Source organism: Bradyrhizobium sp. 197 (assembly GCF_023073375.1).
Lineage (GTDB): Bacteria > Pseudomonadota > Alphaproteobacteria > Rhizobiales > Xanthobacteraceae > Bradyrhizobium.
The window spans coordinates 1-111,507 of record NZ_JADPJJ010000108.1; the positions used below are offsets into that span (position 1 = coordinate 1).

Genomic DNA, 111,507 nt, shown 5'->3' on the forward strand with positions numbered 1-111,507 from the left:
TCCCGGACCTTCCGCAGCGGATGGTTCGCTGGCACTCGCTTATCCGGCGCGATGTACGAAAACAGGCCGCCCTGATCCGTAAACCTGCCGCGCATGATCGTCTCCGCCGATTCGAGATGATAAAGTGAATCATCAAGTCCCCTCCCTGGCGAGGCGTTTTTTCAGCAGACTGCTAGGATTCCCATGACTGTGCCCTCTCCTAAGCCGTAGCTCCGCCGCGATTGAGCGCCGCCATGCGCCGTGCCGTCAAGCAGCGCTCAATCACATTCGCGACTACACGTTCTCGAACTTTTCGATGACGAGCGTTTCGGCGAGCCCGTCCCGGGTCCATTCCTGGAACGCCGGCAGCGCCAGCATCGTGTCCATGTAAGCCTTGGTCTCCGGCGTGATTGCGATCGCGTAGGTGCGGAAGCGGTGCACGACCGGGGCATACATCGCATCCGCCGCGCCGAAGCGCCCGAACAGGAACGGACCGTTGGTGCCATACCGGGCCCGGCACTCGCGCCAGATCTCCTGCGCGCGCGCGATATTGGCCTGCGCGTCCGCCGACAACGTCACGGGCCGCACCGGGCGGTGCAGGTTCATGCCGCATTCGTTGCGCAGGGCCATGAAGCCGGAATGCATCTCGGCGCACACCGAACGGGCATGGGCGCGGGCGGCGGCGTCGTCGGGCCACAGCTTCACGTCCGGGAAGCGCTCTGCGAGGTATTCGATGATGCTGAGCGAATCCCACACCGTGATCTCGCCATCAACCAGCACCGGCACCTTGCCGGCGCGGCTGAACGAGATGATCTGATCCTTGTCCGCGGGATTGTCGGTGTAGAGCGGGATCACAGTCTCGACGAACGGGATGTCGTTGGCGCGAAGCGCGAGCCAGGGCCGCATCGACCATGACGAGTAGTTCTTGTTGCCGATTGCGAGTTTCAGCGCGGCCATGTCATCAGTCCTTCCCGAGACGTCTTGAAGCGAGCTGCTTTTAACGCCATCGCCTGCCGCCAATCAATCGTTGCTGCACCTCGCCATGCGTGGCAAGCGTTGCGATCCTCGCCAGGAGACAGACATGAGCAGGCACTGGGTCGACATCACCGCCGTCGGCTTCTTCATCATCGAATGGCTGGTCTACGCGCTGACGCTCGAGCATTCGGCCTATGGCCGCGACAGCCTGTCGGCACGCATGAACCGCTACCGCGAGGTCTGGGTGCGCCGGCTGCTCGACCGCGACGCGCGCATGGTCGACATGCAGATCATGGCCTCGCTGCAGAACGGCACCGCCTTCTTCGCCTCCACCAGCCTGATCGCGCTCGGCGGCGCGCTGGCGCTGCTGCACGCGACCAACGACGCCATTGCGATTCTGGGCAAGCTGCCGATCGACCTCAGCCCCTCGCCCGCGCTGTGGGAGCTGAAATGCGTCGGCCTTGTGTTGATCTGCGTCTACGCCTTCTTCAAATTCGCGTGGTCGTATCGCCTGTTCAACTATGTCGCGATCCTGTTCGGCGGCATGCCGCCGGTCTCGCAGCGCGGCACGCCGGAGGCGGAAGCCCATGTCATCCGCACCTCGCGCCTGTTTGAATCCGCCGGCCGCCATTTCAACCGCGGCCAACGCTCCTTCTTCTTCGCGCTCGGATATCTCGGCTGGTTCGTCAGCCCCTGGGTGCTGTTCGTGACCACGGCAGCCGTGGTGATCGTGACCTGGCGGCGGCAATTCGCCTCGAGTGCGTGGGAGGCGATGGCGCCGGAGGTTGTGGATGGCGATGAGATGAAGCGCGGTCGTTGATGGGCTACGCGAGAGCTACCCGCCGAAATCCCGCGGGCTGAACGGAAGGTCCATCACCTTCCATTCCCTGTATTTATCGGACGGCAGCATCTTGTAGGGCTGGCAGGCTTGGAGTGCGCTTATTGCGGACTTCACGAGGGCCACGCCCTTCGCGGACGGCGGGGCTTCGATCAGGATCGGCTCGCGCGCCAGCGTGCCGTCGGTGGCGAGCACCGTGCGCAGCTTGATGTTGACGTTGTCGGTCGGCGCGACCCCGGCCGGCAGTTTGGCGCAGCTTCGCAAGTGACGACGCAGCTCGGCGATGATTTCGGCCGGCAGCTTGGCTGCGATTGAATCCTTGGCGTCGCCGCCATCGTCCTTGGGGGCGTCTTTCGGCAGCTCCAGCGGCAATTCCGGCGGCAGGCCCAGCATGACGCCGTACTTGACGGTGACGTCAGGCTCCGGCGCCTGATAGGCCGGCGGCGGTGCGGCCTCTGGCTGCTGCATCGCTTGCGGCGGCGGCGGTTGCGGCTGTGCGTTGGCCTCGCTCGGCTTTGGCAAGGGCGGCTGCTGTGGCTGTTGCTGCTGCTGCGCAGGACGTTGCGGCTCGGGCGAGGCCTGCGGCGCCGGCGATGGCGATGGTGATGGTGATGGCGATGCCGCGGCCTGTTGCTTGGCCGCAGACTTCGTCGCTGCGGCGGGCTTGTCTTTGTCGTTATCGGTGAAATCCAGCTTCGGCAGTTTGAAGTCGGGGATCGGCTCCGGCGGCTTCTGCTTGAGCTCGTCCTTGGCCTTCTCCTCGGCTTTGGCCTCCTCCTGCTTCATCTGCTCCGGCGTCACGATGCTGACGGAAACCGATTCGGGCGGGCTGGCGTGAAACGGATGGACTTCGCTGATCACGATGATCAGCGCGACCAGCGTCAGATGGGCGATCGCCGACGCTGCAATGTCCGTCCGTATGATCTTCCGCAGTTCCATTGCCTGACTTCGGGTTGCCAAGCTGGTCCTAGCATACGGCAGCCCCCTCTCAATCCCATTTTGGCGCGAAGCCGAAATCGGTCAGGCGACCCCTGGGACTGGCCAGTGCGGCGATCTGGGCCATCTCGTCGTCCGAAAGCTCGAAATCGAAGATATCGATGTTTTCCGACAGACGTTCGACGCGCGAAGTGCGCGGGATCGCAGCGACATTCTGTTGCACCAGCCAGCGCAGGCAGATCTGCGCCGGCGTCTTACGATGCAGACGCCCGATCTCCGCGAGCGCCTGGTCGGTCTTGATCCGCCCCTTGGCGATCGGGCTGTAGGCGACCAGCGCTAGCGCGTGCTGGTCGCAGGCGGCCCTCACCTTCGCCTGGTCCAGATAAGGGTGGTATTCGACCTGGTTGCAGACCAGCGGCTCCGGCGACAGTGCGACCGCCTGCTCGATCAGCGCCACCGTGAAATTGGAGACGCCGATGTGGCGGGTCAGGCCCATGCGCTTGGCATGCGACAGCGCGCCCAGCGTCTCCTCCAGCGGCACGTGCGAATTGGGCCAGTGCAACAGCAGGAGATCGACGGAGGGAAGCCGCATGCGCGCCAGGCTCTCCTTGACCGAGCGCTCGAGATCGTGGGGCGCGAAATGGTTGGTCCAGACTTTTGTCGTCAGGAAGATGTCGTCGCGGCGCACGCCGGAGGCGCGCAAGCCGTCGCCGACCTCGCGCTCATTGTCGTAGGCCTGTGCGGTGTCGATGTGGCGATAGCCGAGCCGCAGCGCCTGCTCGATCACACGCGCGCACATGCGCCCGCTCAGCTCCCAGGTCCCCAGCCCGATCGCCGGTATCCTTGCGCCATTGGCCTCGACGAACAGCATGAGGAATCCTCTCTGTCGCGGTCGCCCCAAATCATCATCCAAGCGTCATTATGAACCCGGCTGGTGACACTGCCAACGGACGACGCCGGCTGCCAGACCGGATATTCGGCGCAATGCTAACGGGAGGTTCGCACCAGCTTTGCGTCAGGTCTGGAGTTCAGGCTTTGGCGAGCGCCTGGAACACGGTGTCGGGCGCATGCGCGATCACGGCAAGCAGCGCGCGGGCCGGTCCCCGCGGGGCGCGCTTGCCCTGCTCCCAATTGCGGATGGTTTCGACGGGAACGCCCAGTTTGGCCGCGAACTCCATCTGGGTCAGGCAGGCGCGGCGGCGCAAATCGCGCACCGCGAGCGAGCTGGCTTCGGCCGGCGCTGCGCTGCCCGCAGGCTGGATTGGAAAGGGCTGGATCGGAAGCAGCTGGACAGGAAACTCTTGCCCGTCCCGCAACTCGACGATCCGTCCGTCCGCCTTCAACCGCACACGCATGCTCATTCCCCCAAGCAAGGCGATGATGCGGCAGGCCGCTTCAGTTCGGATTAAAGATAGCGGCGGCGTATACGGTCTCGTGCCCCCGGACGCAGCGTAGCGCTTCTTCAGCGGCGCGCTGCAGAGCCGGGGCCCATGTCGCCGCAATACCGTGTCGCTTCTGGGTCCGGTTCTGCGCAGCAGCGCCATAAGCGCGTTTACGTGCGTCTTCGACGCGCTACGGCGCCGCAGCGCGCCCGGAACACGAGAGACCTATCTCAGCCCGAACCACAACGTCGCGATACCTAGGAAGGAGAAGAACCCGACGACGTCGGTGACCGTAGTCACGAACGTGCCGGAGGCCACGGCCGGATCGGCCCTGACACGTTCGAGCGCCATCGGGATCAGGATGCCGCCGAGGGCCCCGGCGAAGAGGTTCACGATGATGGCGAGCCCGATGACGATGCCAAGGCCCGGGATATTGAACCAGGCCACCGCCGCGATTCCCGTGATCACGGCGAAGGCGAGGCCGTTGACGAGGCCGACCAAGCCTTCGCGCATCACCACGCGCCAGGCATTGGAGGAGCCGAGCTCGCGCGTCGCCAGCGCGCGCACCGCGACCGTCATGGTCTGGGTCGCGGCATTGCCGCCCTGGCTCGCGACGATCGGCGCTAGCACGGCGAGCGCCACCATCTTTTCGAGCTGGCCCTCGAACAGGCCGAGCACAGAGGACGCGAGGAAGGCGGTGGCGAGATTGACCAGCAGCCAGTTGAACCGCGCGCGCGCAATGGTGAACACGGTGTCGGAGAGCTCTTCGTCGCTGTTGACGCCGCCGAGCGCCTTGAGGTCCTCGTCCGCCTCTTCCTCGATCACGTCGACGACGTCGTCGACGGTGATGACGCCGACGAGGCGATCCTGGGTGTCGAGCACCGGCGCTGCGACGAGATTGTATTTGCCGAACATGCGCGCCACCTCCTCCTGGTCCTCCAGGACGGAGACGCGGCGGCGATCCTCGTCGGTCAGCTCAACAAGCGCCACCGGGCGGCGGGCGCGCAGCAGCACGTCGAGCGAGACCGCGCCCTGCCAGTGCTGCTCCTTGTCGACGACGTAAATCTCGTAGAAGCGCTCGGGCAGATCCGGCGTCTCGCGCATGTAGTCGATCGCCTGGCCCACGGTGAAATCCTGGGGCACTGCGATGAACTCGGTCTGCATCCGGCGGCCGGCGGAATTTTCCGGATAAAGCAGGCTGCGCTCGAGCACGACGCGTTCCTTGAGCGGCAGCTTCTCGAGGATCTCCTCCTGATCGGCCTGGTCGAGGGTTTCCAGCAGCTCGACGGCGTCGTCGGATTCAAGCTCGCGGACACCTTCCGCGACGGTCTCCGGCGGCAGTTCCTCGAGTATCTCCTCGCGCACGCCCTCGTCGAGCTCGTTCAGCGCGGAGAAGTCGAAATCGCGCCCCGTCAGCTCGACCAGGCGGACGCGGTCGTCGGGCTCGAGAGCCCCGATCAGATCGCCGAGATCGGCCTCGTGCAACTCGGCAACGCAGGCGCGCAGCGCGGCGCTGTTGCCGGCCTCGATCGCATGGGCAATTTCCTCGACGAATTCGTGACGAATTTCGCCGTCTTCATTGCGCATCGGCACGTGGTCGAGTACCGACTCCGCGGCAGATGCGGCACCGTCCATATGTTCATCCATGGCGCGCCTCGCCGTTTGACAGGTTGGAACGAGTGGTCTGAGCTGATGGTTCAGGCAATACCCACAAGGCAACTCTAAGCGCAATGACAAAGATGCTTCGACTGAGGTGGGGCTCGATGGCGGCAGGCGCAGCGCTGACCGCCCTCGCCGGTATCGCCTCGACTGAAGCCGCCGAGTGCCCGCGCAAGGACGCGCTCGGCACCTCCCGCATTCTGAGCGTCGACGCCAGGACCACGCCGCGCGCGGGCCTGAAGAGCTTTCCGCAGACGTTAGCCCTCGCCGATCACGAGGTCGTGCTGACCTTCGACGACGGACCGCATCCGCCGACGACCTCGAAGGTGCTGGCGGCGCTGGCGCAGGAATGCGTGCGCGCGACCTTCTTCCTGATCGGCCTGCACGCCTCCGAACACCCTGACATGGTCAAGCGCATCGCCCGCGAGGGCCACACCATCGGCCACCACACCTTCTCGCATCCGTTCATGGCGCGGATCCCGATCGACAAGGCGAAGAGCGAGATCGACCGCGGCATTGCCGCCGACGAGATGGCGCTACACGGGACGTCGACGACGACACCCTCGACGCCGTTCTTCCGGTTTCCCTATTTCGAAGCCACGCAAGCCGAGCTCGACCTGCTTCAGTCCCGCGGCATCGTCGTGTTCGGGGCTGACCTCTGGGCCAGCGACTGGAACGAGATGACGCCGGAGCAGGAATTGAAGCTTGTCACCGAGCGCCTCGCCGCCGCCGGCAAGGGCATCATCCTGTTCCACGATCCCAAGGCACGCACGGCCGCGATCATGCCGGCCTTCCTGCGGTATCTGAGGGAGAACGGCTATCGGGTGGTTCACGTCGTACCGGCGGGCACATCACAGAAGAATGCCGACGCCCGTTGATGCCGGAATGTCACGCCGGCGCAAGATGGGGTGATTTGGGCCCTATTAACAGTCTGTTCATGCTACGCCATGCAAGTATTAAGGGGTGCTTGTAACGGGAAAGGTTCTTGCGCCTGAACCATTTTCTGATGTCTCCGACCTACTATGGCGGCAGTCGCATAAGAGGGCAGACGGGATTCATGATCGGAAGTAGCGTTGTTGTTCGGACGCGATCGTGGATCGTCCTCTGTATCGGCCTGCTGGCCGCCACTACGACGGCGGCCGTTGCGGCCGACTGCCCCGGCCATCCGGACGCGCTTGGGACGTCGCGCACCCTCGTGGTCGATCCGCACGAGCATCCGCGCATCGGCACCATGCAGTACCGCGAGACGCTGCCGCTGAAGGACCATGAAGTCGTCCTGACCTTCGACGACGGTCCGCTGCCGAAATATTCGAACCAGATCCTCCAGATGCTCGCCGACGAGTGCATCAAGGCGACGTTCTTCATCATCGGCGAACAGGCCAAGGCGAATCCGGAAGGCGTGCGCAAACTGGTGGCGGCGGGCCACACCGTCGGCACGCACAGCATGAACCATCCGCTGACGTTCGACCGGATGCCGCTCGATAAGGCCGAGGCGCAGATCAACGGCGGCATCGAATGGACCTCGGCTGCGATGACCGATCCGTCCAAGCTGGCGCCGTTCTTCCGCATTCCAGGCCTGATGCGCGCCGAAGGCGTCGAGAACCTTCTGATCTCGCGCGGCATCCAGGTCTGGAGCGCCGATTTCCCGGCCGACGACTGGCGCCATGTGTCGTCCGATCGCGTCTATCAACTCGCGATCCAGCGGCTGGAGGCCAAGGGCAAGGGCATCCTGTTGCTGCACGACATCCAGGCCCGCACGGTGGCGGCACTGCCGAAGATCATCCGCGACCTCAAGGCGCGCGGCTATCGCATCGTGCATGTGGTGCCCGCGACCGCTGAGCGGCCGGCGACGCCGACGACGCCGGTGGAATGGCTGCTGCATCCGCCGACCGAGACCACCCCGATCGCGCGCTGGCCCGCCGTGCCGAACTTCGTGTTCGCGCAGACCAAGATGCTGCTGGCGCCCACGCTGGCCGACCTCAACGCGCAGACCGATCATCAACCGCTGCTGCCGCGCAGGACCATGGCAATGGCCAATGTCGCGGCCACCCTGCCCGTGCCCGGCCGCGATCTCTTTGCCATCCCTGAAGGCTCGGTAGAGGTGCTGCTGTCGACGACCTTGTCACGGCGCGCCGCAACGCGGCTGGCGATGGCAGCCGAGACGCCTCGGGCGGCCAGGGGCAAGGCCGGCAAGTTGCGCGGACATCGCACTGCACATGCCGCGCCGGCGGGAGCGAAGCATGCCGCGGCCCCCAAGAGCGCTGCTCCGAAGGGCGCTGCGACGCATCCGACGCGCGTCGCGAGCCTGAAGAAGCGCGCGCAGTAAAAGCCCTACTGCCGCATGATGTTGGCGACGCAGAGCAGCACGATCAGCGCCAGGAAGAACAGGTCCATATAGGATTTGAGCTCGCCGTCGCGCCGCAGCCGCGCAACGTCGGCCACGACCTGCTTGCGCACATTCGTTCCGCCCGCGCCGGCATTGAGCGGAGCCTGAAGGCGCTTGGTCTCGGCCTCAAGTTTCTCGATCTTCTGGTAGAAGAAGAAAGCCCGCAGCGTCGAGGCCGCGCGCATACCGGCATAGACCAGCACCAGGATCGCGATGATCGCCCGGTTCTGGTACTTCTCCATGAAGTTCAGGCTGAAATAGACCATCGCCATGAATGCGAAGTTGGTCACGAACCGATAGACGAAGCTTAGAAAGACCATGCGGGCTCAAGCCTTGAAGGGGTGGCGCAACCGGATCGTGTTGCGATACGGGATCAGGGGGCCCAGAGCGGAACAGCCGGCCTGGATGCCGTGCAGGCCCCGTCTACGCCAATTTTGTTTCAACAAAGATACTATTGCCCCTGCAATTTGCCGCCTTTTAGCCACGCGCGCGCCGCCATAATGCAAGCTGGAGCACGGCTGTCGGCTCGTTCCGCGCGCCTGCTGCTGCAACGGCTCAATGGAGATTTGGCGAAAGCCGCGATAGACTACCGCCACCACATGTGGGGCTTCCGATGCCGAAGAAGGGAATCACCGGCCACGACGACTGGGTTCTGACCGAGGCGCTGGCGACCGCGCTGGTCGCGCTGGAGCAGCTCGAAACCAAGCACCAGCCGAACGCGCATATGGACGATATCCGCAAGATGCTCTCGAACGGCAAGGAGCCGGCGGCGGTGAGCCTGCACCTCGCCCAGGCCAAATGCCGGCTGTTTCCCGACCTCGATCCGCTGGAGATCTACCGGGAATACGGCATCGGCGACGAATACGGCTGAGGGCGCCGTTGACCGGCGCAACTAGGGGCCGCCGGAGACCGATCCCGCGATCACCATGACCAGCGCGGCAAGGTCGATCTTGCCGTTGACGATCAGCTCCTCCGAGCTTTTCAGAGCGTCCGTGTCCTGGACCTTGAGCGATTGCGGCCGGTTCGCCGCCTGCCGCTGCAGTTCGCCGATGATGGCTTCCTTGAGCTTCTCCTCCAGCATGGACTTTGTCCTCAGGCTGCCATCGCACGGCAGGATTGTGCGCAGGAGCGGCACATGGCGACGCACTCGTCCATGCCGCCGAGCCGCTCGCAATCCTCGGCGCATTCGGTGCAGATTTCGGCGCATTCGCCGCACGTATGCCGGTGATGCGGGGTGTTGATCAGCATGAAATGCGCCGCCGTCCGGCACATTTCGGCGCACGCCATCATCAGGCGGAAATGCTTGGGCTCGACGTGCCTGCCGCCGGTCTCGAGGCAATGGTTCATCGCCGTGCCGAGGCAGGTCTGGTAGCAGCTCATGCAGAGCGCGATGCAGCGCGTCATGTCTTCGGATTGAGCCATCCGTTTTCTCCAATGCTCGCCCCCTGCATCGGTCAACCAGTGGGATGTTGTGATCGTTCCTGCCGTCGTGCCGATTGCGACATCGGGGGAACCTCGCAAAGCTAGCCGTAACGCGTCGCGCGCACCGCCCGGTAGCGAGCATCGGTCTGCGGCTTGATGAACAGCGCCGCCACGCTCGGATGGCGCTTGCGTATCTCGGTCTCGATCGAAACGACGCATCGCTCGATGTCGTCGGCGCGCTTGTCATCCGCAAATTCGATGCTGAGGGCCGCAACGACCTCGACCGGCGACAGCTGCACCGTCAGAAGGCCGTTGGCCCTGAGCACGCCGGGCGAACGCCTTGCGATGTCGAGGACCGATCGCGCAAGCTCCGGATCGGCGGGCTCGCCGATCAGCAGGCTCTTGCTCTCGCGCGCGAGACCGATCGACACGATCGCCAGCAATATCCCGATCAGGATCGACCCGATCCCATCCCAGACCGGTTGGCTCAGCAATACGGCGGCCGCAGTGGCCGCCGCAGCAATGGCGATGCCGACCAGCGCCGCACTGTCCTCGAGCAGCACCATGAATGCCGGAGGATCCTTGCTGCGAACGAAAGCCTGATAATATCCCAACCGCTGGCCGTCCGAGCTGAAGCGCCGCAGGGCAATCAGCCAGGAGCCCCCTTCAAACAGGAACGACAGCCCGAGCACCACGAAGCTGACGATCGGACTTTCGATCGGCTCGGGTGCGGCGACATGCAGAATGCCCTGATACAGCGAGACACCGGCGCCCAGCGCGAAGATGAGCAGCGCAACGATGAAGCTCCAGAAATACAGCTCGCGCCCATAGCCGAGCGGATGGGATTCATCGGGCGAACGGCTCGCGCGCCGGTAGCCGTAAAGCAGCAGGATCTCGTTGGTCGTGTCGACGAGCGAATGCACCGCTTCGCTCGTCATGGCCGAACTTCCCGTCCACGCGGCGGCGCCGATCTTCGTGACCGCGACGAGGACATTGCCGAGCAGCGCCGCATAGACCGCGGTCCTCGAGGATGATTCTGTTGCCAATGTCCGATACCGCGTTCCTCATGCCAGCCGTCGCGGCAGGCTGTGGTGGAGCGTGCAGGCGGCGACCGCGGCGTGGCCGAACGCGACCGAGATCTGGTGCAAGTCGGTGACGACGTCGCCGATCCCGTAGAGCCCGTCGACGGAGCTGCGCTGATGGTCGTCGACTTTCAGGTAACCCTCCCCGGTATGTTCGGCCCCAAGCGTCATCGCGAGATGCGAGCGCACCTCCGCACCCATCACCGGGTAGACCATCTCGAATTGCGCCGTCCGGCCGCCTTCGAAGACGGCTTCGACGCCGTCGTCTCTCCGCCTCAGGCGCACGCCGGGCGCAACCACGACCTCGACACCTGCTTCAGTCAGCTCCGACGCTGCGGCTTTCCCGTCATCCTCGCCCGTTGCGAGCAACGTCACGTCGCGGGAGTAGCCGCGCAGGAACAGCGCCTTGCCGGCGGCACGGTGAAGCGGGCCGACGATTCCGATACGGTGGCCGATCGCCTCGAAGGCGTCGCAGACCGGACAATAACGCAACAGCCCGTCCGCGACCGCGGCGCGCCATTCGTCGAACGGCGGATGGGTGTCGACGATACCGCAGGCAAGGATGACGGTGGCGGCCGCATGCACGTGGCCATTCCAGATCGCCTGAAAACCGTGGTCGTGCCGCCGCAAGGCGGTGACCTCGGCGGCCACCCGCGTGACCGCGAGTTCGTCCAGCTGCGCCGACATGCGTGCCATCAAGTCGGTGCCGGACAGGCCGTGGACGAAGCCCGGCACGTTGTGACTGCGCGGGATCAGCGCCGCACGGCTTGCGCCTGCGTCCACGACACAGACACGGCGCCGAAATCGCGCGAGGTAGATCGCGGCCATCAGCCCGGCCGGGCCGCCGCCGACGATCAGGCAATCATGCGATTGATTTTCCCCGCTCATTTGGGATTCGGATCGGACAGGCCCTCACCGGGCTCGCGAAGCTGTCCGCTCCGCGCCAGCCGGACCGCGTTGCCGAGCGCGCGCGCTGCATTCCGCACCTCCTCCTGGAATTCGCCATCGTCATCGAGCGCGCGGTGCGAGGTGGCGTATTGCTCCATGTAGCCAACGTAGCCGTCCAGCTCGGCGAAGCGGCCCGCCGAGATCAGCTGCATGTCGGTCAGCCAGTCCGACAAGGCGCGGCGCACGCCCTCGGCACCCACCGCATCGCCGTGAACGACGAGGCCGAAATGACGGCCGGCGAGATGGCGGGGATAAGACCAGCCCTTCAGCTCCAGCGCCTTCGCCTCGGCGGCCTCCTTGCCGTGGGTCGAGGTCGGATCGGGATTGCCGCCATCGGCGCAGACCATGCGGTCCATCATCGCCTTGAGCCCGGCGGGCACGTGATACCAGTTCACCGGTGTCACGATCAGGATGCCGTGGGCCGCGACCCACAGCGGATAGATATCGTTCATCCAGTCGCCGGTCTGCCCTAGCGAATAGTTCGGATAGCAGCTGCAGGGCCAGTGGCAGAGCGGCATCGCGGTTCCGACGCAAGACTTGCAGGGATGGATATGCTTGCCGAACTCCGAAGCCAGGCGCGACAGATCGAGGATGTCGACGGCAAACCCAAGCTCGGCAAAAACCGGTTCAGCGAGCTCGACCAGACGCCAGGTCTTGGACATCTCGCCGGGACAGGTGTGCTCGCTGCGGGCCGAGCCGTTGATGATGAGGATACGCGGCGTCTCGTCCGCATCGTCATGAATTCGCTGCGCCGCCAGGATTTTCGCGCGCGCGTTGAGCCAGTCGATGGCGATGTCGTAGTCGGGATCGGAGAATCCGGCGCCCGCCTTTCGCGTCAGCGGGACCTTGCGTGAATGGCTGTAGGCATCCCAGGCAGCGCCGACGATGGCATCGAGCTCGCGCTGGAGCGGTGCAAAGGCGGGATCGACGAACTGGTTTTTGTAACGCCGTTCGAACGCCTCGCGCGACAGCTTGACGGGCGGCATCCCCTTGCGAACGTCGGCTTCCGTCATGCTGGCTCCTGGCGAAGTCGGACCAGCCCGACCAACCCGGGACGCAGCGCGCGGTTCCTCGTTACCCTAGCAGTGAGCGACGTCCGGCGGCAGGTCGAATTGCGCGATCCGCTGGTCCAGCCGCCACAGCTCGATGCGGTGGCCCAGCACGAGCGATGCCGCTTCGCGCTTAGCCTGCTCGTCGTCGTCGCAGACGAGATTGATGCATCCGAACACATGCCCGTCCGGATCGATCTGGAATGCGCGGTAGTGCCTGATGCTCCGCACCGTCATCCTCCACGTCTCGGGTAGACGGGCGTGCTCAACCATTCCGTCAGGTGCGAGGTCGCGTCGTTTTGCTTGGCGCGCCGAAGCAGCATGTCGCGCTCCTTGCCGGGCGGCAGGCTGCGCGCGCGTTCGCGAGCGGTTTCGGCGAATGTCGCCAACCGCTCCTGGAGCGATTGGGTCTGTTTCCTGCGATTGCGTTTGGCGGTCATTGTACTTTCACAAAGCGCTTTGGTTGGAAGGAAATTGGCCCCGGCGGGAGGTCTGGCGCCAGGGCCCAGGTTTCCGTGCCGGTTGGGGGCGGCCCAGCCCGGCAACGTTGGCAGCTTCGGCCGCAATCGCCGGTTCCGGCATTTCAATAAGTTAACGGTGCGTGATTTTGCTGGTGCGAAGCACCGCGACCGGGCAGCGGATGCGCGCATCACTTCGCGCGCGGGCGCAACTTCGACTGCGCCGCGAAGCGGCGTTGAATGGAGCACCATTCCGGCGCGTGCTGCGCATTCGCTTCGCCGGCCCTATTCCGGCGGCTGCAGCCCCGGCGACCGCAGCCACTCGCTCATCTGAGAACCGGTTTCCGCCTGACGCGCCCTACGCAACATCTCGTCGCGTGCAGCGCCGGGCGGGAGCGACTTGGCCTGTTCGCGAAGCCGCTTGGCTTCCGCGGCCAGGCGCACTTCCAGTGCATCCGTTTGCTTGACACGATGCCGCGTCAACATGAAGAGTTCTCCCTGTTCGTGGACAGAGCGCGCCGTTGCGTCCTTCTCTGACGGCTTCCATAGCCAGACCGGAGCGGAGGCTCAACGTTCCGGACCGCGAACGGTTTCTCCATGCCAGGCAAGTATCGGAGGTCCTACTCTTCCCGGATGTCGCGAAGGGCCTTGATCTCCGAGCGCAACATCGCGCTTTCCATCACCACTCGGCGCACCTCGCGCGTGGCATCATCAAGCTGATCCGCGAGCGCTCTGTGCTGCGCCCGGAGGGCGCGGCTCGCTTCGATCGCGCGCTCAGCGCGGGCAAACAGGACGTCGTTCATGGAGCGACGATAGAAGCTTCGGGACCACAGCGCCTTTACGTAAGTTACGTAATTTACTCAAAGCCAGCCATCCGCTCAAAATCATCCGCGAACGTTAACCTGGATCAAGTATCTCGCAGCCTGTCGACCGCTCGCGACCGAGGACCCACGTACTGTCCCAAGCAAAAGAGTGCTTAGCCCCGCCGATAGAGTTGCAGATAGCTCGGCGAGAACAGCGCCGCATCCTTGAGCGCATCGAGATCGGTGATGGTCAGCGTGCGATCGCGCAGCACGATCAGGCCGGAGGCCCGCAGTTCCTGAACCGTGCGGTTGAGATGGACCACCGACAGCCCGGTGGCGTCGGCAAGATCCATTTGCGTCACCGGCATCACGCAGGAATTGCCGTCGACCATGCCGACGGGACGCAGCCGCTCGATAATCTCGCAGAACAAATGGGCCACGCGTTCAAACGCCACCCGGCGGCCGAGATTGATGGCCCATTCGCGCTGGATGGCGTTGTTGACGAGGGTCTCACACCAGAACGCTTCCGCCAGCGCGCGGTCGCCCGCCACCAGACCCTCGAACCGCGCACGCTTGATTTCGGTGTAGACAACCGGCGTCATCGCCGCGATGGAATGATCCATCACCGACAGCAGGAACGCGTGCGCGTCGCAACTCTCGCCGGGAAACAGAAAGTTGACGATCTGGCGCCGACCGTCCTCGAGCGTCTTGTAGCGGCAGAGCCAGCCCGACAGCACGAGGCGGACACTGTCGACCGGATCGCCCTCCGAGATCAGATCCTCGCCCGATCCTGCGCGCTGGATTCCCTCGAGCATTGCGTATTCAAGCGAGGTGCGGGCCTCCGTCGACAAGGGCCTCAGCACGTTCAGCCGGCGAATGACCGGGTCCACCATGCTGCGATCTAGCGTCGACAAGGGCATCAGTTGGCCACCGCCGGTGTATGAAACGCCCGCTTGCTAAGAGGAATGGTGATCGTGCATTCCAATCCCCTGGGATTGAATGCCATCGTGGTCTGCCCCTTGAACTCGAACGCGAGTGTGCGCTCCAGAAGCTCGGTCCCAAATCCTTTGTGCGGCGGCAGCGCAACCGGCGGCCCGCCGCGCTCCCGCCACTCGAACACCAGCTCCGCCGGCTCGGTGCCCTGCTCAATGCGCCAGGAAATCTCGATGCGACCTATCGGTCGGCTCAGGGCGCCGTATTTCAGCGCGTTGGTCGCGAGCTCGTGAATGGCAAGCGCGAAGGTTTCCGCTGCCTTCGAGTGAAAACGCACCGTGGGACCGCTGACACGCACCTGCTCGCCCTCTCTAGCATTATAGGCCAGCAGCTCTTCGACCGCGAGGTATTCGAGATCTACGCCGCCTTCAGGATCGCGGGTCACGAGTGCCTGGGTACGGGCGAATGCGTTGAGCCGGCCGTCGAGATGGGAAGCAAACTCCTCGACTGTCGAACTGCTATCGGCCGTGCGACGGGCGATCGAGCGCACCACGCCGAGCGTGTTCCGGACCCGATGCTGGAGCTCGGCCAGCAGCAGGCGCTGCCGCTCCTCGGCGCGGGTAATGGCGGTGATGTCGACGAAGGTGATGACGACCCCGGCGATGAAATTGTCGATGCTGCGATAAGGCAGGATGCGCACGATGTAGCGCGTGCCGCTGTCCGGCTCCCTCAACTCGCGCTCGGCGCTGGCAAGCGTCCGCAGCACGCCGCGAATGTCATCATAGAGCTCCTCGATCGGGATGCGCGCCTTGATGTGCGCGATGGGCCGGCCCGTGTCGGTCTCGACGAGATGCAGAACCTGCGTGATCGCCGGCGTGAAGTTCATCACGCGCAGATCGTTGTCGAGGAACACGGTCGCGATCTGCGTGCTCTCCAAGAAATTCTCGAGATCGCTGGTGGCGCGCGTCAATTCCTGGACCCGATGAGCCAGCTCGCCGTTGACAGTGGTCAGTTCCTCGTTCACCGACTGCAATTCCTCGCGCGAGGTTTCGAGCTCTTCGTTCGCGGACTGAAGCTCTTCGTTGAGCGACTGGTACTCCTCGTTCGAGGACTTCAGCTCCTCATTGGTGCTTTCGAGCTCCTCGATGGTCGCCTGAAGGCGCTCCCGCGTCGCCCGCAGCTCGCCTTCGATACGCTCGACATGCTCGGTCTGCACCAGCGCATTGGGATAGCCCTCGTCGGCATCCATGGTGCGCACCGGGCCATCCTTGAACAGGACGACGAAATTGCGGTGGTCGCCATCCTGGATCGGCTCCACCGTGATATCGACGAGAATGCGATGGCCGTTGACGCCGAGCTGCACCTGCTCGGCATGGGCGGGCTCATTGGTCTCCGCCGCGCGGCTGAGCACCGTTCGCAGCTCCAGGCGGAGATCGCGATGGACGAGTTGGAGCAGGTCGAGCGTGGCGGCGCCTGCCGTCGGCTCGATGTAGCGGCCGGTGCGCCCGGAGAAGTGTAAGACCTGAAAGTTGCCGTCGGTGATGACATAGGCGGGCGCGTAGCGCTCCGCGACCCGTTGCGCGCGGCGCTCCAGACCCACGTCGGGACGGAACGAGCGCAGCGGCGGCACCTCGGCGGGAGCCCTGCCCGCAGCGGTCGTGATCGGAAATTCCGGCGGCAGCCGCGTTCCGGTCTCGAGCTTCTTGAAGATGCGGGCGCGGCGGTCGATCGGCACGAACAGTTTTGGATGCCGCGTCACGTTCTCGGAATTGCCGAGGAACAGGAAGCGATCCGGCAGAAGCGCGAAGTGGAATAGCGGAATCACCCGGTTCTGCAATTCGGCATTGAGGTAGATCAGCAGGTTGCGGCAGGAGACGAGATCAAGCTTGGAGAACGGTGCGTCCTTGATCACGTTGTGCTGCGAGAAGATGCACATTTCGCGCAGGTCCTTGACCACGCAATAGGTATCCCCCTCGCGCACGAACCAGCGCGCCAGGCGCTCCCTGGTCATGTCCGCCTCGATCTTGGTGCGGTAACGACCGACGCGCGCGGTCGCCAGTGCCCGTCCGTCGATGTCGGTAGCGAAGATCTGAACCTGCGGGGCGGAGTCCATTTTGGCCATGTGCTCGCGCAGGAGGATACCGATCGAATAGGCCTCCTCTCCCGTGGCGCAGCCGAGCACCCAGACGCGAACCTGCTGGCCCGCGCTCTTGCCTTCGAAGATCTTCGGGACGATCTGGCTCTCCAGCACTTCGAACTCGCGCTTGTCGCGGAAGAATTCGGTGACGCCGATCAAGAGATCGTTGAAGAGGTGCAGCGCCTCGTCCTGGTCGTTGCGCAGGAAATCGACATAGGCGGAAATCTCGGCGATCTGAACCACCTGCATCCGCCGCTGCACGCGGCGCAGAAAGGTGTTCTGCTTGTAGCCGTGGAAATCATTGCCGGTCTTGCTGCGCAGGACGTCGGCGATGCGCGACAGCGAGCTCGCCGCAGCGGCCAGTCCCTCATCGAACCCCTGCTTCTCGTCCAGCCGCCGCAGATGACGAGCATAGACCTGAATGTGCTCGGCGATCTCGTCCGCGGTCAGCACGTAGTCGGCGATGGCTGCCGGCGTATTGGCGTCCTTCAGATGATCAGCCTCGTCACTCGCGCCCTTTTCGGCGATGGCGAGACCACCGTGATCCTTCAGCGTCGCGGTACCCAGCGTGCCATCGCCGCCGATGCCGGACAGGATCACGCCGATCGATTGCTCGGCGCGTTCTTCCGCCAGCGACACCAGGAAGCTGTCGATCGTGGCTCGCTCGCCGGGCGCCTGCTCGGCCTCGCGGACCGCGAAGCGACCGCCATGGATCGTCGTGATCATCGCCGGCGGGCACAGATAGACCGTGCCGCCCTCGATGTTCTGGCCGTCGCTGATGTCGGTGATCTTGCCGCCGCTGGAATTTCGCACGATCCGGCGCAGCCGCGACTCGTCGAGCGCCTCATGATGTTGAAGCGCCAGCACGACGGCCTGGTCGACGCCTACGGTCAGCTTGGCAAAGAAGCGCTCGATGCTATCCAGAGCTGCCGGCGGGGCGCCCACCCCGATGATCAGCGGGGACCTGGTCTGGTGCTCTCTTTCGACCGGCTGGTCGCCGATTTCATGCATGATCTCGGTAGCTCTCATTCAGTGACGTGAACCAGCGGGTTGCCCCGCTCGCCGCAAATAGCAGAATTGATGTTATCCCAACAGGTGAAAGGCGGATATGTCACGCTGCGTTCCATACCGCGAGCATCGTTGTCAATTCCCGGCCAAAGGCCCATAATTGCGTGCGGCAGGAGCCCCGTGATGCAGACGTCCGACGAACTCGCGGCCCTGATCAGGCGGGCCGAGGACGCCACCGCGACCGCCCGTCGGCTGCTCCGCGAGAACGATCGTTTGCGCCGCAGCGCCGAGCGGCAACTCGATTTTATGTACGAGCTCGGCGTAGAGTTCGGGCGGCCTGCCAGCGCGCCCTGGATCACTCCGGGCCGACTTGCTGCCGAAGATAGGCAATCCGCTGCTGGATCAGGACGCGATGGCGCAGCCATTCCGTCAGAGTCTGCTTCAGCGCCTCCACCAACCGTTCCGCCTGGCCCGCGTCGCAGCCGCCGGCACTGAGTTGACGGACCCGATCCTCCTGGTCGCGGATGCGCTGCGAACCCTCCTCGATATCCCGATCGGCCTTGATCAGATGGAGGCGCTCGGTATCGAGCTGCTCGGTCCATTCGGCGAGGGAAATGGTCATGGCGACACCCTCAAGCCTCCCGCTTGCGAACCGGAGGATCGAGCGACTTTAGCACGACGCGCCGGATCATGTCGGCATATTCGCGATATTCGGCAGCCCGCGTCTGGTACATCTCGGCGACCGCAGGCCGGCCGCTGCGCCGGCCGTCGGTCGCCATGCGCTGCACCAACTCAGCCCGCTCCTCGATGATGCGCAGCGCGACCCGCAGGGCTTCATCCACCCGCCCCTCCTGCTCCTTTGCGAGGATGTCGCCGGTGAAGGCGTGGCCGACCTGGCAACGGAAGCGCATCGGACGCGCTTCCTTGATCTCGGACAGCACGCCCCCGCAGGCAGGACAGGTCAGCGCAACCGGATCAGCCACGGAGAGGAGATTGTCACTGCCGATCCGTTCGCCGGCCGCGATCTCGACCTCGAGCCGGATCTCCGGCGGGATCGGCAGCGCGGCGCCGGCAGTCTCCCTGGCGAGATCGGACAGGACATCACCCATTCCGGCGCCGGGGACGCAAAGATCGATGATGGTCGCCTCCAGGGCGCTCCTTGGCATTTCATCGGCGATGGCGTCCGAGGGGTCCTGAACCACCGAGATCCCCCCGCAACGCTTGATGGCGTTGAGACCGGCCGCACCGTCGGACAGCAGCCCGCTGAGGAGCACGCCGATCACGCGCGGACCGTAATTGATGGCAGCCGAGCGAAACAAGGCGTCGATGGCCGGCCGGACCATGTTCTCGCGCGGACCGCGCCCGAGGAACACGCGATCCTCGGACAGCAGCAGATGATGGTCCGGCGCGGCCAGATAAACCTGGCTGGGCTCTATCTTCATGCCGTTTTCGGCCTGCCGGACCGGAAGCGGGCCCGCGCTGCTGGCCACCGTCGAGAGAATGCCGATGCCCTGCGCCGGGATGTGCAGGACGATGAACACCGCCGCGGGCAAGTCGGGCGGCAAGCGGCCGAGGATCTGCTTCAGCGGTGCGGTCGCGCCGGCCGAGCCACCTATGACGATGATGTCGCGGTTGCTCATGGAACCCACTTTCTTCTGTAGCGTTTGTACCAAGGCGGGTCACCGCCCTATGTTCCTAGGACGGGAAAGGAAGGCATGGGAGGCACCATGGCGATCTCGCCCACGTGGTCAGATCCGCTGTCGCCGCTCAGCGGGCGGCGGATCTTCGTTGTCGAGGACGAATATTTTCTCGCCGATGACATCGGCAGGGCGTGTCGCGCGCTCGGCGCAGATGTCGCGGGCCCGGTAGGTGATCTCGACGACGCACTCAGGATCCTGCACGACGGCAGCATCCTCGATGCCGCCGTGCTCGACGTGAACATCCGCAGTGAGATGATCTTTCCGGTGGCCCGTGAACTGAAGGCAAGGAACGTACCGTTCGTCTTCACGACCGGATACGACAAGGTCGCCATCAGTCCGGAATTCCACGACGTGCCGATCCTGGAAAAACCGATTGATCTGCCGGCGATGGCACAGAGGCTGGCCGCGCTCATCGCCGATCCGCACGGTTGAGCCGAACGGCGATCAGAACAGATGCGCTAAAGCGAGCCAGCCGCTCACCGCCAGGCACAGAAGGACCGCAGCATAAGGCAGCATGACGCGCAAGACATGACCCCTTCCCGCCGTCAGCCCATCATCATCCAAACGATTGCGCCCAACATCACGAGGAAACCCGTGATTGCCGTCGCGACAAAAGCCTGTTCGACGCGATCCATCGCCACCACAGCCCCTCTTTCCAGCCGAACCAGTCTGACGGCTCGAGGAGCTTTGCGCATTAGGTTATGTGAATCGGCGTTCTCCTTTGTCGGTCCGCGGGATCGGTCGCGCCGCTCAGCGTAGATTGCGACCGTATCGTTCTACGACTTCGCCGTGCCCGGCTCGGCCATCTTGCGATGCTGCTTGGCCAACATCTCATTCGGTGTGACGTTGGCGACCGTGTTCTGGATCTTGTTCTTCAGTCCGGTCACGATGTCGGACTCGCCGGCCAACATGGCGTCGAAGCCGGCCTTCGCGACCTCCGCCGCGTCTTCCTTCTTCTCGGTGCCGACCTTGGTGTCCATCATGTCGGCGCGGTGGAAGAACTCCGTTTCCGTGGCACCCGGCATCAGGCAGGTGACGGTGACGCCGCTGTCGCGAAGCTCCTCGCGCAGTGCAAATGAGAATGAATCGAGGAAGGCCTTGCTGGCGTTGTAGACCGCCTGAAAACTGCCCGGCGTGAATCCGGCGATCGAGCCCGTGATCAGGATGCGCCCCGAGTTGCGGCGAAGCATCTCGTTGCCGGCCCGATGGATCAGATACAGCGTGCCGGTAATGTTGGTGTCGACGAGGTGTTTGACCCTGGCAAAATCCTGATCGAGGAACGCCTTGCCAAGGCCGACACCGGCATTGGCCAGCAGCGCGCCGATCGGCCGGTCGCCGACCGCTGCGCAGAGCTTGTCGACACCTTCAGTGGTGGCGAGATCGGCCTCGACCGCCTCGACGCTGACGCCGAGCTTGCGGAGATCGACGGCCACTCTCTCGATCTCGGGCTCGTCCGCCGCGATGACAAGGTTGAAACCGGCTTGGGCACAGCATCTGGCGAGTTCCAGGCCAATACCGGTGGAGGCGCCGGTGACGACGGCGAACTGCTTGGCGGACATGAGCGTATCCTTGCGATGGCGTTGATGACGCTCCAATGGCTGCGACCGCCTCTCGTTCCTATCCAAGCCAAACCTCAAGTCAAAGCATGTGCGGTGCGATGATTTTCCACGTGCAATAGCAACCATCGTTCGTTGTTCGACTTGGATGCCTCGTAGCTCGCGGGAGGACGGAGATGAAGGCGCTGGTTTGGCACGGCAAGGAGGACATTCGCTGCGACACCGTCACCGATCCGGAAATCCAGGACCCGCGCGATGCCGTCATTAAAGTCACGAGCTGCGCCATCTGCGGCTCAGACCTGCACCTCTTTCACAACTACATTCCAGGCATGCTGCCCGGAGACATCATGGGCCACGAGACCATGGGCGAAGTGGTCGAAGTCGGCTCGGGCGTCGACGGCAAGCTGAAGAAGGGCGACCGCATCGTCGTCCCCTTCACGATCATTTGCGGCGAATGCGACCAGTGCAAGCGCGGTAATTTCTCGGTCTGCGAGACCACCAACCGCAAGCGTCACCTCGCCGAAAAAGCGTTCGGTCATTCCTGCGCCGGCCTGTTCGGCTATACGCATCTGACCGGCGGCTACCCCGGGGGCCAGGCCGAATATCTGCGCGTGCCGTTTGCCGACGCCACCCACATCAAGGTGCCCGCCAGCATTCCCGACGAACAATTGCTGTTTCTCAGCGACATCTTCCCGACCGGCTGGCAGGCCGCGGTGCAATGCGACATCGAGCCGACCGATACGGTCGCGATCTGGGGCTGCGGTCCCGTGGGGCAGATGGCGATCCGCAGCGCCATCCTGCTCGGCGCCAATCAGGTGATCGCGATCGACTGCCTTCCCGAACGGCTCAGCATGGCCGAAGCCGGCGGCGCTACAACCATCAACTTCGAGAGCGAGAGCGTTCTGGAGCGGCTCAAGGAGCTCACCGACGGCAGAGGCCCTGAAAAGTGCATCGATTGCGTCGGAATGGAGTCCCACGTGATGGCCTCCCTACCCGACACGCTGCTCGACCGCGCCAAGCAGATGGTGATGGTGGAGAGCAACCGGCCGCATGTGCTGCGCGAGATGATCTATGTCTGCCGCCCCGGCGGCATCATCTCGGTGCCGGGCGTGTACAGCGGATTCTCCGACATGCTTCCGATGGGCGCCTTCATGAACAAAGGCCTGACGATGCGTACCGGCCAGACCCACGTCAACCGCTGGACCGACGACCTGCTCCATCGCATCGAAGAAGGTCAGATCGATCCGTCCTTCGTCATCACCCACACCGTCCCGCTCAGCCAAGGCCCCGAGATGTATCAGATGTTTCGCGACAAGCGCGACTCCTGCGTCAAGGTCGTGCTGAAGCCCTGAGGAGCAAGATCCATGTTTCATTTCTCCAACATCGTTCGCACCAAGGGCGACCCGAAAATCGTCGCGGGCGGGCCGAGCCTGAAGCGGCCCGAAGACCAGCTTGCCCGTGCGCTGGGCTGGTTCAGCATCGGTCTCGGCGTCGTGGAATTCTTCGCGCCGAGGCGCGTCACGGAAACGCTGGGCATGGAAGGCCATGAGACGCTGGTCCGCGCCTTCGGCGTGCGGGAGGTCATGGCCGGGATCATGTCGCTCTCGGTCGACAAGAACGCCGGCCTGTGGGCCCGCGTCGGCGGCGACGGCCTCGATGCCGCCGCGCTGCTCTCGGGTCTGACCGCGGACAATCCCAAAAATGGCAATATCGCGCTGGCACTGCTGATGGTCGGCGGCATCGCGATGCTCGACTATCGCGCCGCTCAGGACACCAGGCCGCGGCGGCCCACGCGCGATGCACGGCGCAAGCTGTATCCGAACCGCAGCGGTTTCCCCAAAGGCATCGAGAGCGCCAGAGCCGCAGCAAAGCAGATCGCAGCGCACGCCGCAGGACGGACCTGAGGAAGCACGCCGAGGTGATACAAGGCAATGAGCGACGAGTCCCGTGACGAAGGCCTGTGGTGGGAATCCGCCGTCATCTATGAAATCGCACCGATATCGTTCCAGGACTCGGACGGCGACGGCAAAGGCGATCTCGCTGGCCTGATATCGCGCATCGATTATCTGAAATGGCTCGGCGTCGACGCGGTTTGGCTGACGCCGATCTACAAGAGCCCCTTCCGCGACCTCGGCTACGACATCTCCGACTACTGCTCCGTCGACCCTGCATTCGGCAGCCTCGAGGTGTTCGACCGCCTGCTCAAGGCCCTGCACGCGGCGGATATCCGCCTGATCCTCGATCTCGTGCCCAATCACACTGCGAACGATCACGCATGGTTTGTCGAGAGCAGCAGCTCACGAAACTGCGCGAAGGCCGATTGGTACATCTGGGCCGACGCGGCCGAGAATGGCGGTCCGCCCAACAACTGGCTGAGCCGCTTCGGCGGCAGCGGCTGGGAATGGTGCGAGGCGCGGCGGCAATATTATTATCATTCCTTCCTGGTCGAGCAGCCCGATCTGAACTGGCGCAACCCGCAGCTGCGCGCCGCGATCGCCGATGTCATGCGCTTCTGGCTCGATCGCGGCGTGGACGGCTTTCGCGTCGATGCCAGCGCGGTTCTGATCAAGGACGAGCTCCTGCGCGACAATCCGCAGAACCCGCAAGCGAAGGGCAAGCCGCCGCCGCAGCGCCAGACGGCCGTGTTTACCGACGACCGGCCGGAGACGATGGGTTGCATCGAATTCATCCGCGAGGTGATCGACGGCTATCCGGAGCGAATGTTGTGCGGCGAAGTCCAGGGCAAGACCGACCGCATCGGTCACTTCTACAGCAACGATCGGCCGCGCCTGCATCTGCCGCTCAATTTCGCGCTGCTCGACGCACCCTGGGATGCGTTGTCGCTGCAAGCGGCGATCGACGCGTATTTCAACGCCATCCCGGATCATGCATGGCCGGTCTGGGTGATCGGTGGTCACGACAAGCAACGGATCGCGAGCAAAATCGGCGACGCGCAGATGCGGGTTCTGGCGATGCTGCTGATGACGCTGCGGGGAACGCCGTTCTTCTTCATGGGCGACGAGATCGGCCGCAAGCGCGTTCCCGTTCCGCCCGACCGCGTCCGCGATCCCTTCGAGAAGCTCGTGCCGGGGTATGGCCTTTGCCGCGATCCCGAACGCGCGCCGATGCGTTGGGACGACAGCGCCAACGGCGGCTTTACAACCGGCGATCCATGGCTGCCGCTGGAGCCGCCCGACGGCGCGGCCAATGTGGCCACGCAGCAGCGCGACCCGCGTTCGATCCTGGCACTGTTTCGCGCACTGATGACGCTGCGGCGCGAGCATGCCTGCCTGCGCCACGGCGATTACGAGCCGCTACGCTCACAGAACGACGTTCTTGCCTACCGCCGGACGGTTGGCGGCAGCGGCATTCTGGTCGCGCTCAACATCGCCGCCGAGCCGCGGAAATGGCACTGGCAAGGTTGCGGCCGTCTGCTGATGTCGACGCATCTGGACCGGCCGTCCGAGCCGTTGCCGGACGCCTCCATCCTGCTCCGCGGCAATGAAGGCGTGATCGTCGCACGCGAGGCAAGATGACGGCCGAGGAACCATCCGCGCCTCAGAGAGTCTCTTCACGCTTCCGGCGTCCCCCTGCCGGAGACTGAATAGACGAACCCGCGGCCCCGGCGCTCACCCCTTTTCAAGCGCCGGGGTAGCGGCGTGAGCTTGGAGGCAGATCTATTGGAGGCAGCTCATGGGCAAGACGACGGGTCTTGAACAACGCATCGGCGGCAAGACAAGGCAGGCAATCGGCGAGATCATCGGGGACCAGGACCTCCACGATGACGGCAAGGCGCAAGCGCAGCGCGGCCGCGACGATCAGGACAAGCCGGGCGAGCCCGATCCACTGAAAAAGCTCAAGCAGCGGACGTGAACGCGGAGCCGCGACTGGCGCTTTCAAATGCAGCGTGGCGCACTGACGGAAGCGTGCCTCGAGCCGCCAAGAGACGGCGCCGTTCGCGCTGGATCGCCGCTGCCGAGCTGGGCCTGATCAGCAGCACCTTCTCGACCATCGTCAGCCAGCTCTTCGCCGCGCGGATCGGGCGCGATGCCGCCGTCGACTGGATGACGGTCGCCTCCATTCCCGCGCGCGATTGGGCGGTCAGCGCAGAGCCGTCGTGGAGCGCGATTCTTGCCGGGATCGCCTTTCACCAATGGGCGGACTTTTCGTGGGCGCTGGTCTTCTTCGGCGTGCTCGGGCGCTGGACCGCCGACCTGCGGCCGCTCACGATCCTGCTGCTCGCGCTGCCCTGGGCCGTGTTCTCTTCAAGCATGGAATGGTTCGTGCTGGTGCCGCTGTTTCCGTTCTGGCAGCCGCTGTTCACGCTGCAGCAGCCCTACTGGATCGGCCTGCTCGTCCATAGCTCCTCGGCCGTGATGTACCCCCTGTTCGCCCGGCTGCGCTGGACGCGGGGCGCAGCACCCGAGCGCGATGTTCGCTTCACCAGTGCCTGGACCACCGGCGCGCTGGCCGTGATGATGCTGCTCGGGGTGGTCGCGTTGTTCGGCAGCCATGGTTACGAGCCGCCGTGGATGGGCCGGGACAGGGACGCGGACCAGACCTACATCCGTCATATGACCGCGCATCACGCCCAGGGCATCGAGCTGGCGCGCATCGGCGCGGAGCGCGCGCAGGACCCGCATCTGCGCAAGCTGGCGATGCTGATGGTCGCGAGCCAGTCCGGCGAGAACCGGATTTTCGAGACCTGGTGGCTGAGCTGGTTCGACACCGAGATGCCCGACTGCAACACGGAAGAACGTGCCGCGATGCCGGGCTTCCTGACACAGGCCGCGATGCGACAGGTCAAGACCGCGCCGGCGGACCAATTCGACACGGTGTTCGTCGAGACGATGAACAAGCATCACGCCGGCGCAGTCAGGATGGCCGACCAGATGTGGCATAGCAGCGGCGATCTGCGCCTGCGCGTCATGGCCCACGCCATCCGACACGAACAGCAGGGCGAGATCGCGCTGATGCACGGCGCCAGCGGCATCGCCGCCGTCGCCACGGCCTTCCGCAACATGCTCGGCGACAACGTCAATTGAGCGGACCGCCCCCTACTCCCGCCAGAACTCCGCCAATTCCTCGGCGGTCACCAGATCGACCTGGCCGTGAAAGCGGGTGCGGTACATCGTCATGAGCGCATCGTGGCCGACATCGGAGGAGCTGCACAGCGCATCCTCGATGATGACGACCCTGAAGCCGAGATCGACGGCGCTCAGCACCGTCGAGAGCACGCAGACGTCGGTCTCTGCGCCCGTGATCACGACCGTGCCGACGTTCTTCTCGATGAGCAGGCTGGTGAGGCCGGGATTGCTGAATGCGGAATAGGCCGGCTTGTCGATGACAGCAGCGGGCGGAACGAAGCGACTCAGAGCCGGCACGAGTTCGAGACCGGATGGCGGCAGATGCTTGCGGGTCGCCTCGCGCCAATGACGAAAATAGCTCTGCCACTGTCCGGGACGATCTTCCGGATCCTCCGGCGTGATGAATCGGGTGAAGATCGTTCTGGCCTGATGACGCGAAACGATCGAGGCGACCGTCGGCAAAACTCTCGCCATCCAGGGCGTCGCCCAGAGGCCGCCCGGAGCGAAAATGTTCTGCATGTCGATGCAGAGATGAACGGCATCGCTGATGTCGGCAACCTCCGACGCGCTGTCTCTCATCGTCCTCCACCGTCGAACCATAGCCACGCGCCGGCAGCCGGCATTTGCCCGGCGACCTCACCGACTGCAATGCGATCCCAACGGTCATCGTTCCCCATTAGCCCTCACTGTGACGATCCAGCTGTCAAAAAGAAGTGGCCTGCCAAGAAAGGCGGCACAAAAACCGAAGCAGAACGCCGAGCCCTCCCTGATTGGGGCTCGCTTCTATTAGACGCCTTGAAGGTGGGGCAGCAAAGCGCTATGTTAGACAAAACTCATTTTTGTCTAACATACGGGCGAAATTCCATGGCAAAGGCATCAGCGAACAAGCCCACACTGCTCCGGGCGAAACGGAGGAGAGCTGCATCCAAGGGCAGCTCGGTACTGATAAAGACCTTTAAGCGTGAGCTTGCGACCAGCGGGCTTGTCGTGAGCAAGGCACGATTTGAAGCGGTCATGCTGGCGGCGGAACAATCTGGCCTTCTGAGCGAAAAAGGCAGCCGTATCGGTGGCCGGGTGAGTCCGGCCTTGGTCAGGCAGGCCAAGCGCCAGACGGGCATCGAGACGGATACGGACTTGATCGAGTTTGCGTTGGCGACGGTTGCACTTGAGGACAATTTCGCAGGCGCGTTCAAGGAGTCTCGATGCACGGTCGATCCAACGTTGAAGCTCGGTTTCTAAGGTGGCGGAATTCGACTTTGACGCGGCGCGACGTTGGGCGCGGTTCGATCCAGAAAACACGCTGGCACGGCGCGGCGACGATGAACTTCCATTCGTCAGCGCCAGCCTGATCGCCGGACAGGGACTACTGCTCGATACCTGCGTCTATATCGATCAAATGCAAGATCGTTCGCCTCAGGTCCTGGACGACCTGATCGCGCAGCGACAAGTCAACCATTCGACTGTCGCGATCCAGGAGTTGATGCACACGGTCGGCGTGCTAAATCCGTCCGACGTGCGAACCGCATCTGTCGTCGATGTGATCGGGAAGCAGATCAAAGCGATGCCGCAACACCGGATCTTTGCGCCGGACATAGAGGTGCTGGGACGAGCCGCGCTGCTATCTGGGATCCTCTGCCGCCTCCAGGGATATGAAAAGGACAGCAAGTTGCGCGCGCTTCAGGACTGCGTGCTCTTCCTGCAGGCACAAAAGCTCGGCGTCGTTGTCCTGACTGCAAATGTCGGCGACTATGATATTCTATGCCAGCTCATACCAACCGGACGCGTGCTATTCTATCGTTCGAAATGAACCCCATTGATGCTTAAAAAAATTTGACGACATTTCTCTTGCCGACCTCCAAGCCCTGGTTGAGGCCAGAATCCCAAAGGCCGTCGCTTAGAGTTCAAGTCAGGCTTTGGTGAATGAAAGTACGAACCCGCCTATCTCTACGATGGGCTACGCTACTGTCCTTTCGTAAGCAGATGGTGGTTTTCCTTCGCAAGATTTTGGCTCAAACAGAGCTGACCCCACAAAAGCGAACGCACGTCGGAGAGACGCTGATGGAAAAGTTCAAAGAATAGATTCATTGCGAGTAACAATGCGGGAGTAGAAATCGCGAAAATAGTTTTTATATCAATGACTTATGATTTTGGTGCGCTCGGAGGGACTCGAACCCCCACGATTTTACTCACTGCCACCTCAAGGCAGCGCGTCTACCAATTCCGCCACGAGCGCTTTTGGGGATGCCGGCTTGAGGCTTGAAGGCCAACCGGATCAACGGCGCCGATCTAACAAATCCATCAGAGGGGTACAAGCCTCCAAAGGCCCTGAATTCCACAAGCTTTGCAGGAAAGTTCCGGTCGCTTGACCCGGGAGAGCCCTTTACCGCGTGCCCGGCCCGCGACAGTGTGCCCGGGCCGCTACGGCGTGCCCCGGCCGCTACCGCGTGCCCGGCGTACGCGGCAGCATCTGCTTAACCTCGACCGCGATCCGATTGCGATCGACCAGCACGACGCCGGAGGCGACCGGCAAATTATTGGCCAAAACCTTGACCTCGTCGGCCTCGGTTGCATCCAGCTCGATGATGGCACCGCGGGAAAGACGTAATACTTGATGGATCGGCATGGTGGTCGTCCCGAGGACGACCATGAGATCCACGGTGACTTTGTCGAGAGTTGGCACTTCAGCACCACCGCAACTTGGGACTTGGACTAAGGACTCGGCATTTGCGCCTGGGATCATCACCCGGTTATGGTTAGCCAATGGTTAATTCACCCAAAAACCACCGCCAAAATCAACGTCAAGACCTCGATTTGGCGTCGTTCTCCGCCGTAGAGGGCGAACCCGTGGAGTGGCGGATTTCGGACGCGCCCGTGCCCTATCCGGAGGCCGTGGCCGAAATGGAGGCGCGCGTCGCGGCGATCGCGGCCGGTGACGCCCCGGAGCTGGTCTGGCTACTCGAACATCCCCCGCTCTACACCTCCGGCACCTCGGGCAAGGCCACCGACCTGCTCGATCCGCGATTCCCGACCTTTGCCACCGGGCGCGGCGGGCAGCTCACCTATCACGGGCCCGGCCAGCGGGTGGCGTATGTCATGCTCGACCTCAAGCGCCGGCGGCCGGACGTGCGGGCCTATGTCGCGAGCCTGGAGGAGCTGATTCTGCGGACGCTCGGCGCCTTCAACATCCGCGGCGAACGGCGGGAGGACCGGGTCGGCGTCTGGGTGAAGCGGCCCGACAAGGGACCCGAGCACGAGGACAAGATCGCGGCGATCGGCGTCCGGCTGAAGCGCTGGGTCTCGTTCCACGGCATCGCCATCAATGTCGAGCCGGAGCTGGAGCATTTCGCCGGCATCGTGCCCTGCGGCGTCGGCGATCCCCGCTACGGCGTTACCTCGCTGGTCGATCTCGGCCAGCTCGTGACGATGGCAGATATCGACCTCGCACTCCGGCAGGCCTTTGAGGAGCTGTTCGGGCCGACCCGGGCGCTGCTGCCGGAAGTCGTCTGACGTTTTCTGGAGAGCGCCCCGCCTGTCTCGTTCTCCGCCGACACGGAATCGGCTACGCTTGACCCCGGTGTCGCCCACGCCTCCCCCCTCCGCCGGGAAAGTAGAGACCATGCCGGGCGAATTGATCGTCGGACCGACTGTTCGAGCGCCAGGCATAAGGAGGGGTTGCGATCATGCTCGTAATGGGAGGTTCTCACGATGGAGCTGTCTGCACCGATCTATCATCTGAAGCGGCGAGCGAAGCGCATGTCGCGCGAGGAAGGCATTCCGTTGCACGATGCGCTTGACCGCATCGCCGCGACGGAAGGATTTTCCGCCTGGAGCATGCTCGCGGCGAAAGCTGCCGCAGCGACGCCGGCCAACAGGCTTTTCCCGCAATTTCAACCGGGCGATCTGGTGCTGGTCGGGGCGCGCCCCGGCCAGGGCAAGACCCTGATGAGCCTCGAACTTGCCGTGGAAGCGATGCGCTCGGGCCACCGCGCCGCGTTCTTCTCGCTCGAATACACCGAGAAAGACGTTCAGGATCGCTTTCGGATGATCGGCGTGGACCCGGCGGAATTCGAAAAACTCTTCGAGGTCGATTGCTCCGATGCCATCAGTGCCGATTACATCGTCAAGCAGATGGCCGCAGCACCGCGCGGCACAGTCGTGGTGATCGACTATCTGCAACTGCTCGACCAGCGGCGGGAAAAACCCGACCTCACTGTTCAGGTGCGCGCGCTGAAATCGTTCGCACGCGACAAGGGATTGATTGTCGTCTTCATCTCGCAGATCGATCGTTCCTATGATCCCTCGGTCAAGTCCTGCCCTGACCTTAGCGATGTCAGGCTGCCGAACCCGCTGGACCTCAAGCTGTTCGACAAGACCTGTTTCCTGAACAATTCCGAAGTCCAGTTTCGAATAGCGAGCTGACGATCAGGCCGCGGGTGAGATTGCTCACCCGCGACTTGCCGCCTCACGCCGCCTTCGGCGAAACATCGAGCTTGCCGGCGATGTAGCGCCGCTCCTGGGTCAGGCCGCCAAAGCCGTAGGCGTCGGCCTTGACCTCGTCGACGTGCAGGTACGTCTCGGGATGCAGCGGTCCCAAAATCCCGGCCATGCGCGTGAACATCGCGGCGAGATAGGCGGCCTTTTCGTCCTTGGTATTGGTGCCTTCGCTGACGTGGATGTCGATCCAGTAGCTCGCAAGCTTCTGCTCCGCGAGCGACTTGCCGCCCGCAAACCAGTCGCTCGCATCGACCGATTTCACGATGATGGCGGTGACCTCAGGATCCTTGTGCAGGATTGTTGCGGTGAGTTCGGACACGGCGCTTGCGATGTCGGCCTTCAGCGAGGGCGACTGGCGGGAGGTGGTGTAGGACACGGTGATCAGCGGCATAATCGTTCTCCTCAAGATGTCGCGCGGTCCGCGCGGCGTTGATGAAAGAAATAGACCTCCCTCAGTCATTTTGCTATCTTATTTCTGTTGATAGCAGTGATAACCAATCATAATGACAGCAACACTCGACATCGCCACGGTCCGGGCCTTCCTGCTGGTCGCCGACCTCCAGAGCTTTACCCGCACCGCCGAGGCGCTCGGCACGACACAGGCGGCGGTCAGCCTGAAGCTGCAACGGCTGGAAACATTGCTCGGAAAGCGCCTCGTCGAGCGCTCGCCGCGCGCGGTCCGGCTCACGGCAGACGGCGCGACATTCCTCGATCGCGCCCGCGCGCTGATCGCGGCGCATGATAGCGCGCTGTCGGGCGAGGCCCCAGTGGCGCAGTCGCTCTCGCTCGGCATCTCCGATCATGCTGCAGGCCCGGAGTTGGTGCCGCTGCTCGAACGGCTGCATGCGATGTCCTCAAACCTTACGCTCGCCGTCACCATTGGCTTCTCGCGCGAGATGCAGGACGCCTATGACGCGGGCGAGCTCGATGCGGTGATCGTCCGCCAGGAAGGCAGCCGCCGCGGCGGCGAGAAGCTGGCCGAGGACGAATTCGGCTGGTTTGCGTCAAGGCGCTTCACCTTGCCCAAGGGCGAAGCGCTGCCGCTCGCAACGCTCGCCCCGCCCTGCGGCGTCCGCGCCATCGCGGTGCGCGCGCTCGACAAGGCCGGGCTCGCCTGGCGTGAGCGTTTTGTCGGCGGCGGCGTCACGGCGGTGGTTGCAGCTGCCCTTGCCGGGCTTGCAATCGCACCACTGGCGCGGCGGATTGCGCCTCCCGGATTGGTCGATGTCGGATCCGGCTACAAGCTGCCGAAACTCGGCAGCTCGAAGGTAATGCTGCATTCGAAGGTCAGCGATCCAGCGAAACTGGCGGCGCTGCGTGCGGTGGCAGCGACGTTCCGAAGTGCGGCAGCGGTCTGACGCCGCACGGCTTTACGCCTCGAGTGCGCCGCGAGCGCCTGCCAGCTTGCGTCCTGCATACCGGCCCGCGATATTGCTTAAAAATGTTCCAAGCTCGGGGAACCATCCGCCATCTGTGGCGTTTGCTCCCGTCGAGTCGGGGTCCGGAATGATCGAAAAGTTAAATCAGCAGAGAGACTTGTTCGAGAGCGAACGCAGTTTCCGCCTGTTGGTTGAGGGAGTTGCGGACTACGCCCTCTACATGCTGGATCCCACCGGGATCATCACCAGCTGGAACATCGGAGGCGAGCGCATCAAGGGCTATTCTCCCGGGGAGATCCTCGGCCAGCACTTCTCCCGTTTCTACACCGAGAGCGACCGCGCCAACGGCAAGCCCGCCCGTGCCCTCGGCACTGCACGGGAAAAGGGCCGCTACGAGGAGGAAGGCTGGCGCGTCCGCAAGGACGGCACCTTCTTCTGGGCGAGCATCGTGATCGATCCGATCTACGAGGACGGCGACCTGGTCGGCTTCGCCAAGATCACGCGCGACATCACCGAGCGGCGCAATACCCAGATCAAGCTCGAGGCCATGCAGAAGCAGCTCGCCGAGTCCCAGAAGTTCGATGCGCTCGGCCAGCTCACCGGCGGGGTCGCTCACGACTTCAACAACCTCCTGATGATCATCAGCGGCAGCCTCCACATGCTGAAGCGAGGAGCCGACGACGAGGCCAAGATTCAGCGCGCGATCTCGGCCATCGAGACTGCCACCAAGCGCGGCGCGGCGCTGACCAACCAGCTCCTCACCTTCGCACGGCGGCAGAGCGTCAATCCGCAGGCGATCGACTTCGTCGACCGCATCACGGCGATCCGCGAGGTGCTCGATGCCGGCGTCGGCAGCTCCGTGCGCCTGGCCTTCGACGTCAGCGGCGATGTCTGGCCGATCAGGACCGACGTCTCCGAGCTCGAGACCGCGCTGCTCAACCTCGTCATCAATGCCCGCGACGCGATGCCCGACGGGGGCACGGTGACGATCGCTGCGCGCAATGCGGTGCTCGACGAGGCGCCCCTCGCCGGCGAATTCGTCGCGATCGACGTCACCGATACCGGGCTCGGCATTCCCTCCGACGTTCTCGACAAGATCTTCGAGCCGTTCTTCACGACCAAGCCGATCGGCAAGGGCACCGGCCTCGGCCTCTCCCAGGTGCACGGCTTTGCCCATCAGGCCGGCGGCACGGTGCGCGTCGCGAGCACGCTCTGCGAGGGCACGACCTTCACCATCCTCTTGCCGCGCGGAGAAGAAGCGCCATCGCGCGAGGCGGCGGGAGAACCTGCGTTCTACGGCAGCGGCACGGTGCTGCTGGTCGAGGACAATCCGGACGTCGCCACCGTCAGCATCGGACTTCTGGAGCAGCTCGGCTATCAGGTGCACCGGGTTGCGGACGCCGAATCCGCACTTCGCGAGATCGAGAAGAACGGCGTCGATTTCGTGTTCTCGGACATCGTCATGCCCGGCAAGATGGACGGGCTCAGCCTCGCCCATCACCTTCGCCAGATCCGTCCCGGCCTGCCGATCCTGCTTGCCACCGGCTACAGCGACGTCGCCGCCGGGGTGCGCGGCGATTTCCCGATCCTGCGCAAGCCCTACGAGATCCACGAATTGAGCGAAGCGATCGCCAAGCTGCCGCGGTGAGGTTGCTTCTTCGTCTTCCCGCGTGCGGGAAGAGGGAGTACCGGCCTACACCGTCGGCAACACCGAAAACGCCTCGCCTGCCCGGCGCAGGTTCAGCTCGTCGACATCGGCCGTCTCGCTGGTGACGCTGTCCACGCGCGAGGACGGCGGGCCGTGGCGGCACAGCGCGACCATGTCGGCGACGTGCTTTGGCGATCCCACGAACAGCGCCTCGACGCTGCCGTCGCGGCGATTGCGGACCCAGCCTTCGAGACCGCACGCCGTCGCCTGGTACTCGACCCAGGCCCGATAACCGACGCCCTGCACGCGGCCACGGATCATGACCTGGAGGATTGCCCGGCTCACTTTTTCGGTCCGAGAAAGTCTGCGCTGCGCGCTTTCGCATCAGCTTCGCGCATGACGCGGCTGGTCAAGTCCGACGCTGGCAGGCCTTTGAGATTCTTCGGCGCGGTGCCGTCGCGCAGCGCCTTCTGCGTCTCGTACACCGCCTGGGTCGCCGCTGCGATCGGCGCGTGGCCCTGAAGCGCGATGCGCACGCGCTGGCTCCTGAGATAATCGATCGCGTTCAGTTCGTCCGGCGCACCGCCGAGGACGATCGGCAAGTGCGTGGCGGACGCGACCGCCTCGAGCTCGGCGCGCGACTTGATGCCGGTGAAAAACAGCGCATCGACGCCGGCGGCTTCATAGGCCCTGGCGCGGCGGATCGCATCCTCGATCGAGCTGACCGAGGCAGCCCCCGTGCGACCCATGATGACGAGTGAAGGATCGCTGCGGGCGTCAAGCGCGGCCTTCATCTTGCCGACGCCCTCCTCCAGCGAGATCAGCTGGGTCTTTGCCTCGCCGAAGCCGGCCGGCAGCAGCGTGTCCTCGATGGTGAGGCCGGCGGCGCCCGCCGTCTCCAGCTCCTGCACCGTGCGACGCACATTGAGCGCATTGCCATAGCCGTGATCGGCATCGACCAGTACCGGAAGAGTTGCCGCGCGCGACATGCGCCGCATCTGCTCGGCAAGCTCGGTGAGCGTGATCAGCGTAATGTCGGGGTCGCCGAGCACAGCGAGCGAAGCCACCGAGCCGCCGAACATGCCGAGCGGGAAACCGAGATCCTCGGCGATGCGGATCGAGATGGCGTCGTAGACCGAGCCGGGATGGACGCAAGTCCCGCCCGACAGGATCGATCGCAGTTTTTCGCGGCGGGAACGAAAGGCCATGATGCCCTCTCAACTGTGCTGCGCTCGCAATGACGACGCTTGGGGCGCCGCCAGTAATCTTCCAACGCCTACGCAAATTCCAAAATCAGCGCGTCCACGGCGAGCGTCGCGCCGGCGCTGGCGTGGATCTTCTTCACGGTGCCGTCCTGCTCGGCGCGGAGCACGTTCTGCATCTTCATGGCTTCGACCACCGCGAGCGTCTCGCCGGCCTTGACCTCCTGCCCTTCGGTCACCGCGATCGAGACCACGAGGCCAGGCATCGGACAGAGCAGCTTCTTGCCGGTGTCGGCAGCCGTGGTCACCGGCATCAGCCGCGCCGAGGCTGCTTCCGCTTCGGTCCAGACATAGACCGGCACCTCGACGCCCTGATGCGCGAGGCGGATGCCGTTCGCGACCGGGCGCACCTGCACCGCGACGAAGTGGCCGTCGATGGTGCCCTGCCAGACCGGATCGCCCGGCTTCCACGGCGACTGCAACAGATGTGAATTGCCGGCCTTGCCGTCGGCATCGACGAAGCGCACCGCGACTGCCTCGCCTTCGCGCGCGACCTCCAGCATTATCTCCTGGCGGTCGAGCCAGACCGCACGGCGACGCTCGCGCTGCACGATGCGGCCGCCCATCTGGCCCGAGATCTGCCGCTTGCGCTCGCCGAGCACGTGATCGATGGCGGCGCCGACCGCGGCAATGCGACGCGCGACCTCGCCTTCCGGCATGCGCACAGCAAAGCCCTTGGGGAACTCCTCGGCGATGAAGCCGGTCGAGAGCCGGCCCTCGCGCCAGCGCGGATGATGCATCAGCGCCGACAGGAACGGGATGTTGTGACGGATACCGTCGACATAGAACGAATCCAGCGCGGTAGCCTGCGCCTCGATCGCGGCCGCGCGCGACGGCGCGTGGGTGACGAGCTTGGCGATCATCGGATCGTAGTGAATCGAGATCTCGCCGCCCTCCTGCACGCCGGTGTCGTTGCGCACGGTGATGCCGTCCTGGCTCACTTCTGCCGGCGGACGGTATTTCACCAGGCGCCCTATCGAGGGCAGGAAGTTGCGGAACGGGTCTTCGGCGTAAAGACGTGACTCCACGGCCCAGCCGGTGAGCGTGACGTCCTTCTGCGTGATGGCGAGCTTCTCGCCGGCGGCGACGCGGAGCATCTGCTCGACGAGATCGACGCCGGTGACGAGCTCGGTGACGGGATGCTCGACCTGGAGGCGTGTGTTCATCTCAAGGAAGTAGAAGCTCTTGTCCTGGCCCGCGACGAATTCGACGGTGCCGGCAGAGTCGTAGTTCACGGCCTTGGCGAGTGCGACCGCCTGCTCGCCCATCTTGCGGCGGGTGGCTTCGTCGAGCAACGGCGACGGCGCTTCCTCGATGACCTTCTGGTTGCGGCGCTGGATCGAGCATTCGCGCTCGCCGAGATAAATCACGTTGCCGTGCTTGTCACCCAGCAGCTGGATCTCGATGTGGCGGGGGTCGACGATGAACTTCTCGATGAAGACGCGGTCGTCGCCGAACGAGGCCTTGGCCTCGGCCTTGGCGAGGTTGTAACCCTCTGCGACCTCGGACGTCGAATGCGCGATGCGCATGCCCTTGCCGCCGCCGCCGGCGGAGGCCTTGATCATCACGGGATAACCGATCTCGTCGGCGATCTTGACCGCGTGCTTGTCGTCCTTGATGATGCCGAGATAGCCGGGCACGGTCGAGACATTTGCCTTCGCGGCCGCCTTCTTGGATTCGATCTTGTCGCCCATCGCCGCGATCGCGCCCGGGTTGGGGCCGATGAAGACGATGCCGGCCGCCTCCAGCGCGCGCGGAAACGCCTCGCGCTCGGACAGAAAGCCGTAACCGGGATGCACGGCCTCGGCGCCCGTCTTGCGGCAGGCCTCCACGATCTTCTCGATCACCAGATAGCTCTCGGCGGCTGCGGGCGGGCCGATCAGCACGGCCTCGTCGGCCATCTCGACATGGAGGGCGTCGCGGTCGGCCTCGGAATAGACCGCGACCGTCTGAATTCCCATGCGGCGAGCGGTCTTGATGACCCGGCAGGCGATTTCGCCGCGATTGGCGATCAGAATGCGTTTGAACATGCTTTTCTTGAATCTCGACCTTGGGCGGGACCCTTCCCTGGCCGTTGGGGCCTATGGGAGGGGCCGTGTGGCTCCCGTGGTACATCAAAATCGGCCGGAGGCAACGGTCTAAATCCGGCCCCTCTGGCGTACCAGCGCAAGACCGAAACAGACCTGGCAAGCCCCGGACGGCCTACGGCTTTCCGGCCTTGGCTTTGTCCTTGGCCACGTTCCGGACCAGGCTGTGGATGAAGCCGAGTTTGGCGACCACCGCAGGCGAGAGGATGAAGGGATAGAGGTCGCGCACGCCCATGGCGCGGTTGACGCTGTTCATGGCGAAGGTGAAGGGCAGCCATGCGTTGACGATCGCCTCGACGTCCCTCGCCTCATAGGGGTTGAAACGGATGCGCGTCGTCAACTCCCCGTCGCGATCGACCTTGGGACGCACCTCCATACCGAACTCGCCAGCCATCTCCAGGCTGTCGACGATGTGCAGATAGTGCGCCCAAGTCTCGGCGAAATCCTCCCAGGGATGCGTGGTCGCATAGGCCGAGACGTAGGTCTGCTGCCAGTCCGATGGGGCGCCCTCGGCATAGTGGCGCTGCAAGGCCTGGCCGTAATCGACGGAATCGTCGCCGAACACGGCGCGGCATTCGTCGAGCTTGCCGCCGTCGCGCACCAGCACCTCCCAGAAATAGTGCCCGACCTCGTGGCGGAAATGCCCAAGCAGCGTCCGGTAGGGCTCGCCCATCTCGAGCCTGCGCCGCTCGCGCTCGATGTCGTCAGTCTCGGTCAGCGCGATCGTGATCAGGCCGTTGTCATGGCCGGTCAGGATCTTCTCCCCGCTGTTTGGATCGTCGGCGAGGAAGTTGAAGATCAGGCCGTGCTCGGGATTGTCCTGCCGGGTCTGGAGCGGCAGCTTCCAGCGGATCAGGGAATAGAACAGCCGGTGTTTCGCCACCTCCAGCTCGCGCCAGCCTGCGAGTTGCACCTGATCCGACAGGTCCGGCACGATACCGTTGTGGCGGCAGGCGCGGCAATAGCCGGTGGTATCACCTGCATCCGTCAGCCAGTTACAGGAATCGTACTCGGCATTGCTGCACAGCATGCGGCTTTCGCCCTTGTTGGCCAGCGAACTCCAAGTCCCACCTTGAGAAGTCCCACCTTGAGAAGTCCCACCTTGAGCCTCCCCGTCGGGTTCGATCGCCGACATCGTCTCCTTCTCCGGCAGGAACGCGACGCGATGGCCGCAGCGTTCACAGGCGCGGTTCTCGAAATAGAGGACGTTGTCGCAGGCCTGGCAGACAAAGAGCTTCAAGCTTTAGCCTCTTCGGAAAGGGAGTTTTGGGAATGACAGTTGTGGCGCCTCGCAGATACGCGCCCGCAGGCTCATCGTTCCAATGTTCGGAACAAATAGCCAGACGTGGCGTTCATTCATACCCGCTGCACTGCATTCGGTGGCGCCTTTCCTTTCATATTCCCTTTTGAGCAATGGCCATCACGCTTCGTCTGTGTGAATATCGGTCCGGCACGTGCGCTCACGCATCACAACGGCCAACGCCTTGAACGATCCTTTGCCCGAGACCATTGCCGCCGAAAGGCTGCGCCAGCACCTGGAAGATGTCGCGCGCGAGCGCGACAATGCCTATCGCGCGCTCCAGGAGCGCGAGGCGGAGCTCGCGCGCATCCAGCGCATCGGCAAGGTCGGCGGTCTCGAGGTCGACTTCCGCGAAGGCTTCAAGAACCGCCGTTCGCCGGAATATCTGCTGCTCCACGGCCTGCCGGCGGAAGCCGCCGACGAGTCACACGAGGAATGGGTCAATCGTATTCATCCCGACGACCGGGACGCCGCGGTGAAGCACTTTCTCGATACGCTGGCCGGCACCAGCGAGGACTACACCGCCGAATACCGCATCATCCGTCCCAGCGACCGCGCGACCCGTTGGATCCGCGTCGTCGCCAAGTTCGAGCGCGACCGGGACGGCCGCGCGATCCGCCTCGTAGGCGCCCATATCGACGTCACCGCCCAGGCGCTCGCGCGTGAGACGCTGCGCGAGAGCGAAGAGCGTTTCCGGTTGATCGCCGACAGCGCGCCGGTGCCGATCTGGGTCACGAAACTCGACCGCACACGGTCGTTCGCCAACCAGGCCTATGTCGATTTCGTCGGCCTCCCCTACGACCAGGCGATTGCCTTCGACTGGCGCAAGGTGCTGCATCCGGACGACCTGCCGCACGTGCTGCAGCAATCGGTCCAGGGCGAAACCTCGCTAAAACCATTCGTGCTGGAAGCGCGCTACAAGGATTCATCGGGTGAATGGCGCTGGCTGCGCTCGGAGTCGCAACCGCGCTGGGACCCGACCGGCAAGCATATCGGCTTCATCGGCGTCGCCCACGACATCACCGCCGCCAAGCAAGCTGAGATCGAGCTGCGGCAGCTCAACGAGACGCTCGAAGAGCGCATCGCCGAGCGGACCGCCGAGCTCGAATCCAACGAGGCGCGGCTGCGCGCGATCCTGGAGACCAGCAACCAGTATCAGGGGCTGGTCAATCTCAAGGGCGAATTGCTCTATGCCAACAACACCGTCCTCGATGGCATCAAGGCGCGCTCCGCGGACGTGATCGGCAAGCCGTTGTGGGAGACGCCCTGGTTTACCGGCACCCACGGCATGAGCGCGATTGTGCGCGAGGCCTTCGATACCGTGCTCAAAGGCGAAGCTGTGCGGCTGGAGATGCGCCTGCGCCTTCCCATCGGCGAGCGCGATTTCGAGTTCGGCATGCGCCCGGTGCTCGACCGCCACGGCAACATCACCGGCGCGGTGCCCGAGGCTGTCGACATCACAGAGCGCCGCCGCGGCGAGGAAGCGCTGCGGCAGTCGCAGAAGATGGAGGCGATCGGCCAGCTCACCGGCGGCGTCGCGCACGACTTCAACAATCTGCTCACCATCATCCGCTCGGCCACCGATTTCCTGCGCCGCCGCGAACTGCCGGAGGAGCGCCGCCGCCGCTATGTCGACGCCATCTCCGACACCGTCGAGCGTGCCTCCAAGCTGACCGCACAGCTGCTGGCGTTTGCGCGCCGGCAACCGCTCAAACCGCAGATCTTCAACGTCGGAAGCCAGGTCGAGGGCGTCGCGCAACTGGTCCGGCCGCTGGTCGGGGGCCGCATCGAGATCGTGGTGGAGGTTCATGATGCCGACTGCTTCACAGTCGCCGACATCGCGCAATTCGAGACCGTGCTGATCAACCTCGCCATCAACGCCCGCGACGCCATGGACGGCGAGGGCCGCCTCACCATTGCCGTGCGCAAGGTTCTGGGCATCCCTCAGCTGCGCGCCCAATCAGCGCGCGGCGGCGACTATGTCGCGATCTCGGTCGCAGACACCGGCAGCGGCATCGCGCCGGAAAATATCGAGGCCATCTTCGAGCCGTTCTTCACCACCAAAGAAGTCGGCAAGGGCACCGGCCTCGGCCTGAGCCAGGCCTTCGGCTTCGCAAAGCAGTCCGAGGGCGACATCGCCGTCGCGAGCACGCATGGCAAGGGCACGACCTTCACCATCTATCTGCCGCAGGCGCAAAGCCCCGCGACAGACAAGGAAGCCGCGGCGCTGACCAATGAGACCGCGGCCACCGGGCGCGGTTATCGCGTGCTTGTGGTGGAAGACGATGACGAGGTCGGCCGCTTCTCCACCGAGCTACTGGAAGACCTCGGCTATGTCGTCCGCCGCGCCGCCAACGCCAATGCGGCGCTCGCCATCCTCGGCGAGAACGAGTTCGCCGTCGACCTCGTCTTCTCCGACGTCATCATGCCCGGCATGAACGGCGTCGAGCTCGCCGGCATGATCCGCGAGCGTTATCCGGGCCTGCCCGTCGTGCTCACCTCTGGCTACAGCAACGTGCTCGCCGAGAACGCCCATCGCGGTTTCGAGCTGATCCGGAAACCGTATTCGGTGGAATCGCTATCGCGCATTCTGCGCAAGGCGATCTCGGAGAAGCTGTCGGTGACGCGGTGAATAGCTTTGCACCGGCAGCGATGCTGGCGGCGAAGTTTTGAGGCTGGCGGATCTGTCCGAGGCGCGGTAGTCAGGGACGGATTTTGGAGATCGACTTGCCAACCGTGCCGACTGACGCCATCTGGGCCTGGAGCATCATCGCAGCCGCGACCGCAGGCGTCATCATCCGACCCTTTCGCCTGCCCGAGGCGATCTGGGCAGCGATCGGCGCTGGCACCCTGGTGCTGCTCGGCCTCCTGCCGTGGCGGGATGCGCTCACAGGAATCGAGAAAGGCATCGACGTCTACCTCTTCCTGATCGGCATGATGCTGATCGCCGAGCTCGCCCGGCTCGAAGGACTGTTCGACTATCTGGCCGCTTTCGCGGTTGAACATGCACGCGGCTCGCCGCAGCGGCTGTTCTTGCTGATCTATCTCGTCGGCACATTCGTGACGGTGCTCCTGTCGAACGACGCCACCGCAATCGTCCTGACACCCGCCGTTTACGCCGCGACGCGCGCAGCGGGCGCCAAGCCGCTACCCTATCTCTTCGTCTGCGCCTTCATTGCCAATGCCGCGAGCTTCGTGCTGCCAATCTCCAATCCGGCCAACCTCGTGGTCTTCGGCAAGCACATGCCGCATCTCGGGACTTGGCTGCGCCAGTTTGCCCTGCCGTCGCTTGCTTCGATCGGTCTCACCTATGTCGCACTGCGCCTTGCGCTGCATCGCGAGCTCAAGAATGAATCGATCGAAATGCGGGTCCCTCACCCCAAGCTCGGCCGCGGCGGCCGATTGACCGCCTACGGCATCGGCGCCATCGGCATCGTGCTGATCTGGGCCTCTGCACTCGATCTGCAACTGGGTCTGCCAACATTCCTCTGCGGGAGCACGACGACGGCCGCCGTGCTGCTCATCAACCGCCAGTCGCCTCTCCCCGTGCTGAAGGGCGTTTCCTGGAGCGTGCTGCCGCTGGTCGGCGGCCTCTTCGTGATGGTCGAGGCGCTGGTGAAGACGGGCGTGATCGGGCAGCTCAGCGCGCTGCTGCACGAAGCGGTGGCGCAATCCGTGCCACAAGCCGCCTGGAGTGTCGGCGTCGCAACCGCAATCGCCACCAACATCGCCAACAATTTGCCGGTCGGCCTCGTTGCCGGCTCGGTCGCCGCCAGCGATCATTTGCCCGCGCCGGTCGTCAGCGCCATCCTGATCGGCGTCGATCTGGGACCTAATTTATCGGTGACCGGCTCGCTCGCCACGATCCTTTGGCTGGTCGCACTTCGGCGTGAGAAGATCGAGGTCGGCGCCTGGCCGTTCCTCAAGCTCGGCATGCTGGTGACGCCGCCGGCCCTGATCGCGGCCTTGGCCGCCGCGATCAGGTAACGAGCATGATCTGGAAAAGTGGGCAGCGGTTTTCCGACAAGATCATGCTTAAAGCAAAAGGCTGAAGCGCGATGAAATCATCGCGCTTTGCCGTCAGTCGTTCTCGTAGCCGTAGACTTCCGGCAGGATGAAGATTGCGGCGAGCAACCCGATCAGCGGGAAGATCGCGACGAACAGCGTGGCGCCGGCCTGCCCAATCGCCGCGAACAACGACGGGAACAGGAAGATCGCGAGGAACGACGGCAGCTTCACGAACATGTAGGCGAAGCCGCTGGCGGTGCCTCGATATTTCGGTTTCGCGACCATGGTCGGGATCGTCATGCAGTTCGACGCGTCCCAATAATGGCCCCACAACATGGCGGCGGCCGCGAACGGCAGCAGGATCGTGTTGTTGGTGTAGAGCGCGAAAGCGGCGACCAGCAGCGAGGCCAGTACGATCGAGAAGCCCGCGATCGCGATGCCGCGATGGCCGATCCTCGGCGTCAGTAGCGGCCCGACCCAGCCCGACACCGCGGCAAAGCAGAACAGCCCCATCGTCACGAGGTTGTTGCCGAGCACGCTCGACACGCCCACCATCACGAACAGCACGGGCAAATAGAAGGCGAAGGTCGAGAACTCGCTACCCTGGGCGAAACAGGCGATCCAGCCGTAGATCGTCGCGCGCCAGCGGATCGGATCCTTCTTGAGGTCCGCGATGAAGGCGCTGGTGCTGACCTTCGGCATCACCACGTCCTGGTCCGGCAGCATGGCAAGATCGTCATTGAACATCTCGCGCGCCACCTTCTTGGCCTCGCGGAAGCGCCCCTTCTGCACCAGCCACACCGCGGTCTCCGGCACGTCATGGCGCATGATCAGGATGATCAGAGCCGGCACCGCTCCGAGGCCCAGCGTCACGCGCCACAGCATCTCGTGCTGGATGTCGAGCAGCAGGAAGATCACGATGACGCCGATGGTGAGGACTTCACCGACGGCGAACATGAACTGCCAGCGATTGCCCATCACCTCGCGCTCACCCTTGGCCATGGATTCCATGATGTAGGTGTAGCCGGTCGAGATGTCGGAGCCGAGCGGAACGCCGAGCAGGAAGCGGATCACCACGAGCCAGCCGACGCTGGGCACGACGGCCTGCGCCAGCGCCAGCACGATGAACATCACCATCGTGATCAGGAACATCACGCGGCGTCCGATCTTGTCGGATAGCCAGCCGCCGAGCAGCGCGCCGAGCAGCGCGCCGCCCTGCGTGCCGGCCGCAGCCAAGCCCAGCATCAGCGGATCGGGATTGTACTGCTCCTTGATGAAGATCAGCACGAAGGCGATCGAATAGAGATCCCACGCCTCGACCAGGATCGAGGCCATCATCAGCCAGCCGACCTTGTTGCCCTTGGGACTGTAGTTCGTGATGAGGTAACGGACCGCGGCTTCGCTCGCCATCGGTTGTGGCATCGCCATCGTTGACATGCTTGGTCCTCCTGAACTTTTACGTGCCGAGCAGCGGCTCGATGCTGCAATCGAGCAGCCGCGGGTCGATCCCGGCTTCCATACCCGTGAACATCTCGCCCATGTAGTCGATCAGCGCATCGCTCGCCTTCACGGCGTCCTCGACACGACGATTGGCAACCGCATTGAGAATAGCCAGATGATGATCGATTGTTCCTGACAGCTCCGCCTGCCCCGGCATGAAGCGGTGGTGGATGTAGCCGATGCGCCGATACAGCGTGTGCAACGGCCGCAGCGTATGCACCAGAAACGGCTCGCCGGCCGCGTCCAGGACCAGCGCGTCGATGCGGCGGTCGATGCTGTTGAACTCGTCAAGGGTCAGGCTGGCGCGGCGCTCGCGCAGCAGCCTGTCGATGTGCAGCGCCTGATTGCGGTGCGAGAGGCTGGCGCGATCGGCCGCAAGCCGGATCACGAAACGCTCCATGTCGCGGCGCAAAGCCAGCAGCATGCGCTCGCGCGCCAGATCGATCGGCGCAATGTGCAGACCGTGGCGCGGGCGGATGATGATCAACGTATCGGCGGAGAGACGATTGACGGCGTGATGCACCGGTGTGCGGCCGAAGCCGGTGATGTGCTGCAATTCCAGCATCGTCATGAACTGGCCGGGCTTGAGCTCGCAATGGACGAGGAGCTCTTCGATCTTCTGATAGGCCAGCTCGAAGAAGTTGAGGCGGTTGCGCCGAGAGGGCTTGCCCTCGCCGTCGTCGTTCCTCACCACCTTGAGCGTGCGCTTGCGCGTTGCCATGTCGTCCCTCCCCTCGGCCCGCGCAGTCGTTGAAGAGCGGCGCCTTGCTTGTGATATCCTTAAAACATGTTGTGATATATTACAAGCAGACGTAAGATTCCGTCCGTGCCCGCACCATGCTGCGGTGCAGAATGGCAACAAGACGGCGCTGCGCGCGCCCCGCGATGGGAGGAGTATTGCCGTGAAGATCACGTCGATCGAGACGCTGCGCACCGAGGAATTCTCCAACGTCATCTGGGTGCGCGTCCACACCGACACGGGCATGATCGGTCTCGGCGAAACCTTCTACGGCGCCGGCGCGGTCGAAGCGCAGATTCACGACACCTTTGCCGGCCGCCTGCTCGGCCGCAATCCGCTGCACATCGAGGCGATCCATCGCGACATGCTGAACCTGCCGATGGCACAGTCCTCGACCGGGGTCGAATATCGCGCGGCCTCGGCGATCGACATCGCGCTGTGGGATCTGTTCGGCAAGGTCTGCAATCAGCCGGTGCACCAGATGCTCGGCGGCCTCTGCCGCGACAAGCAGCGCATCTACAACACCTGCGCCGGCACCCAATATGTCCGCTCGACCAATATCAGCCCGGTCGCCAACTGGAATCTCGGTGCTTCCAAGAGTCCTTACGAGGATCTCGACGGCTTCATGCACCGCGCCGATGCGCTCGCGGAAAACCTGCTGGAGAGCGGCATCTCCGCCATGAAGATCTGGCCGTTCGATCCGGCGGCGCAAGAGAACAAGGGTCTCTACATCACCGCCGCACAGATGAAGCAGGCGATCGAGCCGTTCGAGAAGATCCGAAAAGCGGTCGGCGACAAGATGGAGATCATGGTCGAGCTCCATTCGCTCTGGAACCTGCCCACCGCCAAACAGATCGCGCGCGCTCTCGAGCCCTACAAGCCGACCTGGTACGAAGACCCGATCCGGATGAACTCGCCTCAGGCGCTGGCCGAATATGCCCGCTGCACCGACGTCTGGGTCTGCGCCAGCGAAACGCTGGGCTCGCGCTTCCCTTACAAGGACATGCTCGACCGCGACGCCATGCATGTGGTGATGGCGGATCTGTGCTGGACCGGCGGCCTCACCGAGGGCCGCAAGATCGCGGCGATGGCCGAAACCTATCACCGGCCCTTCGCACCGCACGACTGCATCGGCCCGATCGGCTTCATCGCCGCCATCCACATGTCGTTCAGCCAGCCCAACACGCTGATCCAGGAATCGGTGCGCGCCTTCTACAAGGGCTGGTACAATGAGCTCGTCACCACCATGCCCACGATCAAGGACGGTTTTGTCTATCCGATGGAAGGGCCCGGCCTCGGCGTCGACCTTCTGCCCGCCGTATTCGACCGCTCCGATCTGACCGTGCGCCGTTCCAACGCCTAGGGATATTTGAGATGAGCACCGCCCTCTTCGACCTTTCCGGCCGCACCGCGCTCGTGACCGGCTCCTCCCGCGGCCTCGGCCGCGCCATCGCAGAGGGCATGGCCAAGGCCGGTGCCAGGATCATCGTCAACGGCGTCGATCCCAAGCGCGTGGAACAGGCCGTCGCCGAATTTCGCGCCGCCGGCCACCAGGCCGAAGGCGCCGCTTTCAATGTCACCGACGAGCCCGCAATCGTCGCAGCCTTCGACGGCTTCGACAGACAAGGCATTGCGGTCGACATCGTCGTCAACAATGCCGGGATCCAGCACCGCAAGCCGCTGGTGGAGTTCACAACCGACGAGTGGCGCAAGGTGATCGAGACCAACCTCACCAGCGCCTTCGTGATCGGCCGCGAGGCGGCCAAGCGCATGATCCCGCGCAAGCACGGCAAGATCATCAATATCGGCTCACTCGGCAGCGAACTCGCGCGTCCGACGATCGCGCCCTACACCGCCGCCAAGGGCGGCATCAAGAACCTGACCCGATCGATGGCGGTGGAATGGGCCCAGCACGGCATCCAGGCCAATGCGATCGGCCCCGGCTACATGCTCACCGACATGAACGAGGCGCTGGTCAACAACACCGACTTCAATAACTGGCTGATGGGCCGCGTCCCCTCGAAGCGCTGGGGCAGACCGGACGAGCTGGTGGGCGCCGCGATCTTCCTGGCGTCCGATGCCTCCACCTATGTCAACGGCCAGATCATCTATGTCGATGGCGGCATGATCGCCGCGATGTGATCGCGAAGAACCAAGGAACGAACCCATGCGCGCCGTCGTCATTCACGCACCGAAAGATTTGCGGATCGATCTCCATCCGGATGCAGCGCCCGGTCCGGGTGAAGTCCGCGTCAAGATCGCGAACGGCGGCATCTGCGGGTCCGATCTGCACTACTATCATCACGGCGGCTTCGGCGTCGTGCGCATCCAGCAACCGATGGCACTGGGGCACGAGATCGCCGGCGTGGTCGCCGATGTCGGTGACGGCGTCACCAACGTGAAGTCGGGCACCCGTGTCGCGGTCAATCCGAGCAAGCCGTGCGGGCGGTGCCTGCGTTGCCAGGAAGGCATGCGCAACCAGTGCCTCGACATGCGCTTTCTCGGCAGCGCGATGCGCTTTCCCCATGTGCAAGGCGGCTTTCGCCAGTTCGTCACGGTCGATGCGACGCAGGCCGTGCCCATCGCGGACAAGCTGTCGCTGGCGGAAGCCGCGGTCGCCGAGCCGCTCGCGGTGTGCCTGCATGCCGGCAAGCAGGCCGGCCCCCTGCTCGGCAAGCGCGTGCTGATCACCGGCTGCGGCCCGATCGGCGCGCTGATGATCCTGGTCTCGCGCTTCGGTGGCGCGGCCGAGATCGTGGTCACCGATGTCGCGGAGGCGCCGCTTGCGGTCGCCAGAAAGCTCGGTGCCAGTCACGCCATCAATGTCGCGGCTGATGCCACGGCGCTTGATCCCTGGCGCACCGGCAAGGGTGTGTTCGACACGCTGTTCGAAGCCTCGGGCAACCAGGCCGCGCTGCGCACCGCGCTCGACGTGCTCAGGCCCGGCGCCACATTGGTGCAGCTCGGCCTCGGCGGCGAGATGACGCTGCCGATCAACTCCATCGTCGCCAAGGAATTGCAGTTGCGCGGCACCTTCCGCTTCGATCCCGAGTTCGAGCTTGCGGTGCGGCTGATGGGCGAAGGCCTGATCGACGTGAAACCGCTGATCACGGCGACGATGCCGTTCGAGAACGCGGTCGCGGCATTCGAGCTCGCCAGCGACCGCTCGCAGTCGATGAAGGTGCAGCTGACCTTCTGAAGTCGCCTGAAGCCTATTGCCGCGGCTGGTTCTCGATCATGCGATCGCTGACCAGCCGCACGGCGCCCCTTTTCCACGAATAGTCCGCGCCCAAGCGCAGGCCGCTGTCGCCGCGTGCGAGCACGGCGCCCGTCTTTGCATCGCGCACCTGGAATCCGAGCGTGTATTCGGTGCGGCTGACCCGCCGCACCACCCCGATCAGCGACTGATCCGCGCCGAGCCTTTGCGCAATCGCCGCCTCGCAGCCGCCGCAGTCGCGTAGCGCGCGCGCCTTCACCGCCTCCTCGTTTGCACTGCCGACATCGACGAGACGGTAGCGGCCGGATTGGCCGAGGGCGTCGCGGACGCTGCCGGTCACTTCGGCCAGATAGGATGCATCTGCGGCCGCGAGGCCGGCGGCCGGTGCCGCGGTATTGTCGTCGAGCTCGAATTCGAACACCCCCAGTGCGATCGGCGCCGGCGTGCCTAGCGCGGCCATCACCTCGCGGGACACGAAGGTCTCGGCGCGCTCCCATGATTCATCATTGTCGCCGCGGAAGGTGTAGAGCTTGTCCATCACGACCTTCCTGGCGCCAACGTCGATGACCGCGACTTTGGCCCATTGCACCAACGTGCTCGTCTTCTGGATGCCGCCGATGACCTTGAACGCCGCGCCGTCCTGGGCCGACGGCACGAGCCGGTAGCGCCGGTCTCCGCCGATGTCTCGCCGCAGCGCGGCCATGAAGGCCGACAGCCGTCGCTCGTGGGCGGCGGTCTGGTTGGCCGGTTCAGCCGACGTATCGGTATAGCTGAAGTCGTCCATGGCGACGCCGAGGGCGGTCTCGGCGCCGGCCAGCGCATAAGACGCCGGGAGGACGACAAGGAAACAAGCAGAGAGGATCAACCGGCGCAGGTGCATGAAAGGGCCTCGTGGGACCGAGCGGCGCGCCAATCTGGACGGCGGAATCAGGCCATGCAGCAGCGCCGGTCCCGGCGATCGCCGGGAAAATTTCACGACGGTGCACCGTAGTCACGCCTGGCGGCTTTCCGCCGGTTGCGTTCTGCCGTTTAATGCGGGCGCGACAAACCCGTTCGCACCAGGTGCCCGCCGATGTGGAACCGCCCGAGGTTCGATCTCAAAGTCCGTCTGACGTTGCGCGTGGCCGCGATATCGGCCGCCTGCTTCGCCGCGATCTCCGCCTATTTCCTGATTACGGCCGACCGCGCCGCGCATGCGCGCCTCGACGATATCGCCGCCATTGTGGCGAAGACGCTGGAGCTGCAACAGGGCAAGATCCAGTGGGTCGCCAGTCCGCGCTCGGACTTTCCCAACCTCGACCCCGTTTCGGCCTATGTGATGACGCCCGGCCTGTGCCTGGCGTTCCGCGGCACGAGCGGCGACATCCTCCAGCGCTTCTGCAGCGGCGCGCCGGTCCCGGCGAGCCCGCCGCCGCAAGTTTTCGCGGCCTTCTATCGCGGCCTGTTCGACCCCGGCCGCGAAGCGGCACGGCCTGTGATCGTGCGCGGAGCGAAGCTCGGCGAGGCCGTGGTCTCGGTCGAGCCGGCCGTACAGACGGCGGAGGCCTGGCACGAGGCCGGCCGCTTGATGCTGGCGCTGGCGATCGCGCTGCCGCTGCTCTGCGCGCTGGTCTACGCCGCGCTGGCACGCGCGCTGCGCCCCACCCGCATGATCCGCACCGGCCTCGAGCGGATTGCCGCCAACGACCTCACCACGCGGCTGCCGCCGTTCGACCTTGCCGAGCTCTCCGCGATCGGCGTCGGATTCAACCATCTTGCCGAAAGCCTCGACAATGCGCTTGCCGAACGCAGCGAGCTGACGCGGAAGCTGATCGCGCTCCAGGACGAGGAGCGCCGCCACCTCGCGCGCGAGCTGCATGACGAGTTCGGCCAGTCGCTCGCCGCGATCCGCGCGCTCGCCTCCTCCGCCCGCCAGACCGCCGCGCAGGACTGCCCTTCCCTGCTTGGCGAATGCGACGGCATCGCGCGGACCGCAACCGGCATGATGGAGACGCTGCGTGGCACGCTGTTCCGGCTGCGGCCACCCGATGTCGAGGAGCTCGGGCTGGTCGCCAGCCTCGAAGGCCTGGTCGCGGGCTGGAACGGACGCAGCCGCGGCGAGACGCGCTTCTCGATCCGGTTCGACGGGGCGTTCGAGACGCTGCCGGCCACGATCAGCGCCAGCCTTTACCGCATCGTGCAGGAGGCGCTCACCAACGCCGCCAAGCATGCCGTCGCCACGCGGGTCAGCCTGGAATTGACGATGGGAGCCAGCGAGATCGCGCTTGCGATCGACGATGACGGACGCGCGACCGATCCCGTCGCGAAATCCGGAATGGGCCTGCTGGGCATGCGTGAGCGCGTCGCAGCCTTGCGCGGCCAATTGAGCTTCGAGGCCGCGCCGAACGGAGGCTCCGCACTGCGCGTGGTCATTCCGCTCGCAGCCGCTGATCGGCAGCCGCTGGAGCACGCCGCATGAGCGAGGCCGACGCGACCATTTTGCTGGTCGACGACCATTCGGTCGTCCGCGAGGGCTATCGCTCCGTGCTCGAGAAGCAGCCGGGATTGCGCGTCATCGCCGAAGCCGCCGACGGCGCGGAGGCCTATCGTCTGTTCAAATCCGAGGCGCCCGATCTCGTCATCATGGATCTGAGCATGCCGGGCATCGGCGGTATCGAGGCAGTCAGGCGCATCAGGCAGTGGGACAAGAGCGCGAGGATTCTCGTCTTCACCATGCATGAGAATGCCGGCTTTGCCGTGCAAGCGATCCGCGCCGGCGCCAGGGGGTACGTCACCAAGACCAGTCCGCCGGAGACGCTGGTGCGCGCGGTGATGGACGTGCTGGCCGGCAAGATCGCCATCAGCCCCGACATCGACCATGAACTCGCACTGAGCCGGCTCGCCGGGGAAAGCTCGGCCGCCGACGTCCTCACACCGCGCGAGTTCGAGGTGCTGCGGCTGCTGCTCGCCGAGAACACGACGGACGAGATCGCCGAGACGCTCCATGTCAGCCCAAAGACGGTGGCGAACCTGCATTCCCTGATCAAGGACAAGCTCGGCGTCGGCTCCGACATCGAGCTGGTCCGGCTGGCGCTACGCCAGGGAATATTGACGGAAGTCGATCTCGGCGAGGCCTGATCGCTCCCTGCGCTATGGCGCCAGCTTCGCTCCGTCAGGTGCAAACGCCTCGACCGTGTCGCCGATCCTGAACGACATCATGTCTCGCCCGACGAGGAGCGGCCCCTTGTATTCCGTCCGCGTGCGCAGGATCAGCGGCTCCTCCGGAATGTCGGGCGCCGGCTTTACCGTGCCGAACACGATGTGGGAGTACACGGCGAGTTTGGGCCTGGCGGAAGCAAAGATGCGGCCCGCTTCCTCGGGCGAGGTGTGGTGTGCCTGAATGTCCTTGTAGACGGGATTCCTGACCAGCAGCTCCGGCTCGATCACCGCGACCTCGTGTATCAGCAAATCGGCGCCTTCCGCCGCCGTCGCGATGCGCTCATCGTACCTGGTGTCGCCCGAAAGCACGACCTTGTGACCGCCATACGCGATGACGTAGCCGAAAGACGGCTTGATCTTGTCGCCGTGATCGACCTCGATGGCGGTGACCTTGACGCCGTTGTTCTCATAGACCAGCCCAGGCCCGATGTCCTTTGCCGTGAAAGTGGCCGCAACGGGATCGAGATGCTCGTCGTCGATACGAATGCGGATGTCATCCGTGAACGCCTTGGTCAGGTTCTCCGTCATGGCGACGGTGCCCTTAGGGCCATAAAGCTTCATCGGCCCCTTGCGCGATGCCCAGGGCGTGGCGAGCCAGCCGGTCAGCCACATATCGGGAAGGCCGACGATATGGTCTGAATGCAGATGGGTGATGAAGTTGGCGGTGATCGCGCCAAGAGGAATCTTCAGCTTGTAGAGCTGCATCGTCGAACCGCGGCCGAGATCGAACAGCAGTTTTTCGCTGCCCGCCTCCACCAGCGTCGAGGCACTGAAGCTGGTCGGCCGCGGCGTCGGCACGCCGGTGCCCAGCAGTGTGACCTTGATCGGGTCGGCCGAGGCAGCCGAGGCAAATGCGAGCAGCACGAAGCATGCCCTCGAGAGGGTCCCAAACATATTGTCCTTTCTTGGATGTCACATCATTGCCGCGAGGCCGCGCATCATTCGCGCGCGACCACTGAATCCAGCCACGCGCAGTTCAGCGGCGGCACGCGGGGGTCGGCCACACGAACGCCACGCGACGCTGCATCCAGTCTCATGTCGCGCAGGCGCTTGCGCTGCTCCTCGGGCATGTAGAGCCGCTCGTGGCCCCACAGCGACGGACCGTCAAAGGTCTCGTGCGGCTGCCAGGTCGCAGGCTCGATCACGCGCCCGCCCCAGCCATATTCGATGAAGAAGCCAGACGGCGTGTTCACGTAGAATGACGTCATGTGGTCGTTGGTGTGCCGTCCGAGCGTGTAGGCGACGCGGCCGTCGTCCAGTTGCGCGAGGTCGTAGCCCTGCCCGACATCATCGAGGCTGCCGAGCTCGACCATGAAATGGTGCAGCGCCTTCCGCCCCGAGCCAACCATTGCGAAGGAGTGGTGGCGGCCGTTGACGTGGAAGAAATAAAGTCCGTAGGGCTTGAGGCCGAAATCGGAGACGTGGAAGCCGAGCACGTCACGATAGAACGGCACCAGCGGCTCGACGTCCTCGACATTGAGCACGACGTGCCCCATGCCGAGCGCACCGGTGCGGAAACCCGAGATCGGCCGTCCCGGCTTGAACGGCTCGGTCGCAAGCTCCGGTTTGGAGAAGGCCTCGAGCCGGTTTCCGGCGGGATCGCCGAACACAATCAGCTCGGCGACATGCCGCTCGTCGGCCAGCGCGCGCGATCCCCGCGTCACCCTGACCCCATGGCTTTCCAGCCGGCCGGCCAAATGGTTCAATTCGGCGGTCGACGGAACCTCCCATCCCATCACCGCAAGGCCGGCATCGCCGCTGCCATCGACGATCAGCCGCTGCTTGCGATCGTCCATGCGGAAGGCGCGCATGTTGCCGCCGCGATCGACCTGCTGCATGCCGAGCAGTCCCGTCGCCATCCGGCTCCACTGGTCGACCTCTGACGAGTTGATCCCGATATAGCCGAGCGCGGTGATTTCCATAGACGTCCTCCCGAGGCACCGCGTCCGCCGCACTGCGGCGAACTTGATACCGGCCGCGCGCGATCCTACGGTGGTGCCCGCAATCGCTTCGCGTTCGCGAAGACGATAGTCGCGAGGCTGCAGGCCACAAGGGAGGAAATGCGAAGTGTCCAAGGAGCGGACGCGGAACGGTCAGCCGCGGCAGTCTGAGGGCGTCCGCGCCTTCGAGCGCGGGCTGGACGTGCTGCATGAAGTCAACCGCTCCGGCGGCATCCGCGCCGGCGACGTGGCGCGCGCGCTCGACCTGCCTCGCCCGACCGTCTACCGCCTGCTCGCGACACTAGAGGAACTGGGCTATGTCGCCCGCAGCGCCAGCGACGACCGTTTTCGCGTAACCCGGCGGGCGCTCAGCCTTGGTGACGGCTACGATCCCGGCGTAGTGATCTGCCAGGCGGCGGCACCTTTCCTCGCCGAGCTGAGCAAGACCCTGGTCTGGCCGGTCGATCTCTCGACTTACGAGAACGCCGCGATGGTGGTGCAGGAGACCACGCATTCGCGCAGCCCGCTCTCGATCGACCGCGGCATGATCGGCAAGCGCCTGCCGATGCTGCGGACCTCGGCGGGCCGCGCCTATCTCGCCGCATGCCCCGCGCGCGAGTGCGAGCTAATCGTCAATCATTTGCGCCGGATCGACGAGGCCGACGATCGCCCCTTCCTCGACGAAGTCCGCCTCGACCGAATGATCGCCGAGACGCAAGCGCGGGGCTACGCGATCCGCAGCGAGGGCGAATACAATCCCAAGACCGCCTCGATCGCCGTCCCTATCGTGCGCAATGGCGCCGTGTTCGGCTGCATCTCGATCATCTGGATCCGCTCGGCGCTGGGGATCGAGGAGGCGGTCGCACAGTTTGCGGCGCAACTTCGGGAGACGGCGTCCACCATTCCGCTCGAGATCTAGGCAAGGCCGTCCGCTGGGCGGACACTTGGCACGGCGGCGTTGATGCGGCGGCATCGCTGGGGGAAGAGATACCCCCATGCAAGATAAATCCGCCCCCGAAGAGTTTGACGTGGTGATCGTCGGCCGCGGCCCGGTCGGAGCCACGCTCGCCAACTTGCTTGGCTTGTGCGGCGTACGGACGCTGGTGCTGGAGCGCGAGGCGCGGACCTATCATCTGCCGCGCGCAGTACATTTCGACGACGAATGCATGCGGGTGTTCCAGACCATCGGCCTCGCCGAGGCGATCCTGCCGCATGTCATCCTCAGCCCCGGCATGCTCTTTCTCGACGCCGACGGCCGGATGCTGCTGGACTGGTCGCGGCCACAGACATTGACGCCGATGGGATGGAATCTCAGCTATCGCTTCCACCAGCCCGACCTGGAAGACGAGCTGATCGCCGGTCTCGCGCGCTGGCCGCACGTCGCCTTGCGCAGCCGCTGCGAGGTGTTCGCGATGGATCAGGACGAGACCGGCGTGCGCGTCCGTTACGAGGACCTTTCCAACGGGAAGCCGAGCGAAGTCCGCGCCGGGTATGTCATCGGTTGCGACGGCGCCCGATCTCTGGTGCGCCGCTTCATCGGCTCAGGCCTGGACGATCTCGGCTTCCACGAGCGCTGGCTCGTGATCGACGTGCTGCTCAAGCGCGACCGCGACGATCTCGGCGACTACAGCATCCAGCATTGCGATCCGCGCCGGCCGGCGACCTATGTTCGCGGTACAGGCACGCGGCGGCGCTGGGAGATTACGGTACTCCCGGACGAGGACTCCCACGATGTGGCGCAGCCGGCACATGTATGGGAGCTGCTGTCGCGCTGGATCACGCCCGAGGATGCCGAACTCGAGCGCGCCGCGGTCTACACCTTTCATTCCGTCATCGCGCAGCAATGGCGGAGCGGTCGTCTGCTGCTCGCCGGCGACTCCGCACATCAGACCCCGCCCTTCCTCGGTCAGGGCATGTGCGCAGGCATTCGAGATGCCGCTAACCTTGCCTGGAAGCTCGCCGCGGTCCTGCACGGACGGGCGGAGGCAAATCTGCTCAACACTTATCAGCGCGAGCGCCAGCCGCACGTGCGCGAGTTCATCGAGCTCGCTATCCGGCTCGGCGGCGTCATCAACACCAAGGCGATCGAAGCGGGCCTTGCTGCCGGCGAAGCCCGCGAGAATGCACCGGTCAAGCTGCACGTCAAAAAGCCCCTGCTCGGCCCCGGCCTTGCGCTCGGCGATCTGGCTCTTGCCGGACATCTGGCGCCGCAGTTCGAGCTGAAAGACGGCCGCCGCGGCGACGACCGGATCGGCTACAGCCACGTGCTGCTCGTCGAGAGCGCGGCCACGCTCTCGTCACGTCTGGCTCTGTCGCAGGCACGAATCGACATCCTGATCAGCGACGACGCCGAAGGCGTCGGGCCATGGCTGCGCGAGCACGGCATCATTGCCGCGCTCGTTCGCCCCGACCGCTACGTCCGTGGCACCGCCCGGAACGACACCGAGCTCGACCGGCTCATTGCCGCCATCACGCCAACCCACGTGCCGTCCGCGGCCTGACCGACTTCTCTCAAGGATATCTCATGAAGCTGCTCTCTTTTATTGCCAACGGACATCCCTCCTTCGGAGCCGTCAGGGATAATTGCGTCGTCGATCTCGGCGCACGCATGGCAGACTGCACCAATTTGCGGCGGTTGCTCGAAACCAATCGCGTTGCCGAGGCGGCAAAGCTCGCCGTTTCCGCGGCGCCCGATCATCCACTGGACAAGATCACCTTCGCCCCCGTCATTCCCGATCCCGGAAAGATCATCTGTGTCGGCCTCAACTATCGCGACCACGTTGTCGAAACGGGGCGCACCGTTACGGAGAAGCCAGCGCTGTTCGTGCGTTTTCCCTGCAGCCAGGTCGGACACCTCCAGCCCATCGTGAAGCCGAAAGTCAGCGACGATTTCGACTACGAAGGCGAACTCGCGCTCGTCATCGGCAAGGAAGGCCGTCACATCCCCGCGAGCCGCGCGCTCGACCACATCGCCGGCTATTCCTGCTACAACGAAGGCAGCGTCCGCGACTGGCAGCGGCACACGAGCCAGTTCCTCTCCGGCAAGACCTTTGCGGAGAGCGGCAGTTTCGGCCCGTGGCTGGTGACAACGGACGAGATCCCCGATCCGTCGAAGCTGACGTTGCAGACGCGCCTGAACGGCGCCGTTGTGCAGGACACCACCACGGATCTCCTGATCACCGCGATACCCGAGCTGATCGCCTACATCTCGGCGATCTGCCCGCTCGTCCCCGGCGACGTCATTGTCACGGGCACCCCCGGCGGCGTCGGCGCCAAGCGCACGCCGCCACTGTGGATGCGTCCCGGCGACACCGTCGAGGTCGAGATCTCCGGCATCGGAAGTTTGCGCAACAAGGTCATCGCTGAACCGGCCTGACCGCGGGCACCAATCAATCAAAACGACAACAGGATCGGGAAACGCCATGAGCACGCTTCGTACGACATCGACTGCTATCCTGCTGATCGCGCTGGCGCTCGCAGGCGCCACCGCGCACGCGGAAATCAAAGGCGATGTCGTCCGCATCGGCGTCCTCACCGACATGAACGGGATATTCGCGACCGCGATGGGCCCGGGCTCGGCCGAGGCGGCGCGGATGGCGGCGGAGGAGTTCGGCTTCAAGATCAACGGCAAACCGATCGAGATCTTGCAGGCCGACCACCAGAACAAGCCGGACCTCGCCGCATCGCTCGCCCGCAAATGGTTCAGCGACGGCGTGCAGGCGATCGCGGACGGCGGCAGCTCCGGTGCCGCGCTCGCGGTGCAGGAACTGGTGCGCGGCAACGGGAAAATCTTCCTCGTCTCCGGCGCCGGCGCCAACCAGCTCACCGATGAAGCCTGTGCACCGAGCAGCGTGCAATGGACCCAGGACGCCTATTCGACCGCGACCGCCGTGGTCTCCGGCGTCATGCAGACCAGTAAGGAGCCGTGGTTCTTCATCACCGGCGACTATGCCTTCGGCCACTCGATCGAGGCAACCGCCCGCGAGCGCATCATTGCGCTTGGCGGCAAGGTCGCCGGCAGCGTGAAGGCGCAGCTCGGCACGCCCGACTACAGTTCATTCCTGCTCCAGGCGCAGTCCTCGGGCGCAAAAATCCTGGCAATCAACGTCGCCGGCGACAACGCCACCGCGATCAAGCAGGCCGAAGAATTCGGCCTTGCCGACCAGGGCATGAAAATCGTGCCGATGTCGTTCCAAAACGTCGATATCCAGGCCGTCGGGTTGAAGGCGACGCGCGGCGATCTCATCGTCACCTCGTTCTTCGAGGACGTCTCGCCGGCAGCCCGGATATTCTCCGATGCCTTCTTCGCACGCCGCAAAGCGATGCCGTCACAAATTCAGGCCGGGGTCTATTCCGCCGTGCGCCACTATCTCCAGGCCGTGAAGGATACCGACTCGGACGACAGCGCGACGGTGATGGCTAAGATGAAGGCGACGCCCGTTTCGGACGCTTACACGCCCAATGGGCGCATCCGCGAGGACCAGCGCATGATACACGATCTCTACTTGGTGCAGGTCAAGACGCCGGAGGAATCAAAAGGGCCGTGGGACTTCGTCAAGCTGGTCGCGACCATCCCGCCCGACCAGGCCTTCCGCCCGCTTGAACGCAGCAAGTGCGGCCTGGTCGGCAAATAAGCCGTCAAGCGAGATAGCGCGTGAGATAGCCTTCCATCGCGTAGAGCGCACAGAGCGCGAGGCTCGACCACACGGCGGCGGTGAAATACAGGAACATCCAGGTCAGCTCGCCCTTCCAGTGCGCGATGTCGTGGGTCACGACCCACCGCGTCGAGACGTCATGCAGGCCTTCGAGGAAGCCGAGCAATCGGTTGCCCTCTTGATGTCCGGCCCGCCAGCGGCTGAGATACATCGGCACGTCGACGGTGACGAGGAAGGCCAGGAAGCAGGCGATGCCGACGATGCCGGCAATCAGCGCCCAACGCACCGGCCCCTGGAATTCCGGCATCAGCCGGCACAGCGCGATGCCCGCGAGGAAGAATGTCACCGCCCACAATGAATTCTCGATCGCATTGAAGAGGAAGTTGGTCGTCACCACCGCGTACCACGAGAAGCACTCCGCGACGATGATGATGGGCACGATCACCCACGCGATGTTCACGACCGTCTCGGCGCCCGTCATGATCCCGAGCTGATGCAGGATGATCGCCCATTGCGCGACGAAGCACAGTTCGGCCACGGTCGCGACCGTGCGGCCGACGAAGATGCTGGAGAGCCAGGTGTCGAACAGACAGATGCGCTGCACGTCGGCGCGCGGCAGGAACGAGCGGAAGGCGCAGCCGAAGACATAACCCGCGCAGAGCAGGAACATCAGCCCGATGCCGGAGCCGCCACTGATGCTGCCGGCAGGCGTCGGGTAGAACTCGCGGTACAGCATCAACCAGACGAGAATGTTGGCAGCACTGACCAGCGTCAGGGACCCCCACCACCACGCGAGGGGATTTGACCGTGCCTGCCACTGCAACATGAAGCGCTCCGCCGTAATCGATATGACGTCTGATCGTAATAATCCTGTCACGACAAGCCACCGAATCACGACAAAAATCAGTGTTGCTGCAGTGATCGTCGCGTCCATTTTGTCCCGGCCGGAGCAATCGCCGGTCGTCCGTATAGTGGACACACACACACACACACACACACAAACGACGCTGGCAAAAGGCCTCGTGGTGTGCTCGAGGCGTTCAAGGCGGGGGCGACGCAGCTCGGCAACATGGAGCTGTCGACGCTGACCGGGATTCCGCGGCCGACGGTGGCGCGGCTGACGCATACGCTCGCCGAGCTCGGCTACCTCCGCTACGATTCCGAACGCGCCAAATATCGCGTCGGCGCGCGAGCGCTTCGCATGGCGCATCCGCTGCTCGCCGACATGCAGTTCCGTCAGGTCGCGCGGCCCATGATGCAGGAGCTGGCGCAGAGCGTGCGCGGCACGGTCTCGATCGGCCTGCTCGATGCGACCTCCATGATCTATGTCGAGACCGCGCGTTCCGGCGACGTCGGCCCGCACGTCCCCGACATCGGCATGCCCATTTCCGTGGTGATGACGGCGATGGGCCGTGCCGCGGCGGCGACCTTGCCGCAGGCCGATGCCGCGCTGCTCGAAGAGCGCATCGCGAGCGAAGACACCGAGCTGTGGTCAGCCTTCCGCGGGACATACCGCGCTGGCCTCGCACAATGCGCCAGCCGCGGCTTCTGCACCTGCTTCGGCGAGTACATGGCCTCGATCCATGCCGTCGCCGCGCCGCTGTTTCATGCGAGCGAGGCGAGGCAGGCCTTTTCGATCAATTGCGGCATTCCTGCGTTCCGGCTCCAGCCCGGCCAGCTGGAGAGCGAGATCGGCCCGCGCATTGCCGCCCTTGCCGACAGCATCCGCGCCAGCGTGGGCGCCGCGGGACCGATCGAGACACAAAAGCGAAACAAGAAGAGCGCCAGGCGATGAACACGACAATTGGCGCTCCACCGGGAGGCCATCATGACCGTCACACGGCGAACATTCCTGGGCACCCTCGCCCTTTCGCTATCCGCACTTCCATTCTCCACGCACGCTGAGGACGCCTGGCCGTCGCGCATGGTGCGGCAGATCTCGCCTTACGGGCCCGGCGGCTCCAACGACATTTCGCTGCGGCTGCTGGCCGAAGAGTTCGGCCGCTACCTGCACCAGCAATTCATCGTCGAAAACAAGCCGGGCGCCGGCACGCGCATCGCCAACGACACGGTCGCGCATGCGCCGGGCGACGGCTACACCCTTCTCTACGTCGCGGCGCCCTACGCCACCGCCGAAGCGCTGTTCGGCAAACTGACCTACGACCGCAAGGATCTGCAGCCGGTCGCGATGGCGGTGATCGCGCCGCTGTTCCTGATCATCAGCGCGGACGCGCCGTTCAAGACGCTTCCCGAATTGATCGCCTACGGCAAATCGAAACCGGACGGACTGACCTTCGCCTCACCCGGCGCCGGCTCGCAGCCGCATCTTGCCGGCGAGCTCCTGTTCAGGGATGCCAGCGTCAAGGGTCTCAACATTCCCTTCCGTGGCGATGCGGCGTCCTACACCGAGCTGCTCGCCGGCCGCGTCGATGCCACGCTGACGGCGCTGCCGACCGCCCTGCCCTACATCCAGAGCGGCAAGTTCACTGTGCTCGGCGTCGCCTCGGCCGAACGCAGCGCGCTCTATCCGCAAGCGCCGACCCTGCGTGAGCAGGGTTTTACCAACGTGGCTGCGGCCGGCTGGTACGGCTTCATGGCGCCATCGACGACGCCGCGCGCCATCGTCGACAAACTGCAGGCCGAAGTTTTGCGTGCGCTCGCCGAGCCGGCGATCAAGAACAAGCTGACCGCACAGGGCCTCGAAGTGCGCGCCGGCACCGCGGCGGAGTTCGGCCGGTTCATCGACAACGAGACGCAGAAATGGACCGGGCTGATCCGCGAGGCGGGCCTCAAGGGCGAGTGACGGTCACGAACAGGGAATGGAAATGAAAAACGCACTTATCAAACGCGCCGCGGCATCCGCGCTCGTTCTCGCGCTGTCGATCCCGACCGCACAGGCGCAAAAGAAATACGATTCCGGCGCCTCCGACACGGAGATCAAGGTCGGCCAGACCGTCCCGCTCAGCGGTCCGGCCTCGGCCTATGCCGTGATCGGCAAGACCCAGGCCGCCTACATGAAAATGATCAACGATCTGGGCGGCGTGAACGGCCGCAAGGTCAACTTGATTCAGTATGACGACGCCTATTCGCCTCCGAAGACGGTTGAGCAGACCCGCAAGCTGGTCGAAAGCGACGAGGTGCTGCTGACCTTCCAGATCATCGGCACGGCGCCGAATGTCGCCGTGCAAAAATATCTCAACGCCAAGAAGGTCCCGCAGCTGTTCGCGGCAACCGGCGCGGCGCGTTTCACCGATCCGAAGAACTTCCCCTGGACCATGGGCTTCAACCCATCCTACCTCGTCGAGGGCCGCATCTACGCGCAATATCTTCTGAAGAACTATCCGAACGCCAGGATCGGTGTGCTCTATCAGAACGACGATCTCGGCAAGGACTACCTCGCCGGCTTCAAAGCAGGTCTTGGTGACAAGGCGAAGATGATCGTGGCCGAGACGTCCTACGAGATCACCGAGCCCACCATCGACTCGCAGATCCTGCGGTTGAAGGATGCAGGTGCCGACGTGCTGTTCAGCGCCACGACGCCCAAACAGGCCGCGCAGGCGATCAAGAAGGTCGCCGAAATCGGCTGGAAGCCGCTGCACATCATCGACATCAACGCCTCCTCGGTCAGCGCGGTGCTGAAACCCGCCGGACTCGACAACGCCAAGGGCGTCGTCAGCGTCGGCTATGTCAAGGATTCCGCCGATCCCGAGTGGAAGGACGATCCCGGCATGAAACGCTATCTTGCCTTCATGGCGAAGTACTATCCGGACGGCGACAAGGATTCGAACCTGAACGTCTACGGCTACATCACGTCCCAGCTCCTGGTGCAGGTGCTGCAGCAATGCGGCGACGATCTCACCCGCGAGAACGTGATGCGTCAGGCCGCCAATCTCCGGAACATCGAACTCGACCTGACCCTGCCAGGGATTTCCGTGACGACAAGCCCGACCGACTATCGAGTCAACAAGCAGTTCCAGATGGTGCAATTCGACGGCCAGCGCTGGCAGAAGCTCGGCGGCATCGTGACGGATGAGGCGAAGGAGTAACGCTGTTCGGTATGGGGTGGCCCAATTCTGTCATCTCCCTCATGGCCGGGTTTAGCCCCGGCCATGAGGAGTGAGCGCGCGGCAGGCGGGCCGCGCGGCCTCCTTCAGCTCTTCATCCCACCGACATACGCGGCGAGCTTGTCCAGCGTCTGGTAGCCGTATTCGACCGCACCGAAGTTGATCATGCCGTCGCGCTGCGCCGTGCTCGACGCCAGCTGCCGCATCATCAGAACCGTCTTGCCGTTGCTCTGCTCGGCAAAAGTGACGGTGAAGCGGAACAGGCCGGGATCCTCATCCTGGTCGGTGCCGTGGTCCATCTCCATCAAAGACGGCCGCTCGATGCGGCGAAAACGCATGCGGTTCGGATAGACGGTGCCGTCGGGGCCGATCATGTTGAAGCGCCAGACGCCGCCGACGCGCACGTCGATCTCGAAGGTCTCGAGCTTGAAACCCTTCGGCCCGAACCATTGCGGCAGATGCTTCGGGTCGGACCACGCCTCGAACACCAGATCGCGCGGCGCGTCGATCACACGCGACATCACGATCTCGCGGTCGAGCGACCATTGCGACAGGGCGGGATTGGCAGAATTCGTCATCACTCGGAACCTTTCCGTTTGGTTGTCTTGCCGGTTGTCCTGTTGGTTTTGTTGGACGGCCGTTTGGCGCCCGCCCTCTCCTTGTCTTTCTTCAGCTTCATCACATAGGCCTCGAAGCGGTCGAGCCGCGCCTCCCAGATCGCGCGCTGCTGCTGGAACCAGTCCTCCGCTCCGACGAGCGCGTCCGGGCTGAGACGGCAGGTGCGCACGCGGCCGGACTTCTCCGACAGAACGAGCCCGCTCGTCTCCAGCACGTGGATGTGTTTCATGAAGCTCGGCAGCGCCATCTCGAAGGGATCGGCGAGTTCACCGACCGACGCTTCGCCGCCGCAGAGCCGCATCACGATCGCCCGCCGGGTGGGATCGGCGAGTGCGGAAAAGACCTGGTCGAGCCGGGACAATTGGTTAGCCATGGAGCTAATTATAGGGCTGCCACCATCCGGCGTCAACAATTGTTAGCTCATAAGCTAAGTAATCTTGTCGGAGGCTCCACAGGCGGAACCCACCACGCGCAATCGTGAATAGGGAGGCACGGCCCTTCCCGTTAAAAGAGACTCGGGGGCCATCGCATCCTGCGTCAGGGCCGTGCCGTCTGTTGTCACCTCATCGCACCTCACCCGGCGGGCGTTCGCCCGGGCGGCGCTTGTTCCGGTCGCGCTGGCGTGGCCGCACCGCGCCGCGGCAGATTCCGACATGATCGCGCAGATGCGCGACATCGTCGCAAACGAGCTGGCGCCGACCGCGACGCCGGACCAGCCGGGCGGCCTTGCCGCCGCGCTTTATGCCGGCAGCCATGTCGAGTTCTTCAACTACGGCTTTGCCGACGACGCCACGCGACGGCCGGTCACGCCGGACACGCTGTTCAACCTCGGTTCCCTGCGCAAACCGTTCGAGGCGACGCTGGTCGCGCTCGGCACCCTCCGCGGCGAGCTGCGGCTCGGCGATCATCTGCCGAAACATGTCCCCGAACTCACGGGCGACTATATCCGCCGCGTCACCGTCGGCGAACTCGTCACGCACACCTCGGGCATGCTGCTGCCGACCGACCATCCGCCTTGGCCGGACGGGACTTTTACGCGCGCGCAGTTCATCGACATGTTCAACAATTGGAGACCGCAGGCCGGCGAGATGCCCGGCAAGCAGCGCGTCTACAGCCACGCCGGCTACGTGCTGCTTCAGCTCGTGCTCGAGCGCTGTTACGGCACGCCGATCGCGGCCCTGTTCGAACAGCGCATCCTCAAGCCGATCGGCATGAATGCGACCTCCGTGCCCGAACGCGGCGAAGATAGCCGTGCCGTCATGGACGAGGTCTGGATGCACCGCGCGGTCCAGGGCTATTCGGATCAAGGCATGGCGATCGGCCCGATCGGCGACCAGCAAAGCTATTTCGATTTTCCCGGCACGGGCCAGATGTTTTCTTCGCCGCGGGATCTCGCGACGTTCGTTGCGACCTGCGTCGACGGGCGGTCGATCGACCCTCACTTGCGCGAGGCATTGCGGATGACACAGCACGAGATCTTCCGCGTCGACGAGAAGTTTGGCCAGGGAATGGCCTGGGAGACGGTGCGTCTTCCGGGCGTCACCGTCGTCGACAAGCCGGGCGGGCTCAACAACGCCTCCGGCTATATCGGCCTCGTGCCGGCGCGGCGGATCGGCATCGTCCTGCTCGCTAACCGGGGTGAATATCCGCACGAGATCGCGCGCTACAAGATCCTGCCCGCGCTGGCGCGCCTCGTGGCTTCGCACGCAGGCTGAGCCTCAAGACGGAAAGCCCCGGCCAGGCCGGGGCTTTCCACGCCAGGATCGGAACGGGAAGCTCAGTACCTGGCGACGACCGGTCCGCCGAACTTGTAGTTCACGCCGACGCGCACGATGTTCGATTTGAGATCGACCGAGTGGGTGAAGACGTTGGCCGGAAATGCGCCGCCAAGCAGATTGGTGCTGGTCACGGTGCTACGTCCGAGATCGACATAGAGATATTCCGCCTTGAGCGACCAGCCGCCGCCGACGGCATATTCGGTGCCCACACCTGCGGTCCAACCGAGGCGTGTGTCGCGGAACGCGGCCGACTCCGTCGCCGCGGCGAACGTGTCGGTGAAATTGAAATTACCCTTCACCTCGGCGATCGCCGCGCCGCCGGTGGCGTAGAGCAGCCAGGTCGGCGCCGCGAGGAAGCCGATACGGCCGCGGATCGTGGCGAGCCAGTCGGCCGAGACCTGCGAGGACACGGTGAAGCCGGTTGGGGCGCAGCAGGGATAGACCGCGGAAGCGGTCGCACTGCCCTTGAAACCGAAATAGTTGATGTCGCCTTCGAGGCCGAGCACGGCGTGGTTGACCTGCCAGTTGTAGCCTGCGGTGAGGCCACCGGTCACGCTGGAGCTGTTGACGCCCTGGGCGCCGACCGCGTTGATGGCAGGGACGCTGCTGGCCGCGAAATAGCCGGGCGGATCGAAAACGGTCGAGGTGGTCGGATCGGCGCTGCCCCACTGCCCGCCGACATTGCCGCCGACGTAAAAGCCCGTCCAGTTGTAGGCCGGCGCCATCATGGGCGCCTTGGTGTATTGCGCCGCGAGATCGGCCGCCTGCACGGATGCGGGGCCCAAGATAACCGAGCCGACCGAAGCAACCGCCAGCAAAAACTTTTTCATTCCAGTCTCCTTGCCTCACGCGATTGATCTCGCGTTTCGAATGCGCGCGGGCGGAAGGCGTCCGGCGCAGATCGGGCATACGCCGCCGGTCCCGTGCCGTCTTGGGCTGCGGCGAAGTTCATAGGGACTGTGACGTAATGTGAGCCGTGCGGCGCGCGAACGCGCGACGGGTGTGACCCAAGGGCCACGCGTGATCCCTCATTCGTGGCGTACGACGCACGCCAATGTCGCATCACGACAACAGCGCGAAACGCGATTCGACTTCCCGCGCCTTAGACCGAACGCGTCAGTCCGCCGTCGACGCGGATGTTCTGGCCGGTGATATAGGCCGCGCCATCGGACGCCAGGAACGAGATCGTCGCGGCGATCTCCTCGACCTTGCCGTAGCGCTGCATCGGCACGCTGTCGCGGCGTGCATCGGTCTGCGGCAGGCTGTCGATCCAGCCCGGCAGCACATTGTTCATGCGGATGTTGTCGGCGGCATGGGTGTCGGTGAAGATCTTCGTGAAGGCGGCAAGGCCGGCGCGGAACACGGCGGACGTCGGAAACATCGCGCTCGGCTCGAACGCCCAGGCTGTCGAGATGTTGATGATGGCGCCGGCCTTCTGCGCCTGCATGATTGGCATCACCAGCCGCGTCGGACGGATCACGTTGAGCAGATAAGTGTCGAGGCCGGTATGCCACTGCTCGTCGATGATCTCCGTGATCGGCGCACGGGGCCCATGGCCCGCGCTATTGACGAGCACGTCGATGCGTCCCCATTGCGCGAGCGCCCCGTCGACAAGCCGCTTCAGATCGTCGTTCGACTTGTTGGAACCGGTAACCCCTAACCCGCCGAGCTCGGCTGCCAGCGCCTCGCCCTTGCCGGAGGAGGACAGGATGGCGACGCGAAAGCCGTCGGCTGCGAGCCGACGCGCAGCCCCTGCCCCCATGCCGCTGCCGCCGGCGGTAACGAGTGCGACCTTCTCTGCTGCCATGACCGATCATCCTCTGTGATATCGTTGAGGCGAGCCGCAGGCCCGGCCTATCATGAGGCCTTCTACCGCCGGACCTGCCGGCAGGTCCACCGTCGCGAGCAATTTGAAAGATGAGCGATTTGCAGATCCGCAATTTGCGCCCGGAGGAGATATCCATCGCCGCCGACTGGGCCGCGGCCGAAGGCTGGAATCCGGGCCTCTCCGATACCGCCTGTTTCGCGATCCCGGACGCGAAAGGCTTCTTCGTCGGCGAGATCGACGGCGAGCCGGTCGCGACCGTCTCCTGCGTCAACTACGATGATCGCTTCGCCTTCCTGGGCTTCTACATCGTGCGATCGGATTTTCGCGACAGAGGCCACGGGCTGCGCATCTGGAATGCCGCTATCGCGCATGCGGGCACCCGCGTCATCGGCCTCGATGGCGTCGTGGCGCAGCAGGATAATTACAGAAAATCGGGCTTCCAGCTCGCCTACGCCAATATCCGCTATGGCGGCATCGTCGCCGCGCCACTGAGGCCGCCCGCCGATGTCGTTGCGCTCGACACGATCCCGTTCGCGCGCGTTGAAGCCGACGATGCAACGGTCTTCCCGGCCCCGCGCGCCGGCTTCCTGCGTGCCTGGATCGACACGTCGGGACATATCGGTCGCGCGCTTCTGCGCGACGGCAAGCTCGCGGCATGGGGTGTGATCCGGCCGTGCCGGACGGGCCGCAAGATCGGCCCGCTCGTTGCCGACGACCGCGCGGCGGCGGAAGCGATCGCGCAGGCCTTGCTGGCAAGTGCGGGGGACGGCGAAGTCTTCCTCGACGTTCCCGCCGTCAATCGCGAGGCGATTGCGCTCGCGGAATCGCTCGGCCTCGCGCCGGTGTTCGAGACGGCGCGGATGTACACAGGGCCGATCCCGCCGCTGCGGATCGACCGCGTCTTCGGCGTGACGAGTTTTGAGCTGGGCTAGCTGAGGGAAATGCGCCGCTCAGTAGCAGCGCATGATGTTGACGGTATGCTCGCCGCCGCCGCGGCCGGGCACAGTCACCTGCTCGGTCGGACAGCTCGGCACATAGGGCCGGTCGGACGGCACCACGTTCGGCGGGAAGCGGTGCGTCCAGTCCCAGGGAACGTCGTACGTATAGGTGTAGCGCACGTCGTTGGAGACGGGTTGGCCGGAATCGGCGAAAGGCTGGCCGTATCCTGCGTTGTCATAGAAGAACCCGCCACCGCCCGGCCAATAGACCCAGGGTGTGTTACGGCCGCGGAAACGGGCGCCTGGCGCAATCGGCGGACGCGCCACCGGGCCGGACGGCGCGGCGGCGTGCGCGACGGCGCCGCCGGGCCTGGCAAAACTGTCGCTGGGGGCAAGGAGCAGCGCGGCTGCGCTGAGCGAGGCAAGCAAGGCCCCGTGTTGTGATCTGGACATCATGATACGCACCAACTCGTTTGGCTTCGCGAAAACGGCTCCCCACCGCACGCTAGGCCGGGCTGTCGCCCACCCGCAAACGTATAATTAATTGTTGGTTAAGGCACGGGATTAACGGGGAACAAGCTGCGGCAAGACGCACGGGATTCCCGGCTGATGTCGCACTTGTTCCGCGGACTTCATAACCAGTTGATCGGAGTTGATCGCTTCCGCCGATCGCGTCCGGAACGCTCCCGCACTGCGGCCGTTGTCTCGCGACACAAGCAAGGAGCATCTCGAATGCGGAACAACTCAAAACTCCTCTGCCTGATCACGGCTTCGCTCGTCGCGGGCACGACGGCCGCCTCGGCCCAGGGCTATGATTGGAACGGACCGCGCGTGGGATGGGACCGCACCGCCCCCGCTTACCAACCGGTTCAGCCACGCGCGTACTATCCGGCCGGACCGTACGGCGCGCTCAACGGCACCAACCATCCGGCGCCGAGCTCGACGCAGGGCGATGTCGGCCCGGAGGGCAACAACAACGGCACCCTGACCGGCGTCTATCGCAACTGGTAACGCCCTTCACGATGTGGCCCATCGTCCATGACGGACGATGGGCCTTCGTGCGTCAGCGGCCCTGCTGCTTGCGCAGCCAGTCCGGCATGTCCTGCGGATTTCCAGTGCCCTGTGTCACGATGGCACTGTTTCTACCGCTGCGGCGATAAACCGTCGTGCGCCTGGTCTCCTTCTCGATCTTGACCTAGACCTGCGCCAGACCACCGCTCTGGGTAACGACGGACGTGCCGTTCTCGTTCTCATGTTGCACCTCACTTTCGATCACCGGGTGAACTGCCGATGGCGGCGGCTATTCGACGACAGGGCGGGTCCAGGCGCTCGCACGGACGACGCGGGTGCCGACCGCCCCGGATTGATTGCCGGCCACAATCCCTTGCGTCGCGTCGGGCGAAACATCCCAAGCGCGGGGTCAACGGAACGACGGCAAAATATTTCGCTTTATTAGAATTCGGATTTTTGTTAGTAATTACTCACTCCGGCCCAAGGAAGAGGGGCGTATCGCGATCGTCACGAACGCGGGCCGGACGGCGGTGGACGCCGATCACATCGGCGCGAATGGTTTCGCAGGGCGGACAACCGTGAGCGAAGGCGTCGCGCGCACGACCGGTGTGATCGGCGTACGGCCAAATCGTGTCGTCCTGGCGCCCGGGGTCTGTGCGCCAAGTCTTGCGGTGATGTGTGCAGTCCGACCGGGCACACGCATCAGCCATCCGCAGGGCGACGGGGGCAATAGTGCATCGCTCCCCGGGGAGAACACGACATAAGCCGTTCCAACCATTGCGCAGGGAAGGCCGGGATGCTCCGGTTGCCCTGTTTCCCGCTGTGCAATGTAGCGCAATCTGCTCCTGGCATAGCGGATCAATAGGAGCCAGCCGGCTCCCGGTCTTCCCTGCACCCTCTTTCAATTGAGGGTGAAGCGACGAAGCAAAGCTCGGGCGAAACACGCCGCGAGGATGCAAGCCCATGTCAGTTATTCAACAACGCTCCCGTGCCCCGGACGCAGCGCAGCGCCTCTTGGCGGTGCGCTGCAGAGCCGGGGCCTATACAACAGCGAGTGCGCGGCCTTCTGGATCCCGGCTCTGCGCAGCAACGCGAAGAGGCGTTGCAGCGCGTCCGGGACACGCGGACGGTCCCTGCCCTTCTTTGCATGCCGCTCCGCTCTTGTAACAAGACCGTCATACAGCGAAACTAAACGAAGCCGGGGGCCGCGGTTGGCGGCCAAGCTGCCTCGCAGGGAGAGATTTTATGCGCCGTTCACTGGTGTTGCTGTCAGCCGGACTGACACTGCTGTCCACCGGGCTTTCGACGGGGCGTGCCTCCGCCGAGAACAACACCCCTCGTAATTTGATCCTGTTCATTCCGGACGGTCTGCGGGCACTGAAGGTCACACCGGAGACCGCCCCCGCCATGGCCGAAATCCGCGACAAGGGCGTCAACTTCAAGAACTCGCATTCGCTGTTCCCGACCTTCACCATGGCCAATGGCTCGGCGATGTCGACCGGGCACTATCTCGGCGATACCGGTGTGTTCTCCAACACGATCTGGACCAACTACACGTCCGTCCCCGCCGGCGACACCGTGGTCCCCTTCATCGAGAACGACGCCGTGCTCGGTGACATCGACGAGCATTTCAAGGGCGACTATCTCAATGAAGACACGATCCTGAAGCTGGCCCGCGACAAGGGCTACAGCACGGCGGCCCTTGGCAAGCATGGCCCGACCTATCAGTTCGATCACACTGACAAACCCGAAAAGGCCGGCCTGCATTCGATCGTGTTCGACGATGCCACCGGTGCCAAGAACGGCGTGGCGCTGTCCGACGAGGTCAAGGCCGCGCTGACCAAGGCCGGCCTCCCCATCGCCACGCCGCCACGCGGCGACAACAGCAAGGCCGGCGACGCCAAGACGCCGGGCACCACGGTCGCCAACGTCGCCCAGCAGGCCTATTTCGCCGACGTCGCTGCCAAGGTCGTGCTGCCGATGTTCAAGGCGCGCAACAAGCCATTCGTGCTGGTGTTCTGGTCGCGCGACCCCGACGGCAGTCAGCACAACACTGGCGACAGCCTCAACCAGATCATGCCCGGCATCAACGGGCCGACCTCGATGGCCGGCATCAAGAATGCCGACAACAACCTCGCCCAGCTCCGCAAGGCGCTGGACGAGCTCGGCCTTGCCGCCAACACCAACATCATGGTCCAGGCCGACCACGGCTTCTCGACCATCTCGAAGGAAAGCAAGACCAGCCCCTCGGCCAAGGTCAGCTATGACGACACGCCGAAGGACTTCCTTCCGATGGGCTTTTTGGCGCTCGACCTCGCCAAGGCGCTCGACCTGCCGCTGTTCGACCCCAACGACAAGAATGCCAAGGTCGAGGGCAACAAGCATCCCAAGGCCGGCAACGGCGTGCTCGGCAAGGATCCGGAAAAGCCCGATCTCGTCGTCGCCACCAATGGCGGCTCCGACCTGATCTATTTGCCGAACAAGGACAAGAAGCTGGCGGCTAAAACCGTCAAGGTGCTGCTCGAGCAGGACTACGTCTCCGGCCTGTTCGTCGACGACTCCCTCGGCCGCTTCCCCGGCACGCTGCCACTGTCGAGCGTCAGTCTGCGCGGCAAGGCGGCAACGCCGACGCCGGCAATCGTCGTCAACTTCCGCTCCTACGCCAGCGATTGCGGCGAGGCGCCGACCAACTGCTCGGTGCACGTCGCCGACACCGTGCTGCGCCAGGGCCAGGGCATGCATGGCAGCTTCAGCCGCGGCGACACCATGAACTTCATGGCTGCCATCGGACCGGACTTCAAGGCCGGCTACGTCAGCGAGATTCCGGTCAGCAATGCCGACGTCGGCATGACGGCCGCCCGACTGATGGGCCTGCGCGGCACGCAGAACGGCAGCCTGGTCGGCCGGGTGATGTCGGAGGCCCTGCCCAACGGCATCATTCCGAAGGCGTACAAGGCGGTTGAAAAGTCGAAGAGGTCCGAGAACGGCCTGCAGACCGTGCTCAACTTCCAGCGCGTCGGCAGCCAGCGCTATTTCGACACTGCCGGTTTCCCGGGCCGGACGCTCGGCCTCGAGCCGGACACCGGCAAACAAAAAACGGCGGGGAAATAACCCCACCGTTGTCAGGCGCGCCTCGCAAGCGGCGCGACAATCTCATCTCACTCTTGCATGCCCGGATCTTACATGCCCGGACTTACATGCCGATGTCGAACACGTTCGGCAATTGGCCCGCCAGAGGCAGCGCGGTGGTGCCCAGGAAGGTCGCCACCATCGCCATCAGGCGACGGTTGTTCTGGCGCTTGCCGCGCATCTGGCCGGCAATCCACTCCAGCATTTCGCTGTTAACCTTGGAGGCATAGGACGGCGCCCAGCCTTCGATATCGGACTCGGCAGACAGCGCGACGCTGCGCGGCGGCACCTTCAGGCCCGAGGCGCTCGCGGCATAATGGGCCACCGCCTTGGCGAGCAGGTCGTCGAACCGGCCGCCATCGGTGCGTTCGGTTGCGGCTTCGTTGATCTCAAACAGCGCTTCGGCTTCCGCGCGGCTGATCGGTTGGTCGTTGACGGCTGTGGCGGTCAGGATGCGGGCGCACCAGGCGGTGTCATCGGCATCGAGCGCGCGGGAGAAGTGCACCCTCCCCTTGGTGGTCGGGCCTTCGCCCGTGATCACGCCGTCGCGCACGATGGTCAGTGCGTGGGCCGAAGTATCGCGGCAGGACGGTTCGAGGGACGGCGACTCAACAGACGTATGCGCAGCGGCAGACATAGTTCACTTCCAGATTTCTTCTGATCGGCCAGCATTTTCACGCCGGCGTAAAGGGGTGGTTAATGATTCGATACGGGGATCACGACTTTTCTAGATGGTTGCCAATTGGTCGCTGCCAAGACCGTTTAGGTTCTAGGAAGCGCCGGGCGAGCGTGATGGAAGTCATAAAAGGCTTTATCGGGGCAATCGGGCCCGTGTGGCCCCGGTGGAGATGTTTCGCCGCAGGCGCCGCTGTAACAAAAAGGTGCTAGGACATCAGGCCTTCAAAGAAGGAATTCACATTTTACTTGAAGCGGTTCAGTTGGCGTTCACTTGATGTCGCGAAGACCCTATACTGATGGTGACGGCCAAGGATGAATTCTCAAGTAAATTCAATTCGATGAGGTAGAACCATGACACTTCCGATCGGCGCCACCGCACCCGACTTCGAAGCCGAAACCACCGAAGGGAAGATCAAGTTCCACGACTGGATCGGCAACAGCTGGGCGCTGCTGTTCTCGCATCCGAAGGACTTCACGCCGGTTTGTACGACCGAGCTCGGCGTGCTCGCCAAGCTGAAGCCGGAATTCGACAAGCGCGGCGTCAAGCTGATGGGCCTCTCGGTCGATCCGGTCGACCGTCACTCCAAATGGTCGGAGGACATCAAGGAGACGCAAGGCACGGCTCCGAACTACCCGATGATCGGCGACACCGATTACAACGTCTCCAAGCTGTACGGCATGCTGCCGGCCGCGATCTCCGGCGATCCCCTCATCCGCACGGCCGCCGACAACCAGACCGTCCGCAACGTCTTCGTCATCGGCCCGGACAAGAAGATCAAGCTGGTGCTGGTCTATCCGATGACGACGGGCAGAAACTTCCAGGAAATCCTGCGCGTCATCGACTCGCTCCAGCTCACCGCCAAGCATCGCGTCGCAACCCCGGCCGACTGGTCGCAGGGTGACGACGTCATCATCGCGGGCTCAGTCTCCAACGACGAGGCCAAGACGATCTACCCGCAGGGCTGGAATGAACCGAAGCCCTACATCCGGATCGTGCCGCAGCCGAAATAACCCAAACGTCGTTCCGGGCGATGCGTCAGCACCGACCCGGAATGACGACGTTAGAGCCCTCGCGCCGCGTGGACGCGGTCGAGGAAGCCGTCGACCTCGGCCTTCAGATGCAGGCTCTCGCCCGACAGCGCCTGGGCGGAAGCGAACATCCGGCTGGACGTCTCGCCCGTTTCGTTCGCCCCCTCGGCGGCGTCACGGACGTTGACGGCGACATCGGCCGTGCCCGATACCGCCGCGCGAACGCTGACCACGATGTTGTGGGTCGCGCTTTTCTGCTGCTCGACCGCAGCCGGGATCGAGCCGGCGATACCGCTGCTGCGCTTGATGGTCTGGCTGATCGCCTTGATGCGACAACCGATTCCTCAGTCGCAAGCTGATGCTGGGTCGCAAGCTGCATGCTGGCGATCTGGTTCGATATCTCGTCGGTGGCCTTGCCGGTCTGGCCGGCGAGCGTCTTGACCTCCTGGGCCACCACCGCAAAAACGCGGCCGGCATCGCGCGCGCGGCTTCGATGGTGGCATTCAGCGCCAGGAGGTTGGTCTGACCGAGCTTGGCTGGCGCGAGTTCTGCCGGCACCTGCTCCACGACCATCCCAATCTCGCCACCGAAAACCTCCAAGCGAATTTCGATGGCGGTTGAGCGTTGCTTTGACACAACTATGAAACTCGCTATCGTCATCGCTCCATGCAAACCGTGGGGGACGATATGGACGACGACAAGCCGATCACCGAACAGGCGATGGACACGATCACCGCCGCCGTGGAAGCGACCAAGGACGCCGCTGTCACTGCGGTGAAGAAGGTCAGGAAAGTCGCCAAGAAGGTCACGAAGAAAGTAGCGCCGAAGAAGGCTTCCAAGAAGAAAGCCAAGAAGGCTGCGAAGAAAACTTCGAAGAAGGCTGCAAAGAAGTCGTCGAAGAAGGCGGCCAAGAAAACTGCAAAGAAGGCGACGAAGAAAGCCGCCAAGTCGAAAAAGAAGGCCAGGAAGGCCAAGCGCTGATCGCAACGCTCACGTCTCCGGGTGCGGACGCGCCCGGAGACAGCTCCAGCGATACCCTACCCTCGCCTCTTGGCTGCGCGCCGGCCGGGGTGATGCTGGCCTTGCGGATCGCGAAATTCGCTGCGATGGCCGCGCCGGTCCTCCTTGGCGAAGCTCCGCCGTTTCTCAGGCGAGCCGAACGCCTTGATCACCTTCCTGCCGTTGACCCTCTTGATGACGTAGCCGCCCTCGGTCATCGAGAACGGCTCGGTCAGCGTCCCCTTGTGGTCGAACTTGGTGCCTCGGGGATGCTTGAACGGTTCGAACCAGGACGGATAGACGAAGTTAGACATCTCAAAGCCGGCGACGAAGAAGGAATCCTCCTCCACGGCGTCACAGACCTCATAGGCATATTGGGTGTTAGGATTTTTGTCGGCCCAGAGATTGGCCATGGGATCGAGCACCATCTCGAACAGCTCGTGCGAGGCCGCCACGCTGACCGGCTCGCTGCCCAGCGCCTTGACGAAGATCTTTGAGATCGGCTGGCGGCGATACGTCAGCTCATGGCGGCCGAGCATGTTCTTGTGGGAGGCCTCGTCAAAGTAGACCAGCTGCCAATCGCTCGGCCTCGGCCTTTCGGTGACATAAAGGTCGACCGGATAGCCCCACACCGGCAGGAAGTGCTTGTCGTAGCATTTCTGGAGCGCCGCAGTGAGCTTGGCCATTTTGCGGCCGCTGATCGTCGGCTCCGCGTAGTTGATGCAGGCAATCCGGACCGGCTTCAGGGACCTGCCGAGCAGTGCGCGTCTCGCCTTCTTCATGGAAAACCACCTGTGAAAGGGACACTGAAATGCGCCGACCCTAGCACGAACGTGCCGCGCACGTCAGGGATGTATTCCAGCGGCCCGGCCTGCCGGCGCTAGAAGCGTCGGTTGACCACGAACACCGCTGCCGCGCACATCATCATGCCGGCGATCGCCAGCGCATCGAGCTTTTCTCCGAACAGGAGATAGGCCATCAGCGCGGTGACGGCGGGCACCAGGTAGAACAGGCTCGCAACCGACGTGGCGGCGGCGTTGCGGATCAGCCAGTACAGCAGCCCGATCGACCCGATCGAGAGCGCCACGGCGAGCCAGGCCAGCGCGAGCATGAACTCCCGCGTCCAATGCACCACGCGGTCCTCGAACAGGAAGGCACCGGCCGCGAAGAAGATCGTCACGGCGACATATTGCACGAGATTGCCGGCGCGCCAGTCGATGTGGTTGCAGTAGCGGCGCTGATAGAGCGTGCCAAGCGTGATGCTGATCAGCGAGACCACCGAGGCGAGCCAGCCGAGTCCGGCTTCGCCGGTCATGGGACGGCCGTGCAGGATCAGCACCACGCCGCCGAGGCCAAGCATCAGGCCTGCCCATTGCACCGGCGTCACCTTCTCGCCGAGCCAGCGGTTGGCGATGGTCGAGGTCAGGATCGGCTGAAGGCCCGGAATCAGCGCGGAGAGCCCGGCCGGAATAGAGTGCGCGATCGCGATCGCAGTGCCGGCGAGATAGAAGCCATGGACGAGAATGCCGGCGACCGCGCTGTGCGCGATGCCGATACGGTCCGGCCATTTCGGTCGCGCGATTGCGGCGATGATCGCCATCAGGCCGACCACGATCGCCATGCGGATGGCGAGGTAGGTCAAGGGATCGGCGTTGTTGATGACGTATTTGGTGCCGATGAAGCCGGTGCTCCAGAGCAGGACGAACAGGATCGGCGCGGCGCGGGCGGTCAGGGCTTCTTGATTATTATTCATTGCCGCCCTCATTGCCCCACCGGCGGCCCATGCGGCAATGCGAATTTAGGCCAATTTCGTACGGACGATGCTGCGCTGCGACGGACAGTAACGGCTCAGCCGCTCACCATTCTTCGGGACAGGGATCGATGATCTTCCAGAGCTCGACACCATTCTTGATCTTTTTCATGTCGGTGGTGAGCCCGCCATTGCGGCGAATCCAGTCCTTCACCGTGTCGGGATAATAGGCCATCAGATCGGACGTCCCCTCCGCGCTGGTGACCTTGATCCCAAAGGTGAAGGCCTTGTCGTAATAGGCCTGGTGGAAGCCGAGGCTGGCGCGGGGCGTCACGCAGATCTTGTTCATCGGCACGATGCCGAGCACCAGGGTACAGGCCGAGTTGCAGATGCCGTCGATGATGACGCGCTCGCCCTTCTCGCGGACGCGCTTGTACTTGGCCTTGTACTCCTCGACATAGCCGCCGTGGTCGCGGGTGATGTGCAGCTCGGCGCGCGCCGGCGTGGCGGCGACGACCGAGAGCAACAGCAGGCTCAGAAGCGTGATGCGCATGGCGAGGTGACGGCGAAAACCTTCAGGAATGGGACCGGCCTCGTGGGACCCCCAAGATGATGATCCCTCGGGCCGGCGACAGGATTCTTACCCGAATTCTCTTTGGTCATACTTGTGTGGGAAATTCGTTAAGCATCTCGAAAAGGCCAAAAATGGGCAGGCTTCGACCCCAGGTCCGGCAATTGTGTCACACTCACCCGGGAATCTTTGGGATCGACCTTGATTTCCGGGTGCCAGACGGGTGTTCCGGCGGCCCGAAATGGCTATAAACGGCTGACCTATTCGTGCGGGTTCCGGAGATTCGAGATGAGCAAGTTGAAGCTTGTAGCCGCGGTTGCTGTCCTGTCGGCCGCAATCCTTGCCCCTGGCCTCGCAGAGGCGCGGGGACATCACCGCTACCACGCGAACCCGCTGCCCTACTCGATCAGCTACCTGCACAATTACGGGCCCGGCATCACCCCCGGTACCTTCGCCTTTTACGACGGCCCGTCGACCAACCATTGCTACCGCAGCGCGGCCGGCTATGTCGGCCAGGATCGCCGCCGGCATCCCTGCTTCTGAGGGGCCCCGGCAGGTGCTCTGCGGGTGCCGCTATTTGGCGGCGCTCGACAGCAGCAATTGCTTCTCGATTTCGTAGACCGGCAGCTTGGCGAGGTCGCGGCGGCGCCGAGCAAGCCCAACATTTAGGGGGCTGGAACCTCGGATAGTCTTGGCGGAGCTAAAGGTCAGGCCTGCGGCGGGCTGGCTGAAGACTTATTCATCAGCGTTACATTTTGGTTCCGCCACAATTTGATCAGAACAAACTTCGATATCCTGTACTGCGTAAGCGGAGGAAGACACATCATGAATCTTAGAATTGGCCTCGTCGCCGCGTCCTTGTTGGGTGCCTTGGCAGCATCACCGGCGGCGTCTGCCATGCCCATCGCGCCTGCTCCGGCGACGCCGCAGGTCTCGGACGTCGAGCAGGTCCGCATGGTCTGCGACGCCTGGGGACGCTGTTTCTGGCGCCCGAACTACTATGGGTACTACGGCGCGCCGGCCCCCTATTACGGTCGCCGATATGCGCCACGCTATTATGGTGGGCCGCGCTATTACGGACCACGCTATCGCCGCTGGTAAGTTTAAAGGGGCCCTCCGGGCCCCTTCGCTTTTGCGAGATCATGGATGTCGCGGTCGCGGTTGGTCCGGACCTTGTCCCGCCTGCACGCGGCTCCATTTCATCGACCTCGCCTCCGGCCAGCCGATGAGCCGAGACCGTTGATGACGACATCGATCTGCCGGGCTTCATGCCATGATGTCCGCAATACTACGGCCCGGAATCCGGTTTACTGAAGCGCGATGTTTCGCCATTGATGGCGACGTACTGACGTTCATTTGATTGTCACATTGCAGCATCCGGCCAGACACATGTTGTTCGACGGCCTCGCCCCATCCTCAGCGCTTCAACTGATCGGCTTTGCCGACGTCGATGCATTTTGGCCGATCGAGTCGATGGAGGATGCGAGAAGCATTCCGCTCGACGTCCCGAACTTCGCCGCCGCCCGTGCCGTCGTCTCCCTGCCGGCGTGCCGCATCGTCCTGATGCGTTCGTTCGCGCGCATCCTCGACACAGCCTATCGGATGCCCGGCGGGATGGTGATCCTGTCCATGACGGAGGACCTTCGGGTCAATTCCAATGGAATGGATCTCGACGCGCGCTTCTTCGTTGCGCTCCGCGGCAACGATGAATGCCATTTCGTCGAGCCCCAGACCAATCATCATGCGATGATCATCCTCTCACCCGGCTTGAGAGACCGGGGCTGGTTCGATCAGGCCGACGATTTGCGGGCCTATGTCGCGAACCGGCCCGCTTTGCTCCACATACGGCAACTCCTGCTCGACATTCTGCGAACCGCGTCGGTGCAGCCGTTGCTGTTCGAAACCACCGAGGTGGCCGGCCATCTCCAGGAAGGCCTGCTGCTCGCGCTCGACGATCTGTTTCGAATCGATCCGCTCCCCGACCGGAGTGCCTCGGTCCAGGGCGAGCGATCGATCAAACTCGTGCAGCGGATCGACGATTACGTCGCGGCACATCCGACTGCTCCGATCTACACAGCCGATCTTGCCGGTGAATTTGGCGTCTCGATCCGGACGCTTGGCGGCGCCGTCAGCAAGGTACGCGGCATGAGCCTGCACCACTACATCCGCCTGAAAAGGTTGTGGGCCACCCGCGCCCGGCTCCTCAAAGGCGGCGGCGCCACCGTCGCCTCATGCGCGCGCGCCCAGGGCTTCCATCACCTCGGCGAGTTTGCCGCAGCTTACCGCGCGACATTTCGCGAGTCGCCCTCGGACACGCTGGCACGGGGTCGGCACACAGGCTCGCCGGCAGACTGACCAGACACGGCTCCGGCCTTGCACATGCGGCGCCAGCCGCACGGGGAACCAGTTCCTTCGAGCCGCATTATCCCAGTCAACGCAGTGCGCCGCCAGCCCCGAGGCGTATCGATGCACCCCGCGCGCCCATGTGCGGGGTTTTTCTCGCGGTCAACCAAGTGGTTCAGGGAAAAGAATGTCCATCAGCCGCAATCTATTGTTTCTAATCATCGGTGCTCTGGTCGTCACGGCGGCCGTGCTCGGCTACAATCTTTACCAGACGAAGAAGCAGCCCGACGGCCTGCAAATCAATGTCGGTCCCAACGGGCTGAAGATCCAGGGCAAGTAGCGGCGGCTCCCGGCCGCGGCCAGATCCGAAAAACTCGGGCCTGAGAATTCGCGCGCTCGGAGAGATTCGAACTCCCGGCCCTCGGAATCGAACTCCGCCCAGCCGACCAGCAAAATCAACGCACGTTCTGAACTTTCCCGATCCGTTCACGCATTGATGGCATTGGAGAATTTCGCACGTTCAGAACGTTGCACCGGAGAAATCGATGGCTGAGATAAGATTGGACGCCGTGCGGATCGAGCGGATCATATCGCAATTGCTGCGAGACGACGCCAAGTTGTCCCCCGCAGAGCTAACGAATTAGCTTCCAATATCTGCACTCGCCTCAATGCGTCGATGGCTACACACCGACGCAGCCCCCGCCTCAGCGGCTATCGGATAATACCGTCGCACCCGCCCTTTTGGAGCGACTTCGATGAAGCCGCTAAGAAGCTGGCCCAAACTGACCACATGGTTGCACGTACGCTTTGGGGGGCCACCGTCTTCGTCTATGTGAACACCGCCATGCAAGTTGGCGAGGTCGAGCACATCAAAATCTTCTCGACCGAGGACGCCGCCAAGGCTTGGCTCGATGAGAACGATCCGAGGGCGTGGCGTTCGAGTACGTGGTCATAGGCCCGCCAGCCTGAACTTGCACTCGCAAAACAGGCCGCCAACCATGCCAGAATAGGAACGACGCAACAGCCGCAGATTGATCGTAGCCGGCATGCCGCCGAAGATGCGGCCTTACTCCGGAGGCCGCAAACCGGACGAGGAAACCCAATCACTGAGGCGCGCGCCCGTTTCCGCGAACCGCGCCTTCCTGAGAAGGCGCTCGCGCTCCGCGCCAGCGGGCAATTGATTGGCTTGGTCTTTCAGCTCGGTGGCCAGTTCGGCCATTCGTTCTTCCAGGGAGCGGGTTTACTTCACTCTGCGGCGGTGCTCAGTCATGTCGCACTCCGTGAGCCGTATTGACGACTCCAAAACGGAAGAACGTAAGTTCAGTTCCCGCTCTGGAACAAAAAAGCCACCGGGTTACGCTTGGACCAATGGGGAAAGGCCGCAGGGTGGTTCCAGCCCCCACTGCGGCCATCCCGGACAACTGAAAATTGATGAGTACTTAAATCTCGCCGGTGTTCACACAGTAGAACACCCCGTTCCAAAAATGGAGTCGGTACAACTACCGGAGTCCGCCTTTCTACCAATTGTCGTTAAGAGGCGAACATGGCACGGCTCGCTTTCCAGCCCCAATGCTCCCGGCTGCCGATTCAATTGCGGATCAGAGCGCCGGGAGTGCTAGGACCGCCAAGTGAAGCGGGTCACCATATTTTCGGGTTGTCGCTTCAGGCCCAAGGCGATCCGCATCCGTCTTCGTATCGAGCCACGTCACGCCCACCGGGCTATTCAGGCTGTAATCGCCGTGAACCCGCGGCCTGTACCGCTGATCTTTCAAAAATTCACTGACGCGCGTTCTCGCGTCGCTCAGTCGCTTAAGTGGCGCGCTCGGAGAGATTCGAACTCCCGGCCCTCGGAATCGAAATGCGGCGCTCCACCCCCTATTAGCCTAACGTAGCCTAACGGTCATATCGGCATTAAGCCCAAGTAATACCTACGTTTTTCCGCAAGTTAAGGTAAGGTTCCCCTCTAAGCCTAACGCCCCATAACGGCTCAAGCCGTTACCCGGCTGTTACCCTGAGGAGCCCCTACCCCATGCCCGTCCTGACCGTACCGGGAATGATGAAGTACCGGCCGGCAGCAAAGCGTCGCGAGATCCGCGATAGCCTCGCTCCTGGCCTGCACCTTGTGATCCAACCCAAGCGCACCGATGACAAGCGGGAGCCAGCGCGCTGCTCGTGGGCGATGCGCTTCCGTCGAGCGGGTGGGCGAACCGCGAAGCTCACATTGGGTCCCGTCGATTTCTCAGAAGGCGAGAATGCCGAGGAACCAGTTCTCGGTGCTCCACTCACCCTGCGAGCTGCTCGTCAGCTAGCCAACAAGGTGGATCGAGACCGCGCTCGCGGCGTCGATGTCGTCGAAGAATACAAGGCGGACAAGGAGCGCAAGCGAGCCTCAACCTCAGAGGCCGCCGAAAACACGTTCCCAAAGCTGGCAACGGAGTTCATTCGAGATCACCGAGTTCGGCGGTGGGGAACGTGGCCTCGTCGGTGGCGAGAAACCGCCGCCCTACTCGGCTTGCGCTGGGATCGAAGCAACACAGACCCGACCAAAGGTGAGCCGGAGATCATTCCGGGCGGTCAAGCGGACAAGTGGCACGATAAGCCGGTCAGCACAATCGACGACCACGCCGTCCATACCCGAATTGACGAAGCTCGCAAGAAAGGCATCCCAGGACTGAAGAAGCGCAACAAGGGAGCGAGCGATTCGAGAGCCCGCAAGATGCACGGCGCGCTCTCGGCTTTCTTCAAATGGGCCAAGCATCAACGGAAGATAGCCACCAATCCCTGTTTGGACGTGTGGCGTCCTGAACCGCGGCCAGCTCGCAAGCGGGCGCTCACCGACGCTGAGATCAACGTGTTCTGGACTGCGACCGAGCAGATTGCCGAACCGTTCCGGTCGGCGCTGCGGGTCTTGCTTCTGACGGGTCAACGGCTCAGGGAGGTCGCGGGTATGGTGGACCACGAACTCGGTAGCTTGCTTCCAGGGACGCCCGTAGACCTCTGGACCCTTGGGCCCGACCGGACCAAAAATCATAGGGAGCATCACGTTCCGCTCACGCAATTTGTCAGGGATATCATCAATGACCTGCCGAGAGTGGAAGCTCCGGGAGGCCAGAACTTCTCCTATGTCTTCAGCACCACCGGCTCCACGCCGATCAGTGGCTGGTCGAAAATGAAGAAGAGGCTCAACAAGGCGATGAGCAAGGACGTACCTCATTGGACTCTTCACGATCTTCGGCGTAGCTGCGCGACCGGTATGCAGCGTCTCGGTGTGAGACCGGAAGTGATCGAGCGCGCCCTGAACCACGTCAGCGGCACGTTTGGTGGCATCGTCGGCACCTATCAGACCGATCCGCTGGCCGCAGAAGTCAAGATCGCACTGGAGCGCTGGTCTCTGCATGTGGCCGGGCTGGTCGAAGGCGGCAACAACGTTGTGCCATTGCGAGCGGAGGCTAAGTGATGGGTACGCTGTTCGAAGACGACCCGGTAGATAGGAAAGAGGTGGCACGCCGCGAGCGTCAGCACCGCGCCAACGTTCTTGCAGAATGCAGAGCTTTGGTCAAAGACGGCAAAGACATTCCTCCTGAGCTAGGCGAGCCGCTGCTCGCGATGGCAGAGCGTGCCGACTTCCCCAACAAGCCGCTCGACACGGAGTCGAAATTTAACAGGGATCTGATTGTCTGGTTTTGGAGCGACTGGCGCCAAGAGCAGATCGCGGCGGGCAAGAAGCGAACCGAAGTGACGCCCAAGGCAGTCGCCGGGGCATTGCAGGCTTTGGAGCTTCTTGCCAAATCGCTAGGCCCGGACGTCTTGCTCGACGAAGACACCGTCAAGGACAGGATCACCAGAAATCTGAAACGACCAAATCCGTGGCTGGAATGAAAGAGGCCCGGTGGTAATGCCGCGCCTTTTTGCTTCTTTCGCTGTGGTTCGTGCAGTTGCAGTTGCACCATTTCCGTTCGCGTTGCGCTTCCCCCTTTGAGCACTAGCGGACTTTCCGTACTCGACTTTTTTCGTTCGACAATTTCATCCGGTAGCGATCTCCGCTCTGTCCGCCGCGCGGTAGCACGTCCGGCTCCGCCTACCGCACTAATCCTCTTTGCCCCCGCCAGCATCGCGCTTACCGTTAGGCAGCGAAGCAGCTATCGGAGGCCGTTAAAGTGAACGAGACCGAGTCCATCAAGTTCGTGCCGGACGCACAGTGCCGTCGCGATCTCGATCCGAACGACGAGAGAAGCGATATGTGGTGGGTGCGCTTGCAGCGGCGCTACCCCGACATCTTTCCGCCGAAGATCAAGATCGGCAGGATCAATCATCGGCAAGCTCACCTCTGGGAGCAGTTCAAGCAGCACCTGATCATGATGGCGGCGTCGGCAGCTCCGGACGCTAGGGACGCTCGCAATCTTGAACAAGGACGAAAGACGGGACGCGAAGCAAAGAAGGCGCGCGGCAAATGATGCCGCGCTACCGCAAGAAATCCATCCCCCGTTACAAGCGCCAGTCGCGCAGCAAGATCAAACTGGCCGACCCCGCCGTGCGACACACGTTTCAGAAGTTGGTGGAGATAAGAGCGGCACGAGAGGAACGGATAAACATGCCGGACTTTGCGCGCCCCGATTTCTGGGAACAGTGCGAGCGAGCTTGTTGGGAGCGATTGATGGCGCTCCTGATCCGAAGGCCGATACCGTGCGATTAGCAAAACGGCCTGCACGCACTCAAGCACCGCGACGCAATCCCATAGAGAAAGTCGGATATTATGGCTTCTAACCCGCCGGCCAATGCGACCAAAGAAAAATCCTCGCGGTCACTAACGGTCTCCGCAAAGGCCATGCCACCCCCAGTGCTCACAGAGACAGCGCAAGTCGCCGTCGACCTCAAACGACTGGCGCAAGCGCTGCGTATCGACTCCGAGACTTCTCTAGAGACGCTACGAGCGATGTTGCCGAATATCGAACAGCTCCGCGCCAGTTGGCGTGCACTCGATCAACCGGCAAGCTACGATCAAATCGCGAAGGAAGCGCTCTTCCTCACGACCTCAATGGCTTTTCCTGGCAATATCAAAGGCGACGTACTGCATGACTCCATCTGCGAAGGGTTAGCGGAGATGCGCCCCACGGCGTTCGTGCTTGCCCGAGCTTGCCGCGCCCATTTCAAGAATTCGGAGTTCCTATCGTTTCACAAACTAGCGAAAGAGATTCGTCGGCTCACTGCTATTGCGGAACGCAATCGATTCGCGATCAATCATGATGCGGTCCAGCATATTGAGCGGCTCGAAATCAAGCTTCGTGAAGAGGCCGAACTCGATGCGGAAGAAGAGGCCCGCCATCTCGCCCGCGAGCGCAGAAGAGTTAAGCGCATCTTCCAAGATCACGATGGCGCTCCACCTGAGGAGTGGGAAACGTTCTTCGGAATACCTGCCGAGCGTGCGGCGGTGTATCAGGCCGCGTTCTCTGGAAAGAAGAGGCGGAGCAACCGCCGTGGTTAGCTTCACAGAGCGCAAGTTGATCTGGCTGGAGGCGGTGGCCTCCGATCCAAATATGCAGCGATTGGCGGTGGTCGTCGCGGTGAAGCTGGCCACACGATACCTCAACTCCAACACGGGCGAGGCTTGGCCCGGCATCGACCGGCTAGCACGCGAGTTGACCGCCAACCCACGAAATGTCCGCCGAGCGATCGCATCGCTCGTCGAAAGCGGCTGGCTCGACAAGCGTCGGGGTGGTCACGGTCGAGGAGACTCCAATCACTATCGGATCAAAATGGAGGGCGCACACGCCCCCCTTACGGAGCGAATAAGGGGCGCGCATACGACCGATAAGGGGGGCGCACGTCGTCAAGAAAGGGGGGCGCACACGCCCCCTGAACCCGGTAATGAACCCGAGAGGAACCCGGGAGGATCCCACCCCGCCTCCCGATCATCATTTTCTCGACCAGGAAGAAGTCAGACCAGTCACGCCAGATCAAATGAGGGCGCACCCTTCCCTCAGAAGTGGGGGTTCGGCTCGGCCGAGGCAAAGATTGCTTTGGCGTCACCGGCACGCTGGTTGCATCTCCGCGCTCAAGCGGAGTTCGAGAAGTTCACGACGTATCACGTCAAGAAGGGAGATCGATGGTCAGATTGGCCCGCTGCGTGGGAGAGTTGGTGCCGAAAGGGAATAAACTTCAGCTCAAATCATGCAAGACGAGACAAGGTGGTCGAATTGGTCGCAGGAGTTAGTGGACCTAACGGCTGGTACTCCCGACAGAAGACCGCCCATCAATGTCGCGAGCGCCCCGAAGAGGAATGATCAACTCTCAATCCAGTTTCTGAACAAATTCGGCGGTCCAGATGCCATCCGGCGACACAGTAATCAGATACTGGTTGTGATCATCACATACGACCACCAATACCCCCCCTTCCTTGGAGCTTCGCGTCTTGCCGCTCAGGAGAGAGTCGCAGCGATGCTTAAATCTAATTGTGTACTTGATCTTCTCCTCGAGAACCTGGGGACGGCTGATTAGGCTCTCGTAAGTTCTCGGCGCGCTGAGATCAAACGAAGACGGTGCCGCCTTGGGGTGAAAGTAGTCGTCAATCCCGCTGTAGATTATGTAGCCGATTATAACCAGGCCGGCGGCAAAATAGATTGCCCGTCTTTCACCCTTTTTGTTGATAGTCGTCATTGATATTCACAATGCATTTTAGAATTCGTCCCGCACAAACGCAGTCACCACTGATTGATTTCTGATCTCGTCATCCAAGGGCGCTAAGCATATCATTGCCGTTACGCGGTCGCCAAGAAACACTCCCTACCCCGACCGCCGGTTAGCTAAACCGTAGGCCCGTTCGAGCGGCCGCAGGTAAAAACCTTTATGCTGCTCGGGGTTGCGCCGTCTTTGTAAAACAACCGTTTCCCGCTACCCTGGAAAGGGTAACAGCAGGGTATTCAGGTGGCCCGATCTAAGACGAGAAGGAAGCTTCCGCCCCCACCAGTCGTCAGCTCGACGCCTGCTCCCGTTCACCGCACCCGAAGGTCCGGTGTTACCAACGGTTCTCGGCTGCACATCGAATTTCGCGACAAGCACTCACCTTGGGCGCGGCGGTTGCGCGATCTGCTCGCGCTCATGGTCTCTGATCTCGGCGGGTCGGATAACTGCTCGGAAGCAGAGAAGTCATTAGTACGTCGTGCCTCGATGCTCACTTTGCAACTCGAACTCATTGAACAGAAGTGGGCTCAGAACGGTGGCGAGGCCTCCGACAAGTCGCTCATCACCTACCAGCGTGTAGCCAACAGCCTGCGTCGTATTCTCGAAAGCATCGGCTTGAAGCGGCGTTCGCGTGACATCACGCCTGATCTACAAACCTACCTACGCCAGCGACAGGAGGAACATCGTGCGGAGGACGACTAGCAGTCCACGCTTCTCACTCGCACCGAACCAACGCACGCTCATCCTAACTACTGCACACCAGCTCCGCCCGGACCAGCGTCACTCGTTCGTATTGCGAGTAGAACGCGCGCTCGCGATCAGTATCACGAGCAGGTGCGCATCCGATGCCTTGGTGTCCCGAGCAATCGACAAAGCTTTGCACGAGGTGACTGATGGTCCCTCAGTATAGACCCAAAACCACGCCCCCAAAGCTCCGTCGACTCCGACCAGCCGAACCTACGATCTCAATCATCGATGCGATGGATGATCCGTGCCTATTCAGGCATCACTTTCGTCGCCCCAAGTCTTGGTCTGCTTGGCGCGTGTTCTTGGCAACATTATTTGGTCTGCCGCTCGATGCCGACCAACTCACCCTTTTCAGAAATTGCACAGCTCGCGCCGAACCGGCCCCAAATGGATACCGGGAAGCAGACCTAGTGATCGGCCGCCGAGGCGGCAAATCATTCGTCCTCGCACTGATCGCCGTCTACCTCGCAACCGTCAGAAAATGGATGCATTACCTTGCTCCCGGCGAAAGAGCCACTATCATGGTCATTGCCGCTGACCGAAAGCAGGCACGAACCATTCTGCGATACGCTAAGGGGCTCCTATCAGAAACACCGATGCTCAAGCCCCTGATGGAGGCGGAGCGGACTGAAGCGATCGATCTCACTAACCGCGTGACAATCGAAGTCCACACCGCATCATTCCGCTCGACTCGCGGGTACACCATCATAGCGGCGCTCTGTGACGAAGCTGCCTTCTGGCGTTCCGACGAGTCGGCCAACCCGGACGTGGAAATCCTAAATGCTTTGCGTCCCGGCTTGGCCAGCATTGCGGACGGACTGCTGCTGATTGCATCTTCTCCCTATGCTCGCAAAGGCGCGCTGTGGAACGCCTACCGGAAACACTTCGGGAAGAATGATAGCCCGGTCTTGGTGTGGCAGGCCAGCACGCGCACCATGAATCCAACGATACCGCAGTCCGTCATCGATGCCGCGTATGACGAAGATCCGACATCTGCCGCAGCGGAGTATGGGACCGAGTTTAGGTCCGATATCGAGTCTTACATCAATCTGGAAGTCGTGCAGGCCTGCATTACTCTTGGCGTCTTCGAGCGTTCACCGCAGTCGAGATCGCGCTACAGCGCATTCACTGACCCAAGCGGCGGTAGCAACGACTCCTTCACTTTGGCAGTAGCGCACCGGGACGGTAACGGCTTCATCCTTGATGCAGTGCGTGAGGTTAGGCCGCCGTTTTCACCCGAAAGCGTGGTGGAGGAATTCGCACGGGTGCTTAGAAGCTATGGCATCAGTCGCGTGACCGGCGACCGGTATGCGGGCGAGTGGCCCCGAGAGCAATTCCGCAAACATGGGATCGCCTATGAACTTTCCGCCAAGCCCAAAAGCGACTTGTATCGTGATCTTCTGCCTCTGCTCAATTCTCGTCGCGCCGAACTACTCGACAACAGTAGGGTCGTAACCCAACTCGTCGGCCTCGAACGTAGAACGGCGCGCGGTGGTCGTGACAGCATCGATCACGGCCCCGGCGCGCACGACGACCTGGCTAACTGCGTCGCAGGGGTACTCACCACCATCGCTGGGCGACAGCGGAAGGTCCGCACAGGTACTTGCGGTTACGGCGGCCCAGTGATCGAGACCGACCCAAACACCGGACGTCCCATCAACCACCAACCGACGCGCATCAAGTGGATCAACGTTCAAGAGGCCGATGCTCCCGCTGCCCGGGGGCCACACTAAAGGAGGACGACAATGACGAGACGCCTAACTGATACCGAAATCGCGGCCCGTATCGTGCCGACCGTTATGCGCTGGCCGGCAGATATTTCAAAGACGATCGCATGGGATCGCCTGCGCGAGTGCGTAGATGCATTGCGCGGATTGGTCTTTACTGTGAACGGGCATTGCCTTGAAGCCGAGCATGATGGGGACCTGTCACCGGACGGCATCTTCAGACGCCGTACGCAGTTAGGCCAGCAGGCCCTGGCGGAATTGGCGGATTTTACGCCGTTTCAAACAGCCGAAAAAGCGGTGGCCAGCAACCTTGTATATCTTGAAGAGCGCATGGTGGAATTGCCAAAACCAACCACGAACAGCATCGAGTTCATGCTAGAGCAGGAAATCCGCGTCCATATCCGAAGGCAAAAGTCTCGTCTTGATGTCGTAGTCGGATCACTCGCCGACCGAAGATTTTTGAGCGCTGTGATCAATGCACCCGCTTACCTATCCGGACTCACTGAGGTCGAATGGAACGTGGTGCGCGAGCGTGCTCGAGCCGCCCTACATCCGCAGCAGTCGGAAATGCAGCAGTGGTTGAACAAGGCGCTCGCTGAAGTGCGGGACGGCTTGACCGCCGCAAAGCGAATGCTGCTAGAGCGCTGCGAGCTGCGAGAAGACGGCGAGGGTCAGTTCCGGCCGATCCGGCAGCCGGCGTCCACGTCGAGCAGGCCGACGGCGGCGTAAAGCTCGCCCATTGCGGTTCTGAGGCTGCGTGACCGCACCCACATCATCGGACCTGCGTCAGTTGATTCCGTCGGCTGAGCACAGCGCACTGGCGGCATCACTGCCTAGACGCGGTTTCGAGGCTCGCCCAATTCTCAAAGTAAGGGTTGAGCCATCCCAGCTTGTACCGGGGCAACGGATCGTAATCCGGCATGAAGCGCCGAAAGGTGCTGTCATTGCGCTGCTGTCCCTTCTTTCCAGGCGTGTGCAGCCAGTCCTTATGAATTTCCTGGAGGGATTTGGCGACATTTCTGCTCGGCACGACCCATGTTCTCGGCTGGTCGGCGAGCGATTTTCCAAAATCGACAAAACAATAGAATAAATTCGGCGACACGAGTTCTTCGTGCTTCTGCCCCATATGCCACCCGCCGTCTGAACCGATGTCGCGCCGCACTTTTACTTGGACGGCGCAGAGCCGATCGCCCAGCTTATCGGTCACGACAATGTCCGCATTCGGCACTCCGGTCGGAGCAAGCGCCGCTATCATATTCCGGCGCAGAAGCTGTGACATTACGAAATGCTCGCCGGCAGCGCCCAGGATCGTACTGTTCGGACCATTCGCTTCTTTAGCCATTCAATTCCCCCGTTATCTTCATGGGCTAGATTGGCTCCTACACCGGCTTGTATTTGCGTTTTCCATCCCAACTCTCTATGTGCCGGCTTGTCCTCTACATGTATGGGTCAACTTCACCGATTCTGGCATAGACATCGTGTCCGCAAGTTGGACACTCCTTTTTCGCATAACTGCGGTCGTAGGTGAAGATTAGCCCTTCTTCCTTATAGTGCACGCGCGGGAAATCGTTTTCGCAGAATACCTCGAGACAGCTCGGCCTTTGACATTGGTATATCTCCAGGTTCTCTCGATCATCAGCGTTGCGTGTTCTTGCACTTCGGGCACCTGTTATACATTTCCGTCTCTTGGGGAGTCGTAGGCCATGTTCGGGGTACCGCACGATTGGTAGACGACCAGATTGACTTTCGTGAGTTGAAAGCCTCAGGCGACAGCGAATGACCTTAAAAGCAATGGCGGCAGGTCCACAATGGGTCTTGCCGCTCGGATTTAGATTTGCGGCGACATGGCATGATCTAGTTTCCACATTGCCGCTTGTGCTGCGCGATCATTGCCGCAGGATGTTCCCCTGCCGATCGCGCAACAGCTAGACTTTGCTGGTAACTAGCCTCGTAATCTGGCCTGCATTTTGGAGATGATCTTGCAGTTCGCACGGTCGGCTTTGGCTTGGAAGGTTCGGCGTCTGCGATCGGCTTTTTGCCTTTCGGCAAAAGCGAGGCGTTGTCTATCTTTGCTATCTGTCTGCGAGCTAGGTCCGAGTAGAAGCCGCTAGAATGCTTCTCCAAAAATAACTCCCAGCTTTCCCTTGTGCCGACCTTCGCAGCCGCTTCATAATCGCGGGCAGCGATCGTGTCGACGTTGGTGCCAGGTAATTCTATCCGCTCATCCGTTGAGAGAGATGCAAGTGTCACTGCCGACCCCCCTAACGATCCGTACACGAACGGCTCCTGCTTGTTAGACGTAGCCTTCATTACGTCATCGCGCACTCGCCCAAAAGCTAGTCGAACGTCGAGCCCTGGAGTGACCAGATGTTTCAACAACGCAGAAGTGAAGGGGCTATGCGTCTCGTCGCCGTCTGCGGCCGTCAGACCTGCCTTCGCCGCGAAGGCGATCAAAGTGTCCGACGTCGTAGGCTCGACAGGGGCTAGTCCCCGACCGATTGTCCGGCGTGCCATTGTGCGCGTCATAGACTTTGCGAAAGGATTGTCGCGGCAAGCGTCAAGGATAATAAGACGAAGACGTTTGGCCGGCTCCATGACCTGCAGGAGCCGATCGAGCGAAACGGTCTCGTCTTCGACATCGATGTCCCGGCGTAAGGTGGCATCGATAGGCACGAGATAGTTTATCCCACTAACTTCCATCCCGTGTCCTGCATAGTAGATTACCGCAATTTCAGCATCGCGCGTCCTGTCGGAGAAGTCCCGGATAGCGCGCCGCATGTCATTGACGCCGAGATTTTCGCGGGTTTCAACGACATCAAAGCCTGCGCTTTTCAGCAGGAGATTGATGGCCGCAGCGTCGTTTGCTGGGTTCGAGAGATTAGGCACATACTGATATTTAGAATTGCCGATCACCAGCGCAACGCGCGCCTCAGCCACTGCCTGTGTGCCGATGCAACAAAGCAGCATGCCCGTCAATACTGAAACAAATGTGCGCATCCACACACCCGTGGACTCATTCAAACGAGCGTAGCTTCCGTATCGGGCCCCCACAAGCGCCGCAATTTGCACCACCGTCTGTGATGTCTCGCACAGTCGGGCAGCACTACTGTCCGGTTTGGGGTCAAAAGCTGACGTAACAGCGGCCGGAGCTTTGGTGGGCTACGCCTCTGCGGCCTTGGAGCTTGTCTCGGGCGAGGGCTCAATATCAGCCGGCTGCACGAAAATGGCCTTGTCCATCTCCTTGAGAACTTTCAGGAGATAGTCGCGCCTGGAGGCCTTGGAGCCGAAAGCCTCCAGCGCCTCATCTGGGTGCTTCCTGACAAAATCCTCGACTGCAAGCAGGCCCTGTCGCGTGATATATTTGCGCCCCAATTTCTTTTCGTAGACACAGTGTTGATTGTCACCGTCGATCTTCATATGCCGCATGAGCAAGGTGAGCTGTTGGGCGCTGATGCGGCCTACGCCGTACACCTCCTTGACAACTGCCGACAGAAGCTTAGCGGCCTCCGTTGGTAAGGTTTTATCAGCCTCGTCGAGAGGCGTGCACGACGTGCTGAAGGTCAACGCGGCCGACGATGGTGTAGGCGGGCGCCCCTTTCTCTTCGACCAGCTCGGCCTTCTTGATGAAGTTGAGGCCCTTGGCCGTTTCAGGTGACATCAAGATGCTGGGCTTGGGGTCGGTGACGTCGATCACCCCCGCGTTGTCCAGCCCGATCCTCTGCACTACCTGTAGTGTTTCCATGAGCTTTCTGGCGTTCATGGCATCTCGCTCAACCAGCATTGTGTGCAGTTCAGGGAAGGCGATTAGCCGAGACTGGCCCGCGTAGCGGTAATAGATCGCGCCTTCCTGGAGGGTGGTGACGTCTTTCTTCTTGCCGTTTTTCTCGACGATCTTTGTGCGGGTCTTACGGCAGATGACTGGTTTATGCTGCGAGACATCAACGCCGACTGCATAGAGCTTGAGATTGCCGACCGTGTATTCCCGGATTTCGAAAGGGATCTCCGGGTCGAATTCATCCCTCAAGCGGTTCACCCAGTCGGCCTCATCGACCATTTCCTTGGCGCCGACCATTGTGCGGGGCTTGTTACTCACGCCGAAGACAATGACGCCGCCTGACGAGTTGGAGAAGGTGGCGAGCGTTTTGGTGTAGTCCGAAAAGTCGGCCGGGTTGAATCCTTGCTTGAACTCCAATCGCTTGCTTTCGCGGCTGATTACCGCGCCGGTTTCGGGATCGAACTGGACTAAGTCGGTGAAATCAGCAGGCAGGGGAAACATAATGCACCAATCACTTGGGCCAAACGAATCAGCGGGCACAGGCACGGTTCACTTCAGGTACATCCTGTAGATGAAGGAGCCAAGGATTCCGACCACTGCTAAAATACCGATTGTTCCACGGCGAGCTTTGGTGATGGCGACCAGCATTAGGAAGGCACCTAAGTATCTTCCGTAGGCTTGGCACAAAGCCGGTCCGTGAGCCATGAGCTGACTCAAATCCGACTCAGTTGGCGGCCCCTTGCTCCGCCTGGGGCTTCCGTCATGACCACCTCACAGCTCGTCCGCTGTCGTCCTCGTCGGGTTTGCAAACATCTCCTGCGCGGACATCCGGTCCTGCTCGTAGACCAGTCCCGCGATAACGTCGTCGGAGAGGATCTCGGGATGGCGGTTGTCGAGGGTTAGCTGCATCCGTGCCCACGCATAGGGCTTCAGCTTCTCTACCAACGGCTTCGGGTCATAGCCCTTTGGAGACTCTCCCGCCTTCCGCTCAGCCTTGGTGATGAACTCGTTCTTGATGAGCCACGACAGGGACCGCTGCACGGAGCGTTGGCTGATGCCCATCCGCTTGGCGATCGTGTGGCTGTGGGGAAACGCCATCCGCCCGTTTGCATGCCAGTGCGCCAAGACGTTGAGAAGCACGTTGAGATGCTCACTGGTCAACCTCAGGGCGTGTTGGTGAAACAGCAGCACATAAGGGACCGCGGCGAAACCAGGGTCGATGACGTAGTCCCACTTGTCGCGGAGACGTCCGCGATTCCTAGGCTCAGGAAAGAGATCGGTGTCGCTCATGTCAGCCCAGAAAGATGAAAAAACGAGCAGAGTCCCCGGTCTTTCTTTTATAAGTGACAGAATTGGCGTACTTTTCTCGCCAGCTCGCAGTTGTGCGGTTGCATCATACCGACAATGGACGTGCACGGAGCCTCCGCCGTTTATTGTCGGCAGCCGCCCTCCTGCGCCTTTGCCCTCGAAAAAAAGAACCTTGCTTTTAGTTCCTGTTTTGTTCTAGTTGCTGCTGCAGTCCTGAGAATTGATTTTCTTCTAGATGACTGGGCTCGAGCGGCGGACAGGTTAGTATCGCGACAAACTGGGGTCCGACACCCTATAGGGGCAGAAGCTCGACTCTGCTAACGGATCGCCAATGTACGAAGCCCGAAAGATCTGTAACTTCCTTCTGGCAAATTTCGACGCGGTCGCGTTCGATATCACGAACCTGCGTATCAATAAGCTATTGTTCTTCATCCAAGCTGGCGCGCTACGGCAGCTGCCGGAGGGACTGATACGCAATCATTTTGAAGCTTGGCAATTTGGGCCGGTGATCCGCCCTGTGTTCGACGCCTTCAAGACCTACAAGGAAAGCCCCATTAAAGCGCCAGCTCAATACCTTGACTATGCCTCAGGAAAACACATTCCGGTGCCCTACGAGGATATTCACCAGGAGCACCTGAAGATTATCGTCCGGGAGTTCAAGAACTACAGCCACTTCACCACGGGCCAGCTGGTTTCGCTCTCACATGAGCCGAACGGGCCGTGGGACGTCGTCTATAAGGCCCACTTGGCCGATCCCACATTAAGCCCGCGCATCCCCAACCGACTTATCCGCCGATATTTTGCAGGGGAGGACCAATCCACTGTTCGTCATTAGCAGGTCCGTCCGGGTATATTGTGGCAGCTAGCCGAATCAAACTACGTGTAACGGTTCGGCCCCATGTCAGATGGAGGGACCTAGATGGCAGGGCGCGGAAAGTATTTCGAGCTTTTAGATTTTCCAAAGTTTGCGTTTCCTTCTGTCGTGGGCATGGACGCCGCGCAGACGGCTAACAACCTTATGGATCGGTTGGTAGGTGGCGGCTTCATGTCTTACAGCATGATCTGGCCTCGCTTAGAGCCAGTCGTTGCTGGCTTGGCTACTGAATCATTCATTACGGGCGAGTTCAGCCCTTACGAGGAGGACTGGAAGAATAACAGTCTTCAAGACGTTGTTCGACTCCTGAAGCAATACTTCGACGGCAAAGGACGCTGGTACCGGCACCCACTAAAACCCACAAAGATTCTCGGATTTTGGTTCAAGCCGAGCATTAAAGGTGTCTGGTGGGTTGATGGTCAGGCATATGCAGTCTTGATCAACGCCCGTAAGCAGCAGCGCCTTTTTCCGGAGCATGTCCGCTTCCTTGCCCGCGGTGTTCACGAACTGCATTGTATTGATGACCCGAACGATCCGATTCCGCTAATCCTCGATGTCAGCGAACCCGAAAAAGGCAAGGGCCGTGTTCTCAGACCATATGAAATGCCGGTCGAGAAGGCCATCTCGCTCGATGAATTTGACGATGCTGTCCGGCAGTTTCTGAAAGCGCTTGAGTTGGCTGGCGTCGCGTTACCAACGGACGCAGTGGACGTGATCGATCTGTTCAAGCGGAAGTAGCTGCATGCGCCAGCTGACGCTAAATTGCGCCCTGCCAGCAACAAAGCCAGACCGAGCCAAGCTGTGGTCCAGGGATCAGTTCTAATCAGTGAGATAGTTGGCTATCTCCTCGAGCGAAGCATCATACGTTAGTCCCGTTATCCACCTGTTTGTTGGGCCACAGCTGGTAAGGCCGTGGCCCAGAACAACGTCTCGATGGATCAGCTCAGCAGCAGTGAACGTGCTCGTGCGATTTCGAGTGTTGCGGCGTTTTCGATAGCCATTCGCTCGTCGCCCTTGATGCGGAGCAACCCGCTCGCTCGACTGGTAATCCGGGCGACTTCGCCCAGCGATGGCTTCGCATTGTCTTGATATGCGAGCACGACGTCTGCGATCGCGACTAGGGCTTCGATGCGCTTGTTTTGCTCGGACTTCGATTGCTGCTCAGCAGCTTTCGGGGGTTTGCTCATTTCTCGTCTCTCTCGTTCGAGTGATCCCGCTTAAGTAGTAACGCGAGATATTATCTCGTTTAACGGGATGCGCTTCGAACCCAAAGAATGAGATCGCGAACGGGCCACCTAGGCCCAGGTGCTTGGCGGTATGATGGTATTGCTGGACCAGATGGCGTTGCGGACGCGACCTGTTGGGTTTAGAGCCGCCGCTGAAGCTCGGCGCGGCTAGTCGCCTCGGCTCCTGTACGGCCTCCTGCGGACCCGCCCCGCGGGAAGCAAAAGCGGCTAAGCCCTACGGGGCATAGGCGGGCGGGACGCACGTGACAAAACGTTACCCGGGACGTTACCCTGTGGCCGAACACCGGACGGCGGCGCTTGTTACCGCGCTACAACTATTTGAATTTACGTGACTTTCTGGCGCGCTCGGAGAGATTCGAACTCCCGACCCTCGGAATCGAAATCCGATGCTCTATCCAGCTGAGCTACGAGCGCCCTGGCCCAGGCAATGGGCCGCAACCGAGACGCCAAGGACCGCTGCTTGCGAGCCAGCAGGCCGGACGACGTTCGGATGAGTTCGAATTAGCAGAGAGGCCGGCCAATAAAAAGCCCTTCCGGTGCCGATTCGAGACGGGTCAGACGGGCTCTTACCAGGTGCTGTTGAAGAAACCGAAATGCGGCTGCTGCGCCATTACCATCATCGGCCGACCCTGCTGCGGCGCCGGATGCGCTCTGGCGACCTTGCGCCTGGGATGAGCTGGAGCCTGCAGCTTGGGATCGGTCTTCCCGGCTCCGCGGGTATCGGCCTTCCCGGCCGGCGTAAATTGGGCGAACGTCTCGCGGACCCGTGTCTTGGCCGACATCTCGGCCAAAGCCGGCGACACGCCCTCCACGGGCGGCTTGGGAGCCGCGACAGCGGCGATCTCCACCGCAGGCGCGGCGATCGTCGGCTGACTGGTATCGAGCACGACGCGCTCTGGCAGGTGGCGATCGGACCGGATCCGGATCAATGGCTGTTCGTTGCTCGCGGTTGCGACAGCCTGCGTCACAGGCGAAGCGGGCAGAACGTAGTTCGCCGCGAACAGCAGTGCGAGCAGAGCTCCACCGACAAACATGAAATACCGAAAGATGGGCATTGGCCGCGCTCCGCCCGTCGCATCCCACGAGGGCTCTCCGTCTTAACAGGCGATCATTCAATTGGTTCCTGGCCCAGCCGTTCGGTTCAAATGGCGACGCCAAGTTTCTGGTCCAAGGCCCAAGGACAGTAACTTTTCCGCTATCGGAAAATGCCGCCCTCACGCCCGACGCGCGGCCACAAGCGAACACTTCGCCTGATCGGCATTCACGTTGACGAATCCGACGGGAATGCGCGCAAAAGTCTTGCGGCTCTTCATGCTGACCGGGTCCGCCAGAACGCGGCTGCGGTCGGTGAGATGACTCCCGTCGCGCCGGGCAAAAGCGCAGACGATCTCGACATCCTTTACGGCATAGTCATTGTCGTTTCGCAACGTGAACGTCACCAGCGCCTTCGAGCCAAGGCCGCCGCGGCGCCAGGTCTGCGATGAAATCCTCATCCGACCGAGTTCTGCCATTGCCGGAATCTGAGCTTCGGAAGCCGGTGACACGGCTTCTGCCGCTTTGCCCGAAGGCGCCGTCTCGACCGCTGCCACGTCGGACGTCACCGGCTCGGCACTATTGCCTCTGGAGAGTGGGAGCAGCATCCAGACGCCGCAACCAACGATCATGGCCGCCAACGTCCACAGCAGGACCCGCCCAAATGAGACGCTCGCGATCGTCACGGCCCGTGCCAGTCGCTCGCCGGTTCCGGCGAAACGCCTCAACCCGATGCGGTCAAACCCAGCATTCATGATTGCATCACCGATAGCGGCGGAAGCACGTTCGACGACGGACCCGGCCACTGTTTACCTTAATCTGGAAGACCAACTAAGGTTCCCGCGCAGCTATCGAATCGGCAAGGGCGGTGGCGGTCACCGGCCGGGGCCGCTAACATGCGCCGCAACATCGAAGACACGTCGGGAGAACATGACATGCCAGTCGTCACTTGGGATCACGTCCATCTGCGCAGCCCCGATCCGGAGGCTACGGCGGCCTGGTTGCGGGACATCCTCGGTGGCGAGATCGTGCACGCACCGGGACGGATCGACGTGAATCTCGGTGGCGCAAAAATCTTCATTGCACCGCTCGAGGGCGACAATGCGGTCAACCCCCCGCCGCCGCACCCGCACCAGGGCCTCGACCATTTAGGTCTCACGGTGAAGGACATCGACGCCGTCGCGGCCGAGATCAAGGCCAAGGGCGTCACCTTCACGCGCGAGCCGACCACGATCCGCCCCGGCGTCCGCATCTGCTTCATCCGCGGCCCCGAAGGCATCTCCATCGAGCTGCTCGAGCGCGACAAGAAATATACCTGAACGGCGCGTCGGTGTCCGAGAGCGCCGAGCCGTCGGCATCGGAGCAGCAAGGCCCCTCGCCGCTGCGCAGTCCGTCGAACCAGGCCTTCAATTCGGCACTGGTGTTGACGAACTGGTCGCGGTCTCGCGCGTGCGCGGAGGGGGCTGCGAGCGCAATCAGGGCCAAGGCGCAAGCGGAGGCTCGCCACGTTTCGCCAGCGTGCCGCGCCGCCAATCCGCCGTTGTCGTGTTTCGCAAATCGTGGGACGCGCACTGTGCAGACGCGGCTCATTCGCCGCCGGAATCGATCCCGTTGCTCACGTTTGTCTTGCTCCAGCACCCCGCGGCCAGTGCAACGATAGTTATGCATTTCGCGGGCCAACCTGATTAGCAACGACAGGCCTCGCTTCATGATCAGACCGTCATGACAGTCTCATAGACAATCCGGGACAACTACGGCTCACGGGCAGGCCCGCACGGCCGGCGGCCAAACTCCCGCGTTGCGTGAGCGGATGCGCTTTGGCATAAATGCCCTACCGGTTACGCCATTGGGCGATGGCGGCCGGCCTCGGGACGTTATGAAGAACGGCCTCTATTCGATTCACGTGAACCTGCTCGATGGTCGCGCCGGCAAGGGCAGCGGCGTGATTCTTTTCCGCGACGGCAAGATTCTTGGCGGCGATGCCTACCTCTATTACACCGGCAGCTACACGGTGAAGGACAACACCTTCAAGGGCGAGGTGCTGGTCCAGCGACATACCTCGCCGCGGGGTGACGACAATCCGCTGTTCGGTGGCCCTGCCGCGGTCGGCATCGGCGTCAGCGGCACCTTCACGGAGACGCGCGGGGACATGACCGGCACCGCGCTGGTCGGCAAGGCCAGCCAGATTTTCGGCGCGACGCTGCACAAGCTCGCAGAGGCCGACTAGGGCATTATCGGTTCTGATTGAATCAGAACCGAAGCTCCATATTTTGTTTTGAAGCGTTTTCTTCGCGAACCGATATCCACTTCGCCCGAAAACGCTCCAGCTATTCCGCGGCCTGCTCGAGCGGCGCCACGCGCGGCAGGATGATCTGGATGCGTGTGCCGCTGCCCGGCTCGGAATCGAGATCCAGCCGTCCGCCGAGCCGGTTCGTGACAATGCTGTAGACGATGTGCAGCCCGAGTCCGGTGCCGCCCTGGTCGCGCCGCGTCGTGAAGAACGGATCAAATGCACGTCGGCGGACGTCGAGCGACATGCCGCAACCATTGTCGGAGAAGGTGATCTCGACATTGTCCTTGCCGGACTCGCGCACCTGGATGTCGATGGTCCCCGGCCGTCCGTCCGGGAAAGCGTGCGCCACCGCGTTGAGAAACAGATTGGTCAGCACCTGGCCGTACGGTCCGGGATAGCTGTTCATGGTCAGATCAGGCTGGCATTCGACATTGAGCGTCAAATTGTGCTTGCGCAGGCCGGGCCGCAGACTCATCACTACCTGCTCGGTGAGGTCACCGAGATCGAAGCTGCGCTGATCCGAATAGTTGCGGTCGGCGGCGACCTGCTTGAACGACTGGATCAGCTCGGCGGCGCGATTGAGATTGGAGACGAGCTGCGAGGACGCGTCGCGGCTGGTGTGAAGGAAGTCGTTGAGCGTAGAGCGGCGCAGCTCGCCGCGCTCGACCTCGGCGGTGAACATCGCGGTCTTGCGCTCCAGCGCGGAGGCAACCGTGAGGCTGATGCCGACGGGATTGTTGACCTCGTGGGCGACGCCGGCGACGAGGCGCCCGAGCGCCGCCAGCTTTTCCGCCTCTATCAGCGAGGCCTGGGTCTCGCGCAGATTGCGCAGCGCGGTCTCGGCGGATTCCTTGGCCTTGCGCATCTCCTGCTCGCCGCGCTTGCGCTCGCCGATGTCGAGCGCCACGGTGACGATCCGCTCGATCTCGCCCTCGATATCGAGCAGCGGCAGCTTGTTGACCAGCCATTGCCGCATGTGGCCGGAAGAATCCTTGTACTCCTCTTCGTAGAAGCCGAGACCTTTTCGAAGCGTGAGCACGCGCTTGTCGTTCTCGTCGGTCTTGGCTGCACCGTAGCGCGACATCAGATCCGCCGTGGTGCGGCCGAGCGCATCGCCGGGCTCGATGCCGAAGATGCCGGCCATGTAGCGGTTCATCAGCACGTAGCGCAGGTCGCGGTCCTTGACGTTGATCACTGCCGGCACGGTGTCGATGACCTGCTGGAGCAGGCGCCGTCCTTCGGCGATGGCGTCTTCCGCCCGCTTCTGGTCGGTGATGTCGCGCAGCGTGCCTTCGTAGCGGACGATGTTGCCCGCCTCGTCGGGGACGCCGGTGGCGCTGTCGGACAGCCACAGGATGTTGCCGCTGCGCTGGCGTACCTGGTATTCGAACTCGCGCACGATGCCGTCGCGGGCCATCAGCCGCTGATATTCGACGCGCGCCTCGGGATTGACGTAGATGGTGTGGGCGATGTCGTCGATGCTGTCGATGAGCTGCTTGGGGCTGTCATAGCCCATCATCCGCGCCAGCGCCGGATTGGCGTTGAGGAGATCACCGGCCGGTGTCGTCACGTAAATGCCGTCGACCGAGCCCTCGAACAGTTTTCGGTAGCTCTCTTCGGCGAGGCGCTGCTCGGTCAGCGCGCGCACCGCTGCCTCGCGCGCCGTGTCGGCCTCCTCCAGCGCGCGGCGGAACACTTCGGCCGCGCGGGCGATGTCGCCGATCTCGTTGTCGACGTCGGCGGACGGGATCGAGGTATTCTTCTCGCCTGCTGCGAGCGCGCGGATCGACCGTGCGATCTGGGCGAGCGGACGGACCGTCCGCCGCACCACGAAGCCGGCCGCGAGAATGCCGATCAGCACGCCGATGGTGCCGAGCACGATACTCTGCCAGCGCGCCTCCGTCAGCGTCCGGGCGAAGTCGCGCGACAGCACGTGGCCGCGCCGGGCACTGACCTCGCGCAGCAATTCGGTGACGCGCCCGATCAGCCGGCCCTCGGTTCCCAGCACCTCGCGATCGATATCGGCGATCTGCCGTTCACGGACGGCGACCGCGATGATGGCGCCGGCATAATTATTGACGGACGATTTCAGCCTGGCATCGCCGATGTCCATCGCCCGCATGCTCTGCGCCGCCTGCTCGGCCGCGGACGGATTGCGCGCGAGCAGTCCGAGCGCGATCCGGCTCTGCGCCTCCGACAGGCGGGAGGCCAGCTCGCGGTCGGCGGTGCCCGCGACCGCCACATCGAATTGGTCGCGCAGCGGCGGCAGGCCGGCGAGCAGCTGGGCGCGGCGATCAATCAGCGTCGAGATCCGCTCCAGGCCGCTGCGATAGGTCGCAAGCCGCTCGGTGACCCCGTCGATCATGTCCTGCTGCTCGGGCGCAAGCTCGATGCGGGTCTTCTTCAGGATGTCGCTGAGCGTCGAGGCCGCCTCGCCCACCTGCTTGAACTGGGTGCCGGCGCCGGGGTCGGTGACGAAATCGCGCGCGGCGAGCCGCAACTCGTTCATGCGGCGGTCGATGTCCTCGGCGAGGTCGCCGACGCTCTGGAGCCGCTGCAATTCGGCAAAGGTCGTGTCGATGTGCCGGATCGCGATCACGCTCGCGGCCGAGGTGACGATGATCACCGCCAGCACCAGAAGAAAGCTGCCGAAGGTGAGCTGGCCGATGGAGAGCGAGAATGTTCGCTTTTTCTCAGGGGTCGGCGTCAATTCGGCGGACATTCGTGATTTGAGGACCGGGGCTGCTGGAGGCGCAATATACGACGTATTGCGGCCCCGGGGGAACACGCGTCAGCCGCCGAATATCCTTAATATTGCAGCCCCGCCGTCTTTCTTGGCCCCGGCTTTATGACGTTTTGACGCTGGCCGGCCGCCGAGCCGGGATGGTCATGGCGGCAACGCCGAGGACGACGCAGGCAAGGCCGATCCAGGCGGTCCGGCTCAGGCTCTCGCCGAGGAAGGCGACGCTGATGGCAACCCCGATGGGCACGCGGAGATAGGCCTGCGCGGTGGTGCCGACCGAGCCCAGGGTCTGGATCAGGCGGAAATAGATCATGAAGGCCGCGGCGGTCGAGAAGGTCGCAAGCGCGAGCAGCGCCAGCACCGAGCTCTGGGAGGGAGACAGCGTCCAGGGCTGTTCGATGATCAGCGAGGCCGGGATCAGTGCAGCCGCCCCCGCCAGCAGCGAGCCGGCCGCCGGCGCCATGGGATCGAGGCCCTTGAAGCTGCGGCCGAAGATCGCGGCGCAGGCATAACAGATGGTGGCGGCGACGATCGCGGCCTCCGCGACGAGACCGCTGCCGATATCATGGAACGCATCGACGCCGACGATCAACAGGATGCCGGCCATGCCGGAGACCACACCGACCAGCTTTCGCGGTGTCGTCGCCTCGTGACGGGTCACAATGGCTGTGAGCAGGAAGGTGAAGATCGGGGCGGCCGAGTTGAGGATGGTCGCGAGCGACGCGTCGAGATGGCGCTCGCCCCAGGCGATCAGCGTCCAGGGAATGACGCTGTTGAGCACGGCCTGGAAGGCAAAGCGCTGCCAGGTCGCGCCGTCTGTCGGCATCCTGATGCCCCTCGCCCACATGATCGCGAGCAGCAGCAGGCCCGCAATCGTGGTGCGCGCTGCGATCAGCGTGATCGGCGGAATGGTGGCAACGCCGAGCTTGATGAAGGTGTAGGAGCCGCCCCAGAGCGTTGCGAGCGCGACCAGCAGCGCCAGCTCGACGGCGACATTGTTGTCCTGCCGGTTGTCCATGTCGCGCGCTCCGTTCCGTTGTCAGGGACGGAAACTAGCGCGTCTGCCCTCGCCAATACTTCGTTGTGTATCGAAGTGTCCTAGCCGACCGCCCCAACCTCGAACACCTCGCCGTCATAGCCGGCCTCGCGGGAGATGCGGAGCTGGCGGCCGGTTTCGGTCCTGGTCATGACAGGCATCACCGTCACGACGGACATGCCGCGGGCGTGCTCCAGCGCCGCGCTTACGCTCGACTGCTTGGCGAGCCGGATCAAATTACGTGTGGTCGGGAACGGCAGCTTGAAGCGGCCGCTCTCGCCGCCCTCAACTGCCTCGCGCGGGGAGACCCAGATCGAGTCGGTCGATTCCCGGCCGTCATGCGCGCCGAGCTGGTCGGGCGGGGCTGCGGCGAGGAAGAACCAGGTGTCGAAACGTTTTGGCATGCCCTCGGGCGTGATCCAGTGCGCGTAAGGCAAGAGCGTATCGAGCGCGAGCTGGAGACCGTTGTCGGCCAGAATGCTTAGGAAGCTGACCTTGTGCTCGTTGAGCGCGACGCGATGCGCATCGGCGATCTCGCCGGCGCGCTTGGCGTCAACAGGCGTGCCCGAATCCTTCGACCGTGCCAGCAAAATGCCGCTCTCCTCAAAGGTCTCGCGGATCGCGGCGATACGAAATCCGCGGTCCGATTCACTCAGGCCCTCGCCGCCCGAATACAGGTCGGAGCGCTTGACGATCTCCTGATCGCCGGCATCGACGCTGCCGCCGGGAAACACCAGCGCGCCCGAATTGAACTCGATCTGATGATGGCGGACCATCATGAAGACTTCGATTTCCTTCGCTGCGGCGCCGTCGCGCAGCAGGAGGATCGTCGACGCGGGACGTGATGCTGAGGCCTCGGCCATTCAACTTAACCTGCGGCGCTGGATTGCGGCCCAAGATTGGCGCGCTTGTCGATTCGAGCGACGCGCGACAGCAGGTACTCGACCTCTGCCTTTGCCGCCGGCGTGATGGTCGCGGCGGGCTTGCGCTGGGCGCTGGAGGCGATGATGCCGCGCCTCTGCAGCACGTATTTGCGCACGGCAAGGCCTGCACCCGGCTGCTGCTCGTAGCGGATCAGCGGCAGATGCGCGTCAAACAGATCATGCGCGGCGTCGCGCTTGCCGGCCTTCGAGAGGTTCACGATGTCGATCAGAAGCTCGGGGAAGGCGTAGCCGGTCATGGCGCCGTCGGCGCCGCGCTCCATCTCGAAATCAAGGAACGTGCCGCCATTGCCGCAGAGGATCGAGAGCGGTCGCAGCGAGCCGTCCTTCTGGAAGCTGCGCAGCGTCGATATCTTTTCCAGGCCCGGCCAGTCCTCGTGCTTGAGCATCACGCAGTTTGGATTGTCCGTGACGATCTTGCGGATCACGGCGGGGGTGAACACCACAGTCAAGGTCAGCGGATAGTCCTGGAGTACCCAGGGCACGTCGGGACCGATCGCCTCGGCCGCCTGCTTGTAATAGCCGACGATCTGGTCGTCGGTGCGGAGCGACGGCGGCGGCGCGATCATCACACCGGCCGCACCGGCGTCCATCGATGCTTTGGCAAGTGAGCGCATGGTGGCAAAGCCCGGCGCGGAGACGCCGACGATCACCTGCATCTTCTTGGCACGCTTGACGAAGCGCACCGCCACCTGTTCGGCCTCGGCGGCATCGAGCTTCGGCGCCTCACCAAGGATGCCCAGCACTGTGACGCCGTCGCAGCCGACCTCCTCGTAAAAATCGGTCAAGCGGTCGATCGAGCGCTCGTCGATCCGGCCGTCGTCGTGGAACGGCGTCGGCGCGATTGCGAAGGTGCCCTTGGCGTCGGCAGTGAGTTTCATCAGTCCCTGTATCCTTTGTTCGTGATCCCCGGGCTCGCGCGTTGCGGGGTCCGGGAGACCATGGCCTAAAACCGTCGCGCGCCCATCTTGATCTGCTCCTCGGAGAAGAAGATCTCCTTGGCATGCTCAGCGATGTCCCGTGCGTTCCAGCCCGTGTGCGGTGGTTTCCAGCCGTCCATCTCCATCATCCGCATTTCGCGCACGCCGCGGGGCCCGGATACGCCCAGCACCTTGCCGGTCTGATCGCCCGACAAATCGCTGACCATGTATAGCACGGCCGGCGCGATGCCGTCCGGCCCCAGCGCCGCACCGGGGTTCTCCTTATAGCGGGGCAGGTCTGCGGTCATGCGGGTCAGCGCGCCCGGCGCGAGCGTCCAGATCCGGATGTTGTATTTCCGGCCCTCGATCGCCAGCACGTTGGACAGGCCCCAAATGCCGCCCTTGGCCGCGCCGTAATTGGTCTGGCCGAAATTGCCGATCAGGCCCGAGGTCGAGGAGGTGTTGACGATGACGCCGCCGCCGTTTTCCCGCATCCAGCGAAACACCGGCATCGTGCAACAAAAGGTCCCCTTCAGATGCACTTTGATGACCTTGTCCCAGTCGGACTCGCTGGCCTTGGAGAAGGTCTGATCGCGTAAAATGCCCGCATTGTTGACCAGGATGTCGGCGCGGCCAAAATGCTTGATGGCGTCGTCGAATAGCGACTGGCCCCCCTCCATGCTGGAGATGTCGGCGCCGTTGGCGACCGCCTTGCCGCCATCGGCCCTGATCGCGTCGACCACTGTCTGCGCCATCGACTTGTCGGCGCCGGAGCCGTCACGGGGGCCACCGAGATCGTTGACGACGACGGACGCCCCTTCCCGCGCAAACAGCTTTGCGTAGGCCTCACCGAGCCCCCCGCCCGCGCCGGTGATCAGCGCGACCTTGCCGTCAAGTAGTCCCATGGTGGCGTCTCCCTGTTGTTTTTTTGTGTCCCGGACGCGATGCAGCGTGCAACGCTGCGTCGCAGAGCCGGGACCCAGCTCTTTCTTTGCTTGGGCTCGCTAGACCCCGGCTCTGCAGCGCACCGCTGAAGAAGCGCTGCGCTGCGTCCGGGGCACGAGACCGCCCTAACCCAGCACCGTCTTGCCGTTCTTGATCACGGTGACGCCGCGCGACTTCACCTTGGCTTCGAACGAGATCGTGTTGCCGTCCTTCCAGAGGTCCATTGTCACGGTCTCGCCGGGATAGACCGGCGAGGAGAACCGCGCGACGTGCTGGCGGAAGGCGGAGGCGTCGTAATCGGCATAGGTCTGGAGCACGCCGCGGCAGGTGATGCCGTAGGTGCACATGCCGTGCAGGATCGGGCGCGGGAAGCCGGCCTTCTTCGCAAATTCGGGATCGGAGTGCAGCGGGTTGCGGTCGCCGCAGAGGCGATAGACCAGCGCCTGGTCGGGGCGCGTGACGATGTCGATGGTCTTGTCGGGTGAGCGCGACGGGATCTTGTGCGGATCGGGCTGGGTCAGGTTCGGCCCGCCAAAGCCGCCATCGCCGCGGGCGAAGCGCGAGGCGACCAGCGTTGCCAGCTTCTCACCCTTCTCGTTCTTCAGCACGGTCTGATGGCTGATGACGACGCCCTTGTCCTTGCCCTTGTCGTAGACTTCGACGACGGAGGAATCGGCGGTGATGTGCGCGGCGACCGGCAGCGGTTGGTGGAAGGTGATGTCGCGCTCGCCGTCGACCACCATCACGCGATTGAGGTTCATTTCGCCGGGCCCTGCGCCCCACGCCGCAACGGAGGCGAACGTCGGCACCACCTTGAGCGGCCGCGGCGTCAACGTGCCCTCGTTGACGAAGGCAAGCTCGTTCTCGTCCATCGGATCGGCGCCGAGGCCGATGCCGTAGGCGTAGAGCATGACTTCGCGATCGCTGTAGGCGTATTTCTGGCCGATGTTTTTCAGGCCTTTGAGCTCTTCGTATCTGGCGGACATTTTGTGTGTTTCCTTCCGGATGGTTCTCATCCCCATGGTGAGGAGGCGCTCTTGCGCCGTCTCGAACCATGAGGATGCCCGAAACGCTTTCTTTGTCGTGGCCATCCTTCGAGACGCTTGCTTCGCAAGCCCTCAGGATGAGGACCGTCCTACGCCGGCGTAAAGAACGGCAATGGCGCGCCATCGGTCGGCTTGAACACCACCTTCACCTTCTGGCCGATCTTCAGCTTCTCGAGATCGCAATCGACGAAGTTGGTCTGGAGCGAAGGTCCCTCCTTCAGCGTGACGTAACCGATTGCGTAAGGACCGGTCGGCGACTTCCGCATCAAGCTGTAAGTGTAGATCGTGGCTTCGCCCGAACTCTCCTCCCACACCGTCTTGTCCGAATAACAGAACGGGCAGATCGCGCGCGGGAAGTAGTGCGCTTCGCCGCAGGCGGTGCAGCGCTTGATCATGAACCTGCCCTCTTTGGCCGCGTCCCAGAACGCGGCGGTCTCGGGGTTCGTCGCCGGGGCCGGATATTTCTTTGTCTCGCTCATCACACGCGCTCCAGAATAGCAGTCGAGGCAGCGTGGCGCACGCCCAGCAATCCGCCGGTGCCGTGGGCGATCGCGAGATCGCAGTTTTGAACCTGCACCTTCGGATGCGCCTCACCGCGCAACTGCCGGACCGCCTCAAGGATCTTGGTCATGCCGCCGCGGTTGACGGGATGATTGCTGCAGAGGCCGCCGCCGTCGGTGTTGAACGGCAGCTTGCCGACGCCCGAGATCAGATTGCCGTCGGCGACGAACTTGCCGCCCTCGCCTTTCTTGCAGAAGCCAAGGTCTTCGAGTTGCATCAGCACGGTGATGGTGAAGCTGTCGTAGATCGAGGCGTACTTGATGTCCTTCGGCGTGATGCCGGCTTCCTCGAACGCACGCGGGCCGGACCAGATCCCGGCCGAGTAAGTGAGGTCGAGATCCTTGCCGCCGCGCGGGCCCTTCATGGCCTCGCCATGTCCGATTAGTCTGACCAGCGGCTTCTTGAGGCTCTTGGCGATCTCGGGCGTGGTCACGATCAGCGCACCGCCGCCATCTGAGACGACGCAGCAATCCATGCGATGCAGCGGATCTGAGATCATCGGCGAGTTCAGCACGTCTTCGACGGTGACGACGTCCTTGAGCATCGCATGCGGATTGTATTGCGCGTGATGCGAAGCCGCGACCTTGATCCAGGCGAGCTGCTCGCTGGTGGTGCCATAGTCGTGCATGTGGCGCATGGCACACATGCCGTAGGCATTGTGCGTGGTCGCGCCGTAAGCCATCTCGAAATCGGCCTCGGCGCCGGCCGCACGCGGCGGCATCGCCCCGGTGCGCGGTTTCCCTGCCAGCGTGATCAGCGCGATCGAGCACTTGCCCGCGGCGATCGCCTCGGCGGCGTGGCCGAGATGGATGATGTAGGAACAGCCGCCGGTTTCGGTGGAATCGACGTGGCGGAGCTTTTTGGTATTCAAGCCGAGATAATCGACCATCGGCCAGGCGCCGCCGGGCGCGTCGCCCGCGCAGAAATAGCCGTCGACATCGTCCTTGCTGAGCCCGGCATCCTCGATCGCGCCCTTGGCGACCTCGGCATGAAGCTGAGCGGTCGATTTGTCCGGCGCATGCCGGGTCGGGTGTTCAAAAATCCCGGCAATGTAGGCCTTGCCCTTGATGGTCAAAACTTCAGGTCTCCGCTGGCGTTTCTTCTTGCTCCGTTTTTCTGAACCGCGGTGGCCTGATTGGCAAGCGCGGAAATATTCCGTCGGGCGAGAGGGCGGCGGCTTGGCGCAAATGATGCGCCCGTGTCCCGGACGCGTTGCAACGCCTCAACGTTGCCGCGCTCGGGGCACGAGAGCTTCGTTCGGTCAAGGTCGTAAAGGTGTTTTGCCCGACGGCACAAGTGGTTTCGTTTTATCGAAAGCCCGTTTTTATCGAAAACAACCCCATGCACAGTAGAACGGTGGTTGATTTCAAACAGGATTTCGCAGGGTGGGTTAAGCGAACCCACCCTGCAAAGTTCTACTCCGCCGCGATCTGCCTCGGCACGGGCGGCGGGTTGGCAAGATCCGCGGCGAGCTGGGCGTAGCGGGCCTTGGCGTCCGCGACGGCCTTCTCCTTGACCGGGCCGTAGCCGCGGATGCGGTCGGGCAACGAGAGCAGCTCCACCGCGGTGTCGATCGTGAGCGGCGACAACAGGCCGAGCACGGTGGCGACGTCCTTCTCGTAGCCGGTGATCAGGTCGCGTTCGAGCTTGCGGTCGGCGCTGCGGCCGAAGATGTCGAGCGGCGTGCCGCGCAGCACCTTGAATTTCGCCAGCACGCGGAACATCGGAAGCATCCACGGGCCGAACGCGCGCTTCTTCGGGCGGCCGAGCGCATCGACGCCACGGCTAAGGATCGGCGGTGCCAGATTGAAGCTGAACTTGAAGTCGCCCTCGAACTGGTCGCGGAGCTGCTTTTCGAACGCGCCGTCGGTGTAAAGGCGCGCGACTTCGTATTCGTCCTTGTAGGCCAGCAGCTTGGCGTAGTTGACCGCGACGGCGCGAGTCAGCGCCTCGTCATAGCCGCCCTGCCTGGCGGCTTCGCTGACCTGGTCCACCAGCTTGCGGTAGCGCTTGGCCAGCCGGCCGTTCTGATAGGCGGTGAGATGTTTGGCGCGGTGCTCGACGATCTCGTCGAGCGTCATTGCGTCCAGGGTCTTGGGCGCGATGACCTCGTCCGTTCCCTTCAACATACCGGCGAGACGCTGGGGGTCCGCGACCGCGAGACGGCCGAGGCGGAAAGCTTCCTTGTTCATCTTGATCGAGACGCCGTTGACCTCGATCGCCTGCTCGATCGACTCCGCTGACAACGGCAAGAGCCCCTTCTGATAGGCGTAGCCCATCATCATCATGTTGGTGGCGATGCTGTCGCCGAGCAGCTGCTCCGCCGGCTTGGTGAAGTCGAAGAACACGGAGTCCTTGTGCAGCGCCGTTTCCAGCAGCCCATTCAACTTGCGGGTCTGGAAGTTGAAGTCGCGGTTGAGGACGAAGTCGGCGGTGGGAATGACGTGACTGTTGATGATGCCGCGGGTGCGGCTGGTGTCGCAGAGCGAGATGGTGTCCTTCGCGACCGCGACCACCTCATCGGCGGCGAGCACGACATCGGCCGTGCCTGTGACGATGCGCGAGCAAGTCACCTCGGCCGGATGGTCGGACAGGCGCACATGGCTGAGCACCGCCCCGCCCTTCTGCGCCAGACCGGACATGTCGAGGATCATTGAGGCCTTGCCCTCGATATGGGCGGCCATGCCGAGCAGCGCGCCGATGGTCAGCACGCCGGTGCCGCCGACGCCGCCGACCGCAATGTTGTAGGGCTTGTCCAAATTGGGGCGCGACGCCGGCTCAGGCAGATCGCCGATATCGCCGACGCCCGCCGGCGCGCGCTTGCGCATCTTGCCACCATCGACGGTGACGAAGGACGGGCAAAAGCCCTTTACGCAGGAATAATCCTTATTGCAGGTCGACTGGTTGATGGCGCGCTTGCGGCCGAACTCGGTCTCCAGTGGCTCGACCGAAATGCAGTTCGATTGCACCGAGCAGTCGCCGCAGCCTTCGCACACCGCGGGATTGATGAGCACACGGCGCGCCGGATCCTCCAGCGTGCCGCGCTTGCGGCGGCGGCGCTTCTCGGCGGCGCAGGTCTGCACGAACACGATCGCGGAGGCGCCCTTGACCTTGCGCAGCGTTTTCTGGACCGCGTCGAGCTCGTCACGATGCGCGGTCTTGACGCCGGGCGCGATCTCGCTCGCCGGATAGGCGTCGGGATTTTCCGAGACCAGATAGATCTCGCGGATGCCTTCGCTGTGGAGCTGGAAGGTGATCTGCTGGGGCGACAATTCGCCGTCGACATGCTGGCCGCCGGTCATCGCGGTCGCGTCGTTATAGAGGATCTTGTAGGTGATGTTGGCGCCGGAGGCGACCGCCTGGCGGATCGCGAGGCTGCCGGAGTGGAAATACGTGCCGTCGCCGAGATTGGCGAACACGTGCTCTTCCTTGGTAAAGGGGGCAACGCCGACCCACGGCACGCCCTCGCCGCCCATATGGGTGAAGGTCTCGGTGGAGCGATCCATCCACAACGCCATGAAGTGGCAGCCGATGCCGGCAAAGGCGCGACTGCCTTCGGGCACCTTGGTCGAAGTGTTGTGCGGACAGCCGGAGCAGAAATACGGGGTGCGGGCGACAGGCGCGGTCGCCTGCATTTGCGAAGCCTGGCGGCCGTTGAACCAATCGGCCTTGGCACGCAGCATCGTTGCAATTTCGGGATTGAGATCAAGTCGAAGCAGACGCTCGGTCAGCGAACTGGCCAAAGAGGCGACGCTGAGTTCTTCGGCAAAGGGAAGGAAGCGCTTGTCGTGATCGTCCATCTTGCCGATGATGCGGGGACGGACATCGTCGCGCCAGTTGAACAGCTCCTGCTTCACTTGATTCTCGACGATCTCGCGGCGCTCTTCGATGATGAAGATTTCCTCGAGGCCTACAGCGAATTGCCTGACGCCTTCCGGCTCCAGAGGCCAGGGCATGCCGATCTTGTACAATCGAAGTCCGATCTTGGCCGCGACCTCGGGTGTGATGCCGAGCTCACGCAGCGCCTGCCGGATATCCTCGTAGCTCTTGCCGGACGCCATGATGCCATAGCGGGCGTTCGGCGAATCCATGGTGATGCGGTTGACCTTGTTGGCACGCGCAAAGGCGATCGCGGCAAAGCCCTTGTAGTCCTGCAGCCGGCGGTCCTGGGCAAAGCGGTCGTCGGGCCAGCGCAGATTGAGGCCACCCTCGGGCATCTCGAAATCGGTCGGGATCACGAACGGCGTCATCTCGTCCGTGAGGTCGATCTCGGCGGTGGTCTCCACCGTCTCCGTGATCACCTTCATGCCGACCCAGCAGCCCGAGTAGCGCGACATCGCGATACCCAGAAGGCCCATCTCGATCATCTCGTGGACGCTCGAGGGGTAGAGATAGGGCATCAGCGCCGACATGAAGGCGTGGTCGGACTGATGCGGGACGGTGGAGGATTTTGCACCGTGGTCGTCGCCGGCGAGACACAGCACGCCACCGTTCTTGGCGGAGCCGGCGGCATTGCCGTGACGGAACACGTCGCCGCAGCGATCGACGCCGGGGCCCTTGCCGTACCAGATGCCGACCACGCCGTCATATTTGGCGCCGGGCGAGAGGTTGAGCTGCTGCGAGCCCCAGACCGCGGTCGCGGCCAGATCCTCGTTCACGCCGGGCTGGAACTTGATGTTGTACTGCTCGAGATGCTTGCGCGCGGCGAAGAGCTGCTGGTCATAGCCGCCGAGCGGCGAGCCGCGATAGCCGGAGATGAAGCCCGCGGTGTTCAGCCCCGCGGCACGGTCGCGCCGGATCTGGGCCATCGGCAGGCGGACCAGCGCCTGAATGCCGGTTGTGAAAATATGTCCCGTGTCCTGGGTGTATTTCTGATCGAGACTGATCGGACCCTGGTTGATGCCCATTATGTCCTCTTCCGCCCTTTTGAGCGCTTGGCTGCTTAAGCCGTTGCCTGCCCGTTGTTTTTAGCTAGGGCGCGCCGACCATCTTTGCCACTCTATGTCGGATATTTCACGGTCCGCATCACAAATCTGGCCCAGAGACGGCGCCGGGTGATAATCGCAATTTCGTGGCTGCAATGGCATCGGCGATTGTCAATTTGTGTCACGATACCCCCGCCGTCGCGAAACG

114 protein-coding genes, 2 tRNA genes and 2 pseudogenes are annotated in these 111,507 nt (G+C 63.2%); 53 read left to right on the forward strand and 65 right to left on the reverse strand.

The features are described 5' to 3' along the window. Positions 1-273 precede the first annotated feature (273 nt). Positions 274-936, reverse strand: coding sequence for a glutathione S-transferase family protein (locus IVB27_RS25150; protein WP_247445853.1), 663 nt, complete (start codon positions 934-936; stop codon positions 274-276). Between the two features lie 124 nt (positions 937-1,060). On the opposite strand from IVB27_RS25150, the gene IVB27_RS25155 reads away from it, so the two are divergent. Continuing rightward, a complete protein-coding gene (locus IVB27_RS25155; RefSeq protein WP_247340708.1) occupies positions 1,061-1,774 on the forward strand; it encodes a DUF599 domain-containing protein in 714 nt (237 codons plus the stop codon). 15 nt (positions 1,775-1,789) lie between these two features. Here the strand turns inward: IVB27_RS25155 and tolA are convergent, their stop codons facing one another. From tolA to mgtE, 4 genes are all read right to left on the reverse strand, one after another. Continuing rightward, positions 1,790-2,731 (reverse strand): cell envelope integrity protein TolA, encoded by a 942-nt coding sequence (gene tolA / locus IVB27_RS25160; protein ID WP_247445854.1) that lies wholly within the window; start codon positions 2,729-2,731, stop codon positions 1,790-1,792. 49 nt (positions 2,732-2,780) lie between these two features. Next, a complete protein-coding gene (locus IVB27_RS25165; protein WP_247445855.1) occupies positions 2,781-3,599 on the reverse strand; it encodes an aldo/keto reductase in 819 nt (272 codons plus the stop codon). Positions 3,600-3,756: 157 nt separating this feature from the next. Continuing rightward, entirely contained in the window at positions 3,757-4,089 is a 333-nt protein-coding gene (gene relB, locus IVB27_RS25170; protein WP_247445856.1) for a type II toxin-antitoxin system RelB family anti-toxin transcriptional regulator, read from the reverse strand. Positions 4,090-4,335: 246 nt separating this feature from the next. Further along, positions 4,336-5,757, reverse strand: a complete 1,422-nt coding sequence (mgtE, locus tag IVB27_RS25175) for a magnesium transporter (RefSeq protein WP_247445857.1) — start codon at positions 5,755-5,757, stop codon at positions 4,336-4,338. A gap of 116 nt (positions 5,758-5,873) precedes the next feature. Between mgtE and IVB27_RS25180 the strand changes: the two genes are divergently transcribed. Then, complete coding sequence (locus IVB27_RS25180) at positions 5,874-6,647, forward strand: polysaccharide deacetylase family protein (RefSeq protein ID WP_247445858.1); 774 nt, start codon at positions 5,874-5,876, stop codon at positions 6,645-6,647. A gap of 179 nt (positions 6,648-6,826) precedes the next feature. After that, positions 6,827-8,095: a polysaccharide deacetylase family protein gene (locus IVB27_RS25185; protein ID WP_247445859.1), complete on the forward strand. Its 1,269-nt coding sequence runs from the start codon at positions 6,827-6,829 to the stop codon at positions 8,093-8,095. Positions 8,096-8,100: 5 nt separating this feature from the next. Here the strand turns inward: IVB27_RS25185 and IVB27_RS25190 are convergent, their stop codons facing one another. Continuing rightward, the gene (locus IVB27_RS25190; RefSeq protein WP_247445860.1) at positions 8,101-8,475 is read right to left on the reverse strand and encodes a hypothetical protein; all 375 of its coding nucleotides are present in this window, start codon (positions 8,473-8,475) and stop codon (positions 8,101-8,103) included. A gap of 293 nt (positions 8,476-8,768) precedes the next feature. On the opposite strand from IVB27_RS25190, the gene IVB27_RS25195 reads away from it, so the two are divergent. Beyond that, a complete protein-coding gene (locus tag IVB27_RS25195) occupies positions 8,769-9,026 on the forward strand; it encodes a hypothetical protein (protein WP_247340716.1) in 258 nt (85 codons plus the stop codon). Between the two features lie 21 nt (positions 9,027-9,047). Here the strand turns inward: IVB27_RS25195 and IVB27_RS25200 are convergent, their stop codons facing one another. The 13 genes from IVB27_RS25200 to IVB27_RS25260 form a co-directional block, all read right to left on the reverse strand. Further along, positions 9,048-9,236, reverse strand: a complete 189-nt coding sequence (locus IVB27_RS25200; RefSeq protein ID WP_247340717.1) for a hypothetical protein — start codon at positions 9,234-9,236, stop codon at positions 9,048-9,050. Between the two features lie 11 nt (positions 9,237-9,247). Beyond that, positions 9,248-9,577, reverse strand: a complete 330-nt coding sequence (locus IVB27_RS25205) for a four-helix bundle copper-binding protein (protein WP_247340719.1) — start codon at positions 9,575-9,577, stop codon at positions 9,248-9,250. Between the two features lie 101 nt (positions 9,578-9,678). Further along, positions 9,679-10,623: a cation diffusion facilitator family transporter gene (locus IVB27_RS25210; RefSeq protein ID WP_247340722.1), complete on the reverse strand. Its 945-nt coding sequence runs from the start codon at positions 10,621-10,623 to the stop codon at positions 9,679-9,681. Between the two features lie 18 nt (positions 10,624-10,641). Then, positions 10,642-11,547: an NAD(P)/FAD-dependent oxidoreductase gene (locus tag IVB27_RS25215; RefSeq protein ID WP_247445861.1), complete on the reverse strand. Its 906-nt coding sequence runs from the start codon at positions 11,545-11,547 to the stop codon at positions 10,642-10,644. Beyond that, positions 11,544-12,620, reverse strand: coding sequence for a flavodoxin family protein (locus IVB27_RS25220; RefSeq protein WP_247445862.1), 1,077 nt, complete (start codon positions 12,618-12,620; stop codon positions 11,544-11,546). The genes IVB27_RS25215 and IVB27_RS25220 overlap by 4 nt, the downstream gene beginning before the upstream one ends. 66 nt (positions 12,621-12,686) lie before the next feature. Further along, the gene (locus IVB27_RS25225) at positions 12,687-12,893 is read right to left on the reverse strand and encodes a hypothetical protein (RefSeq protein WP_247340726.1); all 207 of its coding nucleotides are present in this window, start codon (positions 12,891-12,893) and stop codon (positions 12,687-12,689) included. Further along, complete coding sequence (locus IVB27_RS25230; protein ID WP_247340727.1) at positions 12,890-13,096, reverse strand: hypothetical protein; 207 nt, start codon at positions 13,094-13,096, stop codon at positions 12,890-12,892. The genes IVB27_RS25225 and IVB27_RS25230 overlap by 4 nt, the downstream gene beginning before the upstream one ends. Positions 13,097-13,399: 303 nt before the next feature. After that, positions 13,400-13,600, reverse strand: a complete 201-nt coding sequence (locus IVB27_RS25235) for a hypothetical protein (RefSeq protein ID WP_247445863.1) — start codon at positions 13,598-13,600, stop codon at positions 13,400-13,402. Positions 13,601-13,734: 134 nt separating this feature from the next. Next, positions 13,735-13,917 carry a hypothetical protein gene (locus IVB27_RS25240; protein ID WP_247445864.1) on the reverse strand — a complete coding sequence of 61 codons (183 nt, stop codon included), beginning with the start codon at positions 13,915-13,917 and terminating at the stop codon, positions 13,735-13,737. A 173-nt stretch (positions 13,918-14,090) separates the two neighbouring features. Beyond that, positions 14,091-14,837, reverse strand: coding sequence for a Crp/Fnr family transcriptional regulator (locus IVB27_RS25245; RefSeq protein WP_247445865.1), 747 nt, complete (start codon positions 14,835-14,837; stop codon positions 14,091-14,093). Next, positions 14,837-17,998, reverse strand: coding sequence for a CheR family methyltransferase (locus IVB27_RS25250; RefSeq protein WP_247445866.1), 3,162 nt, complete (start codon positions 17,996-17,998; stop codon positions 14,837-14,839). The genes IVB27_RS25245 and IVB27_RS25250 overlap by 1 nt, the downstream gene beginning before the upstream one ends. A 352-nt stretch (positions 17,999-18,350) precedes the next feature. Then, complete coding sequence (locus IVB27_RS25255; protein ID WP_247445867.1) at positions 18,351-18,617, reverse strand: hypothetical protein; 267 nt, start codon at positions 18,615-18,617, stop codon at positions 18,351-18,353. Positions 18,618-18,627: 10 nt separating this feature from the next. Beyond that, entirely contained in the window at positions 18,628-19,635 is a 1,008-nt protein-coding gene (locus IVB27_RS25260) for a chemotaxis protein CheB (RefSeq protein ID WP_247445868.1), read from the reverse strand. An 87-nt stretch (positions 19,636-19,722) separates the two neighbouring features. Between IVB27_RS25260 and IVB27_RS25265 the strand changes: the two genes are divergently transcribed. Further along, positions 19,723-20,127, forward strand: a complete 405-nt coding sequence (locus IVB27_RS25265) for a response regulator (RefSeq protein ID WP_247445869.1) — start codon at positions 19,723-19,725, stop codon at positions 20,125-20,127. 344 nt (positions 20,128-20,471) lie between these two features. Here the strand turns inward: IVB27_RS25265 and IVB27_RS25270 are convergent, their stop codons facing one another. Continuing rightward, positions 20,472-21,254 carry an SDR family NAD(P)-dependent oxidoreductase gene (locus tag IVB27_RS25270; protein WP_247445870.1) on the reverse strand — a complete coding sequence of 261 codons (783 nt, stop codon included), beginning with the start codon at positions 21,252-21,254 and terminating at the stop codon, positions 20,472-20,474. A gap of 173 nt (positions 21,255-21,427) precedes the next feature. Here IVB27_RS25270 and IVB27_RS25275 point away from each other — a divergent pair, with 173 nt between their 5' ends. From IVB27_RS25275 to IVB27_RS25295, 5 genes are all read left to right on the forward strand, one after another. Next, positions 21,428-22,603 carry a zinc-dependent alcohol dehydrogenase gene (locus IVB27_RS25275; protein WP_247445871.1) on the forward strand — a complete coding sequence of 392 codons (1,176 nt, stop codon included), beginning with the start codon at positions 21,428-21,430 and terminating at the stop codon, positions 22,601-22,603. Positions 22,604-22,615: 12 nt separating this feature from the next. Further along, positions 22,616-23,155 (forward strand): hypothetical protein, encoded by a 540-nt coding sequence (locus IVB27_RS25280; protein WP_247445872.1) that lies wholly within the window; start codon positions 22,616-22,618, stop codon positions 23,153-23,155. 27 nt (positions 23,156-23,182) lie between these two features. Continuing rightward, positions 23,183-24,787: an alpha-amylase family glycosyl hydrolase gene (locus tag IVB27_RS25285; RefSeq protein WP_247445873.1), complete on the forward strand. Its 1,605-nt coding sequence runs from the start codon at positions 23,183-23,185 to the stop codon at positions 24,785-24,787. 157 nt (positions 24,788-24,944) lie between these two features. Beyond that, the gene (locus IVB27_RS25290) at positions 24,945-25,124 is read left to right on the forward strand and encodes a CsbD family protein (protein WP_247340741.1); all 180 of its coding nucleotides are present in this window, start codon (positions 24,945-24,947) and stop codon (positions 25,122-25,124) included. A 53-nt stretch (positions 25,125-25,177) separates the two neighbouring features. Next, positions 25,178-26,296: a DUF305 domain-containing protein gene (locus IVB27_RS25295; protein ID WP_247445874.1), complete on the forward strand. Its 1,119-nt coding sequence runs from the start codon at positions 25,178-25,180 to the stop codon at positions 26,294-26,296. A gap of 12 nt (positions 26,297-26,308) precedes the next feature. Here IVB27_RS25295 and IVB27_RS25300 read toward each other — a convergent pair whose 3' ends face one another. Beyond that, positions 26,309-26,917, reverse strand: coding sequence for a cysteine hydrolase family protein (locus IVB27_RS25300; protein ID WP_247445875.1), 609 nt, complete (start codon positions 26,915-26,917; stop codon positions 26,309-26,311). A 285-nt stretch (positions 26,918-27,202) separates the two neighbouring features. Here IVB27_RS25300 and IVB27_RS25305 point away from each other — a divergent pair, with 285 nt between their 5' ends. Both IVB27_RS25305 and IVB27_RS25310 read left to right on the forward strand, forming a co-directional pair. Beyond that, complete coding sequence (locus tag IVB27_RS25305) at positions 27,203-27,577, forward strand: hypothetical protein (RefSeq protein WP_247445876.1); 375 nt, start codon at positions 27,203-27,205, stop codon at positions 27,575-27,577. Position 27,578: 1 nt separating this feature from the next. Next, entirely contained in the window at positions 27,579-28,145 is a 567-nt protein-coding gene (locus IVB27_RS25310) for a type II toxin-antitoxin system VapC family toxin (protein WP_247445877.1), read from the forward strand. Between the two features lie 341 nt (positions 28,146-28,486). Here IVB27_RS25310 and IVB27_RS25315 read toward each other — a convergent pair. Together IVB27_RS25315 and IVB27_RS25320 are read right to left on the reverse strand one after the other, a co-directional pair. Next, positions 28,487-28,571, reverse strand: a tRNA-Leu gene (locus IVB27_RS25315). A gap of 204 nt (positions 28,572-28,775) precedes the next feature. Then, on the reverse strand, positions 28,776-29,018 hold the full coding sequence (locus tag IVB27_RS25320) for a FliM/FliN family flagellar motor switch protein (RefSeq protein WP_011088012.1): 243 nt from the start codon (positions 29,016-29,018) through the stop codon (positions 28,776-28,778). A gap of 80 nt (positions 29,019-29,098) precedes the next feature. Between IVB27_RS25320 and lipB the strand changes: the two genes are divergently transcribed. Next, positions 29,099-29,845: a lipoyl(octanoyl) transferase LipB gene (gene lipB / locus IVB27_RS25325; RefSeq protein WP_247445879.1), complete on the forward strand. Its 747-nt coding sequence runs from the start codon at positions 29,099-29,101 to the stop codon at positions 29,843-29,845. Between the two features lie 198 nt (positions 29,846-30,043). Next, the gene (locus tag IVB27_RS25330; RefSeq protein ID WP_247445880.1) at positions 30,044-30,757 is read left to right on the forward strand and encodes a DNA helicase; all 714 of its coding nucleotides are present in this window, start codon (positions 30,044-30,046) and stop codon (positions 30,755-30,757) included. A 43-nt stretch (positions 30,758-30,800) separates the two neighbouring features. Here the strand turns inward: IVB27_RS25330 and IVB27_RS25335 are convergent, their stop codons facing one another. Then, positions 30,801-31,223 carry a tautomerase family protein gene (locus IVB27_RS25335; RefSeq protein ID WP_247445881.1) on the reverse strand — a complete coding sequence of 141 codons (423 nt, stop codon included), beginning with the start codon at positions 31,221-31,223 and terminating at the stop codon, positions 30,801-30,803. A gap of 112 nt (positions 31,224-31,335) precedes the next feature. Here IVB27_RS25335 and IVB27_RS25340 point away from each other — a divergent pair, with 112 nt between their 5' ends. Beyond that, positions 31,336-32,190, forward strand: coding sequence for a LysR family transcriptional regulator (locus IVB27_RS25340; RefSeq protein ID WP_247445882.1), 855 nt, complete (start codon positions 31,336-31,338; stop codon positions 32,188-32,190). 148 nt (positions 32,191-32,338) lie between these two features. After that, complete coding sequence (locus IVB27_RS25345) at positions 32,339-33,859, forward strand: PAS domain-containing hybrid sensor histidine kinase/response regulator family protein (protein WP_247445883.1); 1,521 nt, start codon at positions 32,339-32,341, stop codon at positions 33,857-33,859. A gap of 45 nt (positions 33,860-33,904) precedes the next feature. Here the strand turns inward: IVB27_RS25345 and IVB27_RS25350 are convergent, their stop codons facing one another. From IVB27_RS25350 to IVB27_RS25365, 4 genes are all read right to left on the reverse strand, one after another. Next, positions 33,905-34,204, reverse strand: coding sequence for an acylphosphatase (locus IVB27_RS25350; protein ID WP_247340762.1), 300 nt, complete (start codon positions 34,202-34,204; stop codon positions 33,905-33,907). After that, on the reverse strand, positions 34,201-35,067 hold the full coding sequence (locus tag IVB27_RS25355; protein ID WP_247445884.1) for an isocitrate lyase/PEP mutase family protein: 867 nt from the start codon (positions 35,065-35,067) through the stop codon (positions 34,201-34,203). The genes IVB27_RS25350 and IVB27_RS25355 overlap by 4 nt, the downstream gene beginning before the upstream one ends. A gap of 68 nt (positions 35,068-35,135) precedes the next feature. Then, a complete protein-coding gene (locus tag IVB27_RS25360; RefSeq protein ID WP_247445885.1) occupies positions 35,136-37,151 on the reverse strand; it encodes an acetyl-CoA carboxylase biotin carboxylase subunit in 2,016 nt (671 codons plus the stop codon). Positions 37,152-37,323: 172 nt separating this feature from the next. After that, positions 37,324-38,448 carry a zinc-binding metallopeptidase family protein gene (locus tag IVB27_RS25365; protein WP_247445886.1) on the reverse strand — a complete coding sequence of 375 codons (1,125 nt, stop codon included), beginning with the start codon at positions 38,446-38,448 and terminating at the stop codon, positions 37,324-37,326. A 214-nt stretch (positions 38,449-38,662) separates the two neighbouring features. Between IVB27_RS25365 and IVB27_RS25370 the strand changes: the two genes are divergently transcribed. Both IVB27_RS25370 and IVB27_RS25375 read left to right on the forward strand, forming a co-directional pair. Beyond that, on the forward strand, positions 38,663-41,140 hold the full coding sequence (locus IVB27_RS25370; protein ID WP_247445887.1) for a PAS domain-containing hybrid sensor histidine kinase/response regulator: 2,478 nt from the start codon (positions 38,663-38,665) through the stop codon (positions 41,138-41,140). A gap of 104 nt (positions 41,141-41,244) precedes the next feature. Then, positions 41,245-42,495, forward strand: coding sequence for an arsenic transporter (locus tag IVB27_RS25375; protein ID WP_247446023.1), 1,251 nt, complete (start codon positions 41,245-41,247; stop codon positions 42,493-42,495). Positions 42,496-42,588: 93 nt separating this feature from the next. On the opposite strand, the gene IVB27_RS25380 is transcribed toward IVB27_RS25375, so the two are convergent. Beyond that, positions 42,589-43,953: an MFS transporter gene (locus tag IVB27_RS25380; RefSeq protein WP_247445888.1), complete on the reverse strand. Its 1,365-nt coding sequence runs from the start codon at positions 43,951-43,953 to the stop codon at positions 42,589-42,591. 19 nt (positions 43,954-43,972) lie between these two features. Then, complete coding sequence (locus IVB27_RS25385) at positions 43,973-44,737, reverse strand: GntR family transcriptional regulator (RefSeq protein WP_247340773.1); 765 nt, start codon at positions 44,735-44,737, stop codon at positions 43,973-43,975. A 181-nt stretch (positions 44,738-44,918) separates the two neighbouring features. Here IVB27_RS25385 and IVB27_RS25390 point away from each other — a divergent pair, with 181 nt between their 5' ends. The 3 genes from IVB27_RS25390 to IVB27_RS25400 are packed head-to-tail and all read left to right on the forward strand — an operon-like array spanning position 44,919 to position 47,954. Continuing rightward, positions 44,919-46,118, forward strand: coding sequence for a mandelate racemase/muconate lactonizing enzyme family protein (locus IVB27_RS25390; protein WP_247445889.1), 1,200 nt, complete (start codon positions 44,919-44,921; stop codon positions 46,116-46,118). Between the two features lie 11 nt (positions 46,119-46,129). Further along, the gene (locus IVB27_RS25395; RefSeq protein ID WP_247445890.1) at positions 46,130-46,897 is read left to right on the forward strand and encodes an SDR family oxidoreductase; all 768 of its coding nucleotides are present in this window, start codon (positions 46,130-46,132) and stop codon (positions 46,895-46,897) included. A gap of 25 nt (positions 46,898-46,922) precedes the next feature. Beyond that, a complete protein-coding gene (locus tag IVB27_RS25400; protein WP_247445891.1) occupies positions 46,923-47,954 on the forward strand; it encodes an L-idonate 5-dehydrogenase in 1,032 nt (343 codons plus the stop codon). 13 nt (positions 47,955-47,967) lie between these two features. Here IVB27_RS25400 and IVB27_RS25405 read toward each other — a convergent pair whose 3' ends face one another. After that, complete coding sequence (locus IVB27_RS25405) at positions 47,968-48,852, reverse strand: DUF3280 domain-containing protein (RefSeq protein ID WP_247445892.1); 885 nt, start codon at positions 48,850-48,852, stop codon at positions 47,968-47,970. A 192-nt stretch (positions 48,853-49,044) separates the two neighbouring features. Between IVB27_RS25405 and IVB27_RS25410 the strand changes: the two genes are divergently transcribed. Both IVB27_RS25410 and IVB27_RS25415 read left to right on the forward strand, forming a co-directional pair. Beyond that, a complete protein-coding gene (locus tag IVB27_RS25410; RefSeq protein ID WP_247445893.1) occupies positions 49,045-50,430 on the forward strand; it encodes a HAMP domain-containing sensor histidine kinase in 1,386 nt (461 codons plus the stop codon). Continuing rightward, positions 50,427-51,089, forward strand: a complete 663-nt coding sequence (locus IVB27_RS25415; RefSeq protein WP_247445895.1) for a response regulator — start codon at positions 50,427-50,429, stop codon at positions 51,087-51,089. Before IVB27_RS25410 ends, IVB27_RS25415 begins: the two co-directional genes overlap by 4 nt. Positions 51,090-51,101: 12 nt before the next feature. Here IVB27_RS25415 and IVB27_RS25420 read toward each other — a convergent pair whose 3' ends face one another. Beyond that, positions 51,102-52,064 carry an MBL fold metallo-hydrolase gene (locus IVB27_RS25420; protein ID WP_247445896.1) on the reverse strand — a complete coding sequence of 321 codons (963 nt, stop codon included), beginning with the start codon at positions 52,062-52,064 and terminating at the stop codon, positions 51,102-51,104. A 44-nt stretch (positions 52,065-52,108) separates the two neighbouring features. Beyond that, a complete protein-coding gene (locus IVB27_RS25425; RefSeq protein WP_247445898.1) occupies positions 52,109-53,092 on the reverse strand; it encodes a VOC family protein in 984 nt (327 codons plus the stop codon). A gap of 145 nt (positions 53,093-53,237) precedes the next feature. Here IVB27_RS25425 and IVB27_RS25430 point away from each other — a divergent pair, with 145 nt between their 5' ends. The 4 genes from IVB27_RS25430 to IVB27_RS25445 all read left to right on the forward strand — a co-directional run bounded on the left by IVB27_RS25430 (position 53,238) and on the right by IVB27_RS25445 (position 57,744). Next, positions 53,238-54,029, forward strand: coding sequence for a DNA-binding transcriptional regulator (locus tag IVB27_RS25430; RefSeq protein WP_247445900.1), 792 nt, complete (start codon positions 53,238-53,240; stop codon positions 54,027-54,029). 76 nt (positions 54,030-54,105) lie between these two features. Further along, a complete protein-coding gene (locus IVB27_RS25435; RefSeq protein WP_247445901.1) occupies positions 54,106-55,611 on the forward strand; it encodes a bifunctional 3-(3-hydroxy-phenyl)propionate/3-hydroxycinnamic acid hydroxylase MhpA in 1,506 nt (501 codons plus the stop codon). A 23-nt stretch (positions 55,612-55,634) separates the two neighbouring features. Continuing rightward, a complete protein-coding gene (locus IVB27_RS25440) occupies positions 55,635-56,486 on the forward strand; it encodes a fumarylacetoacetate hydrolase family protein (protein WP_247445902.1) in 852 nt (283 codons plus the stop codon). Positions 56,487-56,532: 46 nt separating this feature from the next. Next, the gene (locus IVB27_RS25445; RefSeq protein WP_247445903.1) at positions 56,533-57,744 is read left to right on the forward strand and encodes an ABC transporter substrate-binding protein; all 1,212 of its coding nucleotides are present in this window, start codon (positions 56,533-56,535) and stop codon (positions 57,742-57,744) included. 4 nt (positions 57,745-57,748) lie between these two features. Here the strand turns inward: IVB27_RS25445 and IVB27_RS25450 are convergent, their stop codons facing one another. Then, positions 57,749-58,591: a hypothetical protein gene (locus tag IVB27_RS25450; protein ID WP_247445904.1), complete on the reverse strand. Its 843-nt coding sequence runs from the start codon at positions 58,589-58,591 to the stop codon at positions 57,749-57,751. Positions 58,592-58,733: 142 nt separating this feature from the next. Between IVB27_RS25450 and IVB27_RS25455 the strand changes: the two are divergent. From IVB27_RS25455 to IVB27_RS25465, 3 genes and pseudogenes are all read left to right on the forward strand, one after another. Then, positions 58,734-59,560, forward strand: a pseudogene (locus tag IVB27_RS25455) (IclR family transcriptional regulator). Between the two features lie 33 nt (positions 59,561-59,593). Continuing rightward, positions 59,594-60,568 carry a Bug family tripartite tricarboxylate transporter substrate binding protein gene (locus IVB27_RS25460; RefSeq protein WP_247445905.1) on the forward strand — a complete coding sequence of 325 codons (975 nt, stop codon included), beginning with the start codon at positions 59,594-59,596 and terminating at the stop codon, positions 60,566-60,568. Positions 60,569-60,590: 22 nt separating this feature from the next. After that, positions 60,591-61,811, forward strand: a complete 1,221-nt coding sequence (locus IVB27_RS25465) for an ABC transporter substrate-binding protein (protein WP_247445906.1) — start codon at positions 60,591-60,593, stop codon at positions 61,809-61,811. A 104-nt stretch (positions 61,812-61,915) separates the two neighbouring features. Here IVB27_RS25465 and IVB27_RS25470 read toward each other — a convergent pair whose 3' ends face one another. Further along, positions 61,916-62,407, reverse strand: a complete 492-nt coding sequence (locus IVB27_RS25470) for an SRPBCC family protein (RefSeq protein ID WP_247445907.1) — start codon at positions 62,405-62,407, stop codon at positions 61,916-61,918. Further along, positions 62,407-62,820, reverse strand: a complete 414-nt coding sequence (locus IVB27_RS25475; protein ID WP_247445909.1) for an ArsR/SmtB family transcription factor — start codon at positions 62,818-62,820, stop codon at positions 62,407-62,409. The genes IVB27_RS25470 and IVB27_RS25475 overlap by 1 nt, the downstream gene beginning before the upstream one ends. Before the next feature lie 172 nt (positions 62,821-62,992). On the opposite strand from IVB27_RS25475, the gene IVB27_RS25480 reads away from it, so the two are divergent. Beyond that, a complete protein-coding gene (locus IVB27_RS25480) occupies positions 62,993-64,162 on the forward strand; it encodes a serine hydrolase domain-containing protein (RefSeq protein ID WP_524536504.1) in 1,170 nt (389 codons plus the stop codon). Between the two features lie 62 nt (positions 64,163-64,224). On the opposite strand, the gene IVB27_RS25485 is transcribed toward IVB27_RS25480, so the two are convergent. Beyond that, complete coding sequence (locus IVB27_RS25485; RefSeq protein WP_247445911.1) at positions 64,225-65,055, reverse strand: outer membrane protein; 831 nt, start codon at positions 65,053-65,055, stop codon at positions 64,225-64,227. 272 nt (positions 65,056-65,327) lie between these two features. Next, complete coding sequence (locus IVB27_RS25490) at positions 65,328-66,032, reverse strand: SDR family oxidoreductase (RefSeq protein ID WP_247445912.1); 705 nt, start codon at positions 66,030-66,032, stop codon at positions 65,328-65,330. Between the two features lie 110 nt (positions 66,033-66,142). Here IVB27_RS25490 and IVB27_RS25495 point away from each other — a divergent pair, with 110 nt between their 5' ends. Then, positions 66,143-66,985, forward strand: a complete 843-nt coding sequence (locus IVB27_RS25495) for a GNAT family N-acetyltransferase (protein WP_247445913.1) — start codon at positions 66,143-66,145, stop codon at positions 66,983-66,985. Positions 66,986-67,003: 18 nt separating this feature from the next. Here the strand turns inward: IVB27_RS25495 and IVB27_RS25500 are convergent, their stop codons facing one another. Beyond that, positions 67,004-67,447: a hypothetical protein gene (locus tag IVB27_RS25500; protein WP_247445914.1), complete on the reverse strand. Its 444-nt coding sequence runs from the start codon at positions 67,445-67,447 to the stop codon at positions 67,004-67,006. A gap of 276 nt (positions 67,448-67,723) precedes the next feature. Between IVB27_RS25500 and IVB27_RS25505 the strand changes: the two genes are divergently transcribed. Continuing rightward, on the forward strand, positions 67,724-68,002 hold the full coding sequence (locus tag IVB27_RS25505) for a hypothetical protein (protein ID WP_247445915.1): 279 nt from the start codon (positions 67,724-67,726) through the stop codon (positions 68,000-68,002). Between the two features lie 1,245 nt (positions 68,003-69,247). Continuing rightward, positions 69,248-71,113 (forward strand): alkaline phosphatase family protein, encoded by a 1,866-nt coding sequence (locus IVB27_RS25510; protein WP_247445916.1) that lies wholly within the window; start codon positions 69,248-69,250, stop codon positions 71,111-71,113. 82 nt (positions 71,114-71,195) lie between these two features. Here the strand turns inward: IVB27_RS25510 and IVB27_RS25515 are convergent, their stop codons facing one another. Then, positions 71,196-71,768, reverse strand: coding sequence for a hypothetical protein (locus IVB27_RS25515; protein ID WP_247348374.1), 573 nt, complete (start codon positions 71,766-71,768; stop codon positions 71,196-71,198). 392 nt (positions 71,769-72,160) lie between these two features. On the opposite strand from IVB27_RS25515, the gene IVB27_RS25520 reads away from it, so the two are divergent. Further along, entirely contained in the window at positions 72,161-72,820 is a 660-nt protein-coding gene (locus tag IVB27_RS25520) for a peroxiredoxin (protein WP_247445917.1), read from the forward strand. A gap of 50 nt (positions 72,821-72,870) precedes the next feature. Here the strand turns inward: IVB27_RS25520 and IVB27_RS43690 are convergent, their stop codons facing one another. Next, positions 72,871-73,071 (reverse strand): hypothetical protein, encoded by a 201-nt coding sequence (locus tag IVB27_RS43690; RefSeq protein WP_247348378.1) that lies wholly within the window; start codon positions 73,069-73,071, stop codon positions 72,871-72,873. Positions 73,072-73,196: 125 nt separating this feature from the next. Between IVB27_RS43690 and IVB27_RS43695 the strand changes: the two genes are divergently transcribed. Both IVB27_RS43695 and IVB27_RS25540 read left to right on the forward strand, forming a co-directional pair. Then, on the forward strand, positions 73,197-73,364 hold the full coding sequence (locus IVB27_RS43695; protein ID WP_524536505.1) for a hypothetical protein: 168 nt from the start codon (positions 73,197-73,199) through the stop codon (positions 73,362-73,364). A 161-nt stretch (positions 73,365-73,525) separates the two neighbouring features. Beyond that, entirely contained in the window at positions 73,526-73,819 is a 294-nt protein-coding gene (locus tag IVB27_RS25540; RefSeq protein WP_247348381.1) for a histone, read from the forward strand. A gap of 56 nt (positions 73,820-73,875) precedes the next feature. On the opposite strand, the gene IVB27_RS25545 is transcribed toward IVB27_RS25540, so the two are convergent. The 3 genes from IVB27_RS25545 to IVB27_RS25555 form a co-directional block, all read right to left on the reverse strand. Then, on the reverse strand, positions 73,876-74,619 hold the full coding sequence (locus tag IVB27_RS25545) for a hypothetical protein (RefSeq protein WP_247348383.1): 744 nt from the start codon (positions 74,617-74,619) through the stop codon (positions 73,876-73,878). 98 nt (positions 74,620-74,717) lie between these two features. Beyond that, positions 74,718-75,590: a DMT family transporter gene (locus tag IVB27_RS25550; RefSeq protein ID WP_247445918.1), complete on the reverse strand. Its 873-nt coding sequence runs from the start codon at positions 75,588-75,590 to the stop codon at positions 74,718-74,720. 103 nt (positions 75,591-75,693) lie between these two features. Then, positions 75,694-76,140 (reverse strand): hypothetical protein, encoded by a 447-nt coding sequence (locus IVB27_RS25555; protein WP_247445919.1) that lies wholly within the window; start codon positions 76,138-76,140, stop codon positions 75,694-75,696. Between the two features lie 306 nt (positions 76,141-76,446). On the opposite strand from IVB27_RS25555, the gene IVB27_RS25560 reads away from it, so the two are divergent. From IVB27_RS25560 to IVB27_RS25575, 4 genes are all read left to right on the forward strand, one after another. Next, a complete protein-coding gene (locus tag IVB27_RS25560) occupies positions 76,447-76,701 on the forward strand; it encodes a hypothetical protein (protein WP_247445920.1) in 255 nt (84 codons plus the stop codon). A gap of 282 nt (positions 76,702-76,983) precedes the next feature. Next, positions 76,984-77,259: a hypothetical protein gene (locus tag IVB27_RS25565; protein ID WP_247445921.1), complete on the forward strand. Its 276-nt coding sequence runs from the start codon at positions 76,984-76,986 to the stop codon at positions 77,257-77,259. A 288-nt stretch (positions 77,260-77,547) separates the two neighbouring features. After that, on the forward strand, positions 77,548-78,513 hold the full coding sequence (locus IVB27_RS25570) for an AraC family transcriptional regulator (RefSeq protein ID WP_247445922.1): 966 nt from the start codon (positions 77,548-77,550) through the stop codon (positions 78,511-78,513). 175 nt (positions 78,514-78,688) lie between these two features. Then, on the forward strand, positions 78,689-78,841 hold the full coding sequence (locus IVB27_RS25575; protein ID WP_247348393.1) for a hypothetical protein: 153 nt from the start codon (positions 78,689-78,691) through the stop codon (positions 78,839-78,841). A gap of 726 nt (positions 78,842-79,567) precedes the next feature. Here the strand turns inward: IVB27_RS25575 and IVB27_RS25580 are convergent. Then, complete coding sequence (locus IVB27_RS25580) at positions 79,568-79,720, reverse strand: hypothetical protein (RefSeq protein ID WP_247445923.1); 153 nt, start codon at positions 79,718-79,720, stop codon at positions 79,568-79,570. 810 nt (positions 79,721-80,530) lie between these two features. On the opposite strand from IVB27_RS25580, the gene IVB27_RS25585 reads away from it, so the two are divergent. The 5 genes from IVB27_RS25585 (at position 80,531) to IVB27_RS43700 (ending at position 84,782) form a co-directional block, all read left to right on the forward strand. After that, positions 80,531-81,958 carry a tyrosine-type recombinase/integrase gene (locus IVB27_RS25585; protein WP_247445924.1) on the forward strand — a complete coding sequence of 476 codons (1,428 nt, stop codon included), beginning with the start codon at positions 80,531-80,533 and terminating at the stop codon, positions 81,956-81,958. Then, the gene (locus IVB27_RS25590) at positions 81,958-82,380 is read left to right on the forward strand and encodes a hypothetical protein (RefSeq protein ID WP_247445925.1); all 423 of its coding nucleotides are present in this window, start codon (positions 81,958-81,960) and stop codon (positions 82,378-82,380) included. Before IVB27_RS25585 ends, IVB27_RS25590 begins: the two co-directional genes overlap by 1 nt. A 278-nt stretch (positions 82,381-82,658) precedes the next feature. After that, complete coding sequence (locus IVB27_RS25595) at positions 82,659-82,955, forward strand: hypothetical protein (RefSeq protein ID WP_247445926.1); 297 nt, start codon at positions 82,659-82,661, stop codon at positions 82,953-82,955. A 299-nt stretch (positions 82,956-83,254) separates the two neighbouring features. After that, positions 83,255-83,983 (forward strand): hypothetical protein, encoded by a 729-nt coding sequence (locus IVB27_RS25600; protein ID WP_247445927.1) that lies wholly within the window; start codon positions 83,255-83,257, stop codon positions 83,981-83,983. A 52-nt stretch (positions 83,984-84,035) separates the two neighbouring features. Then, positions 84,036-84,782, forward strand: coding sequence for a helix-turn-helix domain-containing protein (locus IVB27_RS43700; RefSeq protein ID WP_524536506.1), 747 nt, complete (start codon positions 84,036-84,038; stop codon positions 84,780-84,782). Positions 84,783-84,789: 7 nt separating this feature from the next. On the opposite strand, the gene IVB27_RS25605 is transcribed toward IVB27_RS43700, so the two are convergent. Beyond that, a complete protein-coding gene (locus IVB27_RS25605; RefSeq protein ID WP_247445928.1) occupies positions 84,790-85,155 on the reverse strand; it encodes a hypothetical protein in 366 nt (121 codons plus the stop codon). A 420-nt stretch (positions 85,156-85,575) separates the two neighbouring features. Here IVB27_RS25605 and IVB27_RS25610 point away from each other — a divergent pair, with 420 nt between their 5' ends. The 3 genes from IVB27_RS25610 (at position 85,576) to IVB27_RS25620 (ending at position 88,382) form a co-directional block, all read left to right on the forward strand. After that, positions 85,576-85,881, forward strand: coding sequence for a hypothetical protein (locus tag IVB27_RS25610; RefSeq protein WP_247445929.1), 306 nt, complete (start codon positions 85,576-85,578; stop codon positions 85,879-85,881). A gap of 341 nt (positions 85,882-86,222) precedes the next feature. Further along, positions 86,223-87,659, forward strand: a complete 1,437-nt coding sequence (locus IVB27_RS25615) for a terminase large subunit domain-containing protein (RefSeq protein WP_247445930.1) — start codon at positions 86,223-86,225, stop codon at positions 87,657-87,659. Between the two features lie 12 nt (positions 87,660-87,671). Continuing rightward, on the forward strand, positions 87,672-88,382 hold the full coding sequence (locus IVB27_RS25620; RefSeq protein ID WP_247445931.1) for a hypothetical protein: 711 nt from the start codon (positions 87,672-87,674) through the stop codon (positions 88,380-88,382). A 97-nt stretch (positions 88,383-88,479) separates the two neighbouring features. On the opposite strand, the gene IVB27_RS25625 is transcribed toward IVB27_RS25620, so the two are convergent. The 5 genes from IVB27_RS25625 to IVB27_RS25645 all read right to left on the reverse strand — a co-directional run bounded on the left by IVB27_RS25625 (position 88,480) and on the right by IVB27_RS25645 (position 92,718). Next, positions 88,480-88,995 (reverse strand): hypothetical protein, encoded by a 516-nt coding sequence (locus IVB27_RS25625; protein ID WP_247445932.1) that lies wholly within the window; start codon positions 88,993-88,995, stop codon positions 88,480-88,482. Between the two features lie 512 nt (positions 88,996-89,507). Continuing rightward, positions 89,508-90,650 carry a caspase family protein gene (locus tag IVB27_RS25630; protein ID WP_247445933.1) on the reverse strand — a complete coding sequence of 381 codons (1,143 nt, stop codon included), beginning with the start codon at positions 90,648-90,650 and terminating at the stop codon, positions 89,508-89,510. Positions 90,651-90,812: 162 nt separating this feature from the next. Then, a complete protein-coding gene (locus IVB27_RS25635; protein WP_247445934.1) occupies positions 90,813-91,217 on the reverse strand; it encodes a hypothetical protein in 405 nt (134 codons plus the stop codon). After that, positions 91,177-91,929 (reverse strand): AlbA family DNA-binding domain-containing protein, encoded by a 753-nt coding sequence (locus IVB27_RS25640; RefSeq protein ID WP_247445935.1) that lies wholly within the window; start codon positions 91,927-91,929, stop codon positions 91,177-91,179. The genes IVB27_RS25635 and IVB27_RS25640 overlap by 41 nt, the downstream gene beginning before the upstream one ends. 270 nt (positions 91,930-92,199) lie before the next feature. After that, complete coding sequence (locus IVB27_RS25645) at positions 92,200-92,718, reverse strand: helix-turn-helix domain-containing protein (RefSeq protein ID WP_247445936.1); 519 nt, start codon at positions 92,716-92,718, stop codon at positions 92,200-92,202. Between the two features lie 349 nt (positions 92,719-93,067). Between IVB27_RS25645 and IVB27_RS25650 the strand changes: the two genes are divergently transcribed. Beyond that, positions 93,068-93,571: a Panacea domain-containing protein gene (locus tag IVB27_RS25650; protein ID WP_247445937.1), complete on the forward strand. Its 504-nt coding sequence runs from the start codon at positions 93,068-93,070 to the stop codon at positions 93,569-93,571. Between the two features lie 84 nt (positions 93,572-93,655). Beyond that, a complete protein-coding gene (locus IVB27_RS25655) occupies positions 93,656-94,348 on the forward strand; it encodes a hypothetical protein (protein WP_247445938.1) in 693 nt (230 codons plus the stop codon). A 200-nt stretch (positions 94,349-94,548) separates the two neighbouring features. Here the strand turns inward: IVB27_RS25655 and IVB27_RS25660 are convergent, their stop codons facing one another. The 4 genes from IVB27_RS25660 to IVB27_RS25675 form a co-directional block, all read right to left on the reverse strand. Next, on the reverse strand, positions 94,549-94,797 hold the full coding sequence (locus IVB27_RS25660; RefSeq protein ID WP_247445939.1) for a hypothetical protein: 249 nt from the start codon (positions 94,795-94,797) through the stop codon (positions 94,549-94,551). Positions 94,798-95,194: 397 nt separating this feature from the next. Then, positions 95,195-95,271, reverse strand: a tRNA-Arg gene (locus IVB27_RS25665). Between the two features lie 152 nt (positions 95,272-95,423). Next, positions 95,424-95,912 (reverse strand): hypothetical protein, encoded by a 489-nt coding sequence (locus tag IVB27_RS25670; protein WP_247445940.1) that lies wholly within the window; start codon positions 95,910-95,912, stop codon positions 95,424-95,426. A gap of 159 nt (positions 95,913-96,071) precedes the next feature. After that, positions 96,072-96,644: a hypothetical protein gene (locus IVB27_RS25675; protein ID WP_247348397.1), complete on the reverse strand. Its 573-nt coding sequence runs from the start codon at positions 96,642-96,644 to the stop codon at positions 96,072-96,074. 180 nt (positions 96,645-96,824) lie between these two features. Between IVB27_RS25675 and IVB27_RS25680 the strand changes: the two genes are divergently transcribed. After that, the gene (locus tag IVB27_RS25680) at positions 96,825-97,208 is read left to right on the forward strand and encodes a VOC family protein (RefSeq protein ID WP_247348395.1); all 384 of its coding nucleotides are present in this window, start codon (positions 96,825-96,827) and stop codon (positions 97,206-97,208) included. A 7-nt stretch (positions 97,209-97,215) separates the two neighbouring features. Here IVB27_RS25680 and IVB27_RS25685 read toward each other — a convergent pair. Next, a pseudogene (locus tag IVB27_RS25685) lies at positions 97,216-97,508 on the reverse strand (hypothetical protein); the annotation flags it as partial. A gap of 257 nt (positions 97,509-97,765) precedes the next feature. Between IVB27_RS25685 and IVB27_RS25690 the strand changes: the two are divergent. After that, on the forward strand, positions 97,766-98,116 hold the full coding sequence (locus IVB27_RS25690) for a GrlR family regulatory protein (protein ID WP_247348396.1): 351 nt from the start codon (positions 97,766-97,768) through the stop codon (positions 98,114-98,116). A 100-nt stretch (positions 98,117-98,216) separates the two neighbouring features. Here the strand turns inward: IVB27_RS25690 and IVB27_RS25695 are convergent, their stop codons facing one another. The 9 genes from IVB27_RS25695 to IVB27_RS25735 form a co-directional block, all read right to left on the reverse strand. Then, the gene (locus IVB27_RS25695) at positions 98,217-100,904 is read right to left on the reverse strand and encodes a PAS domain S-box protein (RefSeq protein WP_247445941.1); all 2,688 of its coding nucleotides are present in this window, start codon (positions 100,902-100,904) and stop codon (positions 98,217-98,219) included. Between the two features lie 124 nt (positions 100,905-101,028). Continuing rightward, entirely contained in the window at positions 101,029-101,943 is a 915-nt protein-coding gene (locus tag IVB27_RS25700; protein WP_247445942.1) for a DMT family transporter, read from the reverse strand. A gap of 80 nt (positions 101,944-102,023) precedes the next feature. Next, positions 102,024-102,824 carry an NUDIX hydrolase gene (locus IVB27_RS25705; protein WP_247445943.1) on the reverse strand — a complete coding sequence of 267 codons (801 nt, stop codon included), beginning with the start codon at positions 102,822-102,824 and terminating at the stop codon, positions 102,024-102,026. Positions 102,825-102,829: 5 nt separating this feature from the next. Next, positions 102,830-103,783 carry a dihydrodipicolinate synthase family protein gene (locus IVB27_RS25710; RefSeq protein ID WP_247445944.1) on the reverse strand — a complete coding sequence of 318 codons (954 nt, stop codon included), beginning with the start codon at positions 103,781-103,783 and terminating at the stop codon, positions 102,830-102,832. Positions 103,784-103,848: 65 nt separating this feature from the next. Continuing rightward, positions 103,849-104,727 (reverse strand): SDR family oxidoreductase, encoded by an 879-nt coding sequence (locus IVB27_RS25715; protein ID WP_247445945.1) that lies wholly within the window; start codon positions 104,725-104,727, stop codon positions 103,849-103,851. A gap of 165 nt (positions 104,728-104,892) precedes the next feature. Further along, complete coding sequence (locus IVB27_RS25720) at positions 104,893-105,753, reverse strand: MaoC family dehydratase (RefSeq protein WP_247341264.1); 861 nt, start codon at positions 105,751-105,753, stop codon at positions 104,893-104,895. 149 nt (positions 105,754-105,902) lie between these two features. Beyond that, entirely contained in the window at positions 105,903-106,292 is a 390-nt protein-coding gene (locus IVB27_RS25725; RefSeq protein ID WP_247445946.1) for a Zn-ribbon domain-containing OB-fold protein, read from the reverse strand. Then, complete coding sequence (locus IVB27_RS25730) at positions 106,292-107,449, reverse strand: thiolase family protein (RefSeq protein ID WP_247341259.1); 1,158 nt, start codon at positions 107,447-107,449, stop codon at positions 106,292-106,294. Before IVB27_RS25730 ends, IVB27_RS25725 begins: the two co-directional genes overlap by 1 nt. Positions 107,450-107,789: 340 nt before the next feature. Continuing rightward, complete coding sequence (locus IVB27_RS25735) at positions 107,790-111,281, reverse strand: indolepyruvate ferredoxin oxidoreductase family protein (protein ID WP_247445947.1); 3,492 nt, start codon at positions 111,279-111,281, stop codon at positions 107,790-107,792. Between the last annotated feature and the right edge of the window lie 226 nt (positions 111,282-111,507).

Coding starts and splice junctions, on each gene's coding strand:
- IVB27_RS25250 (WP_247445866.1), bottom strand. CDS start 17,998: ATGCATGAAATCGGCGACCAGCCGGTCGAAAGAGAGCACCAGACCAGG.
- mgtE (WP_247445857.1), bottom strand. CDS start 5,757: ATGGATGAACATATGGACGGTGCCGCATCTGCCGCGGAGTCGGTACTC.
- IVB27_RS25540 (WP_247348381.1), top strand. CDS start 73,526: ATGGACGACGACAAGCCGATCACCGAACAGGCGATGGACACGATCACC.
- IVB27_RS25195 (WP_247340716.1), top strand. CDS start 8,769: ATGCCGAAGAAGGGAATCACCGGCCACGACGACTGGGTTCTGACCGAG.
- IVB27_RS25720 (WP_247341264.1), bottom strand. CDS start 105,753: ATGTCCGCCAGATACGAAGAGCTCAAAGGCCTGAAAAACATCGGCCAG.
- IVB27_RS25545 (WP_247348383.1), bottom strand. CDS start 74,619: ATGAAGAAGGCGAGACGCGCACTGCTCGGCAGGTCCCTGAAGCCGGTC.
- IVB27_RS25345 (WP_247445883.1), top strand. CDS start 32,339: ATGATCGAAAAGTTAAATCAGCAGAGAGACTTGTTCGAGAGCGAACGC.
- IVB27_RS25715 (WP_247445945.1), bottom strand. CDS start 104,727: ATGGGACTACTTGACGGCAAGGTCGCGCTGATCACCGGCGCGGGCGGG.
- IVB27_RS25270 (WP_247445870.1), bottom strand. CDS start 21,254: ATGTCCGCCAAGCAGTTCGCCGTCGTCACCGGCGCCTCCACCGGTATT.
- IVB27_RS25440 (WP_247445902.1), top strand. CDS start 55,635: ATGAAGCTGCTCTCTTTTATTGCCAACGGACATCCCTCCTTCGGAGCC.
- IVB27_RS25670 (WP_247445940.1), bottom strand. CDS start 95,912: ATGCCCATCTTTCGGTATTTCATGTTTGTCGGTGGAGCTCTGCTCGCA.
- IVB27_RS25640 (WP_247445935.1), bottom strand. CDS start 91,929: ATGTTTCCCCTGCCTGCTGATTTCACCGACTTAGTCCAGTTCGATCCC.
- IVB27_RS25515 (WP_247348374.1), bottom strand. CDS start 71,768: ATGTCTGCCGCTGCGCATACGTCTGTTGAGTCGCCGTCCCTCGAACCG.
- IVB27_RS25680 (WP_247348395.1), top strand. CDS start 96,825: ATGCCAGTCGTCACTTGGGATCACGTCCATCTGCGCAGCCCCGATCCG.
- IVB27_RS43700 (WP_524536506.1), top strand. CDS start 84,036: ATGCAGCGATTGGCGGTGGTCGTCGCGGTGAAGCTGGCCACACGATAC.
- IVB27_RS25435 (WP_247445901.1), top strand. CDS start 54,106: ATGCAAGATAAATCCGCCCCCGAAGAGTTTGACGTGGTGATCGTCGGC.
- IVB27_RS25510 (WP_247445916.1), top strand. CDS start 69,248: ATGCGCCGTTCACTGGTGTTGCTGTCAGCCGGACTGACACTGCTGTCC.
- IVB27_RS25290 (WP_247340741.1), top strand. CDS start 24,945: ATGGGCAAGACGACGGGTCTTGAACAACGCATCGGCGGCAAGACAAGG.
- IVB27_RS25695 (WP_247445941.1), bottom strand. CDS start 100,904: ATGTCCGCCGAATTGACGCCGACCCCTGAGAAAAAGCGAACATTCTCG.
- IVB27_RS25465 (WP_247445906.1), top strand. CDS start 60,591: ATGAAAAACGCACTTATCAAACGCGCCGCGGCATCCGCGCTCGTTCTC.
- IVB27_RS25410 (WP_247445893.1), top strand. CDS start 49,045: ATGTGGAACCGCCCGAGGTTCGATCTCAAAGTCCGTCTGACGTTGCGC.
- IVB27_RS25380 (WP_247445888.1), bottom strand. CDS start 43,953: ATGTCAACGATGGCGATGCCACAACCGATGGCGAGCGAAGCCGCGGTC.
- IVB27_RS25265 (WP_247445869.1), top strand. CDS start 19,723: ATGGCGATCTCGCCCACGTGGTCAGATCCGCTGTCGCCGCTCAGCGGG.
- lipB (WP_247445879.1), top strand. CDS start 29,099: ATGGTTAATTCACCCAAAAACCACCGCCAAAATCAACGTCAAGACCTC.
- IVB27_RS25300 (WP_247445875.1), bottom strand. CDS start 26,917: ATGAGAGACAGCGCGTCGGAGGTTGCCGACATCAGCGATGCCGTTCAT.
- IVB27_RS25605 (WP_247445928.1), bottom strand. CDS start 85,155: ATGACGACTATCAACAAAAAGGGTGAAAGACGGGCAATCTATTTTGCC.
- IVB27_RS25470 (WP_247445907.1), bottom strand. CDS start 62,407: ATGACGAATTCTGCCAATCCCGCCCTGTCGCAATGGTCGCTCGACCGC.
- IVB27_RS25675 (WP_247348397.1), bottom strand. CDS start 96,644: ATGAATGCTGGGTTTGACCGCATCGGGTTGAGGCGTTTCGCCGGAACC.
- IVB27_RS25215 (WP_247445861.1), bottom strand. CDS start 11,547: ATGAGCGGGGAAAATCAATCGCATGATTGCCTGATCGTCGGCGGCGGC.
- IVB27_RS25565 (WP_247445921.1), top strand. CDS start 76,984: ATGAATCTTAGAATTGGCCTCGTCGCCGCGTCCTTGTTGGGTGCCTTG.
- IVB27_RS25240 (WP_247445864.1), bottom strand. CDS start 13,917: ATGAACGACGTCCTGTTTGCCCGCGCTGAGCGCGCGATCGAAGCGAGC.
- IVB27_RS25280 (WP_247445872.1), top strand. CDS start 22,616: ATGTTTCATTTCTCCAACATCGTTCGCACCAAGGGCGACCCGAAAATC.
- IVB27_RS25360 (WP_247445885.1), bottom strand. CDS start 37,151: ATGTTCAAACGCATTCTGATCGCCAATCGCGGCGAAATCGCCTGCCGG.
- IVB27_RS25585 (WP_247445924.1), top strand. CDS start 80,531: ATGCCCGTCCTGACCGTACCGGGAATGATGAAGTACCGGCCGGCAGCA.
- IVB27_RS25690 (WP_247348396.1), top strand. CDS start 97,766: ATGAAGAACGGCCTCTATTCGATTCACGTGAACCTGCTCGATGGTCGC.
- IVB27_RS25570 (WP_247445922.1), top strand. CDS start 77,548: ATGTTGTTCGACGGCCTCGCCCCATCCTCAGCGCTTCAACTGATCGGC.
- IVB27_RS25735 (WP_247445947.1), bottom strand. CDS start 111,281: ATGGGCATCAACCAGGGTCCGATCAGTCTCGATCAGAAATACACCCAG.
- IVB27_RS25660 (WP_247445939.1), bottom strand. CDS start 94,797: ATGAGCAAACCCCCGAAAGCTGCTGAGCAGCAATCGAAGTCCGAGCAA.
- IVB27_RS25495 (WP_247445913.1), top strand. CDS start 66,143: ATGAGCGATTTGCAGATCCGCAATTTGCGCCCGGAGGAGATATCCATC.
- IVB27_RS25475 (WP_247445909.1), bottom strand. CDS start 62,820: ATGGCTAACCAATTGTCCCGGCTCGACCAGGTCTTTTCCGCACTCGCC.
- IVB27_RS25255 (WP_247445867.1), bottom strand. CDS start 18,617: ATGACCATTTCCCTCGCCGAATGGACCGAGCAGCTCGATACCGAGCGC.
- IVB27_RS25260 (WP_247445868.1), bottom strand. CDS start 19,635: ATGAGCAACCGCGACATCATCGTCATAGGTGGCTCGGCCGGCGCGACC.
- IVB27_RS25725 (WP_247445946.1), bottom strand. CDS start 106,292: ATGAGCGAGACAAAGAAATATCCGGCCCCGGCGACGAACCCCGAGACC.
- IVB27_RS25645 (WP_247445936.1), bottom strand. CDS start 92,718: ATGAGCGACACCGATCTCTTTCCTGAGCCTAGGAATCGCGGACGTCTC.
- IVB27_RS25425 (WP_247445898.1), bottom strand. CDS start 53,092: ATGGAAATCACCGCGCTCGGCTATATCGGGATCAACTCGTCAGAGGTC.
- IVB27_RS25445 (WP_247445903.1), top strand. CDS start 56,533: ATGAGCACGCTTCGTACGACATCGACTGCTATCCTGCTGATCGCGCTG.
- IVB27_RS25505 (WP_247445915.1), top strand. CDS start 67,724: ATGCGGAACAACTCAAAACTCCTCTGCCTGATCACGGCTTCGCTCGTC.
- IVB27_RS25225 (WP_247340726.1), bottom strand. CDS start 12,893: ATGACGGTGCGGAGCATCAGGCACTACCGCGCATTCCAGATCGATCCG.
- IVB27_RS25590 (WP_247445925.1), top strand. CDS start 81,958: ATGGGTACGCTGTTCGAAGACGACCCGGTAGATAGGAAAGAGGTGGCA.
- IVB27_RS25190 (WP_247445860.1), bottom strand. CDS start 8,475: ATGGTCTTTCTAAGCTTCGTCTATCGGTTCGTGACCAACTTCGCATTC.
- IVB27_RS25415 (WP_247445895.1), top strand. CDS start 50,427: ATGAGCGAGGCCGACGCGACCATTTTGCTGGTCGACGACCATTCGGTC.
- IVB27_RS25420 (WP_247445896.1), bottom strand. CDS start 52,064: ATGTTTGGGACCCTCTCGAGGGCATGCTTCGTGCTGCTCGCATTTGCC.
- IVB27_RS25330 (WP_247445880.1), top strand. CDS start 30,044: ATGGAGCTGTCTGCACCGATCTATCATCTGAAGCGGCGAGCGAAGCGC.
- IVB27_RS25625 (WP_247445932.1), bottom strand. CDS start 88,995: ATGGCTAAAGAAGCGAATGGTCCGAACAGTACGATCCTGGGCGCTGCC.
- IVB27_RS25405 (WP_247445892.1), bottom strand. CDS start 48,852: ATGCACCTGCGCCGGTTGATCCTCTCTGCTTGTTTCCTTGTCGTCCTC.
- IVB27_RS25385 (WP_247340773.1), bottom strand. CDS start 44,737: ATGGCAACGCGCAAGCGCACGCTCAAGGTGGTGAGGAACGACGACGGC.
- IVB27_RS25550 (WP_247445918.1), bottom strand. CDS start 75,590: ATGAATAATAATCAAGAAGCCCTGACCGCCCGCGCCGCGCCGATCCTG.
- IVB27_RS25245 (WP_247445865.1), bottom strand. CDS start 14,837: ATGCCCTTGTCGACGCTAGATCGCAGCATGGTGGACCCGGTCATTCGC.
- IVB27_RS25650 (WP_247445937.1), top strand. CDS start 93,068: ATGTACGAAGCCCGAAAGATCTGTAACTTCCTTCTGGCAAATTTCGAC.
- IVB27_RS25205 (WP_247340719.1), bottom strand. CDS start 9,577: ATGGCTCAATCCGAAGACATGACGCGCTGCATCGCGCTCTGCATGAGC.
- relB (WP_247445856.1), bottom strand. CDS start 4,089: ATGAGCATGCGTGTGCGGTTGAAGGCGGACGGACGGATCGTCGAGTTG.
- IVB27_RS25165 (WP_247445855.1), bottom strand. CDS start 3,599: ATGCTGTTCGTCGAGGCCAATGGCGCAAGGATACCGGCGATCGGGCTG.
- IVB27_RS25220 (WP_247445862.1), bottom strand. CDS start 12,620: ATGACGGAAGCCGACGTTCGCAAGGGGATGCCGCCCGTCAAGCTGTCG.
- IVB27_RS25600 (WP_247445927.1), top strand. CDS start 83,255: ATGGCTTCTAACCCGCCGGCCAATGCGACCAAAGAAAAATCCTCGCGG.
- IVB27_RS25355 (WP_247445884.1), bottom strand. CDS start 35,067: ATGGCCTTTCGTTCCCGCCGCGAAAAACTGCGATCGATCCTGTCGGGC.
- IVB27_RS25335 (WP_247445881.1), bottom strand. CDS start 31,223: ATGCCGCTGATCACCGTGTCCTACACCACCTCCCGCCAGTCGCCCTCG.
- IVB27_RS25560 (WP_247445920.1), top strand. CDS start 76,447: ATGAGCAAGTTGAAGCTTGTAGCCGCGGTTGCTGTCCTGTCGGCCGCA.
- IVB27_RS25500 (WP_247445914.1), bottom strand. CDS start 67,447: ATGATGTCCAGATCACAACACGGGGCCTTGCTTGCCTCGCTCAGCGCA.
- IVB27_RS25700 (WP_247445942.1), bottom strand. CDS start 101,943: ATGGACAACCGGCAGGACAACAATGTCGCCGTCGAGCTGGCGCTGCTG.
- IVB27_RS25575 (WP_247348393.1), top strand. CDS start 78,689: ATGTCCATCAGCCGCAATCTATTGTTTCTAATCATCGGTGCTCTGGTC.
- IVB27_RS25630 (WP_247445933.1), bottom strand. CDS start 90,650: ATGCGCACATTTGTTTCAGTATTGACGGGCATGCTGCTTTGTTGCATC.
- IVB27_RS25185 (WP_247445859.1), top strand. CDS start 6,827: ATGATCGGAAGTAGCGTTGTTGTTCGGACGCGATCGTGGATCGTCCTC.
- IVB27_RS25180 (WP_247445858.1), top strand. CDS start 5,874: ATGGCGGCAGGCGCAGCGCTGACCGCCCTCGCCGGTATCGCCTCGACT.
- IVB27_RS25555 (WP_247445919.1), bottom strand. CDS start 76,140: ATGCGCATCACGCTTCTGAGCCTGCTGTTGCTCTCGGTCGTCGCCGCC.
- IVB27_RS25235 (WP_247445863.1), bottom strand. CDS start 13,600: ATGTTGACGCGGCATCGTGTCAAGCAAACGGATGCACTGGAAGTGCGC.
- IVB27_RS25520 (WP_247445917.1), top strand. CDS start 72,161: ATGACACTTCCGATCGGCGCCACCGCACCCGACTTCGAAGCCGAAACC.
- tolA (WP_247445854.1), bottom strand. CDS start 2,731: ATGGAACTGCGGAAGATCATACGGACGGACATTGCAGCGTCGGCGATC.
- IVB27_RS25395 (WP_247445890.1), top strand. CDS start 46,130: ATGAGCACCGCCCTCTTCGACCTTTCCGGCCGCACCGCGCTCGTGACC.
- IVB27_RS25705 (WP_247445943.1), bottom strand. CDS start 102,824: ATGGCCGAGGCCTCAGCATCACGTCCCGCGTCGACGATCCTCCTGCTG.
- IVB27_RS25620 (WP_247445931.1), top strand. CDS start 87,672: ATGACGAGACGCCTAACTGATACCGAAATCGCGGCCCGTATCGTGCCG.
- IVB27_RS25460 (WP_247445905.1), top strand. CDS start 59,594: ATGACCGTCACACGGCGAACATTCCTGGGCACCCTCGCCCTTTCGCTA.
- IVB27_RS25285 (WP_247445873.1), top strand. CDS start 23,183: ATGAGCGACGAGTCCCGTGACGAAGGCCTGTGGTGGGAATCCGCCGTC.
- IVB27_RS25580 (WP_247445923.1), bottom strand. CDS start 79,720: ATGGCCGAACTGGCCACCGAGCTGAAAGACCAAGCCAATCAATTGCCC.
- IVB27_RS25710 (WP_247445944.1), bottom strand. CDS start 103,783: ATGAAACTCACTGCCGACGCCAAGGGCACCTTCGCAATCGCGCCGACG.
- IVB27_RS25655 (WP_247445938.1), top strand. CDS start 93,656: ATGGCAGGGCGCGGAAAGTATTTCGAGCTTTTAGATTTTCCAAAGTTT.
- IVB27_RS25155 (WP_247340708.1), top strand. CDS start 1,061: ATGAGCAGGCACTGGGTCGACATCACCGCCGTCGGCTTCTTCATCATC.
- IVB27_RS25150 (WP_247445853.1), bottom strand. CDS start 936: ATGGCCGCGCTGAAACTCGCAATCGGCAACAAGAACTACTCGTCATGG.
- IVB27_RS25200 (WP_247340717.1), bottom strand. CDS start 9,236: ATGCTGGAGGAGAAGCTCAAGGAAGCCATCATCGGCGAACTGCAGCGG.
- IVB27_RS25450 (WP_247445904.1), bottom strand. CDS start 58,591: ATGTTGCAGTGGCAGGCACGGTCAAATCCCCTCGCGTGGTGGTGGGGG.
- IVB27_RS25340 (WP_247445882.1), top strand. CDS start 31,336: ATGACAGCAACACTCGACATCGCCACGGTCCGGGCCTTCCTGCTGGTC.
- IVB27_RS25485 (WP_247445911.1), bottom strand. CDS start 65,055: ATGAAAAAGTTTTTGCTGGCGGTTGCTTCGGTCGGCTCGGTTATCTTG.
- IVB27_RS25490 (WP_247445912.1), bottom strand. CDS start 66,032: ATGGCAGCAGAGAAGGTCGCACTCGTTACCGCCGGCGGCAGCGGCATG.
- IVB27_RS25230 (WP_247340727.1), bottom strand. CDS start 13,096: ATGACCGCCAAACGCAATCGCAGGAAACAGACCCAATCGCTCCAGGAG.
- IVB27_RS25400 (WP_247445891.1), top strand. CDS start 46,923: ATGCGCGCCGTCGTCATTCACGCACCGAAAGATTTGCGGATCGATCTC.
- IVB27_RS25275 (WP_247445871.1), top strand. CDS start 21,428: ATGAAGGCGCTGGTTTGGCACGGCAAGGAGGACATTCGCTGCGACACC.
- IVB27_RS43695 (WP_524536505.1), top strand. CDS start 73,197: ATGCTGGGTCGCAAGCTGCATGCTGGCGATCTGGTTCGATATCTCGTC.
- IVB27_RS25305 (WP_247445876.1), top strand. CDS start 27,203: ATGGCAAAGGCATCAGCGAACAAGCCCACACTGCTCCGGGCGAAACGG.